Here is a 115,343-nt window from a genome sequence, read left to right as displayed (position 1 = left end):
ACCTCATATTGCTCGTAAAATTATTGGGCGGAAAAACATCAAAAAAGACATGTATGGGCTTTTTGATGTGCCTCTCATTATTGGCGTTGCTCTGCTTTCATTTGCCCATGGTGCCAATGATGTGGCCAATGCTGTTGGGCCGCTAGCGGCGATCGTTTCCACGCTATCAGGCGCAGACGAAGTCGCAAGCAAGGTCGATATTCCGATTTGGGTTATGGTTGTGGGAGCCTTTGGAATAGCTATCGGCCTGGCTTTGTTTGGCCCCAAGTTAATCGCTGTTGTAGGTGAGAAAATCACACGTCTTAATTCACCGCGCGCATATTGCGTTGCTCTTTCATCGGCTATGACCGTGCTGATTGCGAGTAATTTGGGCCTGCCTGTAAGCTCAACACATATTGCGATTGGCGCAGTATTCGGTGTCGGTTTTTTAAGAGAATATGTTGAAAATCCCAATAAGCGTAAATTGCGCCCTGGCCATAAACTAAACGCAACGGCTGACGACGCATTCGATGCAATCGCAGCACACAGAAAACGTCGTTTGGTACGCCGTAACTTTGCGCTGTCTATTGCTGCCGCATGGGTGGTGACAGTTCCAGCATCCGCGCTACTGTCAGCTATTATTTATTGGCTTTTGCAGCTTCTTTGATTTTCGGTGCGAGACGTTTGAATTGTTTTATCACTTCAAGATAATCATCATGATAAGCAACGCGTGGCGCATCATCGAGTAACGCCCAATGCCGCTCGCGGCTATCCTTTTCCGGAAATTCATCAACTTGCTTGCGTACATACATTGGGTAATAAGTTACAGGAACGCGCTCGGTTGTGCCGTCGCCAATTGACTTGTCGATCATCACCGTCATGGGAAAGTCGGTTAGCACTTTACCCTTAATACCTGCTTCTTCGAAAGCTTCACGCAGTGAGGCTTCGTTATCAGTTTCGCCCTTTTTTGAGCGACCTTTCGGCAAAATCCACCGCCCGCGGGTGTGCGATGTCACAAAAAGCACGGCGATTAAATCGCCGCGCACGGAGAAGGGAATAATCCCAACACGGTGGTCCTTTTTTTTATCACTCATGGAATTTACTTTTAAGTGCTTCCTATAGGTTTTCAACGCTCTTTAAATTTAAGGAGCAATAATTAATGGCTGTCGCGCGGAAGCCCAATCTTTTGGGCTATTGCTTGATATTTAGGTGCGTTCTTGAGCACCATACCCTCATCAAATTGATCAACAATACCGCGCTGAATTTCTTGCCAAGGTGTTTGCGAAGCAGGGTAAGGATAACCGCCCTCAGCCGCCAGCGCTTCTTTGCGTTGCTGTAGCTCGGCTTCATCCATCAAAATATTGACTTCTGCTTTGTTCAGATCGACGCGAAGACGGTCGCCCGTTCTCAAAAGTGCGATTGCACCCATAGCCGCTGCCTCAGGTGCACCATTGAGAATAGACGGCGATCCCGATGTGCCTGACTGTCGCCCATCACCGATGCAAGGCAATGATGTGATGCCCTTTTTGATGAGGTAAGCAGGTGGCTGCATGTTAACAACTTCCGCCCCGCCCGGATAGCCGATAGGGCCAGTGCCGCGCATGACAAGAATTGTGTTTTCGTCGATGCCTTCTGCTGGGTCATCAATTCGGTGATGATAATCTTCCGGCCCATCAAAAACGATAACCTTGCCTTCAAAAGCATCAGGTTGATCAGGGTTTGATAAATAACGGTTGCGGAATTCTTCTGAGATAACACTGGTTTTCATAATAGCAGAGTTAAACAAGTTACCTGTCAGATTTATGAACCCTGCATTTTCCATCATTGGGTTTGCGACGGTTTTGATGACATCTTCATTGGCGTTTTTAACTTTACCACAATTGTCACCCATTGTTTTGCCATTGGCAGTCAACGCTGATGGGTGTGGTAAAAGGTTCGCTTTCATGAGCTCCATAACAACGGCCGGCACGCCGCCTGCGCGCGAATAATCTTCGCCCAGATACTCGCCAGCCGGCATTAGATTTACCAGAAGTGGAATTTTGTGACCGAGCTTTTGCCAATCATCATTTGTCAGTGGTACGCCAAGGTGTCGCGCAATGGCATTCAAATGGATAGGTGCGTTGGTGGAGCCGCCAATCGCCGAGTTGATGACGATTGCATTTTCAAATGCTTCACGCGTCATAATATCTGAAGGCTTGAGGTCTTCATTCACCATTTCGACAATGCGCTTGCCTGTCTCATAGGACATCTGGCCGCGTTCGCGGTAAGGCGCAGGTATTGCCGCTGATCCCGGTAACTGCATGCCAAGCGCTTCGGCAAGCGAGTTCATAGTCGTCGCTGTGCCCATTGTGTTGCAGTAGCCAACGGAAGGCGCTGAGGCCGCTGCTGCATCCATGAACTCATCATAATCGATTTCGCCAGCAGAAAGCTTCTCGCGCATTTTCCAGATTACGGTGCCAGAGCCTGCACGTTCGCCTTTCCACCAACCGTTCAGCATTGGCCCAACAGACAGTGCGATGGCAGGAATATTGACAGTGGCTGCAGCCATGAGCATCGCGGGTGTGGTTTTGTCACATCCAATTGTCAGCACAACGCCGTCAATTGGATAGCCGTAAAGTACTTCAACACACGATAAATAAGACAAGTTGCGGTCGAGTGCTGCCGTAGGGCGCTTACCTGTTTCCTGAATAGGGTGGACGGGAAATTCAATTGGAATTCCGCCCATGGCAATGATGCCGTCGCGCACGCGTTTCGCAAGCTCAATGTGATGACGGTTACAAGGAGAAAGATCAGACCCGGTTTGCGCAATGCCGATGATTGGCTTTCCTGATTGGAGCTCTTCTCGCGTCAAGCCAAAGTTTAAATAGCGCTCAAGGTATAAGGCAGTCATGCCAGGGTTGTCAGGATTATTAAACCAATCTTGGCTACGTAAACGTTTGGGCGCTTTGCTCATCATTTCCTCTAAATTTTATATATAGTGTGATTATGCCATACGCTATTTTGCATCAAGCGGTTACTTTTCTTCTGTCGTAAATTCTAGGAGATCACCAGGTTGGCAATCCAGCGCTTCGCAGATTTTTTCCAATGTTTCAAAGCGCACACCACGTACTTTGCCAGATTTTAACAGCGAAACATTTTGCTCTGTAATCCCAATTATTTCTGCGAGCTCTTTTGAACGCATTTTCCGTTTAGCAAGCATGACATCAAGTTGAACAATAATGGGCATTATACAAACCCTTTATTTTCTTCTTCTATCGATGCGGCGATAGACAATACATGCCCCAGAACGAATAAGGTTCCAGCCATCAGTAATGCGAAAAGTTCGTTTGTTCCAAAGCCGATGACAAGCTCTCGCTCGCCGAATGGATTGTCATTGGTGAGGATAAGGATTGAGACTGTTCGGGCTGCAATGCCATAAATAGCGACGAATAAAAGGCAGAAACCTGCAAGGCGTAATTGGCCCGTAGAATGTGTCGTCAGCACTTCTCTTTGTTGAAGTGCGGCAAACAGGCTGGCAAGTGCAGCAAGGCCTCTGCAAATGAATATAACAGTTACACTATTAATGAGGATGATCGTTGCGCGTGCAAAAATTGAAACATTTTCGGCAGAAAAGGAAGTGTTTGTATAATGGTCCGCCAAGGCTGCGCGTTCAAAGAACCATGTTGCGCCCGTAGCGATGCTTGCCAGTGCAACGAGGCATATGGAGAGCCAGCAAAGCCAGCGCATTGCACAGCTCAATTGGATCATTCGTGTAATTTGTTTGTCGATCATTAAAATTCTCATCAAGTAAACGTTGCAATAATTATTGTTTTACAATAATAAATGGCCGCATTGCAAGATTTTATTTACGTAGAGGCGTTTAAGTGACTTTAAATACAGCAAAATTTCAACGGCAGGCGAGCATGCTCGCGACTTTCATATGCCTTGCACCGTTAAGTGGATGCATGACAACACCAGTTTCCTCTATGGTGAAGCTCTCTCAATTATCGCCGTTGGATGCCAAGCCAAGCGATATGCGATTCGCCGTGCGTAGTCCGCACTATCTGCGGGTTCGCAATGGAGATATCAGCGTTACGATGTCATTTGATGCAGGTGATGAGGTGACGCGTTTTGTCGAGGTTTATAAACCTGTGATCGATGAAAATGCTATTCCGGGGCAAGGCATCTCAATTGGTACGCAGGATGGCTCTCGGCTTTCCATAGCAAGGCTATCCGAAGAGGATGCGGTCTCCATGAAAGCATTACAAACTCGCATCAAAGCTCTTAACGCTGCTGGCGTGGAAGGCGAAGGCCGTTTTTCAGTGAGTGCAACTGGCTGTGCAGAAAGCCAGATTCCTGATAAACCTATTTTGCTCACAACATGGATACGGAGGGCGCCATCGGAGGATTATTTTATCCTCACTCGTAATGTTGATATCCGCAAATTGTTGCCGCAATCAGGGAGCAGTCCTGTAGATATTCCTTCGTGTAACTAGCGATTATCTAACGCGTATTTAACGAGCGCTGCCGTGGAACTATCCAGCTTGGCAGCGCCTTTACCTGTCTGCACAACAGGTAAGAGCGCTGTTGCAAGCTCTTTGCCAAGTTCAACACCCCATTGGTCAAAGGCATTGATTCCGTAAAGCTGCGCTTCAACAAAAACGCGGTGCTCATAAAGCGCGATCAGGCGACCAAGCGCAAAAGGAGTGAGCTTCTTGTAAACGAGTGTCGTGGATGGACGGTTGCCAGAAAATACCTTGTGCGGCGCTAGGCGGTCCGCTTCAGCTTTCCGCATGCCTTTGTCGGTAAGTTGTTGATGAGCTTCTTCAAGGGTGCGCCCTTTCATCAAAGCTTCTGATTGCGCAAAACAATTTGCAAGCAGCAGCTGGTGATGCACGTCCATGCCGGTTTCATGGGCCGTGGCTGCAACAATAAACTCAACCGGTATTATGTCTGTGCCCTGATGGAGGAGCTGAAAGAAAGCATGCTGGCCGTTTGTGCCAGGCTCACCCCAAACGATAGGGCCCGATGGGCCGCACACGCTTTGCGAATCCAGCGTAACGCTTTTGCCGTTCGATTCCATATCGAGCTGTTGCAGGTAAGCGGCCAATCGTGAAAGGCGTTGATCATAAGGGATAACGGCGCGTGTCGAGTAATCACAAATAGCGCGATGATAATATCCGATAAGCCCCAGCATCATGGGAAGGTTTTCGCGGACAGGTGCATCTTTAAAATGCTTATCCATCGCATACGCACCATCGAGAAATTCACCAAAACGTACTGCGCCGATTGCCATCATGACAGGAAGGCCGATAGCGCCCCAAAGTGAATAGCGGCCACCAACCCAATCCCAAAAACCAAAAATACGGTCCTCAGCAATACCAAAGTCAGCAACCTTATCCAGCGCGGTAGAAACAGCACAGAAATGATGCGCAACAGCATCTTCGCTCAGCGCTTCAACAATTGCACGGCGCGCTGTTTGCGCGTTGGTCATTGTCTCGATTGTTGTAAATGTTTTTGAGGCGATAATGAAAAGAGTTGTCTCAAGATGAACATTTTTCAATGTATCGGCGATGTGAGCGCCATCAATATTAGAAACAAAATGACAGCGCGGACCATCATGATAAGGGGCCAGTGCAAGAACAGCCATTGCAGGGCCTAAGTCTGATCCGCCAATACCAATATTGACGATGTCAGTGAATTTCTTGCCATTTGAAGCTGTTATCTCGCCGGAGCGTACACCTTCACTAAATACGCCCATTTGATCAAGCACGGCGTTGACGTCATGCATGACATCCTTGCCGTCTTCGATAATAGGAAGGTTCGAGCGATTGCGAAGCGCCGTATGTAAAACCGCGCGGTCTTCCGTAATGTTAATGTGATCGCCATCAAACATCGCGTCACGCTTGGAGGCGACGTTCTTTTCGATCGCTAAATCTTCAAGCAAAGTCAGTGTCTGATCGTTGACGGCACATTTTGACCAATCAAGAAGCAAATCATCAAATGTGGCCGAGTTCTTTTCAAAGCGCTTGGGGTCGTTTGAAAAGGCAGCACGCATATCTTTGGGCGCATCGTTTTCAAAGTGGGATTTTAAGGCTTCGGTTGCTTTGGATTTGCTGGTCATCATCGGCTCCATGTGTTGCCGTTGGCTTTAGCAAATTATTGTGACAGCGTGAAGCTAAATCGATTAAAACTTACGTTCAGTAGTGTTTTTGCTACGATTCTAATGGTTCAGGATGTTTCTTGGGGTGCTAAGGATAGTACGCAGATATGCATCAATAAGCATATCTGCGTTAATAGACATCGTTCAGCGCTAAGCCTTCGTTTTGCTTAGCGCAGTTCTCGACGTAAAATTTTGCCCACATTGGTCTTTGGTAGATCGTCGCGGAATTCTACAATCTTCGGACGCTTGTAGTTCGTCAGGTTTGCCGCACAGTGCTTTTTCACATCATCTTCGGTAAGGTTTGGATCTTTCTTGACGACGAAAAGCTTTACGATCTCACCAGAGTGATCATCGGCAACACCAACCGCAGCTGCCTCCAGAATGCCTTCATGCATCGCAGCAACTTCTTCGACTTCGTTTGGATAAACATTGAAGCCAGAAACCAAGATCATATCTTTTTTGCGGTCAACAATATGCGTTTCGCCAGCCTCATCCATATAGCCCATATCGCCAGATAGGAAGAAGTTGTCTTTGGTCATGACTTTTTCGGTTTCATCAGGACGATTCCAGTACCCAGCCATAACCTGCGGTCCGCGAATACAGATTTCGCCAACTTCGCCAAGCGGCACGTCATTGCCAGCTTCATCGCGAATCGCGATATCTGTTGATGGCATTGGTAGGCCGATTGTGCCTTTGAATTCGGTCGCATCCATACGCATACCTGTTGCGACAGGCGATGTTTCTGACAAACCATACCCTTGCGTGATGAGGCAGCCTGTTAGTTCTTTCCAGCGTTTGGCCACAGGTACTTGAACGGCCATACCGCCACCAAATGTCATGCGAAGTTTAGAGAAATCTAGCTTCCTAAAGTCTTCATTATTCATCAGCGCTGTAAAGAGCGTGTTAAGGCCAGGGAAGAAATGGAAGTCTATTTTTTCGAGTTCCTTCACAAATGCTGGAATATCTCTCGGGTTGGTGATCAGTACATTATGCCCACCTTCTTTGATGCCCACAAAGGCATTAATGGTCAGAGCAAAGATATGATAGAGTGGAAGAGCGCAGACAAAATTGATGGTGTCTGGCTTGCCCATGCTTCGGTAGCCAACATCCAACCACATTTTTGACTGCATAATATTGGACAGAATATTGTTGTGCGTCAGTGTTGCACCTTTAGATACACCAGTTGTACCGCCCGTATATTGTAAGAAAGCCACATCAGCTAGTTCCTGTTTAACAGGTTTTGCTGTTTTGCCTTTGCCGTCAGCTATCGCGTCCTTGTAGCTAATATGTGCTGGTAGGGACCAAGCTGGGACCATTTTCTTTACGTGGCGAACAACGAGATTGACGATATGGCCTTTAAACCCAAGCGTATCGCCTATCGTGCCTACGATGACATGCTGAACATCAGTTTTTCCAATGACTTCCTGCAAAGTACTGGCAAAATTCTCGAGGAGGATAATCGCCTTTGCGCCAGAATCCTTGAGCTGATGTTCAAGTTCGCGCGGTGTATAGAGTGGGTTTACATTCACCACAACTAAGCCTGCGCGTAAAATGCCAATCATTACCACAGGGTATTGAAGTACATTCGGCATCATGATTGCGATGCGGTCGCCTTTAACAAACCCTTTCGACTGAAGATGAGCCGTAAATGCTTTTGCTTCAGCATCCAGCTGTGCATAGGTCATCGTTTTACCCATGCACGAGAAGGCAGGTTTTTCGGCGAATTTTTTTAGATAGACATCAAAAAACTCGCTCAGTGAGTTTTCAGATAGTGGGTTAATATCAGCTGCCACACCTTTCGGATATGAATTCAGCCAAATGCGTTCCACTTTTTTCTTGGTCATGCTGCCTCCCTTGCGATGTTGCTCGCACAGTCTCCCAACCGCACGGCAGCCTTACGCTGCTCCGCATCTATGTGTCATTAAGACGTATCCTAAAGAGCATTTTTTTAAACGCAAGAGATTTTGACGTTAACGTCAATCTTTTGCTGTAAAAAAAGCCTGACATGAAAGGGGTAGCATTAAATAAATGCGTTGTTCATGTCAGGCTGAAAGCCATGTCTATTGATTAAACAGGACGGCAGAGAGGAATATACCTCTCTTGTTAGATAACAACGACACGCGCACCAATAGGAACGCGGTCATATAGATCTTCAACATGGGTGTTGATCATACGGATGCATCCGTTGGATACGGAGCGGCCGATAGATGATGGCTGTGTCGTTCCGTGGATACGGTAATAGGTGTCACGTTTGCCTTTGTATAAATAAAGGGCGCGAGATCCGAGCGGATTGCTTGGGCCGCCTGGAACGCCACCAGCGTATTTCTTATATTTGCCAGGTTCGCGGCGGATCATATTTGCCGTTGGTGTCCACGTTGGCCATTTGGCTTTACGGCGAATAGTAGCTGTGCCTTTAAAGGCAAGTCCTGCTTTGCCAACGCCCACACCATAACGGCGTGCACGACCGGCGTTTTCAATTAAATAAAGAAAATGATTGCGTGGATCGACAACGATTGTCCCGCGTTTGTAATTAGATTTGTAACGTACCGATTGGGGTAAAAATTTGCGCGCAATAGTAAAGCCTTGCGCTTTGCTTTTTGCCATCGCTCCGCTTGTCATTGAAATTAGGGCGGAGGTTGCAGCGCCAAGTAGAAGGCTACGTCTTGTAATCATTTGAACAAATCCAATTTTAAAACAGCGTAAAAGGCAGGTTCACATTGCCCGTCTTTAAAAACGAGCAAAGCTACATATGAGAACAGTGCTGGAAAGTGTTTAATAAATCCAGAACCTGCTCATCAAAGTTATGTGAACCCAATTGAACGCGTTTAAAAGGGAATGTTAATTATTGGCGATTTTAGCCTTGGCCGCAGCATACTCTGTAGCAAGACGATCAACGAGATCCGCCACTGGTCCGACAGATTTGACTGCGCCAATACCTTGGCCGCAGCCCCAGATGTCTTTCCATGCTTTGGAGCCTTCTTTAGAGGCTTCATCAAAATCCATCTTGGTCGGGTCAGCTTCGGGTAGATTTGCTGGGTCCATGCCTGCCTTTTCAATAGAAGGCGCAAGATAGTTGCCATGTATTCCCGTAAAGTAATTGGAATAAACAATATCTTTCGCGGCGCTATCAACGATCATTTGTTTGTAACCATCGGCTGCACGGGCTTCATCTGTAGCAATGAAAGGGGAGCCGATATAGGCCATGTCAGCACCCATCGCTTGTGCAGCAAGCACCGCGCCGCCAGTTGCAATTGAACCTGATAGGAGGAGCGGACCGTCAAACCATTCGCGAATTTCTTGAATGAGCGCAAATGGTGACAAAGGTCCAGCGTGGCCGCCAGCACCGGCAGCAACGGCAATGAGGCCGTCTGCGCCTTTGCGAATGGCGGAATTGGCATGGCGGTTATTAATCACATCATGCAGCACGATGCCGCCGTAAGAATGGATTGCCGCATTGACTTCTGGCACTGCACCAAGCGACGAAATGACGATTGGCACCTTGTACTTCACGCACATGCGTAAATCATGCTCCAGCCTTTTGTTTGATGGATGTACGATTTGGTTCACAGCAAAAGGCGCTGCAGGTTTGTCAGGGTTCGCCGCGTTATGGTCTGCCAAACCTTCTGTAATTTCCGCCAACCATTCATCAACTTGTGCTTCTGGGCGTGCATTTAATGCTGGGAAGGAACCAACCACACCCGCTTTACACTGCGCCATAACAAGGGGCGGGTGAGAAATGATAAAAAGAGGTGCTGCCACAACAGGCAAACGCAGATTGTCTTTTAAAATCGCAGGCAATGTCATAATGGCTCCTCATTGACGTTTACGTAAATGACAATTAAATCAACTCGCACTTTTAGGCAAGATAGTTTCTGCAATTAGCAGATCAGTTCAACCGTTAATAAATTGAGCGGAACCGATGACATTTTTGCATTGGCTTAGGAATGACGTTCATGGGGATTAAGTGCTGATCTGCCGCGGTTAAAGTTCCTTATACTTTTCAATCATGTATAATTGTGCCATGTCCAAAAGACGTGATGGGCGCAGCGCAAATCGTTTGTGCCGAAAAAAGTAGGAATTGCTCTCGTGAGTAACTTGGAAACCGCATTGCGGGCTGCATTGAAAAAGGGCGATATTGATAGCCCTATTTTTAGACGTAAGGTTTATGAATCTGCGGCGAGTGCGATGCAACGCTCACTTCAAGCGCGGGGCAGCGTTACGAAAGAAGCTCTTGACGCACAGAACAAACGGTTAGCCGATGTTATCCGCACGATTGAAGCTGACTTAAAAGCTGCACCAAAGCCTGCGGTTAAAGCACCGCCTGCACCTCAACAAGCGCCTGTTGCACAACGCACAGAACCCTCATTGGACGAGCCGGTTACAGCACCGCCGCCGATGAGAAATACTCGGGATGAGCCTTCACTTTATGTTGAGCCACGCCCTGAAATGGCAAGCGCAAAACTATCACCCAACTCAAGTGAAAAAAAGGGGCGTAAAAAAGGGACACGTGCACCGTTTGCAAAAATGCTCACGGCTGCAGTGTTGGTTTCATTTCTAGGTGTTGGCTTCTTCTGGATATTCACGACCGATGGATTTAAGAGTGAGGAGGCGCGCGATACATCCGTGCCAAATCCAGACAAGGTGCTAGAAAGCGAAAGCTTTGAGGGCCGTGATCCGGGCACATCCAATGCGCCGGCAACGCTTGATAGCGCGGCCAATGATGATGAATGGGTAAAGCTTTTTTCTCCAAATGATCCCACGACACTCGGCCTTGTCGCTGGTGCGACAGCGGAGATGATGACTGATCCGTTTGGTGATTTCGTTTATCTTGTTACGCCCAATGATGAAGCTGAAGTTCAAATTGATGTGCCGCTCAGCTTGATGCAGCAGGCGCCTGGACGCACAATGCAGATCAGCTTTATTGCGCATGCTGATGATGATGCACCAACGCAAATGTCGGTGACATGTGATCTTGGTGCGCTGGGTGATTGTGGGCGACTTCGTTTTAACTTGGGGCAAGCACCTCAAGAATATTTAATGCAGGTTCAGGTTCCCTCTGATGCTCGTGCTTCTAAGCAGGGTATTTTGAAAATTGTTACAGACATCGAAAATGAAGCGCGCGCTATTAAGCTCTTAGAAGCACGCGCGCGCTTGCTCAATAATTAGCTGCGGTTGGTCTCTTCAATGAAGTCATAACCTTGTCCAATGATTTTATCATTGGCTTTCCCTATGACCTTTTCGGATTTTCCTTCGTATTCCATGTTTGAAAGCACGTGTCTTAAAACTTCCAAACGACCGCGTCTTTTGTCATTATAGCGCACAATGTTCCAAGGAGCATTGTCTGTATGGGTCGCTTTAATCATCTGGTCACGCGCATTGGAATAATCATCCCATTTGGACATGCCAACAATATCGATGTCAGAGAGCTTCCAGTGTTTTAGTTTGCTGTGTCGACGGTCGTGAAAGCGTTCCAGCTGTGTGGCGCGGCCAATATTGAGCCAGAACTTGAAGAAATGAATACCTTCATCGGAAATTACTTTTTCGAACCCCGGTACTTCAAACAAAAACTTTTCATGTTGCTCTGGTGTGCAGAAGCCCATTACAGGCTCCACGCCGCCGCGATTATACCATGAGCGGTCATAGATGGTGATTTCGCCAGATGTCGGGAAATGCTTCACATAGCGCTGAAAATACCATTGCCCTTGTTCCGTCTCGGTTGGTTTTGAAAGAGCGATAACATTCGTTTCGCGCGGGTTGAGATAGTCGGTCAGCACATTGATGGTGCCGCCTTTTCCAGCTGCATCGCGTCCTTCAAATACGATGATCATGCGCTCGCCGGTTTTAACCATATGGCTTTTTAATTTGACGAGCTCTTCTTGTAGCGCTTCGAGCTCGTCTTCATAATCGCTCCGTTTGAGCTTTTTATCATAGGGATAACCACCAGCTATCATCGCATTGTCTTCGACCCAGTCAGGCATTTTAGGGTCGTCAATATCAAAAACATGATCCTTGCCGTCAAAAGAGATCGTGATCGCGCGGCTATCGTTCTTGGTGTTCATGATTGATCCGTCATTTATGTTTCACATAGGTTTGCGAAAGCTAGGGCTTCCGTTTTGGTTCGTCCAGCCCTAAGTATATAAAAGGAAACGCGATTATGAGCGCGCCGCAATTTCTTTTCGATCATGAAGAAGCAGGTGATGTGGACAGAGTAACGACCTATTACAGTCGCTTAAAGGCGCATCGCTGGCTTTTGGTCGGCGCGTTGTTTATTTTCGCCTGTTTACTGCTCGGTGGATGGCTAAAGCCTATGCAAGCTTTCATAAGCTCATTTGCAATTATTATTCTGGCTATGCTTGCGCCTGTGCAATCACGCAAGGCACGAATTAATGCGGAAGCAAATGCTCTTAGTCAAACGGCGAACGACCGTCATATTCATGCAATCTCCAATGCAATCAATGATCCCATTATGCTTATTAGTTCAACAGGCACGCTTCTTTATGCCAATGAAGAGGCCGAGCGTGCGTTTGGCCGCATTGAAATTGGAACGCCCATTGTTCTTCGCTTAAGAAGCGAAGAAGTTCGAACCTTAATTCGCTCAACGCTTGATGGTGTAAAAACAGGGACTATTGAGTTCGTTGAGAAATCGCCTTTGGAGCGATGGTTTTCTGTGTCGCTAAAACCTGTTTCGAGTGACGCAACGAAGCCGCAATATTTGATGCATTTTCATGACCTTTCGGAAACGAAAAAAACCGACAAAGTAAGATCAGACTTTATTGCAAATGCGAGCCATGAACTGCGTACACCTCTTGCTTCACTTATGGGCTTCATCGAAACCTTGGCTGGTCCAGCGCGGAATGACGAGGTCGCACGCGATAGATTTTTGAAAATTATGCAAGATCAGGCTGGGCGCATGTCTCGTTTGATCGATGATCTTCTCACATTAAGCAGGTTCGAAACCGCTTGGGGGCAGTCAAGTTTTGAAGAGGTCGAACTCAAGGCCGTTCTTACCCATGTAACAAATGCTCTGAGCCCTATGGTGAGCCAAACGGGTTCAACCATTAAACTCTCCTTTGCAACTGAGCTGGATGAAGCGCTCAAGCTGCGCGGTAACCGCGATGAAATTATCCAGCTCTTTGAGAACCTCATAGAGAATGCCATTAAATATGGAAAAGATAATGGGCAGGTAAATGTCGATGTGAGTGAGGATGCTGCGGGCCAAAATTTCATCGTCGAGGTGCGCGATGATGGTCCCGGTATTTCAGAAGAGCATTTGCCGCGTCTTGTCGAGCGCTTCTACCGTGTCGATGTGGATACGAGCCGGGGCAAGCAGGGCACTGGCCTTGGCCTTGCCATCGTGAAGCACATTATACAGCGTCACAAAGGGCGTTTGAACGTGAAATCAAAGCTTGGGCAGGGTACGAGTTTTTTTGTAGCGCTGCCAAAAATTCAATCAAAATAGAGTTCTTCGATATAGCTGTTTAAAAACAATATCTTAAACTGTCATAAAAGGGCAATGCAAGTGCCCTAAAAACCCCGCAGCGACGGAACTGAAGTCGCTTTCACGTCGCGCCAAGCGACACACGGTATAAGCCCCACGGGAGCACATTATGAAATCTCTTAAACTCGCTCTTGCTGTCGCTATCAGCGCAACGGCAATGACTTCATTCGCACACGCACGTGACCAAATCCAGATTGCTGGTTCTTCAACTGTTTTGCCTTATGCAAAAATCGTTGCTGAAAACTTCGGCGAAACTTTCCCGAACTTCAAAACACCTGTTGTTGAATCAGGCGGTTCATCTGCTGGCCTTAAAGAATTCTGCCGCGGTGTTGGCGCTGAATTCATCGATATCGCAAACGCTTCTCGCGCAATCCGCGAAAAAGAAATTGCTGCTTGTGCTGAAAACGGTGTTTCAGACATTCAAGAAATTCGTATCGGTTATGATGGCATTGTTTTCGCATCAGACATCAATGGCCCTGACTTCGCACTTGAACCTGTTGATCTTTACAAGGGTCTTGCAGCTAAGGTTGTTGTTGATGGCGCTCTCGTTGAGAACCCATACAAAACTTGGAACGAAGTAAACCCTGACTTCCCTGAGTGGGAAATTGCGGCTTACATTCCAGGTGAAAAGCACGGCACACGTGAAGTTTTCGAAGAAAAAGTTCTTCTTGTTGGCTGTGAAGAAGCTGGCGGCCTGAAAGCACGTATGGATGCTGGCATGGACGAAGATGCTTCTGAATCAGATTGTTACGCTGTTCGCAAAGATGGCGCAGCTGTTGATATCGACGGCGACTACACAGAAACATTGTCACGTATCGATGCAAACAAAACAGGCATGGGTGTATTTGGTCTCGCATTCTACGAGAACAATACAGACAAGCTTAAAGTTGCAACAATGTCTGATGTTGTACCTACAACTGAATCAATCGCTAAAGGCGAATATCCAGTTTCACGTCCGCTTTTCTTCTATGTTAAAAAAGCACACCTTGGCGTAATTCCTGGTCTTCAGGAATATGTTGAGTACTTTGTTTCAGATGACATGACTGGTCCAGATAGCCCATTGGCTGAATATGGTCTTGTTGCTGCGCCTGAAGCAGAACGCGAAATGGTACGTGAAGGCTTCACGTCCGGTAAAACTATGTAATTAGACATTCAATGTGGGCAGGTGGTAATTGTGCTACCTGCTTGCATTGGTCTCAAGTTTAGACTTTTTATATGCAAGCCGAATTGGGCTTTTATTTAAATGGTCTGAAATAAGGATTTGAAATGAGTCTCTCGGCGATCATTTTGGTGGTAGTTGTTCTGGGTGTTATCGGTTGGTTTGTTGGCGTTAGCCGTTCGAAATCACTGGTCGCAGGTAATGTCAGTCAGCTTCATTCAAGACCCACTTATTACGGATCCTATATTTTTGTTTGGGCCGTTTTACCTGCTATTTTTGTTGCTGCAATTTGGTCGATTGTCAGCCCTATCTATGTTGATAATCAAGTGCGCGGTCATCTTCCTGCAGAAGTGCTTTCGCAGGAGCAAGCGCAACAAAATCTATCCATGAATATCGTTCAAAGCATTGCGCGAGGGCTCAATACGCTTAGCAGTGAAAATCGCCCTGCTGATGATGTGACCATTGAAGATTTAAAGCCAATTCTAGCAGAGCAGGGTGTGGCTATTGCCGGTAGCGGCGAGACTTACATGATTACTTCTGCACGGCAGATGAACTCAATGACGCGTAGCAGCGAAACCATGCGTGCAGTCGTCGTTATTGCGTTGTCGCTCATCGGCTTTGTGCTTGCTTATATGCAGATCACTGCAAAGTTGCGTGCACGTAATAAAGTTGAAGGCGTTGTAACAGGAGCGTTAATTGTCGCTTCGTCTATAGCGATTTTGACGACCGTCGGCATTGTGTTCTCAATGCTTTCAGAAACAACGCGTTTCTTTAGCAGCGTGCCGATGACGGACTTTTTCTTCGGTGTAGTTTGGGACCCTCGTTTTGCCAATGCAAGCGATCCAAATGCAGCAGGTCAGTTTGGTCTAATACCGCTGCTTGCTGGAACGCTATATATCGCTTTCGTTGCAATGCTTGTGGCGGTGCCAGTCGGCCTTTTCTCCGCTATCTATATGGCTGAATATGCAGGTCCGAAGCTTCGCTCAGTTGCAAAGCCTTTGCTCGAGGTGTTGGCGGGTATTCCAACCATCGTTTATGGTTTCTTCGCTCTTGTAACGGTTGGTCCGTTCTTGCGGGACCTTTCGGCGCAAATCTCTGGTATTGTATCCGATGGCGGCAGCAGTTTCATTCAAGCGCAATCGGTTTTGACGGCCGGTTTCGTGATGGGCATTATGCTGATCCCTTTTGTTTCTTCATTGTCAGATGACATCATCACGCAGGTGCCTGGTTCTATGCGTGACGGTTCATTGGGGCTGGGCGCAACGCGATCTGAAACAGTGCGAAAAGTGATTTTGCCCGCAGCCCTTCCGGGTGTGGTGGGCGCGCTACTTTTAACGGCATCCCGCGCGATTGGTGAAACCATGATTGTGGTTTTGGCCGCAGGTGTTGCTGCGCGTCTGACGATTAATCCATTCGAGCCGATGACGACAGTTACCGTTAAAATCGTTAGTCAGTTGACGGGCGATCTCGAGTTTAACTCACCGCAAACGCTTGTTGCCTTTGCGCTTGGTCTGACACTTTTCTTTATCACCTTGGCGCTGAACGTTTATGCGCTTTACATCGTCCGTAAGTACCGCGAGCAGTATGAATAATGGCTGATACATTCCCTACTGATAACAATACTGTAGCTCCAAGGCGCCGCGATATTGGTTTGAAACAACGTTATGCTGCTGAGCGCCGCTTCCAGCTTTATGGAAAACTGGCGATTGCATTCGGCTTGTTTTTTCTAGCCTTGCTTTTGTGGACGGTGGTTTCAAAAGGCTACACGGCGTTTCTGCAAACATCGATCAATCTCGACATCACTTTTGACGAGACTGTTATTGATCCAAAAAATGAGCGCAATGAAAATCCGATGAAGTTGTTGACGGCCAATTATCCTAAATTGGCTGAAGCTGCTCTTTATCAAAAGCTTGGCATTGACCCGAAAGATAAAGCGCAAACCAAAGCTGCTGACGCACTTATTTCAAAAGGTGCACGCACTCAGCTTCGCGACATGTTGGTGTCGAATCCAGACTTAATGAACAAAACTCAAAATGTTTGGGTGCTTGCTTCTGGCGAGGTCGACTCTGCGATCAAAGGTCAGTTTGACCTTTCGGTTGATGAGAGCCGCCGTAAGATCAAAGACAATCAACTTGAGATGATGGATCGCTTGAAAGCTGATGGTTCATTAGAGGGTCGCTTTAATACAGGCCTGTTCACAAATGGCGGCTCAAGTCGGCCAGAAACAGCAGGCGTTGGTGTCGCGATTATTGGCTCTGCTTATATGATGCTGATCGTGCTTTTGACATCACTTCCTATTGGTGTGGCCGCATCCATCTATCTTGAAGAGTTTGCACCAAAAAATAAACTGACAGACATAATCGAAGTGAACATCAATAATTTGGCGGCTGTACCGTCTATTGTTTATGGCTTGCTTGGACTGGCTGTTTTCATCAACTTTGCTGGAATGCCGCGCTCGGCATCGCTGGTTGGTGGTCTCGTTCTATCTTTAATGACCCTCCCAACGATCATTATCGCCACGCGCGCTGCACTAAAAGCAGTGCCACCATCAATTCGTGCGGCTGCGCTCGGTATTGGTGCTTCTAAAAATCAGATGGTCTTTCACCATGTCCTACCGCTTGCTGCGCCCGGCGTTTTGACGGGCACCATTATTGGTCTTGCGCAGGCTTTGGGTGAAACAGCACCGTTGCTTTTGATCGGTATGGTCGCCTTTGTGGTGGATGCACCGGCAACACCGCTTGATCCGGCAACGGCACTACCTGTTCAAATCTTTATGTGGGCGAACGAAGCAGAACGCGCTTTTGTGGAGCGTACATCAGGTGCAATTATCATACTGCTGGCATTTCTTGCAGTTATGAATATCACGGCAATTTTCTTACGTAGACGCTTTGAGCGTCGCTGGTAATGGGCGAAAAACAATGAAACACGATGTAATAAAAGAGTCGGAGATCATAAATATGAACGACGAGAGCAAAACGCCCAAAGTTAAAATGGCAGGTAAAGGCGTTGAAGTTTTCTACGGCGCAAAACAGGCAATCAACGGCATAGACTTGGAAGTTTATGAGCGACAAGTGACTGCGCTTATTGGCCCTTCAGGTTGTGGTAAATCAACTTATTTGCGTTGCCTAAACCGCATGAATGATACGATTGATATTTGTAAGGTCAAAGGTCTTTTAACGCTTGATGGCGAAGACATTTATGACCCTAATATTGATGTTGTGGAATTGCGCGCACGCGTAGGTATGGTGTTCCAAAAACCAAACCCATTTCCAAAGTCAATTTACGAAAACATCACTTATGGCCCGCGTATTCACGGCCTTGCAAAATCAAAAGCTGATTTGGATGTTATCGTCGAAAAAAGTTTGCGCGGTGCAGGTCTATGGGAAGAGGTGAAAGACCGTCTTTTGGAGCCTGGTACAGGCCTTTCCGGTGGTCAGCAGCAACGTCTTTGCATTGCACGCGCAATAGCGGTTCAGCCTGAAGTCATTTTGATGGACGAGCCATGTTCGGCGCTTGACCCAATTGCAACTGCGATTGTTGAAGAATTGATCGGCGAATTGCGCGAGCAATATACTATCGTCATCGTGACACACTCCATGCAGCAGGCTGCGCGTGTTTCGCAGCGCACTGCCATGTTCCACTTAGGCGATTTGGTTGAAGTGGATGATACAGAGACCATTTTCACCAACCCTTCTGAAAAACGCACACAGGATTATATAACTGGCCGCTTTGGCTAAGTTTAATCTGTTCTGATTAGGAAATTGAAATGATAAAGCAACATACGGTTTCAGCGTTCGAAGATGAAATGCAGTTTCTCACGCATAAGATTGCTGAGATGGGCGGCCATGCTGAAAAAATGATCGGTCAGTCAGTTAAAGCGCTCACGACAGGCGATGTAGACCTTGCACGTGCCGTTATCAAAGATGACATGCGCCTTGATGAAGGCCAGCGTGAAATTGATGATAAAGCCGTGCTATTAATTGCACAGCGCCAGCCAATGGCGAACGATCTGCGTGAAGTTTTTGCCAATATCCGTATTTCGTCTGATTTAGAACGCATTGGCGATATGGCAAAAGGTATCGCAAAACGTGTCAGCTCTGTTTCTGAATATTCACACGGCGTGAAATTTGCGCGCGGCATTGAGCATTTGAGCGAGCTTGCCTCAGCGCAGCTCAAAGAAGTTCTGGATTGCTACGGCACGCGTTCAGTTGACGAAGTCAATAACATTATTGAGCGCGACGAAGAAATTGACGCAATGTACACGTCTCTATTCCGTGAATTGCTCACTTACATGATGGAAGATCCGCGTAACATTACAACATGTACGCATCTCCTGTTCTGCGCTAAAAATATCGAGCGTATTGGCGACCATGCAACAAATATTGCCGAGGCAACATATTATATGGTCAAGGGTCAAAAACTTGATGCAGCACGTCCAAATGAAGACAAGACACATAAAGTCAGCCTAGATTAAGCTGGTGGATACGAGGTGATGTGATGAGCGCAAAACCACGCATAATGGTTGTTGAAGACGAAGAAGCATTAAGCATTCTTCTGAAGTATAACCTTGAGGCAGAAGGGTTTGAGGTTGAAGCTGTTAGTCGCGGCGACGAAGCAGAAGATATGCTGCGTGAAAGCCAACCTGACCTTTTGCTGCTTGATTGGATGTTGCCTGGTGTAAGCGGTATCGAGCTTTGCCGTAGGCTGCGTGCACGCCGTGAAACGCAAGATATGCCAATCATCATGTTGACCGCACGCGGCGAGGAAAGTGAGCGTATTCGTGGTCTTTCAACGGGTGCAGATGATTATGTCGTCAAACCATTTTCAACACCTGAATTGTTAGCGCGTGTGCGTGCAATGTTACGCCGCGCGAAGCCGGAAGTTCTTGCAGACCGTTTGACAGCTGGTGACATTCAGCTCGATCGTGAAGCGCACCGGGTTTATCGCAATGAGCGCGAGTTAAAGCTTGGTCCAACTGAATACCGTCTGCTTGAGTTTTTTATGTTAGCTCCAGGGCGCGTATTTTCGCGTGTACAGCTTCTTGATGGTGTTTGGGGTGATAATATCTATGTTGATGACCGCACCGTTGATGTCCACATCGGGCGTCTACGCAAGGCGATAAATATTGGCCGCGTTAAAGATCCAATTCGCACTGTTCGCGGTGCAGGCTATGCTTTGGAAACCGTGAAATAATACACTCAAATGAGCACAATTAAAAAAGGCGGCTTTTAAGCCGCCTTTTTGCTTTATCTATATCTATCTTTTAGCGCGAACGGCGTCGATCTTGTGGCTGCTGGAAAGCAAGCTTGCTGTGATATTTACAGTAAGGAGAGCTTTCTTCATTGCCATGTCCACAGAAATAGAATTCACCTTGAAGTGGATCGCCAAACGGCCACTTACAGGTGTTTTCGTTGATATCAACGAGTTTCAACTTAAGCGGCATAGGCGCGACGACATCATCAGTATCACGGTGCGGCGCTTTGTAGGCGACAACTTCGTGGTCCTGCTTTAGCGCGGTTGCACCAATCGTGTGCGTGACAGATGGCGGTGTGCGTTGCGGCAATGTAAATGTGCCAACGCTCGAGCCGCCGCCCGAAGAGGAGCCACTGCTGCTTGCTGATGAGGACGCTGGACGCGAAGTGCCACCACTATTGGGTGTGCGGCGCACGCGCGGTGCAGCAGGCTTTGTCGATTTCGCTCGCCCTGAAAGTTTAAGGCGGTGGACTTTACCAATCACCGCATTGCGGCTTACGCCTCCAAGTTTAGCAGCGATCTGGCTTGCGCTCAGACCCTCTGCCCATAATTTTTTCAGCATTTCTACGCGTTCGTCGGTCCAACTCACGGTCGTCTCCATCCTGTTTATAGATAGAATCCCTCTCCGTTGCTCGGTCATAGATATTAGACCTGCGACGTACTCGATACATGAGGAACAGTTTACTATCTGGCTTTCTTGCCGTTTTTTTTAAACTACAATAGTGCTGGACTCTCGATCAAGAGTCCTGAGGCACTAACGAATCCGAATTCTCGGTTTTCCCCAACTTCAATGAAAAGTGAGTCAAAAATGCATCACAATCTTGATTTTCTTGAGGGTTAACCACAGGCTGCAGCGATTGACATCTGTGTTTAGCTCGCATTATCTGTCATTGCCGCTCATGAGGGCGGCATTTTTCATTTTCATTTATACCTTCTAGGCCAGAAACATGAATGCGCCGTCATCACTCTTTAATACTTATAACAGAGCACCCATCGTGGTCGAGCGCGGTGAAGGCGTTTGGCTGTATGATCAGGCCGGCCGAAAATATTTAGATTTTGGCGGCGGTGTTGCGGTTAATGTACTTGGCCATGCCCATCCGCATTTAGTGGAGGCGGTAAAGGCGCAGGCTGAAAAGCTTTGGCATACATCAAACCTATATGAAATTCCGGGCCAAGCGCGCGCAGCTGAAAGGCTTTGCAACGCAAGCTTTGCTGACCGCGTATTCTTTACGAACTCAGGTGCAGAAGCGCTGGAGTGTTCCATTAAAACTGCGCGCCGTTACCATTATTCAAAAGGAAACCCTGAGCGGTTTCGTATTTTGACTTTTGAAGGCGCATTTCATGGCCGCACGCTCGCAACGATTGCGGCCGGTGGGCAGGAAAAATATTTGGAAGGTTTTGGCCCGAAAGTTGAAGGTTTCGATCAATTGCCATTTGGTGATCTGGATGCGCTTAAAGCTGCCGTGACCCATGACGTTGCTGCAATATTAATCGAGCCAATTCAGGGCGAGGGCGGTATTCGTTCGGTGCCCAACCAGTTTCTTCAAGACATTCGCCAATTGTGCGATGAAAATGATGTCTTGTTGATTTTGGATGAAGTGCAAACCGGAATGGGACGTACTGGGCACCTTTTTGCCTATGAACTTGCTGGTATTGAGCCAGATATTTTAGCCTCAGCCAAAGCACTTGGCGGCGGCTTTCCGGTTGGTGCATGTCTTGCGACAGAAGAAGCAGCAAGCGGCATGGTCCCAGGTGTGCACGGCACGACATATGGCGGCAATCCATTAGCTATGGCTGCATGTAATGCCGTTCTTGATATTGTGCTTGAAGATGGTTTTCTTGATGAAGTGAAGCAGAAATCTTTGCGGTTTAAGCAAGGTCTTGCTTCGCTCACAGATCAGTTTCCTGATGTGGTCGAGGAAGTGCGCGGAGAAGGTTTGATTTTGGGCTTGAAATGCAAGGTCAATAATCTCGACTTTGTCAAAGCATTGATGGAACAAGACATGTTGGCCATACCGGCTGGTGCAAATGTGGTCAGGCTTTTGCCGCCGCTTAATATCACCGATAACGAAATTTCAGAGGGTTTGGCGCGGCTAGAAAAAGCGGCCCAAAGTCTATCGCTGAAAACGCCTTAACGCGTATCAGCTAAACTCACAAAAGTTTGGAACAAAATCATGGCTCCTCGTCATTTTCTAGATATTGCTGCTATTGATTCAGGTGAACTTCGCCGGATCATGGAAGCTGCAGGCACACGCAAAAAAGCGCAAAAAGCTGGAACGGCTAACAAGCCTTTGGATGGTTTGGCACTGGCGATGATTTTTGAAAAACCATCGACCAGAACGCGTGTGTCATTTGATGTTGGAATGCGCCAGCTTGGCGGTGAAACAATCATGCTAACGGGCAATGAAATGCAGCTCGGCCGTGATGAAACAATTGCCGATACGGCAAAAGTGCTGTCACGATTTGTTGATATCATCATGATCCGCACAAAAGAGCATGACCGCCTTATAGAATTGGCTGATGCCGCAACCGTGCCTGTGATTAACGGCCTGACGGATGATACGCACCCTTGTCAGATCATGGCTGATCTGATGACTTTTGAGGAGCATCGTGGTCCTGTTGCTGGTAAAAAAATTGCTTGGACAGGTGACGGCAATAATGTTCTCCATTCGATGATAGAAGCCTCAGCACGGTTTGATTTTGATATGTCGATTGCCGTGCCTGAGGGCAGCGAGCCTAATCAAAAATACATTGATTGGGCTGTGAAAAATGGCGCGAATGTTACCCTTAGCCATGATGCTGCCGAAGCTGTGTCTGGTGCACATGCGGTTGTGACTGATACTTGGGTTTCGATGGGCTTTGAAGATAAGGCCAAGGGTCACAACGTGTTTCAGCCATATCAAGTCAATCAGGAATTGATGAGCAAAGCGGATAAAGATGCTTTGTTCCTGCACTGCTTGCCAGCCCACCGCGGCGAAGAAGTAACGGATGAAGTAATCGACGGGCCGCAATCTGTTGTTTTTGATGAAGCAGAAAATCGTCTACATATGCAGAAGGCGATCATTGAATGGTGTGTGACAGGTCTTAAATAAGGCCATATTGTCAAATGAGCGCTTACTAAAACAAAGTATGCGCCAGAAATGGAACTACCATGACCGAACTAAATGTAGCTGAAGGCGAGTTAACGCCTGTGCAGCTGGACGAAGTTGTGCCTTTTAACATCGATGTCTTGGACGCGAGGGGCCGTGCTGTGCTGCTCGGGCCATCATTGACCGCAATACTGGACCGTCACGATTATCCTGAACCTGTAGCACGGCTCTTGGGTGAGATGACTGTCTTGACAGTCCTGCTTGGCACATCGCTGAAATTTTCAGGTAAATTGATTGTGCAAACTCAAACAGACGGCCCCGTGTCGCTGCTTGTTGTTGACTTTGTAACACCGGATTCAATCCGTGCTTATGCACGTTATGATGCTGATGCAGTTAATGCTGCGGTGGCAACGGGTAATACTTCGCCAACTGAAATGCTTGGAAAAGGCATGCTCGCGCTTACTGTCGATCCAGGCAAATATATGAGCCGCTATCAGGGTATGGTAAAACTTGATGGTTCTTCGCTGGAAGAGATTGCTCACAATTATTTCAAACAGTCAGAGCAAATCCCAACGAAAGTACGTTTGGCCGTTGGTAAATTGATTACGCGTGACAATGATGGTAATCAGCAGACAACGTGGCGTGCAGGTGGATTACTTGCACAGTTTTTGCCAGAGTCAGAAGATCGTGCTCGCCAAAAGGATCTGCATCCGGGCGAGGCGCCAGCCGAAACTGATTTGTCTGTATATGAAGGCAATGACGATGAAGCTTGGGCAGAAGTCAAAGCACTGGTCGGAACCGTTGCTGACAGTGAATTGATTGACGAAGATTTGGGCGTTCATAAACTCCTATACCGGCTATTTCATGAGCGTGGGGTGCGGGTGTTTGAAGGGCAGTCTGTTGTCGATCAATGTTCATGTTCGCGTGATAAGGTGGAAAGTCTTCTGCGGTCATTTTCGCCTGAACAACGTGAAGAGTCGGTTGAGAACGGAAAAATTTCGATCACTTGCGAGTTTTGTTCAACCAGCTACGAGTTTGAGCCAGTTGAATTAGAATAACGCTACGCGTTTGTGAGTGATATTTAACTTGTCAGAACCACCACGCGTCTTAATGTTGATGTTATGGAGGCTTTGACAATGTTGCAATCGATCACCAAGGCAAGGCCGTCCGATGAGGATACTGCCCATGATGATGGGAAGCGGCACAAGCAACGCAGATTTCTTGTGCCGTTTGTTCGCGCGTTAATACAATTTGCGCTTATGGCGGCCGTTATCATTGCTGCTTACGTCATCATGGACCGCCTTATTGCCGCCAAGCCAGAGCGCACAGCGCGGCCAAAAGTTGATGTTCAAATACCAGTTCAAGCGGTAACAATAACGCTCGATGAACAACGTCCAACAATTAATCTGTTCGGGGAAGTTGCCGCTTCTCGATCATTGGAAATCCGTCCCTCAGTGTCCGGTAAAATCGTGTCGGTTAATCCTGACCTTGGCGCAGGGCAGCGCATTGAACAAGGCGTTGAACTGTTCTTAGTTGACTGGATTGATTTTGAAGCAGCTGTTGCCGAAGCCAAAGCGAATTTAGCGCAAACAGATGCAACGATTATTGAAAATCAAGCCAATCTGAGTGCCGAACAAGGCCAGCTTGAATTTGCAGAAAGCCAATTGCTGTTGGCGCGTGCGGACTTAAAACGCGCCGAGCAACTACGCAAAAATGGAACTTTAACGCAAAAAGAAGTTGATGATCGTTCGCTTATCGCAAGTCAGCGCGAACAAGCAATGAGCCAGCGGCGCAATAATATTGCCGTTGCTCAAGCGCGTCTTTCTCAGCAACAGGCCGTGCGTGAACGTTTAGAACTTGGCGTAGAGCGTGCGATCCGCGATTTAAACAACACAGTCGTGCGTGCGCCTTTCTCCGGTGTTGTGCGTTCTTCGAGTGTAGAAATTGGCCGCATTGTTTCGGTAAATGATGTTGCCGTGTCGATCTATGATGATGCGGCATTGGATGTGCGCTTCACATTAACAGATGCACAATATGGACGTATCGCAGCGGACGGTGATCCTCTCATTGGAAGAAATGTTGCCTTAAAATGGGCCGTTGGTGGCACGGACTATTCCTACACGGGAACTGTGACTCGAATTGGCGCGGATATCGCCTCTGAGCGCGGCGGCGTAGATGTTTTTGCTCGCATTGATGAAAATGAGGAGCTACCCGTTCAATTGCGTCCAGGCGCATTTGTGTCCATTGAAGTGCCCGACCGTCTTTATGAAAATGCGGCGCGTGTGCCCGAAACTGCAATCTTCGATTCCAATACGGCTTATTTGATCATTGATGGAAAGCTGCAAGCGCGTGAATTGCACGTTGCAGCTTATGATGGTTCTGATGCGATTGTCACAGCTGGTCTGGGCCAAGGGGACTGGATTTTATCGACACGCATTTCAGAGATTGAAGAAGGACTGGCAGTACGCATCGTTGATGCAAATGGTGTTGCGGAAGAAGCCGATGAAATAGCTAAGCCTGAGCAAGGCAATCGCCCATCCGTAGAAGTTCTTGCTGCTGCGAAGAAAATCAGCGGTCTTTCAGATACTGATTGGGAAGCCTTGCCGCGTGAAAAACGCAGGCCCTTCATACAAGAAGCCCGTGAAGCGACAGGCAAATAATGAACATGCCACACACCAATCCGCGCTCATTGATCTCAACATTTATTCGCCATCCTAATGCTGCGAATTTGTTGATGGTATTGATGATCCTGTTTGGTGTGTTTGCACTTGCGCGTATTAACACGCAGTTTTTTCCAACCATTGAAACTTCAAATATCAATGTATCGGTTTCGTGGTCTGGTGCCAGCGCGGAGGATGTCGAGCGAAACATTCTGGCGGTTGCTGAACCATCTGTGCGCTATATTGAAGGCGTCAAAGAAATGACCTCTTATGCAAATGAGGGGTCAGCGACAATTAGATTGGAGTTCCAAGACGGCTATAATATGCAGACCGCAATGCGCGATGTGGAAACTGCCGTTAAAGCTCTTTCGACACTGCCTGAAGATGCCGGTGATCCGAAAGTCAGCACCTCTGCTTGGTTTGACAGAGTGGCCTCCATTTCGATTGCAGGCGATATTCCCGAAGTAGAATTACGAAAATGGGCAAAGCGTATACGCGATGATCTGATTGAGCGGGGAATTGAAAAGGTCAATTTCACAGGCCTCCGCGATCTTGAATTAAAGGTTATCTTACCCGAAAGCGAACTACGGCGTAGAAATCTGTCGATCAGCGATGTGTCGCAGGCGATTAGCGCCAATAGCCGAGATCTTCCATCTGGCAATTTGGACGGCGGAATTGAGCGGCAATTACGTACAGTGTCAAATGTCGATACAGCGCGTCAGCTTGCCGATATTGAAGTCAAAGCTTTTTCATCGGGCGAGAAAATTCGCATCGGTGATATCGCCGAGGTAAAAGATGGCTTTGAAGAGGGCGGTGTTCGCGGGTTCTCCAATCAAAAACTAGCGATTGAACTTGATATTCAAAGTGGCGCTACGGCTGATACGCTGCAAACCAATCAAATTTTGACGGACTATTTGAGCGAAATTAAAAGCGAAATACCGCCAACGATAGAACTGCAAACCTATGAAGTGCGCGCTGATGCTGTTTCAGATCGTATCTGGTTATTGGTGCGAAATGGATTGTCTGGCCTGTTACTGGTTGTAATCATCCTTTTCATTTTCCTTGATGCACGCATAGCTCTTTGGGTGGCCGCAGGAATCCCTGTCGCGTTACTGGCAACAATCGGACTGATTTACGTATTTGGCGAAACCATCAATATGTTTTCGTTGTTTGGTTTAATCATGATGCTCGGCGTTATTGTGGATGATGCCATTGTGGTTGGCGAACATACGGACACGATGCTTGGGCTGGGCGACGATCCCGTCACAGCGGCAGAAAATGGTGTCGGCCAAATGCTGACACCTGTGACAGCGGCAATCATCACCACCATTGCGGCCTTCGCGCCAATCTTGTTGATCACGGGCGGTATCGGCCAAATCATGGGTGTGTTGCCTATCGTGGTGATCGCTGTTGCCTTGTCGAGCATGATTGAGTGTTTCTTCATTTTGCCGGGCCATTTATCGCATGCGCTACGGGCTCAAAAAGCACCACGTTTTTCATTCTGGCGCATGTTCATTATTGCGTTGATCCTTGCGCTTTTTGTCGGCGCTTTTCTGTCGCGTAACGCAGGCACAGGCATGACAGTTGCTGCATCACCGATCATGCAGCAGATTGAAATCTGGCAGGATGAAACGGACCCATTGCTGTTTGCTACAGCGGTCGCATTGAGCGCTATGGTTTTAGCTGGCTTGGTCGAAGCCTGTGTTTTATTTGTGCGAAACGGCTTTGGATTGCGCTCCAAATTACGCAGCGGCGAGCAAAATTGGTTTCGCCGTAATTTCGATCAAGGGTTTGAGTGGTTTAAGACCAAGCCATTTAATTGGATTGTGACACTGTCGTTCAAATGGCGCTATGTCACTGTCGCCATTGCCGTTGCCATGATATTGATTTTTGCTCGTGGTTTAACGGCTGGCGGACATGTTGGTTTTGTGTTTTTTCCATCGCCTGAATCAGAAAACATCTCCGGTAATATCACCTTTCACCCTGGTACACCTGAAAGCGAAACAATACGCGCCATTGCAAAATACGAGCAGGCGCTGCGTGATGCTGAAGCCAGCGTTGGCGGCGAAGAGAAATTAATCCGCGCAACATTTGTCACGCTTGGCTCATCGGGCCGTAGCCAAGGGGACAATCTTGCGCGCATCAAAGTTCAGCTTTCAAGCTCTGAAAAACGAACGGTCAGAACGCCCGACTTTGTGCGCGAATGGCAAAAATTTGCACCGGATTTACCTTCGGTCCGGCGGTTCTCCGTGCGCCAAGGACGCGGCGGGCCACAAGGCGCAGATATTGATGTTCAACTTAAAGGGACATCAATTGGTGTTTTGAAAGAGGCAGCTACTGAGGTCAGCGCAATTATCGCTGCTATTCCAGGTGTGTCTGGCGTTGAAGATGATCTGCCCTATGGCAAGCCAGAACTACTCATGACGATGAAGCCGCGTGGCAGCGCGCTCGGCTTTACATTGGATGATGTTGGACGTCAGGTACGCAATGCGATCGAAGGTTCAATCCCGCGCAGATTTGCACGCGGCGACGATGAGGTCACTGTTCGGGTAATGCAAACAATGGGTACAAATGGCACAGCGGCTCTGCGCTCAATGCAATTGACAAGTCCTGCTGGTAACAATGTCCCATTGCTGGAACTGGTCGATTTGCACGAACAGCAAGGCTTCTCCACAATCCAGCGCAGAGACGGAAAAACGACAATTTCCGTAAGCGGCGATATTGATGCTGCGGTTAACACAACCGACGGTGTGGTTGAGCGCTTAACCGCATCCGGTGCACTGGAAACAGTCGCACGCAAATATGGCATCAGCTATGAATTTGGTGGCCGTTCACGCGAACAACGCGATGCGTTCCGTGACTTGCAGTTAGGTACGATCATTGCGCTTTCGGTCATTTATATCGTGTTGGCATGGGTCTTTGGATCATATTTTAAACCTCTAGCCGTGATGCTCATTATTCCATTTGGCGTTGTGGGTGCTGTCATTGGACATTATCTGCTGGGCTTTCAGCTTACTATCTTGTCGATGATTGGTTTGCTTGGCCTCTCTGGGATTTTGGTGAATGACAGTATTATTCTTGTCTCGCGGTTGGATGAGCGGCAAAAAATGGGTGACAGCATTGCTGAAGCTGCAATCGGTGCGAGCCGTGACCGGTTGCGCGCAGTTCTGCTGACTTCGCTGACGACGATTGGTGGCTTGGTGCCGTTATTGTTTGAAAAAAGCATTCAAGCGCAGCTATTAATGCCGATGGCGATCACTATGGTGTTTGGCCTAGCAACGACGACGCTCTTGGTTTTGTTCTTGGTGCCGGCTATTGTCGGAATAGGCTACGACTTTACCAATAGTTTGGTCGCTATTTATGGCTCGTCCAAGCAGCCGCGAAAAACGGATGACCCTATCGCTGGGGAGTAGGGCTAATTAAGAACCCGTTTAGCACCGGGCAGATCAAGTGAGAAAGGCGGTATTTTGGCAACCAAGCTGTTGCCATCGTTCAAGCGCATAATGAAGTGGCCAAACATAGTGCCGGACGCCGTATTGAGCGGACAGCCAGATGTATATTGAAAACTATCACCTGGCCCTAAAACAGGTTGCTCACCAATTACCCCGAGGCCCGAAACTTCTTCCACTTCACCCGCAGCATTGGTTATCCGCCAGTAGCGCGATTCTAGCTGAACTGTTCGTTCTGAGTGATTGGCAATGATGACGGTATAGGCCCAAAACCAGCGCAATTGTTCACGCGCAGATTCCTCTTCGAGAAATTCTGGGCGCACTGTGATTTCAATTCCGTGAGTCGTTTGTCGGTACATAAGCTAAAAATAGATAAAGATTGAGACATTCGAAAGGCGCTTTGAGACAGATAACAATATTGTCAGAAGGACATTTCCTGAGTGACACTGCGCCAATGCTGGCTTAAGCGCAAGGTAGATGGGAGACGAAAATGCTTGACGGAACTCTACGTCCCAAAATTGATCCAGTCTTAAACGCCATAGCGCGTAGTCTTGCAGCCAACGGCATAACGGCAAACACGCTAACGACAGTCGGCCTTTTGATAGGTGTGCTGGCCGGTGTTGCGATATTTTTTGAATATTATCTCGTCGGGTTGGTTTTGCTTTTAACCAGCCGCCTGTGCGATGGATTAGATGGCGCTGTAGCGCGCATATCCGGTTCATCTGATTTTGGCGGCTATATCGATATCGTTTTTGATTTTGCGTTTTATGGCTTGATACCGCTGGCATTTATTTTGGCCAACCCATCTGCCAATGCTGTTGCTGGCGGCGTTCTGATTTTTTCGTTTTATGTGAATGGGGCAAGTTTTCTGGCTTTTGCGATTATGGCCGAGAAACAGCAATTGAAGACAGAAAAGCGCGGCAAAAAATCATTTTTCTTCACCACAGGCTTGGCAGAGGCAACCGAAACATTTGCCGTTTTTTCAGCGTTTTGCTTGCTGCCTGACTATTTTTCGCAGATCGCTTATGTGTTTGCAGCCGTGGTTTTATACACGGCCGCAGTACGAATTTGGCAGGCAAAAAATCTATTGAACTAAACAGCCTTCGATAGAGCCTGTTCAAGATCCCCGATCAAATCGGCTGTATCTTCAAGGCCGATTGAAAAGCGTATTGTGCCATCAGTGATGCCAAGTTCTGCGCGATCTTCTTCAGACAGATTTTTATGCGTTGTTGTTGCTGGATGTGTAATCAAACTTTTTGAATCACCCAGATTGTTCGAAAGCTTAATGATCTCAAGAGCGTTTTCCATCGCAAATGCAGACTTCTTGCCGCCTTCCATCTCAAAGCAAATGAGCGTTGAGCCACCAGTCATTTGCTTTGGAATAATGTTAGCTTGCGGGTGGTCGGCGCGGCCAGGATAAACGACTTTTTTAATGCCCTTGTGCTCAGCTAGAAAATCCGCAATAACGCCTGCGCTACGTGTTTGTTCACGAACACGTAGCGGCAGTGTTTCCAAACCTTTCAGCATGACCCACGCGTTAAATGGGCTCATTGAAGGGCCCGTGTGTCGATAAAAGTCAAAAAGCTTCTCATCGACCCATTCTTGATCCGCTAAAATAACACCGCCAAGACAGCGCCCTTGGCCGTCAATATGTTTGGTTGTCGAGTACACAACGATATCGACACCAAGTTCCATTGGTTTTTGAAAGATCGGTGTTGCGAACACATTGTCCAACACAACCTTGGCGCCGCATGAGCGCGCGACCGAAACCACATGCGCGATATCGATCACTTCCAATGTCGGGTTAGTTGGGCTTTCAAAGAAAAATACTTTCGTATTGGGCCGAACAGCTTGTTCCCATGCTGCTGGATCTGTGCCGTCAATTAATGTTGTTTCAACGCCATACGTTGGCAGTAGCTTTTCAATAATCCAGCGACATGAACCAAAGAGTGCCCGCGCAGCAACCACATGATCGCCTGCCTGTACTTGGCACAATATTGCAGCTGAAACTGCCGCCATACCTGATGCGGTGGCTTTTGCAGCCTCAGCACCTTCAAGAGCGCACATACGTTCTTCAAACATCGTAACTGTGGGATTGGCGTAGCGTGAATAGACGTAGCCATCATCTTCGCCTTTAAAGCGGGCTTCTGCAGCTTCCGCGCTGTCATAGACAAAACCTTGCGTTAGAAACATCGCTTCAGATGTCTCCCCATATTGGGAACGTAGAGTGCCGCTATGGACCATCTGTGTTGCAGGGCCCCATTTTTTCTGATTATTTGTCATCATGTACTCCAGACTATCCGGCAATAAAAAACCGGACCATGTCGCCATGAACCGGTTGCCTAAACAGCTCGGCCCTTTAGCAAGTTATTTTACGTGGCTGCAAGCCGACCGGCCAAATCACCACAATGAATAACTTGTCCATAAGCCCTCAACGATCTTGCGTCAACACATCGGGAAATTCTATCAAAAATGAACAAGAGGTAGTCAGATGAATATACGGCAGAGCGGCATTTTACCCGATCAGGATATTAAAGCCTTATTTGACTGTGGCGCGCTGAAAAGCGCACGCCCGTTGGATGTGGACCAAATTCAGCCGGCCAGTCTGGATTTGCGGCTGGGCGAGAAAGCCTTTCGAGTCCGCGCGAGTTTCATGCCAGGTGCCAATCACGCAGTGCGTGATAAGCTTGAAACTTATAAGTTGCACGAGATTGATCTGCGCGAAGGTGCGGTGCTGGAAACTGGCTGTGTCTATATTGTCCCGCTTTTAGAAACATTGGCGCTCTCAAGTGATGTTGCCGCATCTGCTAATCCCAAAAGTTCGACAGGACGGCTCGATATTTTCACCCGTGTCATGACGGACAATGGCGTTGAATTCGACAAAATTATTCACGGTTATCATGGCGAATTATTCCTAGAAGTTTCGCCGCGCACATTTCCGATCGTTGTGCGCACGGGCTCGCGGCTCTCACAAATCCGGTTCCGCACAGGCCATGCATTGCTCGATGGTGCCGCATTAAATGTTTTGCATCAGAACGATGTTCTCGTGGCTGACGATACGCCGAATATTACCGACAATGGTATCGCATTGTCGGTGGATCTTGAGGGCAATGAAGACGGGCTTGTTGGCTATCGCGGGAAGCGCCATACGGCGGTTATCGATGTTGATAAGCGTGATGCACATGACGTTCTGGACTTTTGGGAACCCGTATATGTTCGTGATCGCACGGAGCTAATCCTTGATCCTGATGAATTCTATATTCTCGTGTCGCGTGAAGCTGTCCATGTGCCGCCAAACTACGCAGCGGAGATGACACCTTTCGATCCCTTGGTCGGTGAGTTTCGTGTTCACTATGCTGGTTTCTTTGACCCAGGATTTGGACACTCGGCCGCTGGCGGTACGGGCAGCCGCGCGGTTTTAGAAGTGCGCAGCCACGAAGTACCATTTGTGCTTGAACACGGCCAGATCATCGGGCGTTTGGTTTATGAGCATATGCTGAAAACACCGTCGGCACTTTATGGTACTGATCTAAAATCAAACTATCAGGCGCAAGGTTTGAAACTATCCAAGCATTTTAGAAGTAGCTAATAGGGCTACTTTTTCAATTCTCTGATTTCTGCGCGTAAAGCCCTTAGCTCATTTATGATGACGACGTTTTCATCGTGCAGTTCTTGGCGCGATCCGGCGGCATCTTCATCATGCTCTTTTTGCATTGCTGAAACGACAACACCAATAAACAAGTTCAGAACGGTAAAGGTTGTACAGGCGATGAAAGGAATGAAAAATGTCCACGCCCAAGGGAATGCTTCCATGACAGGGCGAACGATACCCATAGACCAGCTTTCCAGCGTCATGATTTGGAATAATGTGTAGGCCGATGCACCAAGTGAACCAAACCATTCTGGAAATGCATTTCCAAATAGTTTTGTCGCCATCACTGAAAACACATAGAACACCAGCGCTAGAAGCAAAATGATTGAGCCCATGCCCGGTAGGGCATTGAGAAGCCCGCCGATTACGCGGCGAAGCGAAGGAACGACGGACACAAGACGAAGGACGCGCAATATGCGCAGTGCACGCAGAACCGAAAAGGCTCCCGCTGAAGGCACAAGCGCAATGCCCACAATGATAAAGTCGAATATTCGCCAAGGGCTTTTGAAAAAATCCTGTCGGTAAACAATGAACTTAGCAATCAACTCGACGACAAACACGCCGAGTATGATTTTGTCGAGCCATATTAAAAGTGGCCCAAAAGCATTCATCGCAGTTTGCGATGTTTCCAAGCCGAGCGTGATCGCATTCACGATAATGAGCGCTACAATCGCGCGTTCAAATGTCGTCGATTGGATGAAGTGTTTAAGTGAGGTCATTTTTGCCAAGGGTGCTGAAAATACTTCGGCAGATATAGGGGGCTGTACTTGATATATAAAGCACTGAGTTATTATTTTTTGTGAGGCGTATGCGCCGTCTTTTCCCATTTAAAAGGTGCGGTTTGTAATTGTAACATAGCACGCCAAGCTGCAAATGAGATGCCCAACCAATATAGTGGCGTAAAGATAAAACGGTGGCTGATTTTACGGCGTAATGGTTTTTCTGTCGAAACCCAGCAAGTCGCAATAAAACCGATATAGCTTAGAACGACAGTTGCCCAGTCAATAAAAGTGATCGCAGTAATCCAGATAGTGCTGTAATCGCCGCCGCCTATAACGGAAAGGTAGATTGCTTTTGCCAAAACAAATGGGTGAAGCAGAGCAGATGCAAGCGTTCCGGTAAGCAAGATATTGAGAATAAATACGGAAGAAAATGATGCGTTCTGGGTGAGCTTTATAGGCTGCTTCATATGAACAAGCCAAGTTTGTATCCACCCCTTAAACCAGCGCGTTCGTTGTGGAATCCAAGTAGAAACGTTTAATGGAGCATCTTCAAGTGTGGGGCGGGTTATTGTATCGATATTATAGCCGTGCCGCCAAAGCCTTATGCCAATATCGGCATCTTCTGTGACATTGAACGGATCCCATCCTCCAACTGCGATTAAGGCGTCACGGCGAAAATGATTGGATGTACCGCCAAGCATTATTGGTGCCTTGCGACGCGCAAGCCAAGGAATAAGCCCGTAGAAAAGTCCCGCATATTCAAAATGAAACATGCTGCTAATCGCATTATCTTCCGCATTGGCGATTTTTAGAGGCGCTTGCAAGCAGCCCAGCTTGTCATCGGCGTTATCAAAACGTTGATAGGCTTCTAACAATTGTTCTGGGTGAGGCCGATCTTCGGCATCGTAAAGCGTAATAAATTTACCACTTGTGAAACCAAGCGCATAGCACAGCGCTTTGGGTTTAGTGCGAGGTGTACTTGGCGGCACCTGAATAATTTCAAATCGAGGATCAAGATCTTCGGCTTTTATCTTATCGATTGTTTTATAATCATCGGCTTCGCAAACCAGTTTGATTTCAAGTTTTGAGCGGGGCCACTTAAGTTTTCTTAACGCTTCGACTAAGTCGCCTACGACTTCGGCTTCATCATGAAGAGCAACCATGACGCTATATACTGGTTTGTCTTTGTTAGGAGATGGTGCGATTTTTGCAAAGTTTATGGGGCTGAAATTCGACAATGCAATTAAGCGAAGACCTGTGCAGCATGCAAAAAACATCGAAAGAATGAGATGAAACACAACGCCTGCTGCGCCATTGGATAAGCTAAGTGCCAGCGCTATTGCAATGACAATGATGCTAATGATGGCGCCTTGCCAAGCACTTGCACCAATGCGAGCAGACGCACTAGGCTTCGCAATATAAAGTTGATTTATTGCTGCGTAACTGAGCTGATCTTTTTGTTGTTCGATTGCCACAGAACGCAGAATGCAGGGCGCAGTAAGTGCAATTTGGACTTGCCGTTTATCGGCAGCGAGCATTTTTTCCAATCGTGTAATTTGCCGTGGATCAGGCGCTAGAATTGGTCTTAGAATGCCTTGCCCCAGATCACCCCACACAACTTGCTTTTGAGCAAAGGCGGCCATTGACGTTTCGCTCAAATCAACAAGCTTGACTATTTGAACTTCTTCGATGAATTCTACATCAAGATGTTTGGCCAGTAATTGGTAGTATTGAATTTCTTGAATGCCGTTAAAGGCGATAAGTTCTTTCGCGGCGTAAGTGCCATTTTCTTCAGCAAGAGCCATTGCACGGCGCAACATTTTTTGAGGTAGTCCAAAGCTCAATAGAAATGCTATGGAGGGGTCGGTTATCTCAGGGCGAGATTTATCTAAGTTTTTTTCTTGGAAAGTAGGGGGATGGGATGGAGCGTTCGAACGTATTAAGCTCGGTGCTTCAAGTATCAGGCGGCGAAGATCAACGTCGAACTCATAGCGCATGCGCTATTCCTTACTTGTACTCATATACTGCGGTACACAAACAACTTCGAATTTAGTAAACCTTCAATTTTAGTTAACGTAAAGTAAATTTTTAAATAATGTTCAATATACGAGTAAAAAGGGCTGTTTTATTGAAGAGTGGAGTAAAATTTATCACTGCGCTTACTTTCTTCTTGGGGGGCGAGCTTTCCCCAGTTCAAGCGCAAACACCGACATATTATGACCCCGAATGGCGCATCACTGCACCTTCATTAGCGGGGTTGCCACGTCTTCGGTTTTTAACAAGCCTTGATTTCCCACCGTTCAATTTTGCTGACGCCAATAAAAAACCAACCGGCTTTAATGTGGATTTAGCTCGCGCGATTTGCACTGAACTCAAGATATCAGCGAAATGTGAAATTCAAGCATTGCCTTGGGCAGACCTTGAACCCGCGCTTGAAGCGCGACGCGGTGAGGCGATTATTGCGGGCACAGCAATTACAGCCGAAAAACGTGCTACTTACAATTTGAGCCATAGCTATTTTAAGTTTCCGGCACGCTTTATTGCCAATAAAAGCGCCGAAGAATTATCGGGCAAAAGTTTTGTAAGCTCACTCAAAGGAAAGAAAATTGCTGCCGTTGCAAATTCAGCCCATGCAGCAATGCTCAAAGCCAATTTCAAAGACGTTGAAATTGTACCTATGGGCGGCATTCAAGATGTTTATAGCGCGGTAAAAAGCAGTGAGGTCGATCTGGCTTTTGTTGATGGTGTCTCGGCTTCATTTTGGTTGTCATCGACAAAAGCAGAAAATTGCTGCACCTATTTAAGCGGCCCTTATTACTCAGAATATTATTTTGGTATCGGTATGGCCGTTGTCACACGCAAGCAGGATGTGGATTTAAGCGTTGCGATTGATGCTGCTATGAAAAATCTGGAGCAAACTGGAAAATACAAAGAAATCTATCAACGTTATTTTCCAATCAGCCCGCATGGTCAAAATTTCTAACCTTTGCGAAACGGCAATAATAATGCCCATTTCAAGTTTGATGTTTTTGCGCCTTGGAAATCATTAAGGCCAATTTTCATATCTTTATGACCAAGGCTAGGCTGCGCGATATAGGTTGAAAATATGCGGTCCCAGAAGGAAAAATTGAAGCCGTAGTTCGAATCCGTTTCCTTGTTGATCGTTGAATGATGCACGCGGTGCATATCTGGTGTTACCACCAGTTTGCGCAGCACAGTATCCAGCCGCTTTGGCAAACGTGCATTGGCATGGTTGAACATGGCCATGCCATTCAGTACAATTTCAAAAACGAGAACGGCAAAAACCGGCGCTCCAAGAAGAATGATGATAGCCGCTTTCCACACCATTGAGAGTACGATCTCCAAAGGGTGAAAGCGTAAAGCGGTCGTAAGGTCAAACCCCTGATCACTGTGATGCATGCGGTGAATACGCCATAGCAGCGGTATTTTATGACTGGCGAAATGTTCAAGCCAGACAGAAAAATCAAGCACCACAAAGCACAGTAAGCCAATGAGAAGCTTAGGCGCATTAACATTGTTAAATAACCCATATCCGTTGGATTGTGCCCAAATGGCTGTGCCGACGGCAGCCGCAGGAAAAAGAATGCGCAGAAATATCGATGAAATAATTACCATGGAGAGATTGATTAGCCAGCGCCGTGATTTAAGCGCGCCCGTCATTTCTGCGCGCTCCAGCTTTGGCGACCATAATTCATAAATCGCCATTGCGGTGAAGATGCTCAAAAAAGCTGCAAGTCTAATGGTCGCTTCTGACACGGCTTTATTCCTTATTTTTCAAACCCTTTTCCGATATTTCACCTACTGATTGCAAATCACAAGGTGTTGAATATATGGCGCCGTGTTTGTGCTAGGCATGTGTTTGGCGGCAATCTCAATGCTTTTGAGGCGTTCGCACGCGCCATTGTTACGCAGTTCTGATATTGGCCCTTCTCATTGCGGCAACGATGGGGTAGGAAATCGCGCAGTTTCAAACCTAGGAATTTTAACATGAGTGCCAATCCGGCTTTGCCTATTCTTGATATAACACCAGCAGCTATTGAAGCCGCCAAGGTGAGCAAGGCTTGGCCGTTTGAAGAGGCGCGGAAGATAACAAAGCGTTTTGAGAAAACAGGTTTTCCAGAAACTGTTCTTTTCGAAACAGGCTATGGCCCATCCGGCTTGCCGCACATTGGAACATTCGGAGAAGTCGCGCGCACCACAATGGTACGCACAGCGTTCCGTCTTTTGACTGAAGATAAAGTCGCGACAAAACTCATCTGCTTTTCTGATGATATGGACGGCATGCGCAAAATTCCTGAAAATGTACCCGATACAAAAGCGTTGGAGCCGTATCTGCACATGCCTTTAACGGCGGTGCCTAACCCGTTTGGCGGTGACTATGAGAGCTTTGGGCATCATAACAATGCGATGTTGCGCCGTTTCTTGGATCAGTTTGGTTTTGATTATGAGTTCGCCAGCTCAACGGAATATTACAAGTCGGGCAAGTTCGATGATGCGCTTATGAATGCGCTTAAGAACTACGATAAAATTATGTCGATCATGTTGCCGACCCTAGGCGAAGAGCGTCAGGCAACCTATTCACCATTCCTTCCGATTTCACCAAAATCTGGCCGCGTTCTTTATGTGCCAATGAAATCAATTGATGCCGAGGCTGGCACAATTACATTTGATGATGAAGAGGGCGAAGAGACAACATTGTCTGTTAAAGGCGGCAATGTGAAGCTTCAATGGAAGCCTGATTTTGGCATGCGTTGGGCGGCCCTTGACGTGCATTTTGAAATGTATGGAAAAGACCATGCGGCCAACTCAGTTATCTATGACCGTATTTGTAATGCGCTTGGCGGCAAAGCACCGGAACATTTCATTTACGAGTTGTTCTTGGATGATCAAGGTCAGAAAATTTCTAAATCCAAAGGCAATGGTCTGACAATCGATGAATGGCTGACTTATGCGCCAACGGAAAGTCTGGCGCTGTATATGTTCCAGAAGCCACGCACGGCAAAACGTCTGTTTTTTGATGTTATTCCTAAAGCCGTTGACGAGTATTTTTCTTTTGCGTCCGCATTTGAGCGCCAAGATGATGCTGGAAAACTAAACAATCCAGTCTGGCATATTCATTCAGGCAATCTTCCTCAGATTGACATGCCCGTGCCATTCTCGATGTTGTTGAATTTGGTAAGCGCATCTAACGCAAGTAACCGCGATGTCTTGTGGGGGTTCATCTCTCGCTATGCGCCCGGTGTTACAGCAGAAACGCATCCGAAGCTGGATGAGCTTGCAGATTTTGCGATCCGCTATTTCAATGATTTTGTTAAACCGACCAAGCAGTTCTCAAAGCCAGATAATGAAGAGCGCGCAGCTTTAAACGATCTACACAAAGTTTTTGAAACACTCGCAGAAGATGCGGACGGCGCAATAATACAGGATGCTGTTTTGAGTGTTGGCCGTAAATATGCACGCTATCACGACCCTAAGAAAACGGCACCAGATGGTTCGCCAGCCGTTACGGGTGAGTGGTTCAACGCACTTTACCGTATTTTGCTTGGTCAGGAGCGCGGCCCCCGTTTTGGGTCCTTTGCCGCTCTATATGGCGTCAAAGAAACGGCAAATCTTATTGCCAGCGCTTTAGATGGCTCGCTCTACGCTGAGCACAACTAAAGCGTTCATCTGAACTGCACTAGAGTTTAAGCACCTTATTTCCTTTCCAGAAGTAAGGTGCTTTCTTTTTGAAGCTTAGCTTTTATAGTTTCGGCCATGCCTGCAAGAAGCAGTGGTAGCATGACGGTAATGATGACATTTGTTTCGTGCACATCCAAGCTGCCCTCAATGGTTTGGCCCATAGCGCGGGCATCAAAATGCATGGTGTCACTTTCCCAGCGCTGATTGATTGAGAGACCAAAACCAAGCCGGTCACCAACTTTTTGAAATCCGCCATCAATGCGTGATTTCGCAGCGTCTTTGCCAAGTTCATGAGAGATTGTAATCGTTACGGGTTTTGCCATGATTGCTCCAATGTCTTTAGTATTGAGATGGGGAGACAAATCGGCTTTTCAATGTTTATGTAATTATTGGCTGGCCCATAATATGCGTGCCATCCACTCAATATCAGTGATCGCAAATGATCGATCTTCATAATCGCTGTTTATTGAGGACAGCTCGATAGAGGTGGCTGTTTTCCGCTTTAAGATTTTGGCCATCACTTCGCCGTCAATCGTTTTGGCAACAACGCGGTCGTCTTTGCGAACCGACGCTGTTGGTGAGACGATCACCACATCACCCTCGCGGTAAAGCGGCAACATGCTGTCGCCAGTAATTTCAAGCGCATAGGTGTTGTTGTCGGCATCCGCGCCAGGAAGTTGTACTTGGTCCCATCCTTGTCCAGCAGGAAAGCCTGCATCATCAAAAAAACCACCGCCGCCAGCTTGCGCCATGCCAACCACAGGCACATCGCGCAAACTCATATGATACGGGCGGTTGGGTTCGGCTAGCCCAGCATCTGCACTGGTGATTGACTGAGTATAGTTCCCACCAGCCCCATCAACGAGATTTGTAAACTCGCGTAGGCTCGCACCGGTTGCTTCTATGATTTTCGATAAGGATTCAGTGGAAGGCCAGCGCGCGCGTCCATCAGAGGCAAATCGTTTGGATTTATTAAACGTCGTTGAGTCCAACCCTGCGCGCTTGGCAAGGCCGGATGGGGTTAGATCATGTGCCTCTGCTAGACGATCAATCGCCCGCCAGATGCGTTCGTGAGATAGCATGGGTTAATCCTGAAACTTCGGGATAAAGGAATAAATACCTTTAAATGAACAGTCACACAAGTGTTATTTATGTCGCCTAGGGCGCAAAAGGAGAGCGGCCGCTTGCGAGCATGTGGTCAAGCATTTCAATCCGGTCTTGCCCCCAGAAGACTTCGCCTTTGACAACGTAAGCTGGAACACCAATCGCATCTGCGTCAATAGCATCCTTGGTATTTTGCTCGCGGATAGCAGCCACAGTTTCACTTTTCGCAGCGGTTAAGATCTCATCTGAGTCAAACCCGTTTTTCTTCAAAAGCTCAGCCAGTGTCGCTTCATCAGAAATATCTTGCTCATTGGCCCATGTTGCGGCGAACAAATCACGCATATAAGTGAGCGGGTTCGCACCAGCTGAAATGATTGCTGCAATTGAACAGTCTGCCACTGTGGCATCGACGGGAAAATGTGCTGGCTGTTTATTGATCGGCAAACCTCTGAAATCTGCGACGCGTTGTAATTCGATCAGACGGTAACGTTGACGAACGGCAGGTCTTTGAGCCGGTGGTACAGCGCCTGATACAGCCCACAGTGCCATCAAAATGACGGGCTTCACATTGAGCGTGGCCCCTTGTTTTTCTGCAACATCAACAATCGCTTGATGGCCAAGATAGGTGAATGGTGAAGCAGAATAAAAGTAATAGTCAATCGTTGTCATAGTGCGCCTCGGTTCAGGTTTTCAAAACGTAGAACACATGCGCCAATGCCGCCAGTGACAAAGACGTGAATAAGCAGCCAAGTTCAATTTAGCTGAGTATGGTGCAGACCGGCTGACTAAGCTGTGCTTAAATTGCCTGCTGCAGTTTTTCCAGAGCGTTCATCTTGAACCAACTCAAATTTGACTTTTTGTCCTTCGGTTAGGGACTGCATGCCAGCTTGTTGGACAGCGCTAATATGCACAAACACATCATTGCTGCCATCATCAGGTTCGATGAAGCCATAACCTTTTGTGGTGTTGAACCATTTTACTGTGCCGCTTGCCATCAGAAATCCTCTTCAACTTTTCGCAAACAGGTTTGCGGCAAATATGCCGCCTTAATCGATGTATAGGAAGGGAGTTATGCGTGCTTCACACTCGTGAAATACTTAAGCTATATCTATTCCATCACACGATATAGACCCAAGATTAGCCATATATTGTGAACTGTTACAAGTGGTTTGCAATTGAGTTATGAAATCGTGATCTATCTGCCATGCAATCATCCAGCTTGACTTTCGGCATCAGGCAACCGATATAGCGATTATTGGTAGTTGCCGCGTGAGCAACGCTTTTCAAACAAAAGCTAATCGAAACAACTTATTTATTGTTCGAGCCAATTTAACACCGGATCTAATTAGACCGGCATATTAAAAACCAAGTTCCCATTTCACGCGGGGTTCTGTCGGGTAAACGGCGAATGGACATCCGGTCCGTTTGTGAGCTTCATCCCGCAACCGCAAGAGACTGTATGAGCACTCATTGGTGTTGATGCTTTCTAATTGTATTCGGCCGCATTTGCGCGCCGATTTGAAAGGTATGTCATTTTGACAAACGAACACGCAACGACTTTTGCAGACTTAGGTCTTTCAGAGTCGATTACAAAAACACTAAGTCAGCTTGGTTATGAAACACCAACGCCAATTCAGGAGCAGTGTATTCCGCTCATCCTGAAGGGCCATGATATCATGGGCTTGGCACAAACAGGTACTGGCAAGACAGCAGCTTTTGGCCTGCCTCTTATTGAGAACTTGATTTCTGTAGGCAAAAAGCCTGAGCCAAAAACATGCCGCGCGCTCATTCTTGCGCCGACACGCGAGCTTGCAAATCAAATCAACGCTAATTTACGTTCATATGTGCGTCACTCGCATCTACGTGTGCAAGTTGTTGTTGGCGGTGCGTCAATCAACATTCAGGCGCGGAACCTTACACCTGGCTGCGATATTCTTGTTGCAACACCGGGTCGCTTGCTGGACTTGATCGAGCGTAAAGCGGTCAGCCTGAACCAAGTTAAATATCTTGTCCTCGATGAAGCCGATCAAATGCTTGATCTGGGCTTTATTGTGCCGCTCAAAAGAATTGCGAAAATGCTTGCTGTGCCACGCACAACGCTTTTGTTCTCTGCAACGATGCCTAAACAGATCAATGATCTAGCTGGTGCATATTTGAATGATCCAGTTCGAGTGCAGGTTTCACCTCCAGGTAAAGCTGCTGATAAGATCACGCAATCTGTGCATCATATTTCAGGACGCTCTAAGGCTGACTTGCTAAAAGACTTACTTACAGCGAAAGGCGAGGGCCTGTCGCTTGTCTTCTCACGCACAAAACACGGCGCTGAAAAGCTAAAGCGTCATTTGGTTGAACGTGGTTTTGCTGCTGAATCAATTCACGGTAACAAAAGCCAAAATCAGCGCGAACGGGCAATCAAAGATTTTAAATCTGGCAAAGCCCAAGTTTTGGTTGCGACGGATGTTGCAGCACGCGGCATCGATATTTCTGGTGTTTCCCACGTCTTCAACTATGATTTACCGGAAGTTGCAGAAGCTTATGTGCACCGTATCGGCCGTACAGCACGTGCTGGCGCGGAAGGTCAGGCTGTAGCATTTTGTGCGCCTGATGAGATTCATCTGCTTCAAGCCATTGAAAAGCTGATGGGCATGAAAATTACGATTGCAAGCGGTGAGGCTCCACCTGCTGGCTTTAAGCCTGAGAAAAAAGGACGTGGCGGAGCGCCAAGCGGTCAGGGTCGCAAACGCTCTGGGGGCGCTCAAGGTCATCGTGGCCGTCGCAGCGTTGCCGACATTGGTGCGCCAGGTAAAAGCGGTGAGCAGGGTGACGCTCAACCTAAAGCCAAAAGCAAAAAGCGCGTAAGCCAAGGTAAACGCTTCAAGGTTGCTGATCCAAATGGCGGTCCTTCACGTTGGGCGCGCGGCGAGAAACGCAAAAGTAAAGTTGCTTAATTCGTAAGAATTGAAGACAAATAAAAACCCCGGAAGCCTAAATGGTTTCCGGGGTTTTGTTTTAAGAAAAGTGCAGATTAAGCCGCTTGGCCTAAACGCTTTGTCAGGAATGGCGTTGCGTCTTTTCCTTTGAGAGATTTTGCTGCAGCCAATACGGCCAGATCAACAAACGGTTCAATGACAACAACCAGCATGTATGCTGCGCCGAATGAAACAACCGAAGAAATAACGCCGAAGCCTTGGCCGTAAATTGCCCAGAACGCGACCCATGCTACGATACCCGCCTGATAGGCAGTAGAAAGCGCAAAAGCCTGTTTATAGGTAATGTCCACATAGGCAGCTTTTGGCGCAATGATTTTCTTTGCAAGAGCGCTAATCGCAAACAATGGAACGAGCAATGTTGTCAGATTAACGGCATACATTGGCAAGTCGCTTGGCGCGAACAACATTCCTTGAAGCAAAAGACCAAAGGCAAGACCGATGGCAGCAGGGCCAGCACCAAGCATGAGCAATATTGTTGATCCGAGAATGAAGTGTACCTCTGAAACGCCAACCGCAAAATGTGGAAGCACTTCAAAGAAGATAAACACTGCAAGCGTTGCAACAACAGAGCGAAAAACGAGGCCGGTTACACCGCCATCATTTTTGATCGCATCCCATGCGAATTTAAGGCCAACACCAGCAGCAGTCGCAGCTGTTGCGTAAGCAAGAGTCATTTTTGCCGCGTCAACGACACCAGGTTCAATATGCATTTTATATCCTTCTGCACCCATCGTGCGAGTTAGTTTCACTATATCGGGCAGGTCTCCTGACTCACGCTTCACTGCTTGTTGCCGCCTTCCCAAGCTTTCGCTTAGTGGCATAGTGGCAGCAAGCTCAGCGCTTACAGTTGCGAGGGCAGTTACGGATCAGGCCCGCATTGGGTTGTCCCTACCGTATTCCCTTTTAATCCCCTTAGGCTTTGCCGTTCGAGAACCCGATATCAGGACATTATTCGCATATTGTACTTTTGACAATTGTCCGTCTGAGACATTCCTTCGCTAAATATGTCAGGCACAAAAAAGCCCCGTAAGCGAAGGGCTTACGGGGCTTTGATTGAAATTATTACTAATCAAGCAGCTTGATCAGATTTTTCCGCATAGGGGTCAAACCGCGAATAGAATGTCTCGCCAGCTTTTGCCATATCGGTCAGCAATTTGGGTGCTTTGAACTGCGGTCCATATTTCTTTTGCAGCTTTTTAGACAATGCAACAAATCCCTCAACGCCCATGCCGTCAATGTAAGACAGTGTGCCGCCGGTATATGGTGCAAAACCAAAGGCTAGGATCGAGCCAACATCGGCTTCACGCGGGTCGGTGACAATGCCTTCACCCATGACGCGTGCTGCTTCCAATGCGATAACAACGAGGAAGCGCTGTTTTAGCTCTTCAAAGTCAATGTCATCGGCATTTTGCTGCGGATAAAGCGTTTTGAGTTCAGGCCACAGATGCTTTTTAGCAGGCTTGTCAGGGTAGTCGTAGAACCCTTTGCCGTTTTTGCGTCCATGACGACCATGTGTATCAACCATCGTGTTCACAAGCTCGATATGGCGCGGATCAACCACGCTTTCACCGAGATCTTTAACGGTTTGGTTGAGGATCTTTTGGCTAAGGTCAATCGCTGTTTCATCGTTTAGCGCCAGCGGGCCAATTGGCATGCCAGCCAATTTGGCAGCATTTTCAATCATTGCTGGTGGTACGCCTTCTGCAAGCATATTGTACGCTTCAGACATGTATTTCAGCACGCAGCGATTGACGTAGAAACCACGTGTGTCGTTGACAACGATTGGCGTTTTCTTGATTGCGCGAACAAAATCCATCGCAACAGCCAGCGCCTTATCGCCTGTTTTCTTACCCATGATGATTTCAACAAGCATCATCTTGTCGACAGGTGAGAAGAAGTGAATGCCGATAAAATTCTTGGCGCGTTTTGAATTTTTCGCCAGATCAGTAATCGGAATAGTCGATGTGTTTGACGCAAAGATTGCCGTCGCTTTCATGGTGTCTTCGGCAGCTTCTGTCGCAGCTTTTTTCACGGCAGAATCTTCGAACACCGCTTCGACGACAAGGTCACAACCATCAAAGTCCGCATAATTAGCAGTTGGCGTGATAAGCGAGAGGAGCTGATCTTTTTGCTCCTGTGTCGCACGGCCTTTTTGCATGGCTTTGGTGATCAAGTCTTCAGAATGCGCTTTGCCTTTTTCTGCAGCTTCCATGTTGCGGTCAAGAAGCACAACAGGAATGCCTGCTTTTGCCGTTACATATGCAATGCCAGCACCCATAAAGCCTGCACCAAGAATACCAATTTTCTTGAACTTCGTATCCGGAACACCTTCAGGGCGGCGTGCGCCTTTGTTAAGCTCTTGCATAGAAACAAACAGCGAGCGGATCATCATGCCAGCTTCTGTCGTTTGCAAGACTTGTGTGAAGTAACGCTGCTCAATTTTAAGCGCTAGGTCGAACGGCACAAGCAAACCTTCATAAACACATTTCAGGATCGCTTGAGCGCCCGGGTAGTTCATGTGAGTTTCGCGGCGAAGGATAGCCGATGCGGCAGGCCAAAGTTGAGCGCCAGCAGGTGAGTAGATTTGACCGCCTGGCAATCTAAAGCCTTTTTCATCCCATGGCTGAACCGGCTTCAAGCCATCAATAATCATCTGTTTTGCAGCAGAGATTAGGTCGCTTGCAGGAACAACTTGGTGCACAAGGCCCATTGCTTTGGCGCGTGATGGTTTCAGGTTTTGACCTGTTGTCATCATTTGAAGCGCGTCTTGAGCATTGACCAAGCGAGGAACGCGTTGTGTGCCGCCAGCACCTGGGAAAATGCCAATTTTAACTTCCGGCAATGCCAGTTTCACTTTTGGTGAGTCGGATGCAACACGGCCATGACACGCAAGAGAAAGCTCTAACGCGCCGCCCATGCAAACGCCGTTTATGGCTGAAACCCAAGGCTTGCCGCTTGTCTCTAACTTACGGAAGATGCGGCTCATCTCGCCTGCACGATCAAACAGTTTTTGCGTGCCAGCTTCTTTGTCGCCGCTCGCTTTAGCTTCTTGTATCGTATCAAACATCTGCTTGAGCAGCGTGATATCCGCACCACCAGAAAAAGAACCATCTTTACCGGATGTGAAAACCGCACCGCGGATACCATCATCTGCGGTTACCTGATCAATAATTTTGTCAAGTTCGACCATCACTTCTTCGGTGAAGACGTTCAAAGACTTGTCAGGCATGTCCCAAGTTACGAGCGCAATGCTGTCTGCATCCGTTTCGACTGTGAAATTTTTATATGTCATAGTGTCTCTCCCAGCCCTTAAACACGTTCAATAATAGTTGCAGTGCCCATGCCTGCGCCAATGCACAGAGTAATAAGCGCTGTGTTTTTGTCGCGCCGTTCTAGCTCATCCAGAACAGTGCCAAGGATCATAGCGCCAGTTGCACCCAGTGGATGCCCCATCGCAATCGCGCCACCAGCAACGTTCATTTTGCTGTGGTCGATGTTAAATGCCTGCATGTAACGAAGAACGACGGCAGCAAAAGCCTCGTTAAGCTCAAACAAATCGATATCATCGATTGTCATCTTAGCTTTTTTCAAAAGCTTCTCGGTCACATCAACGGGACCTGTCAGCATCAATGTCGGATCAGAACCGATATTGGCAAAGGCCTTGATTTTCGCGCGTGGCGCTTTGCCGATCATTTTAGCTGCTTTTTTCGAGCCAAGCAGAACGCCAGCAGCACCATCAACAATACCTGATGAGTTGCCTGCATGGTGAACATAGTTGATACGTTCAATTTCTGGGTGCCCAGCAATACCAACAGCATCAAAACCGCCCATTTCGCCTTGCATAACAAAGCTTGGGTTTAACTGGCCAAGAGACTGCATATCAGTGCTTGGACGCATATGTTCGTCTGTCGCCAAAATTGTCAGGCCGTTCTGGTCTTTGACCGGAATGACAGAGTTTTTAAAGTGACCTTTTTCCCAGCTTTCCGCAGAACGTCTTTGGCTTTCTACGGCATAAGCATCCACATCATCGCGGCTAAAGCCGTATTTTGTAGCGATCAAATCAGCTGAAACACCTTGCGGCATAAAGAATGCAGGGATGTTAACCGAAGGGTCCATATACCATGCGCCGCCAGATGCGCCCATGCCAACGCGCGACATGCTTTCAACGCCGCCAGCGATAACAATATCATCGGCACCTTGTGCAATTTTAGCCGCGCCAAAATTTACAGCATCGAGGCCGGATGCACAAAAACGGTTGATCTGCATGCCGGGCGCTTCTGTCGCATAACCAGCTTCAAAAACAGCTGCGCGAGCAATGTCGCCGCCAGCCTCATAAACAGGGTCAACACAGCCAAAAATAACGTCATCTACCTTGGATGTGTCGAGTTCATTGCGGTCTCTAAGTGCTTCAAGAACCTTTGCGCCAAGGCGCGGTGTTGGTACTTCATGCAATGAGCCGTCTTTTTTGCCGCGTCCGCGCGGTGTTCGCACTGCGTCATAAATAAAGGCATCAGCCATTTTATTTCTCCCGTTTGCCTGCGATTTTCAGGACTTGTGATCGAAAATTGAATTTGGCGGGGACGTGCCCCGCCTTTCTATTGGCGCTTAAAACGCATCTTCCGGTATAGCCATCATGCTATCGGCACCGGTTGATATGCGCGCAAGATGCGCTGATGTTTCCGGCATAACCCGATCAAAGAAGAAGCGTGACGTTGCAATCTTGTTGTCGAAATATTGCTTGTCGCCAGTACCTTCCGCAAGCTTTTCCTGCGCTGCTTTTGTTTGCAATGCCCACATGTAACCAAGTGCGACTAAGCCAAACATATGCATGTAATCGTGTGAACCAGCACCTGCATTGTCAGGCTTTGCCATTGCATTTTGTACAAACCACATCGTGGCTGACTGCAAATCGTTAAGGCCTTTTTTCAAATGCTTTGTAAAGAATGCAAGATTTTCGTCTTCACGATTGTCTTGGCAAAAATCACCAACTTCTTTGAAGAATGCCTGAACGCCGCGTCCGCCATTCATGCCAAGCTTACGGCCCACAAGATCAAGCGCCTGAATGCCGTTTGCGCCTTCGTAAATCATGGCAATACGCGCATCACGTACATATTGGCTCATGCCCCATTCTTCAATGTAGCCGTGGCCGCCATACATTTGTTGAGCCATGACCGTATGCTCAAAACCTTTGTCCGTCAAAACACCTTTGATAACCGGCGTAAGCAAGCCCATCATTTCTTCGCTTAGTGCAGCTTCTTCTTTATCTTCAGAGCGGTGTGCCACATCAGATTTAAGCGCTGCCCATAGGATGAATGCTCGACCAGCTTCGTTAAATGAGCGGATTGTCATCAAATTACGGCGTACATCTGGATGCACGATAATCGGATCAGCTTTTTTGTCTGCATGCTTTACGCCAGACAATGAACGGCCCTGAATACGGTCTTTCGCGTAGATTACAGCGTTCTGGTACGCGATTTCCGAAATCGCAAGGCCTTGAAGTCCAACACCCAAACGCGCTTCGTTCATCATGATGAACATAGCTTTTAGGCCTTTATGTTCTTCACCAACGAGTGTGCCAACAGCATCGTCATAGTTCATCACACAGGTAGAATTGCCGTGGATGCCCATTTTTTCTTCGATAGAACCACATGAGACACCATTGGTATCGCCAACAGAACCATCTTCATTGATTGCAAATTTAGGAACGATGAAGAGCGAAATACCTTTGACACCTTCTGGCGCGCCTTCGATGCGGGCAAGAACCAAGTGAATAATATTGTCGCTCATGTCATGTTCACCGGCAGAGATGAAAATCTTCTGGCCTGTGATTTTGAACGTGCCATCGCCTTGCGGGACAGCTTTTGTGCGTAGCAAACCGAGATCCGTGCCGCAGTGCGGCTCGGTTAGGTTCATTGTGCCGGTCCAGATGCCTTCAACCATTTTAGGAAGGTAAGTCTGTTTTTGTTCGTCAGTTCCGTGAACGTGAATAGCTGCCATCGCGCCTTGTGTAAGGCCAGGATACATGGCGAATGCCATATTTGCTGATGATAGATATTCACTGACAGCGGTATGAAGAACATAAGGAAGGCCTTGGCCGCCATATTCAGGGTCAAAGCCCAAGCCCATCCAGCCGCCCTCTTTGTACTGAGAAAAAGCCTCTTTGAAGCCTTTAGGCGTTGTTACGCTGCCATCATCATGGCGGATACAGCCTTCTTGATCGCCTACTTGGTTGAGCGGAAAGAATACTTCTTCAGCGACACGGCCAGCCTCACGTAGAACCGCCTCAACAATATCAGGTGATGCATCGGCAAAGCCAGGCAAATTGTTAAAGCGTTCGTATTTTAAAACATCGTTCAATATAAATAGGGTGTCATCAATGGGTGCGCTGTAGCTCGGCATGTTTCCTCCAACCGTGGGCTAGTGCCTTAAATTCGGCATCTGAATTTTAGTTCAATGCCATATATCAAATTTTGACGTTTGCGTAAACGTCAAAATTTGCGTGTGGGAAACATTGTACACTAATCTGGCTGCGGGGCAGATTAAAATCTCCGGTTAAGTGGTTTAGGTTCTCGGACATACGAAAAAACGCAGCACATTTCTGCGCTGCGTTTCGTAGTGGTAAATTGGTTTTGTTGCTAAGTGTGTGTATTAAATCGTCAAATATGCGAATGACGCTTATTTTTTCTCGGCTTCCGCCAGCATGTTACGAAATGACACAATCGTTTTTTCTAGTTCGCTAATTGATGCATCAATTTGATCGCGCTCTAGCTGCAGTTTTGTAAGCTGCTCTTCGCCTTTTTCCAAGGAGACTTTCAACTGGCGTACATTGCCGGATTCAGGATCATAAAGAGCCAGAATTTCAGCAACATCAGCCAATGAAAATCCGAGACGCTTACCCAAAAGAATGATTCTCAAGCGGGCTCGGTCGCTACGAGAGTAAATTCGGGTGTTGCCGATGCGGCGTGGTGCCAATAGTTTCTTGTCTTCATAGAAACGTAGTGTTCGCAAAGTAACATCAAACTCTTCTGCGAGTTGACCAATACGGAATGTTTCTTCGGGATTGTTTTTGTCGAACCGTTCAAGCCCGTTCATAAATGCTCCATTTCGCACTGACGTGCATATTATTGTTAAGGCCAAATAAGCTCTATTTGCCTTCAAATGTGGTTGGGATGGTCTTCTAGGTTTTTGCAGCGCCTAGAACAAGTAAGCTACTCCCTCTAAAGGTTGTTGGGTAAATTGAAAGTTACGTAATATTACGCGCTGTTACATTTTGGGTGGAAAATGCAACTTAGATGCCTAAACATGGTAAAAATGTTGAAAATATTCCAACAGTTAACGCGTTGTTTACCACGTTCGTTAAAAAGTTAACGCGCGGCACTGTGAGTCGGTAATCGTTCAAATCCTTTTGTGAACATATATCGAATCGCACGGAATTTGCTCCGAGTTTGCCAAGAAGTTAACAAGAAAGCGCCAAATGGCTGCTTTCGAGGGAAGCGGAAACATTATGGTCAACCGGCAAGATGATACGAACACGACGCTCAATCGCTTGAACCAAGCTCTCAGCAGTCTTGAGGGACGTTTACATGCTGCCAAGCAGCAGACAGGGCATGGACAGAGCGCTAGATCCGAATCAAGTGAAATGAGTGATCTTGCTAAAATCAGGGCGCGGCAAGCTGCTCTGTCTTCATCTGGCCGTCACGCTCCTGCACATAGCGTTCCCACGCAGGCACTGTCTCGTGATGCAGCGATAACTGCTGATCAATTACGCGCTGAACTTGATACTATTCGCAAAGAAATGGAACGCGAGATGAGCGGCAATTTTTCCGCAGGGTTCCAGACATTGCGTGATGACTTGCATGGTTTGAAAAGTTCCGTATCGACAGCAGGGCGCGATAATGCTGGTTCGGCTGCAGCAGGCCAATTGCGCTCAGACATCGCCTCATTGAAGGAAGATGTTGCACGCCTTGCACGTCAGGACACATTAGAAGAATTGCTGGACCGTTGGAGTGTTGTTGAACGCGAAATCGCAAATCTGCCGCAGACACTGGGTTCCCGCGATGATCTCATACATATGGCCGAACGCCTTGATCATGTGCAAAATGCATTAAACACGCTCCCACAGAGCAATGATTTGATCGCGATGGAAGAGCAAGTGCGCATGCTTGCCGTTGCAACCGAACGTATGGCGGAAAACGCTGGTGGTTCCCATTTTCCAATCGAGGGAATTGACTCCAGATTGGATGAGATTAGCCGTGCTGTTTCCGCGATACCAACCTCTCAGCCAAGCATGCCAGCGGTGGATGCGGGTGCATTAGAACGTATCGAAGCGCGGATTGCACGCGTTGCAAAGCTGATTGAAGAAGCGGAAGTCGCGGTTAATCCAAATGCTTTTGACGCGCAATTCTCTGAATTAGCCAATAGATTAGATGTTTTGCAGCAAGAAACATCGAATTTAAGACAAGAAACGCGCTCTTCTTTTTCACATGGTGCCATTGAGGCATTAGAAGCACAGATTTCTGGATTGTCAGCACAGATTGGTGCGGGCGGTAATGCGCGCAGTGAAGAAGTCAATGCGATCAAAGAGCTTGATGATCGCCTTTCTTATATCATTGAGCAGGTCACACAAACTGCAAGACAGCAAGAAGAAACGTCTCGTACTCTTGTGTCATCACTCGATGGCCGTATGGCGGAATTGTCCAGCCGCATTGAGGTCAGTGAGCAGGGTGCAACGTCAGTGCCATCACTTGATCACATGGCCAGTCGCTTGGATGAAATTGCGGAAATGCTTGCATCTGGCGGCGGTGCACAACCAGCACATAACATAAGTAATCTGGAGGCCCAGATTGCCGAACTCACAAAGAGCTTGAACACTGGTGCAACAGCGTTTGATGAACAAAGTTTGCTTTCAACTGCGCGTCTTGCAGCAGAAGAAGCCATTGCACGCGTCGGTGAATCGGGAGCAAGCAATGAAACATTGCATCATCTAACCGATGACTTGAAGATGCTTGAATCATTGGCGCGCGATAGTGATGATCGCAATAGCCGTACATTTGAAGCAATCCATGACACTCTTTTGAAGGTCGTAGATCATCTGTCTGGCTTGGAAGACAAAGTGAGCTTTTCTCCTTCTGAAACGGCAAGATCGCAGCGCGTTGAACTGCATGATGCACCGCCGCTGCAACCAGATGATGCAGACGGCCAAGATATTTCTTTTGGGAATCGTAATAATGAATATGCCGATGAAGGTGTGTTACACGTAGCCGAGCATACTCGCAGGCAAGCAAAGCCTGCGGCTGTTGCTGCAGCTGAAGCAGCCATGGTTGCGGTAAATGAAGGCAAAGCGCCGAGCGTTTCTTTAAATGGTGAGCCACAACAAGCCGAACAGCCAGAAAAAAGTAAATCGCTGCTGAAAGGCATGGCTCAAAAGCTGCGCCGTGGCGCGAAAACAACAACACCTGTTGTTGACCATCATGATTTTCCAGAAGATCCGGCGATGCTTGAGGACCCATCTGGCGAAACTGGTGTGCCTGTTTCTGATGAACCGATTGAACCTGGCTCAGGAAACGCTGATTTAAGTGCAATCATGCGCCGTGTACGTGAAGAACGTGCTGGTACAGGAAGCAATAGCTCCACAACACCTATGCCAGCAGATGATGCGGACAATGGAAAGTCCGACTTTATTGCCGCTGCGCGACGTGCAGCACGTGCTGCTGCTGCTGATGCAACCGTTGGAAGCCGTGCTGAAATGGGTAAAGGCGGAGATACTAAATCGTCGCTCGGTGCCATGCTTGCATCACGGCGTAAACCAATCTTGATGGGGGCAGGTGCAATCTTGCTCGCATTGCTGGCGTTTCCTTTGATTAAAGGATTTGTCGCACCAAGCGATTCTGTTGAAGTTCAAAGTGTACAAGTTCAGCCAGAGCAAACGCTAGAGGAAGAGGTTGCTGTTGCTAATACAGATGGCGAAGAAGAAATTCTTGCTAATCTTGAAGCGCCGAAAGTTCGTGATGTTTCTGAACAAGCAAGTGTTGACGCAGATATTATGGGCGTTGGTGAACAGGACGAACCGATAGATATCGCTGAAGACGAAACAACAGATATTGATGTTGAAAGTCAGGAAATTGTTGAAAACGACCTGACGCTTGAAGATATCCCAGAAGCTATTGGGCCTGTGGCTTTGCGTGAAGCGGCTGTGAACGGCGATGCAAAAGCGCTTTATTTGGTTGGTGATTATTATTTTGGCGGCGTAGCAGGTCAATCGGGTAACGATTTAAGCAAAGCGCTAGAGTGGTATGAAAAATCTGCCGATCTGGGTTACGCACCGGCACAATACCGTATTGGTAACTTTTATGAAAAGGGCTTCGGCGGAACACGTGATCTGACCAAGGCAAAAACTTGGTATCAGATGGCAGCTTCACAAGGAAATGCGGCCGCAATGCATAATCTTGCAGTATTGCTGGCAAACGGACCTGATGGCACGCCGGACTTTGCGTCAGCAACACGCTGGTTCCAAAAAGCTGCTGAGCTGGGTGTAAAAGACAGCCAGTTTAACCTCGGTATCCTTTCTGCGCAGGGTAATGGCATCGAGCAAAATCTAGCTGAATCGTATAAGTGGTTCTCTATCGCTGCAAAAACGGGCGACAAGGATGCAGCCACAAAACGAGACGAAGTGGCAGAAGCGCTGCGTCCTGAACAGTTAGAAATGGCGCGCGGAGCAGCGGAACTCTGGAAGAAAAAAGAGATGGTCGAAGAGGCTAACTTTGTAGATATTCCTGATGCTTGGGTCACTGATGCGGCTCAAACTGCTGCAACTGGCCCTGAACTATCACCAGCGGAAATGAAGAAAGCCGTTAGTAACATTCAAGCGATCCTAAACAAAAGTGGCTACGATGCCGGACCTGTTGACGGCGTCATGGGCGGTAAAACGATCGAAGCGATCCGCGCCTTCCAAAGCGCCAATGGTTTAAAACCAACAGGTGAAGTTACGCAAGAATTGGTCGCAAAATTGCTTGAAATCGCTGAAAAGAAATAAAGCTTCAAAACAATCTTGAAAAGGCAGTGCTTAACCGCACTGCTATATTATTTGACCATTGAAAAGCTTGAAGTCGCGACTGAATGTTCAGCGCCGCAAGCCAATAATATTCTCAGATGAAATCGGAAAAACCTTATCTTTCCCTTGCATATAAGCGCGCAATTTAGCGCTGTGAAACAAGCCGTTAAATGCACGGTCTGCAAGGTTGAGACCGCCAGTTAAAACACCAAAAGAAGGCATGATCATTCGTGCGCCGTCGCAGGCAAAGCAAGCACGGCGGACTTTTTTGCCGCGCACTTGAATCTGAGCACAGGGGTGCAAATGCCCCGATATTTCATGACCTTTGTATGAGGTATCAGGAATATGGCGCAGCACGATTTTGCCAATTGCCAATTCTTCATAACATTGTCCAGGAAGGTGGCTTGGCGGCGAGGGGTCATGGTTGCCCGTAATCCACACCATTTGGCGCTCATGTGTCATGGTTTGAAGCGTTTCTAAAGTACTATCGCTCAGGCGATGACTTGCTTCATCATCGTGAAAGCTATCGCCAAGACTAACTATAATCGAAGGATTATATTTGTCGACCAGTGCGGTTAACCGTGCAAGCGTGGCCGCTGTATCATAAGGCGGTAAAAACTGACCGCGCCGCGCAAATGAAGAACCTTTTTCAAGGTGAAGGTCAGCAACAACAAGCGCATTGATGCTCTTGATAATCAGAATGCCCGCCGGATCTAACAGCAGCTCGTCGCCGCCAAATGTGATTTCAAGCGGTTGTCCAGCCTGTGTGTCCTTTATTGTTTTAAGCCCGCTACGCACAAAAATTCCTAAAAATCGACGCCCATTGCTTCGCGTACAATATCATCACCATTCATCGAGACTTCTTCCATCAAGGCATCGCTGGTTTCATCGGATGCAATAGATTCCTTGCCGATTTCCAGCATCACTGGAACTGCCAAGGGCGAAATTCGTTCCAGATTCTTATGCACGATTCGCCCCTTGATACGTGATAGTAAAGAGCCAACCCGCGCAACATCCAGAAAACCTGCGCGCGCATCATGGCGTGTTGCCTGCATCAAAATGTGGTTGGGGTCGTGACTGCGTAACACATCGTAGATGAGATCAGCTGAAACTGTAACTTGCCTGCCGGACTTCTCTTTGCCGGGGTGGCGCTTATCAATAAGGCCGGCAATCACGGCACAGTGGCGGAATGTACGCTTGAAGATGAAGCTTTCATCCAGCCATTCTTCCAGATCATCACCAAGCATGTCTTCGCTAAAAAGTTCGCTAAGCGACATCTTTCCTGATGCAATCATGGCACCAAAATCTTTCATTCCCCAAATGGCAATCGCATAATCGGAAGCAACAAATCCGATGGGATGCGCGCCAGCGCGTTCCATCCGGCGTGTCAGAAGTATGCATAGGGTTTGATGAGCGAGCCTTCCCTCAAAAGGATAGGCAACCATATAAAACCGTTCGCCGCGCGGAAAGGTTTCAACGAGCATTTCGCCTGGTTTAGGTAGAACTGAAAACTGTTTTTGGTAGCCAAGCCACTGCGACACTTGTTCGGGTAGCTTGTCCCAGCTTTCAGGATTGTCGATCATCTTTCTGACCTGTTCGGACAGATAGGTCGTGGTCGGAAATTTGCCACCTGCATAGGCTGGAATTTTAGCATCACTAGATTGGGCGTTTGATACGAAACATTCGTTTTCGCGGATGCCTTCAAAGCGAAGAACCTTTCCAGCAAACAAAAACGTATCGCCTTGCGTCAGCATTTCTAAAAACAGCTCTTCGATCTTGCCAAGCATTGGGCCGCCACGCATTGCTTTATTACCAGCTAGGCAGGATTTTCCGCGATTTCGCGTCATACGAATATTGAGCATGGGTGCTTCAATAATCGTACCGGCGTTTAAACGGTATTGCTGCGCAACAGACGGATGTGTAATGCGCCACGAACCATCAGTCGTTTCGCGAATACGCGCATAACGATCATAGCTACGAAGAGCATAACCGCCATTGGCAACGAACTGCAGGCATTGGTCAAACTGCTCGCGCGAAAGCCGTGCATAAGGTTCTGCCGAAGTCACTTCTTGATAGAGCGCGTCAGGGAAAAATGGTCCCGAGCACGCAACGCCCAATATGTGCTGACATAAAACATCAAGCGTACCGTCACCAACAGGCGGCGTGTCCTGCGCGCCGAGGTAATTAGCATCAAGCGCTGCCTGACATTCCATGACTTCAAAGCGGTTGGCAGGAACAAGTATTGCGCGTGACGCTTCATCCATACGGTGGTTTGCACGCCCAATGCGCTGGGCAAGGCGGCTTGCGCCTTTGGGCGATCCGACATGGATTACAAGGTCCACATCGCCCCAGTCGATACCAAGGTCAAGCGTGGAGGTCGCAACAACGGCGCGCAAACTATTGGTCGCCATTGCTTGTTCAACTCTGCGCCTTTGGCTGACATCAAGAGAGCCATGATGCAGTGCAATTGGGAGGCTGTCTTCATTGATCGTCCACAATTCGCGGAAGATAAGCTCGGCTTGACTGCGAGTATTAACAAAAATCAGCGTGGTTTGATGTGCCTTAATCGCATCCAAAACACCTTGCATGGCATAGCGCGCTGAATGGCCAGACCAAGGAATGCGTTGTTCGGTCTTCAAAATTGTTATGTCTGGCTTCGCGCCGCCATCAACTGTGACAAGTTCGCTGAGTGGTATGGTTGTGCAGTTTTGCGGTACAAGCCACCGACGCAAATCGTCAGGGTCAGCGACGGTTGCAGACAGGCCAATCGTTTGCACGTTGGGCACAAGCTGCCAAAGCCGTGACAAGGCCAGCGATAAGAGGTGCCCGCGTTTGGATGTAACCAGCGAGTGCAACTCATCGAAAATCACATAGCGCAAATCACCAAAAAAACGGCTCGCATCTGGATGGCTGATGAGAAGCGAAAGTTGTTCTGGGGTCGTAAGCAAAATATCAGGCGGGTTGAGCTTTTGTCTTTGCCGTTTTGATGTTGGAGTATCTCCGGTGCGGGTTTCAACGCGCACAGGCAGATCCATTTCGCTCACCGGAGCACTCAAATTGCGTTCAATATCGACCGCGAGCGCTTTGAGTGGTGAAATGTAGAGCGTATGTATTCCGGGTTTGATTTGCCCTGCTTTGGGTTCTGGGCGCCGCGTTATATCGACCAGCGCAGGTAAAAAACCAGCCAGTGTTTTACCCGCGCCCGTAGGCGCTATGAGCAGTGTTGATTGACCACTTTCGGCATTGTTGAGAAGTTCAAGTTGGTGCGCGCGTGGTTGCCAGCCCTTTTTTGAAAACCAATCGATAAATTGCGGCGGCAAATTGAAGGCTGCGCTGTCATTCTCTTTGCTGTGTTCAAAAAGGTTCATAAAACAGAGATAAGGCGAGAATTATAAAACGCCAAGGCTAAAGAACTTAGTTTGGTGGGGTGGAGTTTAACGGTCATTGCATCAAGCTTGCATTGCAGCTTGTAGGTCCTTATTTATCAAGGATAGAAAAGGCTGGATAATGCAAACAAATAGATTTTTAGGCGATACTGTCGGACGCACTGTCATCAAATTGTTGGTGATCTCTGTGTTAGTTGGCATGGTAATGAGCGTGTTTAATATTGCGCCATTCGATGTGCTATACGGTATTCGCGATTTCTTCGTGCGTCTTTGGGAAAGCGGTTTTGCTGCACTGGGACGTTTCGGCGATTGGTTGATTTTGGGCGCGAGCATCGTCATTCCGGTGTTCATACTTTTACGCGTATTGAATTACCGTAGGAGTTGAACTTGATTTCCCGCCGCGCATTTGTGTTGAGTCTGCCGCTTGTTAGTATAATGCCTATGGCGGCATTGTCCGATGCCAGACGCTCAAGTGTCATTATTACTGGCCAAGCGATGGTTTTGGTCAATCGTTATCGCGCCTCGAACAACAAAGAACCGTTGGTCGTTGACGCGCGTGCCGAACGTGCAGCTTTACGCCATGCTGAAGACATGGCGCAGGCAGGCGCATTAAGCCATGCTAATTTTAAAGGCCGGCTATCTGAAGCGGAAATCACTTCGCCCTCTGCCGAGAACGTAGCCGTTGGTCATGCGACGGTCGCGCAAGTGATCGACGCGTGGCAAAAATCAAGCCAGCATAGGCGCAATTTACTAGGCAACTATAATCGTTTTGGAATGGCCGTTGCGCGCAACGCAAGTTCTGGAAATCGTGCCTATTGGGCGATGATATTATCTGAATAGTTCATCTAAAAGACAAATTCTGTCGCAACGCGGTGTAAAATAGCATGGCGTTGTGCCAGCGCTTCAATGTCTTTTGAATAGCCGCCGCCAATGACACCGCAGACAGGGATGCCGCGCGATCTAAAATGGGAAATAACCAGCCGTTCGCGTTGTTCAATACCAAAATCTGTCAGCGCTAACCTTCCCAATCGATCATCTTTATGAACATCAACGCCCGCATTGAAAAAGACAATATCGGGATGGATTTGATTGCGTAATTTTTCCAGTGTCAGTGTCACTGTTTTCAAATAAGCATGATCCTCCATGCCGTCAGGTAGAGGCACATCAAGATCAGATATTTGTTTGGGATGCGGATAATTGTTTTCTGCGTGCAGTGAAACGGTAAAAACACGGGGCTCGTCTTTGAAAATCTCTGCCGTACCGTCGCCTTGATGCACATCTGTGTCGAACACCAATGCGCTCGATATCTCGCCTGATTCTAAGAGCAGCCGCGCGGCAACACCCACATCATTAAATGTGCAAAACCCTGCACCGTGCTGTGAGTTTGCATGGTGGCTGCCACCAGCTGTATTGCAAGCAATGCCAGCCTCTAATGCGAGACGTGCAGCCATGACAGTTCCCGTTGTTGCGCATTGCGCACGTACAATGGCTCTTTCAGTCATTTCAAAGCCAACAAGTTTTTGAATGTGATGCGGAACATCAAAACCATAGACTTGGTCAACATATTCAGTGTCATGGGCCAGTTTTACCCAATTTATGGGCGCAGGGGCAGGAACGTGGAAATTATCTTTTGTTGCCAAACCATCGCGCACAAGGACATCGGCCAAGAGCTTGTATTTGCTCATAGGGAAGCGATGCCCTTCGGGAAATTGCGCGTCATAGGCGGGAGAATGAACAATGGGTAATGTCATGCCAAGCACATAGCTTTCGCGTGTAAAATTGCAATGAGCGCTGGCCATTATCTGTCATTGGTTTAACTTTTACGCTCATTACAAAGATGAGTCGGCAGTATAATGACCACAGCAACGCCCAAGCTTAATATCACAAACCGTATGGTGCTTGGCATCGCTGTGCCAATGACGATTGCATTTTTAACGGTGCCGCTTTTGGGGCTTGTTGATACTGCGATTGTAGGCCAGTTCGGTGATGCTGCGCTGATCGGCGGTTTGGCTGTCGGCGTGATCATCTTTGACATCGTTTTCACGACATTCAATTTCTTGCGTACCGGAACAACCGGGTTTGTCGCACAGGCCTTGGGGCGGGGCGATGAGCGTGAGCAACAAGCTTGGTTCTGGCGCGCTATTATTACCGCTGCAATGATTGGTGTGCTGGTTCTGCCGCTTTCGCCTTTCATTCGCGAACTGGGACTATATTGGATTAGTCCTGAAAACGGTGTGCGTGACGCTGCAACGACCTATATGGCAATTCGTTTTTTAGGGGCGCCCTTTAGTCTGATAAATTATGCAATTCTTGGAACGCTGCTGGGCCAAAACAGAGCAATGGCAAGCTTAGGTGTCCAGTCTGTCGTTAATGGCTTAAACATCGCTTTATCAGTCGTGCTTGGCCTTGTGCTTGAATGGAACATTGTGGGCGTTGCTTGGGGCACAGTGATCGCAGAAGCGACGGTGGCGCTCGGCTCTTTTATCTGGCTATGGCGTGGGTTTGATCAAAGCCAAAAACCAACATGGAAGGAAGTTCTGGACCGATCGTCTTTGCTCAAAATGCTCAATGTCAATCGCGACATCATGATCCGTTCTTTCGCTCTTTTGATCGCATTCTCACTGTTTGCGCGGCTTGGTGCCAATATGGGAACGGTAACGCTGGCAGCGAATGCAATATTGCTAAATTTCTTTTTCGTATCCTCATATTTTTTAGACGGCCTTGCTGCTGCATCGGAACAACTAGCAGGTAGAGCAATTGGCGTGGGCTCGCGTTCTGCCCTGTGGCAAGCGATCAAAAAATCATGCGGCTTTGGTTTTGCATTATCCTTTTTCGCAGCGGTGCTTTTGTTGGTTTTTGGAGATCAATTTATTGATATGATGACGACAGCTGAAGATGTGCGGATCATTGCGAAAACATATTTACCTTGGGCCGCATTAACCCCGCTAGCAGGCGTATTGGCTTTTCAAATGGACGGTGTTTTTATCGGCGCAACTTGGTCGGCAGATATGCGAAACATGATGTTGCTGTCACTCGCAGTCTTCGCTTTTCTTTGTTATACGATGCCCGTAATTTGGGGCAATCACGGCTTATGGCTAGCGCTTAATGCGTGGTTGTTCTTGCGCGGTGTAAGCCTGCTATTCGTGCTGCCTAAGCGGGTTGCAGAGATTTGACCGACATCTAAACAGTACGCGCTGCCCACTCTTCAAGCTTGCGATCACGCAATTGGCTAATATGGGCAAGGCCCAAATGATCTAGCTTTTGGCTCAAGCCACGGTTGATTGCATTGGCAATGGTTGGCCCTTCATAGACCATGCCCGTATAAAGTTGGATAAGGTCTGCGCCGGCTTCAAACTTATCCGCAGCGCTATCAGCATTGTGAACACCGCCAACACCAATGATGGTAAGGTCTTTGCCTGCCCTTTGCCGCGTTTTTGCAAGCATAATCGTTGAGCGTTCATGCAATGGTTTGCCTGATAGTCCGCCTGCTTCGGTGCTCGGCTTTTGCAGAACCGAACGGTCAAGTGTCGTGTTGGACACAATGATACCGTCGAGCTTTTTATCCAACACTTCGGAAACGATATCATCGAGATCTGCTTCAGTAACATCAGGCGCGATTTTCAAAAAAACCGGTACTGTGCGGCCAAATTCCTGCGCCTTTGCAGCACGGATTGCCATGATGCGGCTTAACAGTTCGGCGAGCTGGTCTTTCGCCTGCAAATCACGAAGGCCTGGCGTATTGGGTGATGAAATATTGGCCGTAAAATAGCTTGCCACCGCATAGAACTTTTCAATGCCCAACACATAGTCGTTAAAGCGGTCGTCGCTGTCTTTGTTCGCGCCAACATTGACGCCGACAAGACCCGTTTGCGCACGAACTTCAAGCCTCTTGAGTGCTTCATCATGGCCTTGATTATTAAAGCCGAGGCGATTGATAACCGCTTGGTCTTCCACGATGCGAAAAATACGCGGCTTAGGATTGCCAGCTTGCGCAAGTGGCGTAATCGTTCCGACTTCGGTAAAGCCAAATCCAAGTTTAAGCAGCGCGTCGGGCACTTCTGCATTCTTGTCTAGGCCTGCGGCAACACCAACCGGATTAGAAAATGTGAGGCCAGCGATAGATTGAGAAAGACGCGGATCACTGTGGATTTTGCCGCCGGAAATAGCGCCCGTTTTCAAGCCCTTTATGGAAAGGCCATGAGCGGTTTCTGCATCCAATAAAAACGTGGTGGGCCGTCCAATTGCTTTCCAAAACTGTTTTAACATAAACTGTTTTAACCTTCGAAATTCTCTGGAAAAATATGTAACTGATTGTCATCAAGCGGTAATTCAGCGGCCCAGATGACAGCGTTTAAATTGAGCTTGTCATAAAGGTGAGGGAACAAAGCATTGCCGCGCGAGACTTCATATTTTAGTTTGTCACCTAAAGCAGCTTCATCAACTGCAATGAGCAAAAGCGAATCTTGACCTGCAAAATGCTTGGCGGCCGTTTCGCGAACAGTCGCAGCAGTCGAAAAATGAATGTACCCATCGGCAAGATCAATCGGAGCGCCTTCAAAAAAGCCGGTTTTTTCAGCCTTTTCCCATTGGTCGCGTGTCGCGATTTTATAAATCAATTTCTGTGTCATGGGCATCTTTTATGGTCATTTTTCTGCTGTTGAAAGAGGACTGTGACCAGATACACGGATTATTGTCTAAATTCTGTCGCCTTGTAAGGATATGTGTCAGATGAGATAGTTCAGTTTCAAAAGGGACCATTATGATTTACCTGAAACAAATGATGACAGTCACAGGCATATTGACTGCCATAATGTGCACGAGTGCATTGGCGGAAGGTCGCTATGTCATGGTGAAAGTTGATAACGGCTATGTGCGCATGGACACTCAGTCCGGTGCTATGTCGATGTGCCAAACACAAAATGACCAGATCATTTGCAAAATGGCAGCCGATGAACGTGCCGCTTTTAATGAAGATATTTCAGCTCTTGAAGATCGGGTAGCCGCTCTTGAGAAAAGGCTCTCTGTCGGGACTCCTTTGGCAAACAAAGAAGGTTTGCCAAGCGAAGAAGAGTTTGAGCGCGGACTTGGCTATATGGAAAAATTCATGCGCCGGTTCATGGGAATAGCCAAAGAATTTGATGAGCCGAAAGCTGCGAACTAATTACGCCGAAGCAGGCTTTGCTAAAACCTGCTCGATGATGTGTAAAACCTCTGCGCTTTCATCAAGTGGCATCACTGCATGTTCGGGTAATTTTTGCCCGAGCGCAGCCTGAAATGCTGCAGCTTGAAAATTAAGCCCGTGACTTTGCCGCGCAAATGTTTTGCGTGTTCCGCCTTGCAAAGAAAATTTATTTCGAAGACGATTTATGAAGCCGCCGCTTGCTGGGGGTAAATGGCTTTGAGCGCCATGCCAGATGGCTGCTGAATCCGTGCGCAAGAAATGCCGATCAATCCGCAGCGCTCCTTTTTCGCCATATATGTCAAATGTGTTACCCTGTTCTGGCCCAAAGCCCACATTGATCGTAATGGGCATAGCGCCGGATTTTAAATGGAGTGTCGCTGACTTGTTGACGCCATTGGGGGCAGCTTTCCACTCACTTGAAACCAATTCCAGCTCACCAAGCAAATACCTTGCCAGTGAAATCGGATAGACACCCAGATCATGCAATACGCCGCCGCCCAAGGCTGGATCGTACAACCGATCAGATGGATCATAGTCGCGTTCGAAATAAAGGCTTACCTCTGCCCGTTTAATTTCCCCGATGTCGCCTTTTTGCAAAATGGCTTTGGCAAATTGCACGGCAGGTAGAAAACGTGACCATAGTGCTTCCATAACCAAAACATTGTGCTCACTGGCGGCGGCTTTGATTTCTATAACGTCGCTCGAAGTCATAGCGATGGGTTTTTCAATCAGTACTGGTTTGCCAGCTTTGATTGCCGCCAGCGCCTGCTCGCGATGCGCAATATGCGGGGTCGCGATATAAATGATGTCCAAATTTGGTTGCGCGAGAAACTCCTGCAAGTCGTCATAACTATGCGTGAAAGCGTGTTTCGATGCAAAATCAGTGGCGTTTTTTAGCGTGCGAGAGAATATAGCTGCCTTTTTTGCGCCTGCTACATGACTAAGATCACTCGCAAATTTCTGGGCGATGGCCCCTGTGCCAATGATTCCCCAGTTCCACATTTGTTTATTAGCTTCAGTCATGGCTTTTCCTGCAAATATTTTGGCTATGTTAGGCTGCCAAGGTCAACAAATTGCAAAACTTTCTGCATTCGTGATGAAAGACTGTATTTTCTTAAATGTTGCGGCTGGACAGAGTAAAATTTAGTGCTATAACCCGCCCACCTCACCAGCCAATCGGCTGAGTAGCCCGAGTAGCTCAGGGGTAGAGCAGCGGATTGAAAATCCGCGTGTCGGTGGTTCAAATCCGCCCTCGGGCACCACTTTTTTCACAGTGAAAACAATGGCTTACGGGTTTCGTAATTTTAATAGTCCGTTTTCCTGTGTTGCACTTTGTTGCATCTGGTTCCCCTTGATTTCCAAGGGTTTTCAAATAGACACCGCAAATCCATGCAACATATATGCGACATAGAAAGTTTTAGATTCGGATTTTTCCTCAAGCTAAACCACCTATAAATCCCTCTGTCTCTGTTTCCATCGATAAAGCTAGACGAACTGCGCCTCTGCATCCGCGTCTATGGCAGATCAATTGGGCTTCTGCTTCATCAAGATAAGAAAACTCAAGTCCGGGGCGCTGTGCTAATTCCTGCGGGTCTTCATAACGTGTGTGGCCGCATATACGGCATGTGACTTCCAAGCGCTCACCTTCGCCAATGTCCGTCAGTTGGAGTTCTGTGCGCCAGTTCACCAGAAGTCCTCCGCACGCGGTATTCTTGTAAAGCTGATCTTACCCCCAAGGTGGCCACCCTTTGGTGGTGTCCACGGCCCAAGCGTAACAACGGAGCCGCTATATTTTGCATTGAGTTTGTCAATAGCGTGGGAAACCCGTTCCCACTTCTGGCGCTCAGGATCGTCGTTTAAGAGCATATCGGTCTGGCGCTGCCCTGCCAGCTTTATATCGCCGAAAGTTACGCCAACGCGAATGATGCGGCTTGATCGCGGCACAGTCGCTTCCAAACGTGCCCACAAGGTTTTCAGGCCATCTATGCAGGCTTTGTCATCATAAACACCGGATAGAGCAATAGACGTACTGTATGAGCTTTCACGCATACCGCACCAAAGATAGAGCTTGTGTGAATAGTAACCCGCCTTGCGCATACGCCGCGCTGCCTTGATAAGCAGCATTCGGGCAATCTCAAAAGCTTCTGGTAGTGAGCGTTGATCTGGTGGCAATACGCGCCCATGGCCAAACATACCGCGTTCAGATTTCTGTGCTTGAATTGCATAGCCATGAAGAGCGTACCAAAGCCGCTCACCTGTCACATTATTCCATATCTTGCGCATGTGCTTTGGAGACAGAGCAAGCAGCTTCTGCATGTCATACACGCCGATCTTATTGAGGCGCTTTTGCATACTGCCACCAATGCCAGGAATATCTTCAAAGGGTATTGGATAGAGAATTTGCGGTACAAGATCGGGTGTCCAAATGGTTGTTCCGTTCGGCTTATCCTGTTTGCAGGCGATCTTTGCGAGTTGCCGGTTGGCAGCAAAGCCAATTGAGCATGTGATATGCGGCCCAACATAGCGCTCAATTCTGCCGTGTATTCTATCGGCCAATTCCTGAGGCTTTTTGATCTGTGAACTATCAAGGCGGCAGGTCAGTTCATCAATTGACTTAACAGCATCCACAGGGATCACCGCGTTGATCTCTGCCAGCAATGTGTTGTGTGCGCGTCTGTATAAATCAGGTGTCTGAGGAACGAGTATAAGTTCAGGACAAGCTTTGAGCGCATCCGGTACGTTCATCACATTATGACAGCCTCTGGCTTTGGCTTCTTTTGAACACGCAATGACAACGGTATGCTTTGTTCCCTCAAACGGAACGATGCCAATGGGTTTGCCACGCAAGGCGGGACGTGCTTGCTGCTCCACAGACGCAAAGAAGCCGTCGAAGTCCAAATATAGTGTTTCGATTGTTGTAGGCTTGCGCATGTTCCGATTCCATTAAAAGAACAAAATAGGAACAATCTTCATTTTGAGTCAAATGAATTTAGGAATAATATCCTTTCTCATGTTATCTTATTTAACTAGATCGTTACCCAAACACCGCATCGAATGCGCCTGCTGATCTGAGCGTGAATGCTTGATTATGCATAATCCAGTGCGCGGATAACGTCGATATGACGCGCTTAAGCTGCCAACTATAAGTGCATCAAAGTCAAAATCCGCATCAAGGACTGTTAAACGCAACGCCCTTCGCTTCTAACGCTGACCAGCAATTTATCGCCACAGCAGCAGCGCCTAAATTATTCACAGTCACAGAATGGACTGCGTTAAATCCTCTTTCGGCTGCTTGTTTTTTCATTAGGTTGAGTGCGTTTGCCTCGGATGGGGCCGGATCGTACAGTTTATTTTTGCACGAAACGCCTTTGACCTCGTTGCGCCAACTTGTTCCAGCGGGACCAGTTTCAAACACTTGAACGTTGGAAACTTCTGCAACGGCGTTGGCTTTAAGTGCAAGCCCTTGGTTAACGTCTGCATTTTGCGCGGTTGTTCCGCATCCTGAGACGACCAAAAGACCAGTTAAAATGATTGCACGTTTCATATTAGCCACCACAGCCTTTACTAAGGCGGTTAGCTTCCATCGCTTGAATTTTGCCCTTAGAAACTGAAATTAGACCTTCTTTGTCTCCACCTGTCACGCTGCCCATAGGAACGCCGATAAGGAAAACACCAAAGGCATCACCGTTAGCTGCGTTGGTTTGCTGGACGGATAAAGCTTTCAAATTTGCCTCTTCATCAGCTCGCGTCTTAGCTAAATCGCTGCACGATAAGTTTGTGTAAGCTGATTCAGGAATTGCGGACGGTGAAATTGCATCAGGTCGCTTAGCGCAAGACGTGATTACAAGTACGCTTAGCCCAAGCGCAATAGTAGTTCTGTTCATAAAATCCCCCTCAGAAAGTACCCCTGCATTTATGTTGCAGAAATTCATTCAACTGACCAGACTGTATTTAATATATTGGAAGAACGTACCGAGTAATACACAGCCAAACCGCTTGTTGGTCTCATTTTTGGCCGTATGAAATTAAAAAAATAGCGGGGAGCTCAAAGGGATCTTAGCTCACCCGCCTTATGTTGCCGCGCCGGAGGTAACGCGGCCACAATTCTTTAAGAGACGTTTCCGAAGTCGCCGAATGTCAGCGCTTTAGGACGCTTCAAGGCTAGCGCAATGCGCTCCTCAGCAAGCAAGGTGACTCTGTTTTTAGTGAAGTCGTCGTTTTCATAACCAGCTTCAACACGTGCATCCCAGCGGTCATAGAGGGTTGCTGCCATCTGAAAATCACCGACTAGGAACTTGTCTAGTTCCATTGCCTGAGTTGGCACGACTGGAAGACCGAACAGATTAGGCTCAACATTGCTTTGCGGATCACCGAGAATGTATTTTCCATCGGTGTCTTTGAGCAATCGCATACGCATCCAGTCCGAATGATGCACGATAATACCTGTAGCGGGATAATCCGCTAAAGCGTTCTGCAGGATAGCCAAACCGATCCTATCGATCATTGTCTCACTAGCCACTGTAAAAGGCGCTGCATAAGCAGTTGCGTTGGTGACCATGCCGTCAAGGTTTTCGCCAGTGCCATCGCCATTCAATAGCTGGGCTTCCTCCACAAGTGACAAGCCATAAACAAGCTCGCTGTCGATTGTGCCGCGTAGCTGTGAAGAATCCTCAAGGATTTGGCGCGATGCTTTTACGAAGTGAGCAATCACCCGCGTTTTTGCTGTTTTCATTTCGAAAGCCATATCGCTTTCAGGCTTTTTGGTATTTTCAGCAACTGGAGCGGCATTGTTAGTGCGTGAGGTTTGCGCAGGATATTCGATTTCACCGCTTTCAACCTTAATCACATTCAATAAGCTACGAATTGTCATTCGACGCTGTGGAAGCATTACAGGCTTATCTCTGAAACTAGGCACGCCTAATGCCCCAGCGCTATCAGCGTTAGTTAGCAGCGTTCCTTTGACATTCATTCGGAAACGCCCTGGACGTGACTTTTCTTCAACGAATGATTCAAAACCCTCGCCTTTAGTGAACTGTTCGCCCCAAGTCTTTTCTGAGGTGTCCATTCCACCGCTAAAGTTTGCTCGTGAGAATTTCTGTTCAATATCAGCCATTGCCTCAACAACGCCACTCACGCGCTGGTCAGTCTCACCAATACGCTTAAGCATTTCCGTGTTGTGATCGCCAAATTTCTTGGCAAGAATATCAAACGGATCGCCATCTTTAGTTTGTAGATGCTTACCAGCCGCCGCCATCGCCATAAGGGAAGCTTTAGCTGTGTTCTGAAATGTTTTGTCGTGTCGCATGTTAATTACCTCTTAGGTTATGCGTTGCTGCGTCGATAATCGATGCAAGTTGTTTTGCTTTAAGTTCTGTATCGTCTGTGTTGCTGAGTGCAGGCCAGCCACCAGCGGCCAATCGCGCAGCCGCAGCCTTTGCGAGTCCGGCATCACGAAGAATGTCGATAAGCTCGCTCTTTGAGTTCAACGATTTAACGCTTGTTATTTTGGCTCTCGGATTGGCAGGGATAGCCACAACTGAGACCTCGAAAAGATCAACGTCCAGCAATGTAAAGCTGCCATCTGAATTGTATTTGCGGCCACCATCTGGGATGAAATAGCCAATTGAAAACGCACCAGCATCACCTGCCGCGACATGCTCGTAGGCTTCACGGCCACGAGTGGTTTTCATGTTGATTTGACCAGCGACATGCAAGCCCTTGGTATCTTCGTGAATGTTAGTCCAGCGCCCTATTAGTTCTTCTTGTCGATGTGACCAAAGCATCGCTGGGAGAGTGCCGCCGTTCTTATGCTCAGCAAGCGTCCGTTCAAATGCACCGATCGATACTATGTCACCTTGTCGATCTGCCTCGCCGCCAAATGTGGAAGCGTAGCCTTCAATACGGCCATTACCATCGCTCTTGATTTCAAGATCAAGCGCAGGTGCAAGCCTAAAGCTTTCAGGTTGGAATTTGTGAAATAAGCTCATGCGCTCACCTTCATTAAATGTATGTCAAAGCGTTGAGCATCGCTGCTCAGTTCTGCCTCGCGTCCGGTTAGGTGGCCGGTACATTCGAAGGTGGCTAGTTGGTTTGAAGTCCAGCATAGCTGGTAAATCGCCCAATCGAGCCACCATGAATATAGGCATATGTTCCTAGTGAAGTCAAGTCTTAGGGTGTTTTGCATCGAGCAATCCACTATCAACGCGCTCAGTGAACAGGCGCATACGCCTTGCTGTTTCTTTGCTACCGATGCCGCTGATACTTGTGACCAAAGCGTAAGTGAGAAGCCGATCGATAATCAGCGAAATAGGCGCTCCCATTTCATGATGCATTTGCTCGACGCATTTGTGCAAAGTTCTATCTATTGCGCGTCTAGTTTTAATATCTTCGATTGAAGGTTGTTTCGGTAAAGTCATGGTTGATTCTCCATGCTGTTCCCTGCTCAGAAGCGGGAATAATTTTAATTGTGAGCGAACAAAAATTGTCGCGGTTTATGTTGCTTGAACTTCAGCGTCGGTGTCCCGATTTGACGTGCTGAACAATGCCACTCCCCCACGGGGGGGTATGTTGGAACTTGGTGGCTTTTGGTTTTCTGTACCCGTGCGATACCTGCGTGCGCATTATCCGCAAATTTGAACAGGGGGTAGGGGTAAGAGACACATATCCATTACCCTCAAGAGCTAGTCCCTCAGATTTGGCACCCGCCAAATAGCTTTGACTTGTCGCGGTTGAAACATTCTGTAGGAATTTTAACTCCTCCAAATGCACGCTCCATTTTGCGCGAAGATTACACCAGCATCACCGAAGTTTCTTGTTGGAATGATACCAATGTCGCCAAGCTCAGGCACACCGACAAGCGGACAGATCAATGGCAAGTGGTTATGCCATGCCTCGATCAAGCCGCCATGTTCAACTATCAAGCGTGTGGCTTCTCTTTGAGTGCTGTACTTTGGAAGTTCTATTTTCTCGCCTGTTTCACCAAGCACCCAATTCGATGCAAACGCGGTGCAATCATCAATACCCCACTCAACAGGTTTGCTTTCCACATGAGATAGAAATTCACGAAGTCTGTTTTGACGTTCTATCATTTGCGCATGCCCTCACGGTGACAAAGCAAGTCAACTTCTCTCTGAACGGTCGCGGTGAAAGATTGAACCTGACGTTCAATTTCATCATCAGCCAACCCGATTTTTTCCAACCTCTTTCGAATTGAAGTTTCAGTCTGTTCCCAATAAGAAGCTTGCGCCCTCTCAGTGGTTTTGTTCATGAAAAGACGTGCAACATGACGAGCTTTCCCGATCTGTTTGCTTGCTGGAAAGGGAATGATTTTTACTGGTGGAATCCAGTTGAATAATGGAAGGGTTCTATCGTTGCTCATTAGCTAATGCCCTATGGTATATATCTATATGTGTACCTGAGGTGGGACCGTTCATGATGCTAAAACCTCCCTTTCAGTACCTGACATGGGACTGTGAACGCCCTTTCGAGGTCTGATTTGTGAAGTTTGTACCTGAGGTGGGACTGTACTGTCCTTGAGGTGGGACCGTGGATTTTCTTTAGTCCACTTCATGAAAGCCTTACTTGCTGGCTTATTGGTCTTGTTACAAAAGCACTCAGTAAGCCGATATTCAGCCGCCATGCGAACTTTATTGTGAAAGCTGCTGGCCTTCACAAGCTCAATAAAGCCACGCTCTAGAAGTGTTTGAATGCATCTTGATGCTGTAGATTTGCCCACGTGGATTTCATCTGCAACGGTCCGCACCGATAGGGCTAACTCACCATTATTTGTGCCGTAATATCTTCTCTTAAATTCTAAATACGTGGCTCGTTCGGAAGGGTCGAGGGATTTCCAAGCAGTGCTATCTATCAGCCATTTATCCAACATTATAAAATGGCCACTAGATTTCTTTTTTTGACCAGCCTGTTTACTCATCGTGCACCTCACGTGTTGCTTGGAGTGCTTGTGCAACGGCCTCACATGCTTGTGGTATAGTGAGGTTAAACCGAGCGCACATTTCTCTGAGTGAGGCTTGTGCTTGGCTCTCTGAGGGACTTAGTGAAGCAAGCCAGCGGCCTGCCTCATCAATCTCTGCTGTGTGTTCGTGATCGATACCTGTCATGCTGAGACCTCGATCTTATGAAGTCCATCAAGGATTGATCCGATTAGTCGCATGTCAGTTGTATCGTCACCCATGCAATCAACGTAATTGACGCCACCCCGACACCATAAAAGCGCCTGTGCTTTAACCTTCAAGCCTTCAAGTGTTGTCGCTGGGGTGCAGTCAATCTTGCTAACAATCGCCCATGATTTCTCATATGCTGGATTATAACGGTCGTCCGGTGCCTCAGCATTAAGAACTTGCTGCTGATATGCTTGGGATAGCTGATTACCAAGGTCTAAAAGAGATGCATCGCTCATGCTGTCACCTCATCAGCAACAGTCTGCTTTTCTCCAAACTTTACCTTATGCAGTGTATGGAAACATAGCCCTCTTTCTTCTTCCAATCGAATACATAAGTCTTTAGCTTTTGCGGCAATTGTCATAATGGGACTTGCCGATTCTTCATCTAAGTTGATAGCAATCATGAATAGCCCTTGCAGGAAATCTGTAACCTCCCTCAATGGTACTTCCATATCAGTGACAGCATCCCAGAGTTTTTCAATCTGAGCTTCTGATATATTGCTATGTTTCAGGCTTGCCCGCGGCGGTGTTAGTTTTCCTAGATCGACGGTTGCGCCATTAGTGATTTCATTGATATTGACTGTCTTGTTCATTTGTTTCTCCGTGGTGGTTAAATATTTTGAACAGGCTCGATCCAGTTGGCGCTAGATCGGGCCATTTTTTTAAGTGCGCTCATTGTGCTATTTCCCTTGCTTCCCCCACAGACGATAGATTTTTGATATTGCCTGTTCTGGCAGGGTTTGGGTCACGGCCTGTACGGTAAGGGTGTAAGCTGCACGCCTGTACGGGACATAATGTGATTTCTGACGCATAGCCGCCTGAGCAATCGAGACACTTTGCGCGGATGCTTTTGAGTATTTCCGCTTTAGTCGTCATTCAGCGTCCTCCAAAAAAAACGCTATCAGCTTGCCGCGCTCAGCTACCCATCGACCGCATACTTTTTTTGCGGGTATGTCGCCGTTTTCAAGCATGTGAAAGGTTGATCTAGATGAACGGCCAATGACCTTCGCAATCTCAGCCCCTCCCCAAATCAATTGTATTTGTTCGTGGTTTGCCTGCATAATATGCCCTTTGCTATTTGACGGTGTGTCACGTGTGTGGCATGTAATGTGTGGCATACGTGGGGCATTGCTGTCAACTGGTTTGTGTGTCATTGGTGAGGCATGGCAAGAGAAGATTTACATTTTAGGCTTCGGATTCCTGAAGAGTTGAAGAAACTCGTTGAGGATGAGGCGAAAACTAACAACCGCAGTATGACGGCAGAAATTATAGCGCGTCTGCAAAATAGCTTTGACAACACGCGAGTTCAGTTACCGCTCGGTCTCAGAGATAGGGTGCAAAATGCAGCCAAAATTAGTGGGCGCTCACTGCGAGATGAGGTGGTGTCCGCATTAGATAAAGCTTATCCGCCGCCGCAGCTTACCGTCGGTGATCTGATAAATTTCTTTGAAAACATTCAAAAAGATGCCGAGGGTAATCCGCCGAGCATGACCAAAGCGGTTGAGGCTCTAAAGGCACAGATCGCCAAGGGTGAGATCGATCTATCGACCAAAGTTGAAATGCAGACTGAATTTGAAGGAGGGAAATACACTCCAACTAGCAAAGGCAAAGGAAAAATAGAGGGGATCAAAGGGAAAGTACGATATAGTATCTCTAAAGAAGACAAGAAATGAGTGTCCGCAAGCGCACATGGTCTAATGCCAAGGCTGAGGAAAAGACTGCATGGGTTGTTGATTATGCCGATGCTAGTGGCAAACGCCGCCTCAAATCCTTCAAGCTGAAAAAAGACGCTGACAAGTTCGCTGCCACTGCATCCATAGAAGTTCGCGAAGGTCGCCATGTAGCTGAAAGGGATAGTGCCACTGTAAGCCAAGCCGCTCAATTATGGCTTGCGGCTGGTGATGCAGCTGGATTAGAGCGATCAACGGCTAATCAATATCAGCAGCATGTCAGACTGCACATAGAGCCGCTTATCGGCGCTCTGAACTTATCTAAGCTTTCAATCCCTATCGTGCGTCAATTTGAAGATGATCTGGCAACGCAAGGCCGCTCACAAGCTATGGTCCGAAAAGTCATGGTTTCGTTTGGCTCTATCCTTGCCGATGCTCAGGAGCGCGGATTAGTGGCAAGGAACGTTGTGAGGGACATGCGAAGCACTAGGCGTAGAAAGTCCAGCCATGACACTGCAAGCCGCCACAAGAGCCGCCTACGGGCTGGCATAGACATTCCCCATCCCCATGAAATAAAGGCGCTGGTTGGCGTTCTGTCGGGTGTGTGGAAGCCTATCCTTATCACTGCAATCTTTACTGGTATGCGATCCAGCGAATTGCGCGGCCTCACATGGTCTGACGTTGATTTAAACAAGTCCAAGATTACAGTCTCAAAGCGTGCTGACAGATATAATCAAATTGGTTCGCCTAAGTCGCTTGCAGGTCAACGCACAATCCCCTTACCGCCGATGGTGGTTGAAGTTCTCAGTGAATGGAAAGAGCGCTGTCCGGCTGGATCATTAGCCTTAGTGTTTCCTACGGGTGCTGGAAACATCGAAAGCCTGACAAACATTCGCCGTCGCGGTTTAATCCCTGCATGGGAAAAGGCTGGCATTGTCGATGATAAAGGCGAAGCCAAATATACGGGCCTTCATGCGCTTAGGCACTTCTATGCGTCATGGTGCATCAATCGACCTGAGGATGGTGGATTAGGATTGCCTGCTAAGGTGGTTCAGGAAAGGCTAGGGCACTCAACTATCGCTATGACGCTTGACGTTTATGGACACCTATTCCCATCTAATGACAACGGTGGTGAATTGGCTAAAGCTCAGGCCGCATTGTTAGGGTGATGCGACATAGGTGCAACATAATTGTAATAATCATTTAAAAACAACGTTCAGTATAATCTTGAAAATCCGCGTGTCGGTGGTTCAAATCCGCCCTCGGGCACCACTTTTTCAATGATTTATAGATGTTTTAAAAATTAGCATTACGCTTTTGTGTGCGTTTTAGCTTTTTGTCACTTTTCGGAGTGGATTAGTTGCCTCTATTTAAACGGGAAACTCTATTCAGAATTTTATATATTTCACGCTCAGATAAAGTGCGGATATAAATTAGCTCCGGTATAAACGTTTGAATGCCCCATTATTAATGGCAGGTGAATTTTTTATCGCGCTTTAGGCGGAGCACATATCTTGGCAGCTAAGTTTATCCGCGGGCGTCGTCTTTGATAAGGTCGCTGGCGCGTTCGGCTATCATGATCGTTGGGGAATTCGTGTTGCCCGAGGTGATCGCTGGCATAACAGAGGCATCAACAACCCGAAGATGCCTAATGCCGTTTACGCGCAATAGGGGGTCTACAACGGCGCGTGGGTCGGTTCCCATGCGTGCCGTTCCGACGGGATGGAAAATCGTAGAGGCAATCTTTCTGGCACCTTCAAGTAGCTCTTCATCCGATTGCATGTTCATGCCAGGTTTGAACTCCTCGGGCATGTATTGGGCAAGTGATGGTTGCGACATTATCTTGCGAGTCTGTCGGATTGCTTTGGCCGCAACAAGTCGATCGCCCGCTGTCGACAAGTAATTTGGTTGAATTTCTGGGTGGATATCGGCCTTGGGGGATGTGATGTGCACGTGGCCGCGGCTTTCGGGGCGCAGGTGGCATACACTTGCCGTTATTGCTGGAAAATCATGCGCGTCTTGGCCGAAAGCTTCAAGCGTTACAGGTTGAACATGATATTCAAGATCCGGTGTTGAGAGGCGATCATCCGAATAGGAAAACGCCCCGAGCTGGCTGGGTGCCATGGACATTGGACCTGTACGACGCAGGGCATATTCCAACCCGATCTTTGCTTTGCCCCATAATGTCGAGGCCATGACATTTAACGTCTTTGCTCCTTGAATTTTATAGGCACAGCGAATTTGCAAATGGTCTTGTAGGTTGCCACCCACATCGGGAGCTTCGTGCAAGACATCGATGTCATGTTTTTGCAAAAGCGCACCGGGACCTATACCCGACAATTGTAGTAGTTGCGGGGTGCCTATTGCGCCCGAAGCAAGGATGACTTCGCGTTTGGCGCAAACCTTTGACGCTATACCTTTGCGTATGAACTGCACGCCGTTCGCAGTCTTGTCTGATAGCAAAATTTTCTCGGCTTGTGCATGTGTGATGATCTCTAAATTAGGGCGGGATTTGATAGGGCGCAAGAAGCCTTTGGAGGTGTTCCAACGCCATCCATTGCGTTGATTCACTTTGAAATAACCAACGCCATAGTTATCTCCACGGTTGAAATCTTGGGTTTCGGGAATGCCAGCTTCGACTGCAGCATCTTTCCAAGCGTCCAGAATTTCCCAATTTACGCGCTGTTCTTCGACCCGCCATTCGCCGCCAGTTCCGTGAGCTTCGTTCGGTCCGCCATAATAGTCCTCGGATTTTTTGAAATAGGGAAGTACTTCATCCCAACCCCATCCGGCGTTTCCCATTTGCTTCCAATTGTCATAATCAGCCGACTGCCCTCGTAAATAAAGCATGCCATTTATGGAAGAACATCCACCCAAAACTCGGCCGCGGGGATACAAGAGCGAGCGCCCGCCTAAGCCATCACAGGGCGCTGTTTTAAATCCCCAATCGGTTCGCGGATTACCAATGCAATATAGGTATCCAACAGGAATATGGATCCAGTGATAATTGTCCTTGCCACCCGCTTCGAGCAACAGAACACGCATCTTTGGATCTTCGCTTAATCGATTGGCAAGGACGCAACCAGCAGAGCCAGCGCCGACAATAACATAGTCAAATTCGCCGTAGTCCTGCATGCCGTTGTTCTCCGCTTTAGAAACTGTTTTAACGGAAAAGGCTGAGCGCCCCAATCCACGCTGTAGACAAAAGCCTCAACAGTCACAAAACCACAATGATCGATTGCGCACATCAAATGTTGAAAATCGTTCATATGAATGTGTCCATATGTATTCCTTAATCCGACCTAATCAACGCGCTGTCTGCAGTTTGTCGTTTGGTTAACAATTTTGGGAGGAAGAAAATGTCAGTAAAGATTAATTTTTTAGGAGCTGTAGGTGCCAGCATTTTGGCAGCAGCAGCCGCATCGCCTGTAAGTGCGCAAGAAGTTGAAAACGTAAAGTGGGCAGTGCCCATTAGCTTTTCGTCCAGCCTGACGGCTTTGGGCGATGCGTTACCATGGGTTGCTGAACGTGTGAGTGCCTCTTCAGGCGGCGCTGTACAGTTTGAAGTGTTTGAACCGGGGAAGATGATTCCTGCCCTTGCTGTTTTTGAAAGCGTCGCGACGGGACAGATCGATGCTGGTTATAGCTGGATGGGATATGAACGGGGCCAAGTTCCTGCATCTGCATTATTTGGCGCTACACCGTTTGGTCTGGAGCCTGCGCAATTCACGGCTTGGATGTATCAAGGGGGCGGCAACGAGCTTTTGGAAGAGCTTTTTGAGCCATACAACGTTCACCCAATCCTATGTGGTGTTATTAGCCCTGAAGCCGCGGGCTGGTTTAAGTTTCCAATCGAATCCGTTGCACAGCTTGAAGGCTTGAAGTTTCGCGCCGCAGGTTTGGGCGGCGAGATCATGAAAGAAGTTGGAATGTCTGTAACAGTTCTCCCAGGTGGCGAATTGTATCAAGCGCTTGAAACCGGCGTGCTTGACGCAACTGAGTTCTCTTTGCCAACTGTCGACGAGCAGCTTGGGTTTTATCAGGTTGCGAAGTATTACCACCTTCCAGGGTGGCATCAGCCGTCCACGTCCCAGTACCTGTATGTGAACGGAGACGTTTGGAAGGGTTTGAACTCAACGACACAGGCCCAAATCGAAAACGCATGTATGGCTGGTGTGACTTACGCAATGTCACGTGCAGAAGCGCTTCAGGGAGCCGTTCTGAAAACCTTCGCTGAAAAAGGCGTGGAAGCGCGTCAACTTCCAGACGATGTTTTGCAAAAATTCCGTGATGCAACTGCAGTTGTCATGAAGCGTGAATCAGAAAATGATGCGATGTTCGCGAAGGTCTATTCGTCAATGATGGACTTCCAAGAACTGAATTCCGATTGGTTTTCACTGGGTTATTTGCCGCGTGACTGGACTTGGGAAAACGCGCCAGCCGAATAAGTTCGGCAGTTTCATAAAAATATAAAGCAGGGGGATAGAATGCCTAAATTGATAAGCGACGCAGTCGCGTCGGACTTGAAGAACGATGGCATTGCTGTTCCCCTGTTTACTCGAATTATTGAACGCATCATCACCTTCATTGCTGTGAGTGCTCATGTTGGCTGGCTTTTGCTCATCGTCGTCATACTTACCAATGTGGTATTGCGGTATGTTTTTTCTAATAGTTCCGTGGCGATGGAAGAGGTTCAGTGGCACCTTTATGCTTATAGTTTCATGGTTGGTGTGTCCTACTGTCTCGTGCAGGATCAACATGTCCGCGTAGATGTTTTGGCCGAACATTGGCCCTCGCGGCGGCGCGCTTGGATTGACCTTCTTGCTATGGTCCTGCTTGTTATGCCATTCGCATATATCATCGCCAACGGCTCCATCCCGTTCGTCGAATTTTCCCACAAACTGAGCGAGACGTCACGATCCCCAGGTGGCTTGCCCTATCGTTGGATACTCAAGTCAGTAATCCCCTTCGCATTTGGCCTACTATTTTTAGCTGCAATAACGCGTGCGCTGCGCATGATTGCCGTGATCCGCGCAAAATAAATACCCCCACCTTATTTAACAAGGAAAATCAAAATGCTTGGTCTAGCTGCCAACGAATTGCTCGTGATCGGGATGCTTATTGGCTTTATCAGCCTGCTTTTTATGGGCGTGCCCGTGGCGTGGTCACTCGCTGGGGTTTCGGTCTTGGTAACAGTTGTCGCGATCCCTTTGCACAATAACTATGGTGTCGATACGTATTTTCTTGATTCCTGGAGGGACTATTCGGTGGTTGTCCCGCGCATTTGGGCGTTGATGGAAAACGGGGTGCTTGTCGCCTTGCCGATGTTCATTTTTATGGGGATTATGCTGGACCAGTCGGGGCTCGCTGAAAAACTTATGGCGGAATTTGCCGCAACTTTAGGCCGCTATAGCGGTGGCCTCGCCGTAGCTGTAATTTTGATTGGTATTTTGTTGGCGGCATCTACGGGGATTGTTGGTGCATCTGTCGTATTGCTCACGACGATCTCGATGCCGATTATGCTTGAAAACGGGTATGACAAACGGCTTGCAGCAGGGGTGATTGCCTCCGCAGGAACACTCGGAATTCTGATACCGCCGTCGATCATGTTGATTATCATGGCCGATCAATTGGCCCTATCAGTCGGCGAGCTTTTCATGGGCGCCGTCGTGCCAGGGCTATTGCTTGGCATGTGTTATCTCATTTATGTTGTCATGGCAGTGATGCTTAAACCGTCACTTGCGCCGCGTTTGAAGGATCCAGCCCCCCTAAGTCCAGCTCGATTGTTTCGCACGTTTTCAGCTGTTTTACCGCCTATGGCTCTCATTCTTGCGGTACTTGGCAGCATTTTTATGGGTATCGCGACACCAACTGAAGCTGCAGGCATTGGTGCGCTTGGCGCTTGCATCTTAGCCTTTGCGAATAGCCGCCTTTCGTTTAAAGTCATGCTCGAAGTTGCACGTCGCACGACGCTGACCACCGCATTTATTTTTGGTATTTTCCTAGGCGCGACGGCATTTGCTTTGGTTATGCGGGCGCTTGGCGGCGATGTAATGATTGCTGAAGCGCTCCATTCAATTCCATTTGGACCGACTGGCGTTGTCGTGACGATTTTAATCTTCGCCTTCGTGGCTGGGTTCTTCCTCGACTGGCTGGAGATCACATTGATCTTCCTACCCCTTGTAGGCCCCGTTGTTGTTAATGATCTCGGTTTTGATGCGGTTTGGTTCGTCGTCTTATTCTCTGTTGCGCTGCAAACATCGTTTATAACACCGCCGGTGGGGTTTTCGTTGTTCTACCTGAAAGGTGCCGCACCCGATGAAGTGACAACACTCGACATCTATCGCGGTATCATTCCCTTTGTCATAATCCAACTTGCCGTTGTTGCTGCTATTGTTCTGATCCCTGATTTGGTGACATGGTTGCCTGAACTCGTATACGATTAAAATAATGGAAAGGGGACTTGATGAATTTTAATTGGGACCAACTGCAAGTCTTCCTCGAAGTCCACAGGACGGGCCGTCAAAGTCGTGCCGCGAAACGTCTCAACAACTCGCACACAACGGTCGCGCGCAGGTTGAAAATATTGCAAGATCAGCTTGGCCTGACACTGTTTGAAACTACCGAAAGCGGGATGGTTCTAAGCGAATTCGGACTTCAAGTTTTACCGCATGCCGAGAATATGGAGGCGGCAGCCAATTCAATTGCGAATATCGCTAGTCGGGCAAATGGGACACGAAAACTTAAAGTACGTGTTGGCGCACCGGATGGGTTCGGAAACAAAATTCTTTCCCATATTTTGCCCCAACTTGTTGCGTCAAACCCAGCGATGGAAGTAGAGTTAGTCCCGATCCCTGTTGCCCATAAACTTTGGCGTCGTGACGTCGATATCGCGATCTCATTGGATCGACCCGAAAGTGGATCACTGGTGATGCGCAAGCTGATGGATTACGATCTCAGGCTTTATGCCGGCCCTAAGTTTTTTGAGAAGCATCAACGCCCCAAGTGCCGCGACGATTTAAAGGTCTTACCCTTTGTGGGCTACGTCGAAGAGCTACTTTATACGCCAGAATTGGATTTCAACACAATCCTGATGCCTGGTCTAAAAGTTGTCTACCGCGGGGCAACGGTAAAATCGCAATTTGACGCGGTTCTGGGCAACATCGGTCTTGGCATTTTACCGTGCTATATGGCCCATGACCACGGTCTAGAGCCAATCATGCCAGATGATATCACCTTCAGTAGAACCTATTGGATGACATATCTCGAAGAAAACCGTCATCTTGTCCGCATTCAAGAGGCAAGTGATTTCATTTTTGATACCACCCGGCGTATGTCGCAATCGTTCAAATACAACGCAAAGTTGACTTAAGTCCTTAAGGCTATGCCGCGAGTTTTTGAACTTTGGCGCGATCCATACCTGCCAGTATATTTGGTTGGTTTGCCAGAGCGTAAGTATTCGCCTCATTGATATCTTCGCGCAGTGGTTTGTTTAAGCTCACTGTAACTCGCTTACCAAAGTGATCTGCCATTTCCAAAAAATCGATAGGATGATCAGACTGCGGAAGCGATATTTTTGCAAACAATGGGATTTGTGCGGGCTGGAACCAGCTTGAGAGAGGTTGAATGCAAGCCTAGGAAAATTAAAATTCGCCCTTGGGAACCATTTTTTTCAATCGATCTTGGCAAGTCGTTTTCCATATGTTTACGCCAAGCTCGCTTTTTGCTGCGATGTTTTACGCGTGATGTGCAGCCTATGCACAAAAGCCACTATGAATATGGCTGTCAGAACAAGCACAATCGTTGCTGCCGGTGCGCTGTCTAAGAAGAAGCTCAGATACGTGCCTAGCAACATGGATAGCAAGCAAACGGCCACGGACATGATCAACATTGGTCCAAAGCTACGCACGGTTAAAAAAGCAATTGCGCCCGGCGTCACCAAAAGAGCAACGGCAAGAATGAGGCCAGTCGCTGTCAATGTTGCAACAATACAAAGCGACAATACAGACAGCAATCCATAGTGCAGAAATGAGACTTTCAAACCGCTGGCTTGCGCTTGCGCAGGGTCGAATGCGTGAAGCAATAAGTCTTTCCATTTCAGTATGAGAAACGCGCATGAGCCGAGCGAGATGAGGCCTGCAGTCCATAAATCTTGAGCGCCTATGCCCAGCATATTGCCGAACAGAACATGATCCAGATGTTCGTTGGTGGTGATCGATGTGTACATGATGATGCCAATGGCAAACATGCCGGAGAAGACCACGCCCATGACCGTGTCTTGTTTGATGCGGCTATTATATGAAAGATAGCCGGTGAGTAGTGTACAGGCCATACCTGCGCCAAATGCGCCGACGATGAGCGGAATGCCTGTTATCCATGCTAAAACAACGCCCGGTAAAACCGCATGGCTGACAGCGTCACCCATCAAGGCCCAGCCTTTAAGAACGAGAAAGCAAGATAGAAGTGCCGTTGGTGGTGCGACAAGCAGGGTAATCAAAAACGCATTCTGCATGAATGGGTATTGGAAGGGCTGTAATAGAATATCGATCATTATTGCACCTTAGTCGTCGGTGATGCAGTTGCCGGAATTGAAAGAGCTTGGCGCGCTTTTCGCCGTGCAGCCAAAATGCCATGCTTTGGCGCGAAAACAAATGCAACAAGAAAGATGATTGTCTGCAGAGCGACGATGATGCCGCCGGTTGCACCGTCAACAAAATAGCTAATATAAGCGCCAACAAAACTGGTCGCGGTGCCTATAAAAACGGAAATCGCGATCACGCGCGGAAAGCGGTCACTCAAAAGATAGGCTGTCGCGCCCGGTGTTACGACCATCGCGATGACAAGAAACGCGCCTACTGTAATCATCGCCGCAACAATGGCTGCTGATAACAGCATGAAGAAAATAGCGCGTAGAAGTTCTGGCTTCAAACCGATCGTGCGGGCGTGGTTTTCATCAAAAAACACCACCATCAAATCTTTCCATTTGGCCAGCAAAACAATCATGCAGACAAAGCCGATAATCGCGAGTTGCAACGTATCATTTGGTGTTATCGCTAGAATATTGCCCATAATGATCGTTTGAATGCTGACCGATGTTGGGAAGATCGAAATAATAAAAAGGCCAAGGCCGAAAAACGATGTGAAAATGATCCCGATGATCACATCAATTTTGAGGCCGGAGCGTTCGGATAAAAACAGCATTGCACCAGCGGCCAAACCGCCAGAGATAAAAGCACCCAATGCAAAGGGCAGGCCAAGAATATAGGCAGCCGCAACGCCAGGCACGACAGAATGGGAAAGTGCATCCCCAATCAGCGACCAGCCTTTGAGCATAAGGTAGCAAGACAAAAATGCACAAACGCCACCAACAAGTGCGGAAACCCACATGGCATTGAACATGTAACTATAGGTGAACGGTTCAATAAGTGTGCTGATCATTTCTCGTCACTTTCGCTGCGTTCGCCGTAGTGAACGAAAGGTCTCTCATCATCTGTGATAATGCGAATTTCGCGCGGATCGTCATCGTCGTGTAGGTCGGTGCCGCCAATCGTAAAGTGGCGCAGCACGCCGCCAAATGCCTTCTCAAGATTGTCATGGGTAAAGGTTTCTTGCGTCGTGCCATAGGCAAGGACGGTGCCTTTAACCAAAATTGTACGGTCACAAAATTCTGGCACGGAACCAAGATTGTGCGTTGATACAAGCATAACGCGGCCTTCATCGCGCAACTCGCGTAGCAATGATATGATCTGATCTTCGGTTTTTACATCAACGCCAGTAAAAGGTTCATCAAGCAAAATGACCTGTCCGTCTTGCGCCAGCGAACGCGCAAGAAAAACGCGCTTGCGTTGTCCGCCGGATAATTCGCCAATTTGCCGATGTTTAAAGTCAAGCATATTGACGCGGCGCAAAGCTTCATTGACAGCATCGCGGTCTTTTTGCTGTGGACGTCTTAAAAAGCCCATATGTCCGTAGCGGCCCATCATCACAACATCTTCGACGAGCACTGGAAAAGCCCAGTCGACTTCTTCAGACTGAGGCACATAGGCAACGAGGTTTTCTTTGAGCGCTTCTTTTACCGTTTTCCCAAGAAGCCGAATTTCGCCTGCAGCGGTGGGAATAAAACCCATAATGGCTTTAAATAGGGTCGATTTTCCTGCGCCATTAACTCCGACGAGTGCTGTAATCGTGCCGCGCGGAATTTCAAAATTTGTATTATGCAGCGCTGTGTGACCGTTGCGGTAGGTGACCGTGACATTGCGCGCATAAATACCGCCGGCGGCTCCTGATGCGCTCATGTCTTCATTGTCAGTCATTTCAGCGTCGAGAGGTGCTGTTTTCAGCATTATGGATCCTTGGTATCTCCGCCAGAAATGGCGGAGATGTATATGTCAGTGAATGGTTATTTTAGGTTGTTTGCAAGCCCATCGACAATAGTTTGTGATGTCACGCGCAGCAGATCAAGATATGTTGGCACTGGACCATCCGGCTCGCTTAAGCTGTCGACATATAGAACACCGCCAAAGGCGGCACCGGTTTCGCGGGCAACTTGTTCGGCTGGCGAAGTGTTGACGGTACTTTCGCAGAACACGACGGGAATATTGTTTTCCCGAACGCCGTCGATGACACTGCGAACCTGTTGCGGCGTGCCAATTTGATCGGCATTAATTGGCCATAGGTAAAGTTCTTTCAAGCCAAAATCATGCGCAAGATAGCTGAATGCACCCTCGCAAGTCACAAGCCAACGTTTGTCTTCAGGAATAGCCGCAATTTGTTCGCGCAAAGGATCAAGCGTTGCGCGTATTTCATTCATATAGGTTTCTGCATTTGCAATATATCTATCGGCATTATCTGGATCATGTTCAACAAAGGCGGCTGTAATATTGTCGACATAAACAAGGGCGTTATCAACGCCCATCCAAGCGTGTGGATTGGCTTTGCCTTCATAGGAGCCAGAACCAATCGCAATGGGCTTGATGCCGTCCGTCAACGTTACTGATGGTATGTCGCCTAGATTGCTTAAAAACTGCTCAAACCAGACCTCCAGATTAAGACCATTCCACAAGATGAGATCAGCGCCGCTTGCGCGCACAATATCGCGCGGCGTTGGCTCATAACCATGAATTTCCGCGCCAGGTTTCGTGATCGAAACGACTTCTGCTGCATCGCCAGCAACATTTTTCGCCATGTCAGCAATGACTGTGAAAGTCGTAACCGCTTTGAATTTTTTGTCTTGAGCATATGCTTCAAGCGCCATTGTTGAGGTTGTCGCGAGCATTGCTGCGGCAAATGTTAGGCGAGAAAGATACGGTTTCATTCACAGCTCCAGATGAGAAAAATCTTATGTCCTATTATCTTCTTAATAGTAATGCGAATGAATTGCAATAAGGAATTGAGGCGAGTTTACATGAATGAAAAAGGCATTGCGAATAATGATTGCGCAGCTTGTCGTGTGTTTTGGTGTTATCTTTTAGTCGTGATTGCGTATGAATATTAGTGAAATTTAATAGCAGCTCTGGCTTTTTTAAATCGATTAGATTATAGGGTTTGTAACACTTGGAGGCAAAGTAATGTCGAGTCAGATTATTCCCGTTGACCCATTCGACTGTATCGTTTTTGGCGGTACTGGCGATCTTGCTGAACGTAAATTGTTGCCAGCGCTTTATCATCGCCAAAAAGACGGTCAGATGACTGAGCCAACAAGAATTATCGGTGCGTCTCGTTCAGAGATGACAAAAGCTGAGTATCAAGACTTTGCTTTGGCGGCTCTTAAAGAGCACGTTAAAGAGGAATTGGATGATGAGCAGGTAAAACTGTTCATGAGTAAGCTAGACTATGTTTCGGTTGATGCGAAGTCTGATCGTGGCTGGGATGTGCTGCGCGATACGATCGGTGATGCAGACACTAAAAAGCGGGCTTATTATCTGGCTGTTGGTCCGGGATTGTTTGGAGATATTGCTTCCCGCTTGCGTGACAATAAGCTGATTACGGATGAAACGCGTATCATTGTCGAAAAGCCAATTGGCCGCGATTTAAAATCAGCCGAGGAATTAAACGACACTCTCGGGCAGGTATTCAAAGAATACCAGATTTTCCGAATTGACCATTATTTGGGTAAAGAAACAGTTCAAAACCTTATGGCGCTGCGTTTTGCAAATGCGCTTTATGAGCCGCTTTGGAACTCTGCTCATATTGATCATGTGCAAATTACGGTTGCTGAATCGGTAGGTCTTGAAGGCCGCGTTGATTACTATGACCGTGCGGGTGCCTTGCGCGATATGGTGCAAAACCATTTGCTTCAGCTCTTATGTCTTGTGGCTATGGAGCCACCAGCTTCTATGGATGCAAATGCGGTACGTGATGAAAAGCTCAAAGTTTTGCGCAGCCTTACGCCGATTGAGGAAAGCAATGCAGCTAAACTCACCGTGCGCGGTCAATATGGCGCGGGTGCTTCCAGCGGCGGTCCAGTGGATGGTTATGTGGAAGAGCTTGGCTCTGCTAGCAATACCGAAACCTTTGTTGCGATAAAGGCCGAGATCGGCAATTGGCGCTGGGCTGGGGTGCCGTTCTATTTGCGCACGGGCAAACGTTTGTCGACACGGGTTTCTGAAATTGTAATCGCATTTAAAGAAGTGCCGCATTCCATTTTTGGTGAAGCTGGCTCTCGTATGCAGTCAAACAACCTCGTTATTCGTCTCCAGCCAGATGAAGGCGTGAAGCAGTGGATCATGATCAAGGATCCGGGGCCGGGTGGCATGCGTTTGCGCCACGTCCCACTTGATATGAGCTTTGCTGAAAGCTTTGATGTGCGGAACCCTGATGCTTATGAACGCTTGATTATGGATGTTATCCGCGGCAACCAGACATTGTTCATGCGCCGCGACGAAGTTGAGGCAGCGTGGAAGTGGGTCGATCCAATCTTGAAGTCTTGGGAAGATACCGAACAACCTGCACAAAAATACACATCTGGCACATGGGGCCCTTCGGCATCTATAGCCTTAATCGAGCGTGATGGGCGCACTTGGCATGAAAGCTGACGCACTAAAACCAACTGATCCGCATATTGATCTTCAATCATATGAGACACGCGGTGCGCTGGCTGAAGCTTTGGCCTTGTCTGTTGCCGGTATTCTCGCTGGTGGCATCGCAGAGCGCGGTACCGCTACGCTTGTTGTGTCGGGCGGATCAACGCCAAAATTGTTTTTCAAAACGCTTTCAGCTTGCGATATTGATTGGGCGAATGTGACGATCATGCTGGTTGATGAGCGTATTGTATCGCCAGATAATGATCGCGCCAACGCTAAACTAATCGCTGATTATTTGCTGCAAGACAAAGCAGCTGCAGCACAATTTCTACCCTATGTTACAGATGGTCGAGATGCTGCTGAGTGTGCTCAAAAAAGCGAAAAACAACTTGCGCCCTCGTTAAAACATATTGATGTGACGATCCTCGGCATGGGCACTGATGGCCACACGGCATCCTTTTTTCCAAATGGAGATCATTTGGAAGAAGCGCTCGACATGCAGAGCGGTAGACAAGTTATATCAATGCTTGCCGAAGGTGCAGGCGAGCCACGCCTAACGCTGACGATGCCCGTTATACAAGCATCACGCTTTGTAGCGCTGCACATTGAAGGTCAAGAAAAGGCTGATGTGCTGAAAACTGCTCTGGGTCTTGATGATGATCTAACAATGCCAATCGCATGCGTCGTTAAAAATACACCTGAGCCTATGAAAGTGTTCTGGGCACCATAATTACAACCTCGAAATGGGGCAAAACATGACAAAATTTGATGTGAATGAAACTGTTGCGGCAGTGACAAACCGGATTATTGAACGCTCAAAACCTGTCCGTGAAACCTATCTGGGCCGTGTGCGTGAACGGGCAACTAAGGGGCCTAAACGTTCAACGCTTTCATGCGGAAATTTAGCGCATGGTTTTGCTGCTTGCGGTGTCGGCGACAAAGAAAATCTTAAAGGCGATGTGGTTGCCAATATTGGCATCATTACCGCCTATAATGACATGCTTTCAGCGCACCAACCATTTGAAACTTTTCCCGCGCTTATAAAACAAGCTGCGCGTGAGGCTGGCGGTGTTGCGCAGGTTGCTGGCGGGGTGCCTGCTATGTGTGATGGTGTGACACAAGGCCAAGCGGGTATGGAGTTATCGTTGTTTTCACGCGATGTGATTGCGATGGCGACGGCCGTTGGTCTGTCACATGACATGTTTGATGCGGCCGTTTATCTGGGTGTGTGTGATAAAATCGTTCCCGGATTGACGATTGCTGCGCTGACTTTTGGCCATCTTCCTGCGATTTTCATACCTGCTGGTCCGATGACGACAGGCCAGTCAAATGACGAAAAAGCAGAAATCCGCCAACTCTATGCAGAAGGTAAAATCGGACGCAAAGAACTGCTTGAATCCGAAAGTAAATCATATCACGGACCGGGCACCTGTACGTTCTATGGTACGGCCAATTCAAACCAGATGCTTATGGAGATTATGGGCCTGCATATGCCAGGCGCAAGCTTTATCAATCCGGGCACAGAATTGCGCGATGCGCTAACAAAAGAAGCCGCAAAACGTGCACTGGCAATCACAGCGCTTGGTAATGAATTTACACCAGCAGGCGAGATGATTGATGAACGCTCTATCGTGAACGGCATTATCGGCCTTCATGCAACGGGCGGGTCGACCAACCACACGATGCACTTGGTTGCGATGGCAGCGGCCGCTGGTATTAAAATCACGTGGGCTGACATTTCTGATCTTTCCGATGTTACGCCGCTGCTTGCACGCGTCTATCCAAATGGATTGGCTGATGTGAACCATTTTGAAGCTGCGGGCGGGCTCGGATTCCTCATCCGCGAATTAGCCGATAATGGCATGCTGCACCGCGATGTTCGCACAGTCTATGGCCACGGCATGGATGATTATATGGTTGAAGCCAAGCTTGATGGAAAAGGCGGGGTCGAACGTCATAAATCACCGAAAATATCCGGCAACGAAAAAGTCTTGGCACCGTTTGATAAGGCGTTTCAGAAAACAGGGGGCTTGAAAATGCTGTCTGGCAATCTTGGACGCGCCGTTATTAAGACGTCAGCCGTTAAAGAAGAACACCGCATTGTTGAAGCGCCTGCACGCATTTTTCACGATCAAAACGAAATGCAGGCAGCCTTTCAGGCTGGTCAATTAACCGAAGACTTTATCGCCGTGATCCGGTTTAATGGCCCAAAAGCCAATGGCATGCCCGAGCTACACAAATTGACACCGACACTGGGCATACTTCAACAGCGCGGCTTGAAAGTTGCACTTGTTACCGATGGGCGCATGTCTGGTGCGTCCGGTAAAATTCCGGCAGCTATTCATGTAACGCCAGAGGCGCTTGATGGCGGTGCAATCGGCAAAGTGCAGGAAGGCGATATCGTGCGCCTTGATGCCAATGCCGGAACGCTAGAAGTTCTCGTCGATGATGCGACCTTGGCCGCACGCCCGCAAGCAATTGCAGATTTATCAGGCAATACGCATGGTATGGGGCGGGAACTGTTTGAAACATTCCGCCGTGTCGCTGGGCACGCGGATGAAGGCGCAAGCGTCTTTGGTTGATTAGAACGCGCCTTTGAATAAAGAAAAGCCGCATCAAAATTGATGCGGCTTTAAAAGCCAGTTTATGTAAGAAGCGTTAGAAACTTGGCGCTTCTTCGCCAGCGCTGCGATAGGCTGAGGTCACAGCATTTGCCATTAGCATCGCAATCGTCATCGGCCCAACGCCGCCTGGTACAGGTGTGATAGCACTGGCAACTGCTTGGCAGCTGTCAAAGTCTGCATCTCCGACGAGCCGTGTTTTACCTTCGCCTTTTTCAGGCGCATCAATCCGGTTGATACCAACATCGATGAGCACTGCTCCCGGTTTCACCCAGTCGCCTTTAATCATCTGAGGGCGACCAACAGCTGCGATTAAAATATCGGCTGTTTTGCAAAGAGCCTCTAAATCACGGGTTCTGGAATGGGCTATGGTAACGGTGGCATTGGCGGCAAGTAATAAGTTGAACATCGGTTTGCCAACAATATTAGAGCGGCCGACAACGACAGCCGTTTTGCCAGATAAATCCTTGCCCAGCACCCGTTCGATTAGCAACATGGAGCCTGCTGGTGTGCATGGCACAAACGCAGTATCTATCTCGCCTGTACCCAGTTTCCCGACATTGATAAAATGAAATCCGTCTACGTCTTTTTCAGGTGCAATGGTTTGGATAATACGGCCAGCATCAATGTGCTGTGGCAAAGGCAATTGGACAAGGATACCGTGGATCGCGGGATCATTGTTCAGGCTTTCAACAATATCGACAAGCGCCTGTTCAGAAGTATCTTCCGGTAATTTGTGTTCAACAGAATGAAAACCACAGGCCTTGGCAGTACGGCCTTTATTGGCAACGTAAACTTGTGATGCAGGGTCTTCGCCGACAATCACAACGGCAAGACCAGTTTGGATGCCAGTTTTTTCTAAAAGTGTATCTGCAACGATCTTTACTTTCGCCGTTACGTCGGCAGCAATTGCTTTACCATCAATAATATCAGCCATGATTGTGCATCCCATAAATAGATTTGGCGCGACCTTGACGTAAACAAAAATGCTTAGACATCATGGTCACGCCTTCTTATGGCGCTTTTTGCACAAGTAGAACGAGAGTGCTAGCCGAAACGGCGTTTGGTGCCCCGTCTTTGTGCCAGCTGGTCAACAACATCGCGGATGTCTTGAACCGATTGGCGCAGTTCTTCCATTTCAGCATCTTCTTGCATCTGATGTGTTGGATAAGCCTGCTGCGGGGGGGCTGGTTGTTGCCACTGTTGCATTGGTGGATATTGTGGCACTGATTGCATCATTGGCTGTGGCGACGGATATCCACCCATATGCGGGTGCGGTTGATATTGCGGCATTTGCTGCTGTGGAGGATAATGGTTCGCATAGCCAGTAGGCATAGGCGGCTGCGGCATCGGGTGAACTTGTACCTGAGGTGGCTGACCATATGCAGGATAACCATGCGGCTGCATCGGAACATAGTTTGGCATTGGTTGCTGCGGGTGCATAGAATGGGCTTCTGGCTGTTGCGCAGCTGCATAAGGATAATAAGGCGCTCCGGGGTACATTTTTTGCTCGCTTTCCGCTGAAGCTGTAGGTGATGGATTGTGTGCGAAAGGGGCAGATGCGGTGCCCATTTGATTGTGGTTTTGTCTTTTTTCAGGACGTCTTGATCGACCGCCATTGGGCGACTGCGATGGTTTGTTAGGGGCATTTTTTGGCATTAAGCAGTCACGAAGCCCAGCGATAAAGGCAAGCCCCAAGCCGAGCATGAGCCCGCCCATCAGCCCGCCCATCATGACCACTTTGCGTGATGTCGAAGATGGTGAAGATGGAATATCTGCTTCTGCCAAGATATCGACATTCACACTGCTCAATTCACTGAGCTGGTTTGTTTCGCGTGCGCGCAGTAATGCATTTTGATAAACTGTGCGTGCTGCCGAAATTTCTGTTTCTAATTCGCGCAACTTAATCAATGCATCGCCATCTTGGCCTGCCTCTGATTTGGCACGCGCCAATGATGCGGCAATTTCTTGCTCATTTTGAACTGCACGACGTAAATTAGCCTGTGTTCCTGAAACAATGCGGTTCAGCTCGGCAGATATTTCTTTCTTAGCGGCATCACGTGTCACGATAGCCTGTTCCAACCGTGGATGACGTGGACCAAGAGCTGCTTCCAGTGACGCAGCATTTTGCGCCAAAGAAGCATATTGCGAACGAAAAGTCGTAAGCGCTGTCGTTGCAAGTTCTGCCGGTAACCCGCCATTGATGGCGTCGCTTAAGGTGACTTCCCGCGCTGCATCTGCAAGCGATTGCGCACGAATGGTTGCTGCACGAGCCTCAGTCAGCTGGTTGGAAGTAGCAACAAGATTGGTGTCGCTTAGCGTAAGCCCTTCGACACGGCGTAAATTATTACTTTGGGCAAATTCTTCAGCGCGCCGTTCAGCGCTTTCAACAGCTTCCTGCAATTCCGCCAATTGACCGTCTAGAGCACTACTTGCTTGTTTAGCAGAGTCAGATTTTTTTTCATTCTGACTTTCGATGAATGCTTCTGAGAGTGCATTAGCAATCTCTGCCGCTTTATTGGGAGAGTGGGAGTGGGCACCAATTGTAAAAACAAATGTATTTGGTGTTCTGCTCGCGTAAACTGATTCACGCAAAGAATTAAGAGTTTCTCGCTCGGAAGCCTCTATCGGGTTTTCACCACTGAATAAGGAGCGAACAAATGAAATGCCATCAAATAAAGCAAGGCCAGTATCGCTTTCTCCAGAAAATTCAGGATCTTGATCAAGATTAAGCTTTGCAATCACACGCTTGAGAACGGGTGTGGAAATCACAGATTCAAGTTGGCTGTCAACGATAGACAGGGCAGCATCATTACCCAAGAACTCTGGTGTCAAATCACGTTCAACCAATTTTACTTGGCGTGGATCAACGATAAGCTGAGTGTAAGCGCTATATATTTTGGGCGTGCTAATTGCATAAGCAGCACCTAATGCGCCGCCAAGCAAGGTTAACCCGACGATAGGCCAGCGCCAGCGCCAAATCGCACTGATCATAATTGCAGGATCAATCAAAGGTTTAAATGCTTCATCGCGCGGTGCGTCATATGACATATCATATTCTTGAGATGGCGCTGAAGGGTAAGCTGCTTGCTCAAAATGTCTCTCGGAGCGCGCATCGTTAAATTCCGGTCTCGCAGAAAGATGAGGTGCAGCATCTTCTTGGATGCTTTCATTTTTCTGCATGCCCAATGCAGCTAAAAATCCGTTTGGTTTTGCTGTACGGCGCGCAGAACGGGCACGACGGTGTTTGCTAACAGAATCTGCTTCGGCATGGAGTTCATGAACATTGGACCGACTCGCATCTTGATGCACAGCTTCATTCTCACGGCTAGCGAGCATGAGTAGTGAAGGTTTATTGTCGTTTCCGTTGCCGAACATCATTCATGCCCATGTGCCATCATCAAAATGAAGACGGTCATTTCTAAATGCACGCTAAATTTTTATGACAAACAAAAGGTTAATTTTCGCATTAACAGCGCTGGAAATTGAAATTAAATTCATCTGTTGTCAGGAATTTTGAAACGGCATTTTAATCGTTTCGTCTTAGAACTAGGCTATGGTGGAAACGTCGATCAAAGCCCAAAACTACAAAGTCCAGCCCATTGGCGGTGAGGGCAGGCGCACCCTTATGATCAAATTTCTAAAAGCTTTCTCCGGTGATGGCATTCGCCTTTTTATTCAGCTTTTCTATTTCTACCTTGTCGCCAATACGTTGACGATTGGGGAATTTGGCCTTTTTGCTACCGCATCTTCCATCGGTATTGTTCTGTCACGTTTAGCTGGGTTCGGGTTTCTATCGCCTCTTTACCGCATTGCGACAGTCAAACCGCGATTAATCGGCGTTTATACCGCTGGTTATTTAGCTGCTCTTGCTCTTTCGTTGCCGCTAGTCGCTATCATTGGCTGGGCGGTGCATACCATTTTCTTCGCAAACCTGATGCCTCTGGTTGTTTTTGTGATGATCGCCGGTACAGAAGTTTTGTTTTGGCGCACACTTGAGGCCGTCATCAACGTCAATAAGGGGTTGGAGAAGTTTGGTCTCGCCTCAATTGTGATTGTGTTCGGCTTTTCTGTCAAAGCGCTTGCAGCGCTGTATTTTGCGCTCAGCAGCGAGCCGGATCTGGCCTCTTGGGCTTTGATTTATATAATCTCGCAAGCCTTGATGGCCATGATTGCGATAATACTCTTTTATCCGCGTAGAAAATTACGTTTCGTTCCTAAACTTTATATACGCCGTATTCCCGATGCTTTGTCTGTTTCAGGAGCAGAGGTTCTTTTCTACATACAAAGCGAACTTGATAAGCTGGTTGTGCTGGCCATAGGCGGCAGTGTCGCTGCGGGCCTATATTCAATCATCATGCGGTTGGTGGATTTGACGGCTATGCCGGTTCGAACCTTCTCGACCTTGCTGACGCAGCGCTTAATGCGCAAACCTGAATTAATGAATTCAATGAGGATGCGGATTGGATTTGAAGTAGGGGTCTTTTTCGTCTCTGTCGCTGCGATTGCATGTATCGCTTTAGCACTTTTCATCAAACCGAATTTGCTTGGTGATAATGTCGCTCAAATTGCACCCTATATGGCGATTGTGTTGCTAGTGCCTGCGTTCCGCAACCTTATAGAATACCAAGCTGAATTGCTCTATGGGCGCGGTCAAAGCTTTCAGCGCCTGCTGAATTATCTTGTGCTGGGTATATTAAAAGCAGTGCTGCTTGTCTGGTTGCTCAGCACATATAATGCGCCCTCGCAGTGGATGGTCTGGATAAATGCTGTATTTGCAGCGCTCTACGCTGTCTCGCTCGTACTCACCTATACATCGCTTAAAAAACCAGCAATTCGCGTCTGAGTGTTATTAATTCGGTTTATAGCCAGAGGTTAGTTCACGAAACTTTTGCGGGTCCATAGGAATGAAGGATTGCACACCAAATGCAACTTGCTCCTGCGTTAAGTCATTCATGAACTTGATCAGTTCTTCATCGCTTGGTGCCGGGTCAAACCAACACATCGGGCATAGCATAACGTCCGTTCCCCAATGGCCTGCGCCCTTTAAAATGCTGTCGACATAAGCACCATAAAGCATGCATTCGGAGAATTTTCGGTTAGCACCAATCACAGAAATCCAAGGTCTGCCATGCTTGGTTGCCATATGATCGCACATGTCGATGACGGTCTGGCGGTTCCAACTTAAAAATGTGCAAACATAATTATGCTCAGACTGTTCCGCCTCTGGAATACTTAATGCGCGTCCTGCATGCGCCTTCCATTGAAGGTGATCGCTTTCAGCAAAAAGCGCGCCTTTTTCTTCACGCCATAAACGCAAGGCATCGCCATGCCAAATGTCTTGAACATTGAAAGGTTTCACAAATACAGTATCTGAATCACAATATAAAAGAGCGTCTTCGGTCAGTAAAAATGCGACTGCAATCCGTTTGATTTGTTGAACGTGCCAGCCATGTAAGGGCACTGTGAGTGGGCTTACCCAAACGCGGCGACCATTAGGCGATAATAGTTTTGGAACGCGGTATAACCACCAAGGCAGCAATTGCTTATCGGTGATTATTTTACGCTTCGGCCCTTCCAATTGTTTGAAAAGGGCTAGGTCAGGCACATCCACGAGAATGTAATGACATTCATAACCGGTTGCGTATCGGTCCATGCTTTCACACAGGATTTTGCAACGTTCAAAATCAGGTGCATAGCTGGCAGTAATGATGGCGTTGGTTTTTGTCATATTTTATTGTTTCTGCGATGTTGAGCAAAAAATTTGTAATGTAATACGTGAAAAATAAATAGCGGATTGCCGAGAATATAGCGTCGCCACATGCGGCTGGGCTCTTGAAGCAATCGGTAAACCCATTCAATTCTTAGATCGCGTGCCCATTTTGGCGCACGCTTTACATTGTCGGCTAGAAAATCAAAAAGTGCACCAACACCAAACACAACAGTACAATGTTCTGGTTTGATGTTGTTTGAAATCCAAAATTCTTGGCGTGGCACACCTAGCGCTACAAGCAAAATATCAGGTTGATAATCTGCAAGGGCAGCAAGCATGTCACCTTGTTCGTCTTGATTGATAAATCCGTGACCAACAACTTGAATATCGTGTCTTTCATCGAGTGCCGACAGTTTTTGTGCAGCTTTTTGGGCAATGGTTGGCGCTGCGCCATAAAGAGCAACTTTTAAAGGTGCGGGCGCTGAAGTTAGCACCAAGGGCGTAAAATCTGTGCCATTCAAATTCGATTTGAATTTCTGCCCATGCAATATTTTTGCGGCAATATCGACACCGACACCATCGGGCAAAACGGTGCATTGTTTAAGCACCTGCCGATATGCGTTATTGGCCCATGCAACATTGGCGCAATGCGCATTTAAATAATTTACAGTTGTGAACAGCTTTGAAGCGATCCGACCATGAATAAAAGCGAGTGCTTCGGATTGGCTGAGATTAGCAACCTGTGTTCCGGTTATATCAAGCGTCGGCAGATCGTCTTGCATAACATTATTTCCCAGACATCTTGTTCAGCGCCGTCTGCATGATTTCGTCCATGCGTTCGATCTGTGAGCTGCGAAAGGTTGATCCATCTATATCGCCAATGACGTTAGTTCTAACATCAAGCACATGGTCGGCGAGTGTTTTTGCAAACTCCTTGCCTGTATCGGCCATACGGACATTGCTTGGCAGATTTGCAATTGCCCGAATAGATGAGTGTGTCGCTACCGCTGGTAGGCCCATTTCGAAGGTTTCAATCGTTTTTAATTGAACGCCGGTTCCCTCGCGCGATGTTAATGCAATAACACGGCATTGACGTAAGAAGTCTTTTGCATTGAGAACACGGCCAAGAAACTGAACGCGCTTGTCACGTTGCGGAAAGCCCTTTGGTAATTTTCCAGCAATGGCAAGTGTTATACCGTCCGGTAAATGCGGCATGACCTCCTGTAGCATCCACTCAAGGCCAATGCGATTAGGTGCCCATGTCCATGTGCCGATCATACCGATATCGAATGCCTTAATGCGGCCATCCTTGTAGTTTTCAGCTTTTGGCGTAACCAGCGGCAGGCAGAGCGAGCGCTCATCACCATCAACGCCAAGGGGTGCTCGGTCTTCATCTGCAAAAGTCAGTACGAATTGCGCTTTTTTAGCGAGCCGTTTTTCAAGCTTCTCAAGATGTTTTGCCTCGCGCTGAAACATCAATTTTTCAATGATGCTGCTGGCTGCCTTTGCATTTGCTTGCGCGGAAATATGCTCAACATTATGTGCGATGAATATGAAAGGTTTTGCCGTGAGAGTTTTCTCAAATGCACCAGCGAGCGGAACACCGTTTAAAACGACGCCGTCCACATTCTCAATCGTTTCAAATGCTGCACGTAAAGCCTGATCATCCATCACCTTTAATTTTGCAGACGAAAAGGTGCTGCCATTTGCAATCGCCTTTGCCAGCCAAAGCAGCTTTTGCTTGGTTGAGGCGGTGTCAGTCTTAGGGTCAATCTCGCCAAGACAGACAGTATTGTCCGGATCGGCCAGTTCAACGCCGGGCCATTTGAAGCCAAAATGGGTCACTTTCACGCCGGCACGGCGCAGCGCACCAACAACAGCATGATTTGCGATATCAAAACCGCTTTCTGGTGCCCCGCAGGGCACAAGTGATGATGCAAAAACCAGATGCATATTTCTTCCCGAGTTAATCATGGTGCGTTTAGCACTCTTTTCTGAACTCAGCCTTAATCTAATTGGAAAAACATGAACTTTGTTGTTTTTAACGCTTCTGTAGCACTTGTTAACGATAAGTAGTGGCGTGGAAACAGGCATCATCATGAAACAGCGATTGGCAGATAACATATCATTGGTAGCCCAGACACCGGATCTGGATTGCGCTGCAGTTGATATCGTGGTGACGATTCCAACGTTTAAACGTCCAGAACATGTGCTTGAAACATTGCGTAGTGTTAGCAATCAGAAAACACAGCACATTGTTGCTATTATCGTGATGGAAAATGAAGCTGAAGCGCGTGAAGGCGCTAATGCTTGTTCACCTCTTTTCGAAGATGGCACGCATAACGGCCTTATTATCATTGCCCATGATCGTGGCAATTGCTGCGCTTATAATGCCGGTTGGTTCACAGCTTTGACCCAGTTTCCAAACCTCAAATATATTGCAGTTATTGACGACGATGAAATTGCTGCTCCACAATGGTTGGAAAATCTTTGTGCAACTGCTGAAAAGCAAGACGCCTCTTTTGTCGGGGGGCCGCAGCTTCCTGTCTTTGAAGGCGTCGTTAATGAAAAATGGAAGTCCCATCAGGTCTTCAAGCCGCATTACGAGACAACGGGCATGGTGGATATTCTTTATTCGTCCGGCAATCTTTTGGTGCGCAGAGATGCATTAAAGGCAATGCCTCAACCATTTTTTGATCTTGCTTTTAATTTTACTGGCGGCGGCGACGCTGATCTGATGCGGCGTGCTAAAGACAAAGGGTTTGATTTTGCTTGGTGCGCAGAAGCAGAAATTCACGAAACTGTACCAGAACGCCGTGTGACATGGGGCTGGATACAAAAGCGCGCTCTACGCAACGGCCAGCTTTCGGCGCTCATTGCCCATCGGCGTGCAAAAAGCACATGGGGCCACCTTAAAGTCATTCTTCATTCATTAGCTTTGCTGGCTGTATCGCCAGTACGGTCATTGTTTCAACTTGTAAGATCCGGTTCGGTATTGAGTTCTCTATATCCGGTTCATATTGCACTTGGGCGCATCGCATCCGAGTTTGGGTATGCCAATGAACAATATCGCAATCCAGAACAGAACTGATAAGCAGGGCATATCGCCCGCCATAATCTTTTCAGAGCTACGGCCTATTTTGGCTGTCGCTGTTCTTGCGTTGATTTGGGTTTCCTTTCGACCTTTTGCCGGTGGTTCTACGCAAGAGATCCAAAGTTCGCTTCTCAATCAGTTCGGTTATACTGGTTTGTTGGCTGCAACACTGTTTACACTATTGAGCACTATCGACCGACGCGCGATTTTTACCTATCTTAGTGTGCCGTGGATACTCATAATCGCACTATTTATTTTCTCGACCACATCCTCACCAGTTCCAGCTGATGCACATCGCGCTGTTGCATTTACATTGATTGCATTTTTACTGGCGGCAAGCTTTATCGTGCTGCCACGAACTGCAGATGAATTAAGCAAAGTGCTGGCAGTTGCGTGTTTTCTTGTGCTTGGATTGTCATATGCAGGTGTTGTGTTATGGCCAAACGCCGCCATTCACCAATTCTTTGAATCAGAATCACAACATGGCGGGTTATGGCGCGGCATCTATATTCATAAAAATATAACTGGGCCTATAATGGCTGTCATAGCGTTTGCTGGTGTTTATTTGATACGTCGAGGCCGTTGGATTAGTGGTGCGGCGATTGGGTTACTTGCTCTTTTCTTCATTGCACAAACAGGGTCGAAGACATCGTTGATTGTAGCGCCTGCTGTTGCTGCAATTATATTGCTCCCGACAATGGCTGGGATGCGCGGGCTATCTGCTTTTCTTGTGTTGACAGCTGTTTTAACAACACACGCGATGACAATAGGTACTGTCTATTCCAGCACCTTAGACTCTATTTTGCGGTCTATTGATCCTATAACAACTTTTACCGGACGGATCGAGATTTGGGAATTTTCTAAGCCATTTGTGTTATCTAATTTATGGAGTGGATACGGGTATGATGGGTTTTGGATGTCCGATGTTGTTATGTCCGCTGAAATACCGTTCGACGCTGATTGGGATCCGCGCGGCATTATCCATGGCCATAATGGTTACCTTGACGTCGTATTGATCATGGGCTTACCGGCGATGTTATTGCTTGTTTGGCTTTCATTGCTTGCGCCTATTATTGACTATCTGCGTGTTCCAAAATTAAAAGAGAATGTCTTTTTGTCAGATTTTCTTTTTATGATTGTTGCATTCACAGGTATGAATTCAGCGCTTGAGAGCTTCTATTTCCGGCGCATGGATCCAGTTTGGTTAACATTGGTCATTGCACTCTTTGGGCTTCGCTTGGTTGCAAGATTGCCTGTGAAGGCGCGCTAGAGCGCTTGCTCATATCCCGCTGTAACGTTATGCAAACATCTTTCAAATGAAAGGCAGAGCATGACCGATACTCAAAAATCAATCATTCTTGTAGGTTGCGGCAACATGGGGCGGGCCATGCTTGAAAGTTGGGTTGCATGCGAATGTGTGAAGCCGGAAAATATTCACGTTGTTGAACCTGCTGAAGCATTGCGCAATAAACTGACAACGTTCGGCGTAAGCATCTACAGCTCGGCAGATGCCCTGCCTGAGGGTTTGAAACCTGTCCTCTTCATCATGGCTGTCAAACCACAGGTCATGTTTGATGTGGCGCCAGATTATCAAAAATATGTTGATGGTGGGGCTGCCGTTTTAAGTATTGCAGCAGGTATTGGCACGAAGAGATTTGAAAATGCTTATGGCGCTTCAACGGCTGTCGTGCGCGTGATGCCCAACACACCTGCTGCTGTCGCAAAAGGTATGATGGTTATCTATACCAACGAATTTGTAACAGAGCAGCAAACGGCACTCGTCGAGGAGTTAATGCAGGCCAATGGCGCCTTCGCGACGATTGATGATGAAGCCTTGATGGACGCTGTTACTGCTGTTTCTGGATCAGGGCCCGCATATGTTTTTCATGTGATCGAAGCAATGATAGAGGCTGGAATTGCAGCAGGCTTGCCGGATGAAACCGCCAAATTATTGGCTGAGCAAACAGTTTACGGCGCAGCATGCTACGCAAAAGAAAGCGGCGTTGATGCAAAAACTCTGCGCGAGCAAGTAACCAGCCCGAATGGCACAACCGCTGCGGCGCTTGCTGTTTTGATGAAGGACGACGCGCTTAAAAATTTAATGCGCGATGCGGTGGCAGCTTCTAAGAAAAGATCAGAGGAACTGGGTTAATTATCAAACTCAAAGTCTGGCAATGAATTGAAGGCGTTTTTCAAAGCCTCACCCCATCCGTTGGATATGCTCGCAAAATAGGCATCGTCAGCTTCGATACGTTGAGAAGTGCCTATTTTAAAACTGTCAGTCTCATAAACTTGCGCATCAAGTGGAAGGCCAACCGAAAGGTTGGCTTTCACCGTCGAGTCAAATGAGACCATCAATAGTTTTATAGCGTCTTCAAATGCCATGTCCGGATCATAAGCACGAACGAGGATAGGCTTACCATATTTGGTTTCGCCTATCTGGAAGAACGGAGTATCCGCCCCAGCTTCGATGAAATTACCTTCTGGATAAATCAGAAAGAGACGCGGGGCGGAACCTTTAATCTGACCACCCAATATCATCGTTGCATTAAAGGTTGAGGAGGCTTCCTCGCCGCTGCGTGAATTGATTTGAATAACCTCGCGCAAAACACGCCCAGCAATGCGCGCGATTTGGAACATGGAAGGTGCTTCCATGATCGACGGTTCGCGGTCTTCAGGTGCTTTCGTGCGCTCTTCGAGAATGCTGACGGTCGCTTGGGTTGTTGCCAGATTACCTGCAGTCATGAGCGTGATGACACGTTCGCCAGGGGTTTCCCACGTGACCATTTTCTTAAAAACGGAAATATTGTCGATACCTGCATTGGTGCGGGTATCGGACATAAAAACAAGTCCCTTGTTCAGAGACATGCCAACACAATAAGTCATATTTCAAGAATCGCTTTATTTGTACAGGTTCTGTTTCTACTGCTGCACTTGCAGAGACACAAGCATCTTCTCAGCATTGGCCCTGCCAAACCGAAGACCGTAAATTGGCATAGCTTCGCTATAATCCAAACCTGTTGCCACACGAACATAGCGCTCATCTGGACAAATGCGGTTGGAAACATCAAATCCAACCCAGCCAATGCCTTCAACATGTGCTTCTGCCCATGCATGCGTTGCTTCTTGCTCAATACGGTCGTTCATCATGAGGTAGCCACTCACATAACGCGCAGGATAGCCAAGCTGGCGTGCTGCGGCGATGAAAATATGAGCGTGATCCTGACAAACGCCAGTTTTGGTTTCAAGCGCCTCTTCAGCCGTTGTTTTTGAATTTGTTGTACCGCTCTCATAGTCCACATTGTCCCGTATCAATGCTGACAGTGCATGAAGACGGGTTATGTCCGCTTCATCCTTATCAATATTGCGAACAAGATGCCGAATGCCTGAGCCTACCTTAGTGAGGGGGGTAGAGCGTTTAAAATACCAAAGTGGTGTAAACCCGCCATGAACGCCAACAACGCCATTATTGTCGGTTGTTTCAACCTCACCTTCACTGCGCACGATAATCTTGGATCGCCCTGGCTCAAACAAAACCAAGTTAACGTGATTATTGTGCTGATCATCATAGGAAGCTTGCTTGGTGCCGCCTTCAATTGTTGTTTCCCAATTGATGATACGTTGCCCGGCGCGATCTTTGGGCGTTAGCCTGATTTGTTGAAGCGCATAAGAAACAGGCGTTTCATACGTATATGTCGTCTCATGTTTGATCTTTAAACGCATATCTATTCCGTAAACCGGTAATCTTTTTGAAGCTGCACGCTTAGCGCGTTGCTGTTGTTGAGGAACCGACGAAGAAATTCGTGGAGCCCCTCATCAAAAATACTATCGATATCCCGGTTGTTAACCGATTGGTTGAGTTTATCACCCATTTCAAAACTGGGTAAATCAGAGCTATATTCTTCACGCAGATAATTAAGATTGTCCAATATTTGTACGCAACAGAAAGCCAATGAACGTGGCATACGTTTGTCGAGGACTAAAAAATCAGCAATGCTTTTCGGGCTCATCTTGCCCGTATGGGTCCAGTTATAAGAGCGGAATGCAGACACCGATCTTAGAATTGTTTCCCATTGCACATTGTCGAGCGAAGAACCGACAAGTGATACTGATGGCAGCAACACATAATATTTGACGTCCAAAATACGAGCGGTGCTGTCCGCGCGTTCAAAAAAAGTACCAAGGCGAATGAAGTTGAAGATGTCATTGCGCATCATCGTGCCGTGCGTAGCGCCGCGCACCAAAGCACTTTGCTGACGAATTGTGGTGAGCACCTCGGGCAATTCCTGCTCAGTAACGCGCTTTGATAAAAGCTTAGAAAGCGTCATCCAGCATTCATTGGTTGCTTCCCAAGTTTCGCGTGTAAGCGCAGTGCGCACAAGCTTGGCATTATTTCGAGCAGCTTCGATAACCGATATTACGCTGGATGGATTGTGCTTATCGCGTAGCAAAAAATCGATAACATTCGGGCCAGTATAGCTGTCATGTGTTGCGTCAAATGCAGCGGATGCACCTGCGGTTTTGATGATCGATTGCCACTCTTTTTCGGCAGATTTTGATCGTGTTAAGGCAATCCGAAACCCTGCTTCAACAAGACGTGCAGTGTTCTCTGCGCGCTCAAGATAGCGAAACATCCAGAAAAGACCGCCTGCGGTTTTACCGAGCATCATTCCTCCAAAACCCATGTGTCTTTAGTGCCGCCACCTTGGCTTGAATTGACAACTAAAGATCCTTTTTTAAGTGCAACGCGGGTCAGGCCGCCAGGCACTATATCAACGCCTTTAGGCGAGACCAGAACATATGGCCGCAAATCAACATGACGCGGCGACAGACCTTTTTTGGTCAGGATAGGCACAGTTGAAAGCGAAAGCGTTGGTTGCGCAATATAGTTGGATGGTTTGGCTTTTAGTTTCGCACGAAACTCCGAAATCTCTTTTTTCGATGATGTCGGCCCAACCAACATTCCATATCCGCCAGAGCCGTGGACTTCTTTAACGACAAGATCAGCAAGATTATCCAATACATATTTCAACGAATCTTCCTCAGAACACCGCCATGTTGGCACATTCTCAAGAATTGCTTTTTCGCCCGTATAGAACTCAACAATGTCAGGCATATAAGAATAGATCGCCTTATCATCGGCGATGCCAGTGCCGGGTGCATTGGCAATAGTAATGCCGCCAGCTTTATAAATATCCATAATGCCAGGGACGCCAAGCAGTGAGTCCGGACGGAAGTTCATCGGGTCAAGATAATCATCATCGATACGGCGGTACAGCACGTCAATTGGCGTGTAGCCACGGGTCGTACGCATCGCAATGCGTCCATCAATGACCTGTAAGTCGTGCCCTTCGACCAGCTCCGCACCCATTTGATCGGCAAGGAAAGAGTGCTCGAAATAAGCTGAATTGTGAATGCCGGGCGTTAATACCGCAACAACAGGTTCGTTTTTTGTTGCAGCGGGCGCACATTCTGCCAAAGAGCGCCGCAAATTAGCTGGGTAGTCACTGACGGGCCGTATCTGAAGCTTTGTAAAAACTTCCGGAAACATTTGCAGCATCGTTTCGCGGTTTTCCAGCATGTAGGAAACGCCGGATGGTGTGCGTGCATTGTCTTCCAGTACATAAAACTGGTCGTCATCAGTTCTCACTAAATCAGTGCCAACAATATGGGTATAGATACCGCCTGGCGGTGTAACGCCAATCATCTGAGGCAGAAATGCTTCATTTTGCGCGATCAAGTGATGCGGAATGCGTCCTGCGCGTAAAATCTCTTGGCGGTGATAAATATCATAAAGGAAGGCATTGATTGCCTTTACCCTTTGTTCGATGCCGCGTGAAAGCTTGTTCCATTCTTTCGCAGCAATAATGCGCGGTACAATATCGAATGGGATTAAGCGCTCATCGGCTTCGTCTTGACCATAAACATTAAATGTAATGCCGGTGCGCCGAAAAAAGCCCTCGCATTCCATCGCCTTCTTCTTAAGGCGGGCAGGGTCTTGCGAGTGAAACCACTCAGAGTAATCAGAATAGGGGGCACGCTCTTGAGCTTCGTCGTCAATTGTGTGCCCAAACATCTCATCAAAATACATAGGCTTATCTCCGATACTAATGAGCGTATGGCATAGGAGAAATTGTGCAAGTGTGATTTGTGATTAAATTATAAGCAATGCTACACTATATTCGTCTTACGATAATTGAGCCAGCTGAATAGCCAGCGCCAAAAGAACAAATGACGCCAAGGTCGCCGGAATTTAAATCATCACTATGTTGAGAAAATGCAATAATTGAACCGGCGGACGATGTATTTGCATAGTCTTGGAGGATGTTGGGTTGCTCATGCGTTTCTGGAGTTCGGCCAAGAACTTTATTGCCGATAAAATCGTTCATCGTTTTATTTGCTTGGTGAAGCCAAAGGCGTGACACCTCATCTGCCGACAGATCATTAGCAGTCAAATGATCTGTAATGAGAGCGCTTACCATTGGCACGACTTCGCGAAAAACTTTACGTCCTTCTTGGCGAAACAACATATCGCGACGATCGTCCATATGGTTTTCGCGGGTCCGTCTCAAAAAGCCGGAATCATTACGAATATTATTAGAAAACTGGGTAATGCACTTCGTGTCGAGAATCTCGAATTGGGCTTCTGACGTCGCCAAATCAGCACGTTCCAAAATCATTGCCGTGCAAACATCGCCAAAGATAAAATGGCAGTCGCGGTCACGCCATTCCAGATGCGCAGAACAAATTTCAGGATTGACGATCAATATAGAGCGGGCGGAGCCACCACGGATCATATCGCGCGCTGCTTGAATGCCGAATGTGGCAGAGGAGCAGGCGACATTCATGTCAAAAGCAAAGCCGTTGATCTCAAGTGCCTCTTGTACCTCTATGGCAATGGCTGGGTATGCGCGTTCGTGGTTAGATGCCGCGCAAATGACAGCATCAATATCAGAGGCTGATTTACCAGCTTTTTGAAGCGCTTCTTTTGCCGCCGCAACGGCCATCTCTGCCATTTGCGATAGTTCTGTTTCATCGCGCGCGCGCAAAACAGGGTGCATAATATCAGGATCAAGGATGCCTGTTTTATTCAGGACATATCTTTGTTCAATGCCCGATGCTTTCTTGATAAATTCTGGTGAAGAGTAGGGCACAGCCGCCATTTCACCGGTCTCAATTGCCGCGGCATTCTTTTCGTTGAACTTATCCGCATAGGCATTAAAAGCGACGACAAGCTCTTCATTGGTAATGACATTTTCAGGTGTGAATACACCGGTGCCTGTAATTACAACTTGTGTCATCCCGTAACCCTTTATTTTTATTCTCTATTCCAACGAAGCCAATAAGGTAGGTTTACGCTCATAAAGGCCAAAAAAACATTAATGCCGGTACAGAGACAATAATGACGATGATTTCTAACAAAAGACCCATACGCCAATAATCACCGAACTGATAATTGCCGGGGCCCATAATGATCGTATTATTTTTGTGCCCGATTGGTGTAAGGAATGCGCAAGAGGCAGCAACCGCAACGCCCATCAAAAATGGGTCAGGGCTTGCGCCGATTGAGTTGGCAACTGAAACGCCAATAGGCGCAGCAATAAGCGCAGTAGCCACATTATTCAAAAAGTCAGAGAGCGTCATTGTGACGACCATCAGAACCGTAAGAATAGCCCATGCAGGAAAACCTTCGGTTTGTTCAACGATTGCGTCTGCAATGAGAGATGTGCCGCCGGTACTTTCTAGTGCGCTACTTAATGGAATGAGGCAGGCCAAAAGAACGATGACCTTCCATTCAATCAGTTCGTAAAAGTCTGAACCGCCGATTAAGCCAGCAGCAACATAGGAGATCACACATAGACCCAGCGCTATGGAAAGGTCCATTATCCCAAGCACAGAAAGCATGATGGCAGCGGCAAACGCACCGATGGCAAATATTGCCTTTGTGCGTTGAATAACTTCCGTTCTGCGGTCCGCAAGTGGCAAAACGCCAAGCCAATTCGTTACTTCGTCCATGCGTTCTTCTGGCCCAAGAAGCAGCAACATATCGCCTGGCTTAATCGGCAAACGGCGAACACGATCACGAAAGCGAACACCGTTGCGCGATACACCAAGCAGCGTGACACCGCGTCTGTAAAGCAGGCGTAAATCTATTGCGGTGCGTCCAGCGATGCGCGCATTGTCAGGAACGATGACTTCAAGAATAGCCAAGGAGGAGCCACGAAGGCCGCCATGTTTCTCTGCGCCAACAAAATCAAGATCAGCGGCACCCATGAATTTTTCAATTGATTTAGGGTCGCCCTCAAGAACGAGAAAGTCTCCGGCGCGTGTTTCCACCATGCGCGAAAAGCCAGGCAGGCGCTTGCCGTTACGCACAAGCCCAAGCACAGTAATATCGTGCTCATTCGCTGCCGGATAAAGCTCGCGCAATTGTTTGCCGATTGATTTGGACTCGTCCTTTATCCGTGCTTCGCAAACATAAAGACCCGCATCGCCTTCGAGCGAGCCGCTATTGGCGCGCTCTGGAATAAACCGCCAACCGATAATGGCGACATATAAAATACCAACCAGTGATACCGTGAGGCCGACAGGCGCAAAATCAAACATTTGATAAGGTTCGCCCAATGCCGTGCCACGGTACTGAGCGATAACGATGTTCGGCGGCGTGCCGATTAGCGTTATCATGCCGCCCAATATCGTCGCAAATGATAATGGCATAAGCGAAAGAGAAATCGCGCGCTTGGCTTTATTCGCCGCGCCGATATCAAGCGACATCAACAGTGCAAGTGCCGCGACATTGTTGATGACTGCAGACAAAGCAGCGCCCGCAATCGACATAATGGAAATGTGAACAGGTAAAGGTCTGTCCGGTTTGACAACAAAACGCGCGATCAATTCGACCGCGCCAGAGTTCATCAGGCCTTTGCTAACAATCAGCACCAGTGCGATAATCACCACAGCGGGATGACCAAACCCCATGAAGGCTTCATTGTAGGGCAAATAGCCCAGAATTACCGCGATCATCAGAGCCGCAAAGGCTACGAGATCGTAGCGAATGCGGCCCCAGATAAGAAAGCCAAACAAGACACCAAAGAGCACAAATAGAATGATCTGATCTGTCGTCATAATGTGCGCTCCATTGGTTTAGTTGTCTTGATTAACCAATGCAGCGTCAACAGGAAACCTAAAATTTAGGTTTAGTGCGACCTGCGTTTGATTTAGGTTTTTTGACTTTTGCGCCTTTTGGCTTTTTCTTCGCCCAACCTTCTTTGGTTGATGGATCAGCAGCTGGTTTTGGTCCTCTTTTCGAAGGAGCGCCATCATTGCTACCGGCTTTGTCAAAACTCTGTGGCTGGCGATCGCCGCGCGGCTTGCGTGCGCCAAAACCTTTTTTATTCGCAGGCTTTGGTGCACGTTCACGTTCTTCCGGCTTCAAGAATGATTCTTGCTTGAAAGTCGGTGTTCCATCGAGCGCTTTGACTGTGATGTTTTTTTCTAATGTGTTGTTCGGTCCAAGCGTCATGAAGAATTTTTCAGCATGATCACCATCAAGCTGAACGAAAGTCTCTTCATTCTGCATTTTGATTTGGCCGATTTGGCGCTTGGTGATGCCGCCAGCATTACAAATCAATGGAATGAGCCAGCGCGGTTCAGCGTTTTGGCGACGCCCAACTGAAAGTGAAACCCATTGCACATTTTCAAATTCATCACGTGAAGGGCGTGGTTCGCGTTCAGAACGTTCACCGCGATCATTGTTGCCACGTTCGCGCGGCGTATCAAACGCAACTTGTTCAATATCTTCTGGCGCTGATTTACCTGCTTTGATTGTCCGCACAAACGCAGCAGCCAATTGTTCAGGTGAGAACTGCCCCATAAGACGATCAATGAATTCGCGCTCTTCATCAGCAATAGGATCGTTCAAAATCGGATCAGCAATCAAACGCTCTTCATCGCGTGCAATCACTTCATCAGCGCTTGGCGGGCTTGCCCAGATTGCTTCCACTTTTGCAAAGCGCAAAATACGTTCAGCTTTTTTGCGTCCGCGCGGGTCAATCATCAGTGCGCTAACACCTTTGTTGCCAGCACGGCCCGTGCGGCCTGAACGGTGAAGTAGCGTTTCTGGATTGCTTGGCAATTCAGCGTGAACAACAAGATCAAGGCCCGGTAAATCAATACCGCGCGCAGCGACATCGGTCGCGATACAAACACGTGCACGTCCATCGCGCATTGCTTGAAGCGCATGTGTGCGCTCGTTTTGAGAAAGCTCGCCAGAAAGCGCTACGACAGAAAAACCACGATTGTTAAAGCGTGCAACCAAATGGTTCACGCTGGCGCGGGTGTTACAGAAAACAAGGGCGTTTTTAGCCTCATAATAACGCAAGACGTTGATAATCGCGTTTTCTTTTTCGCGGCCAGAAACACTCAAAGCACGGTATTCAATGTCACCGTGCTGTTTTTCTTCGCCTTTGGCTTCCACACGAACGGCATCACGCTGATAGCTTTTTGCAAGCTTTGCAATCATCGCTGGCACAGTCGCCGAGAACATCAATGTGCGGCGTTCTGTTGGCATTTCATCAAGAATAAACTCAAGGTCTTCTTTAAAGCCAAGATCAAGCATTTCGTCAGCTTCATCCAGAACGACAGCACGCATTTTGGAAAGATCGAGCGATTTGCGCATAATATGATCGCGCAGACGGCCCGGCGTGCCAACAACGATATTTGCACCGCGTGATAAAGCACGGCGTTCGTCGCGCATATCCATGCCGCCGACACAAGAGCAGATAACCGCATTTGCATCCTTGTAGAGCCAGTCTAGTTCGCGCTTAACCTGCAATGCGAGTTCGCGCGTTGGCGCAACAACAAGAGCAAACGGTTCAGCTGCAAATAAAAATTTATCTTCGCCGTCGAGCAGTGTTGGCGCGATTGCTATGCCGAAAGCAACAGTTTTACCTGATCCGGTTTGGGCCGAAACGAGCAAATCTTTGTCGCGGTAATCAGGGTTCAAAATATCAGTTTGAACCTGTGTAAGTGTTTCATAACCGCGATTTGATAACGCGGTAACAAGCGCCGGAGAGACGCCTTCAAAATTGGACATTTGTGTCTTTCGAATAAAGGTGGCGCAATATATTATGCAAAGCCATATGTGTGGGCGCATTTGTGCGCATTTTCAGTTGACGTTCTGTATGACGAAAGTTGTGAAATGTCGAGTGCTTAGTCCACAGCTTTGCAGCGATCACGCACAAATATGATGATTTGCGACTTTATAAGCCAGTTTAAATAGTAATATTTGGCTTTACCGCGAAATTGTCGGAATTGAGACATGCTTTGTCCAAGTTTTACAGCTATCGCGATTTCAAACAGGAACGATACGATGAAATCTGCCATTATTATCCTTAGCCTCATGGGCTGTGATGACGCTGCGAAGAACTGCGAAGCCATCGAGGTGAACAATGCGCAGTTTGTTTCAGAAGCTGCTTGCCTTCGTGCTTCGGAGAGCCTTTTCGAAGAGCATGCGAGCGCAGAATATCCAATGATCATGGCAAAGTGTGATCTAAAAACACCTGCAGAACTCGCTGGCCGCCCTGCAATCCAAGATACTGATGCAAGTGATGCCGCGCATGAGGTTGTAACCGTTGACCTGTCCGAGCCGGAAGAAGATGGCTGGTTCCGCGTTGGCGTGAAGGAATCGGTGGCTAAAGTTACAAAGCCCGTTGCGGATGCTGCCAACGGAATAGCAACAAAAGGCCAAGATACGGCCAGTTGGTTGGTTGACCGCGTTTGGGCTGCTGTCGATTATGTGAACCCGTTTTAGAGCTTATCCAGCATTGCAAACCAAGTAAGAGCAGCGGTCAGGAGCGGTTTTCTAAATTGTCGGCCGCCTGGAAACGCTTGCACTTTGAGATCGCGGAAATATTGAAGTCGATCACGGTTGCCGGTGATTGCCTCTGCATAAAGCTTGCCAGTAAAGTTCGAAAGCATAACGCCGTGGCCGCAATAACCGCCAATGGCTGTAACGCCGGGCATGACATCACGCACAAAAGGCTCACGCGGTACTGTAATGCCAACTGAACCGCCCCATGATTGGGTAATTTCCACATCTTTGAGCGCAGGATAGATTTCTTCAATCTGTTTACGGATATGTTTGGAAATATCATTCGGATTGTCTGCCGTGTAAGCCTCTCGGCCTCCGAATATGAGGCGGCCATCTTGGCTCTTGCGAAAATAACGAACAACAAAGCGGCTATCATCGACACTCTCGCCGCCGCGCAAAACGTCTACATCGCCAAGCGGTACAGTTGCGCCAATGAATGACCGTATGGGCATGACATGACTTGCCGATTGCGGCTCCAGCTTTTCAGATCCGTAAGCATTCACAGCAAGTAAAACGCGGTCTGCGGTCACTTGGCCCATAGCCGTCTTGATAATCGTCTTGCCAGCCTCATGGCGCATTTCAGTAACGTTAGAGTTTTCATAAAGTTCTGCACCATGCGCTGCTGCAACACGTGCCGTGCCGACCACAAGTTTAAGCGGATGAATATGGCCGGTTTCACTGTCATAACTGCCGCCAAAATAGCGCGATGATCCGAGCCGTTCGGCGGTTTCTGCCGCGTCCATGAAGTGCAAGTGCTTGTAGCCAAAGCGTTCAGCCATGGTGGCTGGATACGCTTCATAATCTTTTACAAGGCGCTTCTTATGCGCCACTGACATGTGGCCTTTCTGGTATTCAATGTCGATATTGTTATCTTTTGCGAAAGACAAAAGATGATGCTTTGCTTCTTCTGCAATATCAAAAAGCGCTTTGGCGCGTTCAAAGCCTAATGTTTTTTCGTGGTCTTCTGCGTGGGTGCGTTGTCCGGTGTTTAGCTGGCCGCCATTGCGCCCTGATGCGCCATCGCCAAAACGGTGCGCTTCAAGCAAAATAACCCGCAGGCCAGCTTGCGCCAGATGAACAGCTGCCCCAAGGCCGGTAAAGCCGCCGCCGATGATCGCGACATCGCAGCTTCGATCACCTTTGAATACAGGATATTCAGGCCGTTCGCCAACCGTTGCTTCATACCAAGAGTAACCTGGAGAAATAGGGCTTTGATACGTCATCTCATTAAACATTCATCAAGAGGAATTCACGTTCCCAAGGACTAATAACCTGCATGAAAGTTTCAAACTCGCCGCGTTTTACGCCTGCATAGTTTGCAATGAACTCACGGCCCAAAATTGATCCGAAAGCTTCTTCCTCTTCCATCAGTGATACCGCTTCGAGAAGACCGCGTGGCAAACTAATCTCGCCTTCATTGGCTGTGGTCGATGTCGGGTCGGTTGGCACAAGGCCATTGACCATACCCAAATAGCCACATGCCAATGATGCAGCCAGCGCAAGATAGGGGTTTGCATCAGAGCCCGGTAGGCGGTTTTCAACACGGCGCGCACGGGCATCCGATGTCGGAATCCTAAATGCCGTGGTCCTGTTGTCATATCCCCAAGCGGTGTTAACGGGCGCTGCCATATCGGGTGCCAAACGGCGATATGAATTCACATAAGGGGCAAACATAACCAAAGCGCGGGGGATATAATGTTGCATGCCGCCGATGAATGAGCGGAAAAGTTCGCTTTCACTTCCATCAGGGTTGGAGAAAATATTTTCTCCTGTTTTGCTGTCGATCACTGATTGGTGGATGTGCATTGCGCTGCCTGCAGCGCTTTGAATGGGTTTAGCCATAAATGTCGCATACATATCATGCTTGAGGGCAGCTTCACGCAGCGTGCGCTTGAACATGAACACTTGGTCAGCAAGCGCAAGTGGGTCGCCGTGGCGCAAATTGATTTCCAGCTGCGATGGGCCTTCCTCATGGATCAACGTATCGATCTCAAGTCCCTGCGCTTCTGAAAAATGATAAATATCATCAATTAATTCATCGAACTCATTAATGCCGGCAATAGAGTAAGCCTGACCGCCAGCAATAGGTCTGCCTGAACGCCCTGTAGGTGGCTGCAAGGGATAATCAGGGTCGGTATTGCGCGCGACGAGATAAAACTCGATTTCTGGCGCGACAACAGGTGTCCAGCCCTTTTCCGCATAGGCTGCAATAACATGTTTGAGCACCGCGCGCGGTGTGTAGCCTACGGCCTCACCATTTGGATCAACAAGATCGCAAATGACCGCAGCCGTCGGGTCGCTTTCCCAAGGAACCGCACAAAGTGTGGAAAGATCCGGCATTAATTTCAGATCACCATCATTGGGATCATACCGAAAATCGCCGCTCTCTTCGGGATAATCGCCCGAAATTGTTTTGCGAAACAGTGCAGAGGGAAGCGCTAGCGCTGTGTTTGACGTAAATTTATTCGTCGGCATCATTTTGCCACGTGGAACGCCAGCTAGATCAGGTGTGATACACTCGATGTCTTCAATGTTCCGGTAAGCCAGCCATTCAGCGGCTTCATCCCAACTTTTAACGCCGAGCGGCGTTTTTATATAATCGGGTATTTGTTTGCGTTTTTGTTTCGTGCCAATAGCTTTTTCTGCTGCACTTTTAACTGCTTTAACGGGCTTGGCCATCAATCACCATTGTTTTGATTTCAGTTGTTTATAACGTGCGCCAAGCCAAGCGCAAATACAAACAAGCCTAGTAGTAAATATCAATCAAAAAACCTCCCCAAAATTCTGGGGAGGTTTTTGCAGTTTTAATAAGGCTGGAGATCTAACCTTGTTTCAACTGACAGTTATTTGCTTTGCGTTACGATGACCGGAATAAGCAGGTCGCCCCAGTTTCCGTCGCCGCCATGGTGGCGTGCAGAGCGTACAAGCTCAACAGAAACCCCAGCCTCTACGGCTTTCATAACGGACTGGTTCAAACGGTGCAGGTCGTTGGCGACCATGCGGATCATAGCCTGTTGATCTGCATCCATTGAAGATGATTGCTCTTCTGCGCGTTCTTTAACGCCGGTCTTCGGCCGTTCATGGGCATTCATAACGCTTGTCCTTTCAAAAACTGCGTAATTTCCAGTTCGATAACGGTTTGATAGGCTTATCAAATAGTTCGAAGCGGTATTGTAAACACTTGTCATTGTGACAGTGCGTGCATTTGAATGTGGAGGGACTTGCGAGGAAAAGCACGTAAAATCGTATAATTACTGGAATTATCGCGTTGCAATGTACGCTTTGTGACAAAAAACATCTGTCAATTTGTAAAAAGTGTAAATATGATGGAGGTGCTAATTAGAGGCGATTAAAGATGGCAGAACAAAAGATTTTCGCTGGCCCGCGTATTCGGCGCATTCGTAACCAGTTGGAGTTGACCCAAACGGCTATGGCTCAGGATTTGGATATCTCGCCGTCCTATTTGAATCTCATTGAGCGAAATCAACGCCCGCTCACCGTGCAGCTATTGCTCAAGCTTGCCTCTGTTTACAAAATAGATATGGAGGCGCTTCAAGGCTCGAATGATACCAGCCTGTCGCAGCTTAAAGAAATCTTCTCTGATCCATTGCTGGCCGCTGAATTGCCTGGCGATCAGGAGCTTATCGAAATTGCTGAAGTCGCGCCGAACGTATCGGTTGCTGTTCAAAAACTTTATCGCGCCTATAGCGAAAGTCAGGCACGTTTGAGTGATCTGTCGGATCTTCTGGCGCGTGAAGGGCATGAAACAAGCTTAGCTGCAGCGCGCTTGCCTACCGATGAGGTGCGCGACACATTGGAAAAAAGACCGAACCATTTTCCTGCTCTTGAGGAAGAGGCCGAATCCTTTAATAAGCTTTTGAAAGCCGATGATGACTTGCTCGGCGCTTTAAAGAAATGGCTGACAGCCGAGCACGGTATTGTCGTGAAAGTGCTGCCAGTTAAAGCGATGCCCAATTGGCGTCGCCGCTATGATCGTCACACCAATCGGTTGTTTATATCTGAACGCTTATCGCCCTTTGATCAATTGCGTGAAGTGGCGATGGAAGCATCGCTTGTCCGCATGCAAGTCGCGATTGCCGGAGAAATACAGAAATTTAAACTGTCATCTGATGAAGCCAAACGGCTTATGCGGTTTGAAATGGCGCGCTATGCCGCTCACGCATTAATGATGCCCTATGACGCTTTTCTACAGGCATGTAAAAAGTCAAAATACGATATTGATGTTTTGCGGGCGCGGTTCAGCGTTTCTTTTGAACAGGCCGCGAACCGTATAACGATGCTTGGCCGAAAGGATGCCGCTGGTGTTCCTTTCTTCATGAGTGAGGTTGATCAGGCGGGTAATAAATTTAGACGCGCTGGCGCAGAAGGATATCCGCAGTCGCGGTTTGGTGGGTATTGTCCGAAACTACCTGTGCATGCATCATTCTCTCAACCAGCGCAGATTTTAACAGAAGCAGTTGAGATGCCAGACGGCACGCAGTTCATGGTGATCGCACGCACGTTAGAGGGACCTCAAGGGGCGTTCAATGAACGCACACGCCGCACGGCGATTTTGCTTGGCTGCGATGTTAAATACAAAAAGGATGTGATCTATGGCACAGCATTGCCCGGTGGCTTGACGGAAGAGGGCGATATGCTGACCATTTCTATTGGCCCAGCTTGTAGGGTCTGCGAGCGCGCTGGATGTTTGGCGCGCGCGGAAGCGCCTGTCACGAAACCGCTTGGACTTGATGAAATGGCGGCTGGCTTATCGGCGTTTGATTTTGTGTAACTTGCGATCCTAAGCGTTTACTTGATGCGCAACACGCTTCTGTTGAACCTTCCAAATCCGATAGATTTCCAGTGCTGCCAGTGGAATGAAGTGAACAAGCGCACCGCCAATCTCATTAGCAACGAAAAGCCAGTGGACCAAAGTTAAAATTGCTGCTGGATAAACAAAGCGCTGCAATGTTTTCCAGCGTCGTTTCAAAAATTTGATTGAAGCATCGTTTGAGGTGATCGCCAACGGTACAAAAATTGCCATTGCAAGCCAGCCTGTCCATATGTCCGTTTCTGTAATTTCAGCTAAAATGCGCTGCAGGCTGCCCAAATCTAAAACATAAAATAAAGTATGCAGCGCGGCATACCCAGCCGCGGCTACACCAAAATATCGGCGGTTTTTAGCAAACCAAAGCGGAAGGCTGGACGTTGGGAATAGCATACGCAATGGCGTCGCAATCATAGCAACAATCATAAAGCGCGCAGCAAACTCACCCGTTGGATGCAGTAGAGGTTCCAAATTATCACCCGATAAAGAACCAGTAATCATCGGAATCGCTGGAATGCTCAGCAAAAGCCATAAAAAATAAGGTGATTTTATGAGTTGTTTTAACGTGTTCATTTTGGTTTCCAGCATCTGAGTATTTATCGATCAAATAACGCGTTTTGCGTGCGAATTGGAGTTACGCTTTGTTTAATCTCGTTACATTTTTGTAATGGACCATTGACAAAGTTGGCGTGGGTACGTCTCTATCAGATATCTAAAACAGCAAAATGTGAACCTAATTGAGTAATCTATCGCCGCGCGAAGAAGCCAGTTTTGACGCCAAAACGGATATTGAAGAATACAATAATTTTATAAAAGAAAACCCTGATCTACAGGCCGTTGAGTTTTTAATGGTCGATCCCAATGGGGTCATGCGTGGGAAATGGGCGCCCGCAGATGCTTTGAAAAAAGCGTTCGAAGAGGGTGTAAATTTTCCGATGTCCATTCATGGCCTTGATATATGGGGCCGCGAAGTTGAAGAGACAGGCATTCATATTGAGACCGGAGATATGGATGGCTTTTGCCGCGCTGTTCCGGGCACTTTGAGCCTTGTGCCTTGGGCAAGCCGCTCAACTGCGCAGGTTTTACTAACCACCTTCACGCCCGAAGACGAACCACTTCGTTATGATTGCCGTAATGCGCTTGCCCGTATTACGAAAGCATTGGCGCAGCGCGATCTTTATCCTGTGGTTGCTTTCGAGGTCGAGTTTTATTTTCTTGAACCCAATACAAGCGGTGATGGATTGATGCCAACGCCGGTTGGCGCGTCTGCCGGTCCTGATCGCCAGCGTATGTATGGCTTGGATGATCTGGAAGATTATGCCGAAT

At 47.8% G+C, this 115,343-nt stretch carries 107 protein-coding genes, 1 tRNA gene and 2 riboswitches (2 of these 110 cut by a window edge); of the genes, 42 read left to right on the top strand and 66 right to left on the bottom strand.

Features of this window, described 5'->3' with window-relative positions; translation table 11 throughout:
* Window positions 1–646: the 3' portion of an inorganic phosphate transporter gene (locus C504_RS0107830; RefSeq protein WP_018688774.1), read on the top strand. It extends 851 nt beyond the left edge of the window; the window shows 646 of its 1,497 coding nt (coding positions 852–1,497); its start codon lies off the left edge, out of view; its stop codon occupies window positions 644–646.
* On the opposite strand, the gene C504_RS0107825 is transcribed toward C504_RS0107830, so the two are convergent.
* The 4 genes from C504_RS0107825 to C504_RS0107810 all read right to left on the bottom strand — a co-directional run bounded on the left by C504_RS0107825 (window position 618) and on the right by C504_RS0107810 (window position 3,750).
* The gene (locus C504_RS0107825) at window positions 618–1,073 is read right to left on the bottom strand and encodes an NUDIX hydrolase (RefSeq protein WP_018688773.1); all 456 of its coding nucleotides are present in this window, start codon (window positions 1,071–1,073) and stop codon (window positions 618–620) included. The genes C504_RS0107830 and C504_RS0107825 overlap by 29 nt on opposite strands.
* Window positions 1,074–1,135: 62 nt before the next feature.
* Window positions 1,136–2,932, bottom strand: a complete 1,797-nt coding sequence (locus C504_RS0107820; protein ID WP_018688772.1) for an IlvD/Edd family dehydratase — start codon at window positions 2,930–2,932, stop codon at window positions 1,136–1,138.
* Window positions 2,933–2,992: 60 nt separating this feature from the next.
* Window positions 2,993–3,205: a helix-turn-helix domain-containing protein gene (locus C504_RS0107815; RefSeq protein WP_018688771.1), complete on the bottom strand. Its 213-nt coding sequence runs from the start codon at window positions 3,203–3,205 to the stop codon at window positions 2,993–2,995.
* The gene (locus tag C504_RS0107810; RefSeq protein WP_018688770.1) at window positions 3,205–3,750 is read right to left on the bottom strand and encodes a DUF2975 domain-containing protein; all 546 of its coding nucleotides are present in this window, start codon (window positions 3,748–3,750) and stop codon (window positions 3,205–3,207) included. Before C504_RS0107810 ends, C504_RS0107815 begins: the two co-directional genes overlap by 1 nt.
* Window positions 3,751–3,923: 173 nt before the next feature.
* Here C504_RS0107810 and C504_RS0107805 point away from each other — a divergent pair, with 173 nt between their 5' ends.
* Entirely contained in the window at window positions 3,924–4,454 is a 531-nt protein-coding gene (locus C504_RS0107805; protein WP_156815891.1) for a hypothetical protein, read from the top strand.
* Here the strand turns inward: C504_RS0107805 and pgi are convergent.
* From pgi to C504_RS0107785, 4 genes are all read right to left on the bottom strand, one after another.
* On the bottom strand, window positions 4,451–6,082 hold the full coding sequence (gene pgi, locus C504_RS0107800) for a glucose-6-phosphate isomerase (RefSeq protein WP_018688768.1): 1,632 nt from the start codon (window positions 6,080–6,082) through the stop codon (window positions 4,451–4,453). The genes C504_RS0107805 and pgi overlap by 4 nt on opposite strands.
* A gap of 206 nt (window positions 6,083–6,288) precedes the next feature.
* Window positions 6,289–7,965, bottom strand: coding sequence for a long-chain-fatty-acid--CoA ligase (locus C504_RS0107795; protein WP_018688767.1), 1,677 nt, complete (start codon window positions 7,963–7,965; stop codon window positions 6,289–6,291).
* A 259-nt stretch (window positions 7,966–8,224) separates the two neighbouring features.
* Window positions 8,225–8,740 (bottom strand): L,D-transpeptidase, encoded by a 516-nt coding sequence (locus C504_RS0107790; protein WP_018688766.1) that lies wholly within the window; start codon window positions 8,738–8,740, stop codon window positions 8,225–8,227.
* A 219-nt stretch (window positions 8,741–8,959) separates the two neighbouring features.
* Window positions 8,960–9,925: an NAD(P)H-dependent flavin oxidoreductase gene (locus C504_RS0107785; RefSeq protein WP_018688765.1), complete on the bottom strand. Its 966-nt coding sequence runs from the start codon at window positions 9,923–9,925 to the stop codon at window positions 8,960–8,962.
* A gap of 282 nt (window positions 9,926–10,207) precedes the next feature.
* On the opposite strand from C504_RS0107785, the gene C504_RS0107780 reads away from it, so the two are divergent.
* Window positions 10,208–11,287, top strand: coding sequence for a hypothetical protein (locus C504_RS0107780; protein WP_156815889.1), 1,080 nt, complete (start codon window positions 10,208–10,210; stop codon window positions 11,285–11,287).
* Here C504_RS0107780 and ppk2 read toward each other — a convergent pair.
* Window positions 11,284–12,180, bottom strand: coding sequence for a polyphosphate kinase 2 (ppk2, locus tag C504_RS0107775; RefSeq protein ID WP_018688763.1), 897 nt, complete (start codon window positions 12,178–12,180; stop codon window positions 11,284–11,286). The genes C504_RS0107780 and ppk2 overlap by 4 nt on opposite strands.
* Before the next feature lie 95 nt (window positions 12,181–12,275).
* Here ppk2 and C504_RS17440 point away from each other — a divergent pair, with 95 nt between their 5' ends.
* From C504_RS17440 to phoB, 7 genes are all read left to right on the top strand, one after another.
* Window positions 12,276–13,580 (top strand): ATP-binding protein, encoded by a 1,305-nt coding sequence (locus C504_RS17440; protein WP_018688762.1) that lies wholly within the window; start codon window positions 12,276–12,278, stop codon window positions 13,578–13,580.
* 148 nt (window positions 13,581–13,728) lie between these two features.
* Window positions 13,729–14,763 (top strand): substrate-binding domain-containing protein, encoded by a 1,035-nt coding sequence (locus C504_RS0107765; RefSeq protein WP_018688761.1) that lies wholly within the window; start codon window positions 13,729–13,731, stop codon window positions 14,761–14,763.
* 122 nt (window positions 14,764–14,885) lie between these two features.
* On the top strand, window positions 14,886–16,370 hold the full coding sequence (gene pstC, locus C504_RS0107760; protein ID WP_018688760.1) for a phosphate ABC transporter permease subunit PstC: 1,485 nt from the start codon (window positions 14,886–14,888) through the stop codon (window positions 16,368–16,370).
* A complete protein-coding gene (pstA, locus tag C504_RS0107755) occupies window positions 16,370–17,683 on the top strand; it encodes a phosphate ABC transporter permease PstA (protein ID WP_018688759.1) in 1,314 nt (437 codons plus the stop codon). Before pstC ends, pstA begins: the two co-directional genes overlap by 1 nt.
* A 52-nt stretch (window positions 17,684–17,735) precedes the next feature.
* Window positions 17,736–18,515, top strand: a complete 780-nt coding sequence (gene pstB / locus C504_RS0107750) for a phosphate ABC transporter ATP-binding protein PstB (RefSeq protein ID WP_041951608.1) — start codon at window positions 17,736–17,738, stop codon at window positions 18,513–18,515.
* 29 nt (window positions 18,516–18,544) lie between these two features.
* Window positions 18,545–19,252 (top strand): phosphate signaling complex protein PhoU, encoded by a 708-nt coding sequence (gene phoU, locus C504_RS0107745; RefSeq protein WP_018688757.1) that lies wholly within the window; start codon window positions 18,545–18,547, stop codon window positions 19,250–19,252.
* A gap of 23 nt (window positions 19,253–19,275) precedes the next feature.
* Window positions 19,276–19,971: a phosphate regulon transcriptional regulator PhoB gene (gene phoB / locus C504_RS0107740; RefSeq protein WP_018688756.1), complete on the top strand. Its 696-nt coding sequence runs from the start codon at window positions 19,276–19,278 to the stop codon at window positions 19,969–19,971.
* A 70-nt stretch (window positions 19,972–20,041) separates the two neighbouring features.
* On the opposite strand, the gene C504_RS0107735 is transcribed toward phoB, so the two are convergent.
* Window positions 20,042–20,620 carry a GcrA family cell cycle regulator gene (locus tag C504_RS0107735; protein ID WP_026317309.1) on the bottom strand — a complete coding sequence of 193 codons (579 nt, stop codon included), beginning with the start codon at window positions 20,618–20,620 and terminating at the stop codon, window positions 20,042–20,044.
* 358 nt (window positions 20,621–20,978) lie between these two features.
* Between C504_RS0107735 and C504_RS0107730 the strand changes: the two genes are divergently transcribed.
* The 5 genes from C504_RS0107730 to C504_RS0107710 all read left to right on the top strand — a co-directional run bounded on the left by C504_RS0107730 (window position 20,979) and on the right by C504_RS0107710 (window position 29,193).
* Window positions 20,979–22,166 (top strand): aspartate aminotransferase family protein, encoded by a 1,188-nt coding sequence (locus C504_RS0107730; RefSeq protein ID WP_018688754.1) that lies wholly within the window; start codon window positions 20,979–20,981, stop codon window positions 22,164–22,166.
* A 39-nt stretch (window positions 22,167–22,205) separates the two neighbouring features.
* Window positions 22,206–23,123: an ornithine carbamoyltransferase gene (gene argF, locus C504_RS0107725; protein ID WP_018688753.1), complete on the top strand. Its 918-nt coding sequence runs from the start codon at window positions 22,206–22,208 to the stop codon at window positions 23,121–23,123.
* A gap of 59 nt (window positions 23,124–23,182) precedes the next feature.
* On the top strand, window positions 23,183–24,178 hold the full coding sequence (locus tag C504_RS0107720; protein ID WP_018688752.1) for an Hsp33 family molecular chaperone: 996 nt from the start codon (window positions 23,183–23,185) through the stop codon (window positions 24,176–24,178).
* Between the two features lie 78 nt (window positions 24,179–24,256).
* Window positions 24,257–25,780: an efflux RND transporter periplasmic adaptor subunit gene (locus tag C504_RS17435; protein WP_018688751.1), complete on the top strand. Its 1,524-nt coding sequence runs from the start codon at window positions 24,257–24,259 to the stop codon at window positions 25,778–25,780.
* Window positions 25,780–29,193 carry an efflux RND transporter permease subunit gene (locus tag C504_RS0107710; protein WP_018688750.1) on the top strand — a complete coding sequence of 1,138 codons (3,414 nt, stop codon included), beginning with the start codon at window positions 25,780–25,782 and terminating at the stop codon, window positions 29,191–29,193. The genes C504_RS17435 and C504_RS0107710 overlap by 1 nt, the downstream gene beginning before the upstream one ends.
* A 2-nt stretch (window positions 29,194–29,195) precedes the next feature.
* On the opposite strand, the gene apaG is transcribed toward C504_RS0107710, so the two are convergent.
* Complete coding sequence (gene apaG, locus C504_RS0107705; RefSeq protein WP_026317308.1) at window positions 29,196–29,588, bottom strand: Co2+/Mg2+ efflux protein ApaG; 393 nt, start codon at window positions 29,586–29,588, stop codon at window positions 29,196–29,198.
* Window positions 29,589–29,719: 131 nt separating this feature from the next.
* Here apaG and C504_RS0107700 point away from each other — a divergent pair, with 131 nt between their 5' ends.
* Window positions 29,720–30,325 carry a CDP-alcohol phosphatidyltransferase family protein gene (locus C504_RS0107700; protein ID WP_018688748.1) on the top strand — a complete coding sequence of 202 codons (606 nt, stop codon included), beginning with the start codon at window positions 29,720–29,722 and terminating at the stop codon, window positions 30,323–30,325.
* On the opposite strand, the gene C504_RS0107695 is transcribed toward C504_RS0107700, so the two are convergent.
* The gene (locus tag C504_RS0107695; RefSeq protein WP_018688747.1) at window positions 30,322–31,512 is read right to left on the bottom strand and encodes an O-succinylhomoserine sulfhydrylase; all 1,191 of its coding nucleotides are present in this window, start codon (window positions 31,510–31,512) and stop codon (window positions 30,322–30,324) included. The two genes, C504_RS0107700 and C504_RS0107695, sit on opposite strands and share 4 nt — an antisense overlap.
* A gap of 56 nt (window positions 31,513–31,568) precedes the next feature.
* Window positions 31,569–31,646: riboswitch (SAM riboswitch) on the bottom strand.
* An 80-nt stretch (window positions 31,647–31,726) separates the two neighbouring features.
* On the opposite strand from C504_RS0107695, the gene C504_RS0107690 reads away from it, so the two are divergent.
* Window positions 31,727–32,818 (top strand): 2'-deoxycytidine 5'-triphosphate deaminase, encoded by a 1,092-nt coding sequence (locus C504_RS0107690; RefSeq protein ID WP_026317307.1) that lies wholly within the window; start codon window positions 31,727–31,729, stop codon window positions 32,816–32,818.
* Between the two features lie 5 nt (window positions 32,819–32,823).
* Here the strand turns inward: C504_RS0107690 and C504_RS0107685 are convergent, their stop codons facing one another.
* Entirely contained in the window at window positions 32,824–33,600 is a 777-nt protein-coding gene (locus tag C504_RS0107685) for an ion transporter (RefSeq protein ID WP_018688745.1), read from the bottom strand.
* A gap of 71 nt (window positions 33,601–33,671) precedes the next feature.
* Window positions 33,672–35,600, bottom strand: a complete 1,929-nt coding sequence (locus tag C504_RS17430; RefSeq protein WP_083923154.1) for a glycosyltransferase family 2 protein — start codon at window positions 35,598–35,600, stop codon at window positions 33,672–33,674.
* A gap of 131 nt (window positions 35,601–35,731) precedes the next feature.
* On the opposite strand from C504_RS17430, the gene C504_RS0107675 reads away from it, so the two are divergent.
* A complete protein-coding gene (locus C504_RS0107675; RefSeq protein WP_026317306.1) occupies window positions 35,732–36,586 on the top strand; it encodes a transporter substrate-binding domain-containing protein in 855 nt (284 codons plus the stop codon).
* Here the strand turns inward: C504_RS0107675 and C504_RS0107670 are convergent.
* Complete coding sequence (locus C504_RS0107670; RefSeq protein ID WP_083923162.1) at window positions 36,583–37,329, bottom strand: sterol desaturase family protein; 747 nt, start codon at window positions 37,327–37,329, stop codon at window positions 36,583–36,585. The genes C504_RS0107675 and C504_RS0107670 overlap by 4 nt on opposite strands.
* 282 nt (window positions 37,330–37,611) lie before the next feature.
* Here C504_RS0107670 and C504_RS0107665 point away from each other — a divergent pair, with 282 nt between their 5' ends.
* A complete protein-coding gene (locus C504_RS0107665) occupies window positions 37,612–39,282 on the top strand; it encodes a lysine--tRNA ligase (RefSeq protein ID WP_018688741.1) in 1,671 nt (556 codons plus the stop codon).
* Between the two features lie 35 nt (window positions 39,283–39,317).
* Here C504_RS0107665 and C504_RS0107660 read toward each other — a convergent pair whose 3' ends face one another.
* From C504_RS0107660 to C504_RS0107645, 4 genes are all read right to left on the bottom strand, one after another.
* Window positions 39,318–39,626: a polyhydroxyalkanoic acid system family protein gene (locus C504_RS0107660; RefSeq protein WP_018688740.1), complete on the bottom strand. Its 309-nt coding sequence runs from the start codon at window positions 39,624–39,626 to the stop codon at window positions 39,318–39,320.
* 63 nt (window positions 39,627–39,689) lie between these two features.
* Window positions 39,690–40,385 (bottom strand): S24 family peptidase, encoded by a 696-nt coding sequence (locus tag C504_RS0107655; protein WP_018688739.1) that lies wholly within the window; start codon window positions 40,383–40,385, stop codon window positions 39,690–39,692.
* 76 nt (window positions 40,386–40,461) lie between these two features.
* Window positions 40,462–41,076 (bottom strand): 2-hydroxychromene-2-carboxylate isomerase, encoded by a 615-nt coding sequence (locus C504_RS0107650; RefSeq protein ID WP_018688738.1) that lies wholly within the window; start codon window positions 41,074–41,076, stop codon window positions 40,462–40,464.
* 116 nt (window positions 41,077–41,192) lie between these two features.
* Window positions 41,193–41,402, bottom strand: a complete 210-nt coding sequence (locus tag C504_RS0107645) for a cold-shock protein (RefSeq protein ID WP_018688737.1) — start codon at window positions 41,400–41,402, stop codon at window positions 41,193–41,195.
* 540 nt (window positions 41,403–41,942) lie between these two features.
* Between C504_RS0107645 and C504_RS0107640 the strand changes: the two genes are divergently transcribed.
* Entirely contained in the window at window positions 41,943–43,355 is a 1,413-nt protein-coding gene (locus tag C504_RS0107640) for a DEAD/DEAH box helicase (RefSeq protein ID WP_156815888.1), read from the top strand.
* 77 nt (window positions 43,356–43,432) lie between these two features.
* Here the strand turns inward: C504_RS0107640 and C504_RS0107635 are convergent, their stop codons facing one another.
* The 5 genes from C504_RS0107635 to C504_RS0107615 form a co-directional block, all read right to left on the bottom strand.
* The gene (locus C504_RS0107635) at window positions 43,433–44,107 is read right to left on the bottom strand and encodes an energy-coupling factor ABC transporter permease (protein WP_026317305.1); all 675 of its coding nucleotides are present in this window, start codon (window positions 44,105–44,107) and stop codon (window positions 43,433–43,435) included.
* 29 nt (window positions 44,108–44,136) lie between these two features.
* Window positions 44,137–44,350, bottom strand: a riboswitch (cobalamin riboswitch).
* A 116-nt stretch (window positions 44,351–44,466) separates the two neighbouring features.
* Entirely contained in the window at window positions 44,467–46,689 is a 2,223-nt protein-coding gene (locus C504_RS0107630) for a 3-hydroxyacyl-CoA dehydrogenase NAD-binding domain-containing protein (protein WP_018688734.1), read from the bottom strand.
* Window positions 46,690–46,706: 17 nt separating this feature from the next.
* Window positions 46,707–47,915 carry an acetyl-CoA C-acetyltransferase gene (locus C504_RS0107625; protein WP_018688733.1) on the bottom strand — a complete coding sequence of 403 codons (1,209 nt, stop codon included), beginning with the start codon at window positions 47,913–47,915 and terminating at the stop codon, window positions 46,707–46,709.
* 87 nt (window positions 47,916–48,002) lie between these two features.
* Window positions 48,003–49,796, bottom strand: a complete 1,794-nt coding sequence (locus C504_RS0107620; RefSeq protein WP_018688732.1) for an acyl-CoA dehydrogenase C-terminal domain-containing protein — start codon at window positions 49,794–49,796, stop codon at window positions 48,003–48,005.
* A gap of 276 nt (window positions 49,797–50,072) precedes the next feature.
* The gene (locus C504_RS0107615) at window positions 50,073–50,489 is read right to left on the bottom strand and encodes a MerR family transcriptional regulator (RefSeq protein ID WP_018688731.1); all 417 of its coding nucleotides are present in this window, start codon (window positions 50,487–50,489) and stop codon (window positions 50,073–50,075) included.
* A 382-nt stretch (window positions 50,490–50,871) separates the two neighbouring features.
* On the opposite strand from C504_RS0107615, the gene C504_RS0107610 reads away from it, so the two are divergent.
* Window positions 50,872–54,429, top strand: coding sequence for a peptidoglycan-binding protein (locus tag C504_RS0107610; RefSeq protein ID WP_018688730.1), 3,558 nt, complete (start codon window positions 50,872–50,874; stop codon window positions 54,427–54,429).
* Between the two features lie 87 nt (window positions 54,430–54,516).
* Here the strand turns inward: C504_RS0107610 and pdeM are convergent, their stop codons facing one another.
* Window positions 54,517–55,245 carry a ligase-associated DNA damage response endonuclease PdeM gene (pdeM, locus tag C504_RS0107605; RefSeq protein ID WP_018688729.1) on the bottom strand — a complete coding sequence of 243 codons (729 nt, stop codon included), beginning with the start codon at window positions 55,243–55,245 and terminating at the stop codon, window positions 54,517–54,519.
* 8 nt (window positions 55,246–55,253) lie between these two features.
* Window positions 55,254–57,815: a ligase-associated DNA damage response DEXH box helicase gene (locus tag C504_RS0107600; protein ID WP_018688728.1), complete on the bottom strand. Its 2,562-nt coding sequence runs from the start codon at window positions 57,813–57,815 to the stop codon at window positions 55,254–55,256.
* A gap of 139 nt (window positions 57,816–57,954) precedes the next feature.
* Between C504_RS0107600 and C504_RS0107595 the strand changes: the two genes are divergently transcribed.
* Both C504_RS0107595 and C504_RS17425 read left to right on the top strand, forming a co-directional pair.
* Window positions 57,955–58,218 (top strand): DUF6460 domain-containing protein, encoded by a 264-nt coding sequence (locus tag C504_RS0107595; RefSeq protein WP_018688727.1) that lies wholly within the window; start codon window positions 57,955–57,957, stop codon window positions 58,216–58,218.
* 2 nt (window positions 58,219–58,220) lie between these two features.
* Window positions 58,221–58,673, top strand: coding sequence for a CAP domain-containing protein (locus C504_RS17425; RefSeq protein ID WP_018688726.1), 453 nt, complete (start codon window positions 58,221–58,223; stop codon window positions 58,671–58,673).
* 5 nt (window positions 58,674–58,678) lie between these two features.
* Here the strand turns inward: C504_RS17425 and C504_RS0107585 are convergent, their stop codons facing one another.
* A complete protein-coding gene (locus C504_RS0107585) occupies window positions 58,679–59,632 on the bottom strand; it encodes an arginase family protein (protein ID WP_018688725.1) in 954 nt (317 codons plus the stop codon).
* A 54-nt stretch (window positions 59,633–59,686) separates the two neighbouring features.
* On the opposite strand from C504_RS0107585, the gene C504_RS0107580 reads away from it, so the two are divergent.
* Window positions 59,687–61,006 (top strand): MATE family efflux transporter, encoded by a 1,320-nt coding sequence (locus C504_RS0107580; protein ID WP_018688724.1) that lies wholly within the window; start codon window positions 59,687–59,689, stop codon window positions 61,004–61,006.
* 7 nt (window positions 61,007–61,013) lie between these two features.
* On the opposite strand, the gene C504_RS0107575 is transcribed toward C504_RS0107580, so the two are convergent.
* Both C504_RS0107575 and C504_RS0107570 read right to left on the bottom strand, forming a co-directional pair.
* Entirely contained in the window at window positions 61,014–62,099 is a 1,086-nt protein-coding gene (locus C504_RS0107575) for a quinone-dependent dihydroorotate dehydrogenase (protein ID WP_018688723.1), read from the bottom strand.
* Window positions 62,100–62,107: 8 nt separating this feature from the next.
* Complete coding sequence (locus C504_RS0107570) at window positions 62,108–62,461, bottom strand: DUF952 domain-containing protein (protein ID WP_026317302.1); 354 nt, start codon at window positions 62,459–62,461, stop codon at window positions 62,108–62,110.
* A 131-nt stretch (window positions 62,462–62,592) separates the two neighbouring features.
* Here C504_RS0107570 and C504_RS0107565 point away from each other — a divergent pair, with 131 nt between their 5' ends.
* Window positions 62,593–62,994 carry a hypothetical protein gene (locus tag C504_RS0107565; RefSeq protein ID WP_018688721.1) on the top strand — a complete coding sequence of 134 codons (402 nt, stop codon included), beginning with the start codon at window positions 62,593–62,595 and terminating at the stop codon, window positions 62,992–62,994.
* Here the strand turns inward: C504_RS0107565 and C504_RS0107560 are convergent, their stop codons facing one another.
* On the bottom strand, window positions 62,995–64,038 hold the full coding sequence (locus C504_RS0107560; RefSeq protein WP_018688720.1) for a Gfo/Idh/MocA family protein: 1,044 nt from the start codon (window positions 64,036–64,038) through the stop codon (window positions 62,995–62,997). It abuts the gene before it with no gap.
* A 164-nt stretch (window positions 64,039–64,202) separates the two neighbouring features.
* On the opposite strand from C504_RS0107560, the gene C504_RS0107550 reads away from it, so the two are divergent.
* A tRNA-Phe gene (locus C504_RS0107550) sits at window positions 64,203–64,277 on the top strand.
* Window positions 64,278–64,450: 173 nt separating this feature from the next.
* Here the strand turns inward: C504_RS0107550 and C504_RS0107545 are convergent.
* The 14 genes from C504_RS0107545 to C504_RS18745 form a co-directional block, all read right to left on the bottom strand.
* Entirely contained in the window at window positions 64,451–64,702 is a 252-nt protein-coding gene (locus tag C504_RS0107545) for a hypothetical protein (RefSeq protein WP_018688718.1), read from the bottom strand.
* Window positions 64,699–65,946, bottom strand: a complete 1,248-nt coding sequence (locus C504_RS0107540; RefSeq protein ID WP_018688717.1) for a Y-family DNA polymerase — start codon at window positions 65,944–65,946, stop codon at window positions 64,699–64,701. Before C504_RS0107540 ends, C504_RS0107545 begins: the two co-directional genes overlap by 4 nt.
* A gap of 238 nt (window positions 65,947–66,184) precedes the next feature.
* A complete protein-coding gene (locus tag C504_RS0107535) occupies window positions 66,185–66,559 on the bottom strand; it encodes a hypothetical protein (RefSeq protein WP_018688716.1) in 375 nt (124 codons plus the stop codon).
* Window position 66,560: 1 nt separating this feature from the next.
* Complete coding sequence (locus C504_RS0107530; RefSeq protein ID WP_018688715.1) at window positions 66,561–66,899, bottom strand: hypothetical protein; 339 nt, start codon at window positions 66,897–66,899, stop codon at window positions 66,561–66,563.
* A gap of 224 nt (window positions 66,900–67,123) precedes the next feature.
* Entirely contained in the window at window positions 67,124–68,320 is a 1,197-nt protein-coding gene (locus C504_RS0107525; protein ID WP_018688714.1) for a phage major capsid protein, read from the bottom strand.
* A gap of 1 nt (window position 68,321) precedes the next feature.
* Window positions 68,322–69,002, bottom strand: coding sequence for an HK97 family phage prohead protease (locus C504_RS0107520; RefSeq protein ID WP_018688713.1), 681 nt, complete (start codon window positions 69,000–69,002; stop codon window positions 68,322–68,324).
* Between the two features lie 174 nt (window positions 69,003–69,176).
* Window positions 69,177–69,431 carry a hypothetical protein gene (locus tag C504_RS0107515; RefSeq protein ID WP_018688712.1) on the bottom strand — a complete coding sequence of 85 codons (255 nt, stop codon included), beginning with the start codon at window positions 69,429–69,431 and terminating at the stop codon, window positions 69,177–69,179.
* A 333-nt stretch (window positions 69,432–69,764) separates the two neighbouring features.
* Window positions 69,765–70,103 carry a DUF6950 family protein gene (locus C504_RS0107510; RefSeq protein WP_018688711.1) on the bottom strand — a complete coding sequence of 113 codons (339 nt, stop codon included), beginning with the start codon at window positions 70,101–70,103 and terminating at the stop codon, window positions 69,765–69,767.
* Window positions 70,100–70,393: a DUF6074 family protein gene (locus tag C504_RS0107505; protein ID WP_018688710.1), complete on the bottom strand. Its 294-nt coding sequence runs from the start codon at window positions 70,391–70,393 to the stop codon at window positions 70,100–70,102. The genes C504_RS0107510 and C504_RS0107505 overlap by 4 nt, the downstream gene beginning before the upstream one ends.
* A 51-nt stretch (window positions 70,394–70,444) precedes the next feature.
* Entirely contained in the window at window positions 70,445–70,948 is a 504-nt protein-coding gene (locus tag C504_RS17420; RefSeq protein WP_018688709.1) for a helix-turn-helix domain-containing protein, read from the bottom strand.
* The gene (locus C504_RS0107495; protein WP_018688708.1) at window positions 70,941–71,135 is read right to left on the bottom strand and encodes a hypothetical protein; all 195 of its coding nucleotides are present in this window, start codon (window positions 71,133–71,135) and stop codon (window positions 70,941–70,943) included. Before C504_RS0107495 ends, C504_RS17420 begins: the two co-directional genes overlap by 8 nt.
* On the bottom strand, window positions 71,132–71,434 hold the full coding sequence (locus C504_RS0107490) for a hypothetical protein (RefSeq protein WP_018688707.1): 303 nt from the start codon (window positions 71,432–71,434) through the stop codon (window positions 71,132–71,134). The genes C504_RS0107495 and C504_RS0107490 overlap by 4 nt, the downstream gene beginning before the upstream one ends.
* A complete protein-coding gene (locus tag C504_RS0107485) occupies window positions 71,431–71,790 on the bottom strand; it encodes a hypothetical protein (RefSeq protein ID WP_018688706.1) in 360 nt (119 codons plus the stop codon). The genes C504_RS0107490 and C504_RS0107485 overlap by 4 nt, the downstream gene beginning before the upstream one ends.
* A gap of 79 nt (window positions 71,791–71,869) precedes the next feature.
* Window positions 71,870–72,073, bottom strand: coding sequence for a hypothetical protein (locus C504_RS18745; RefSeq protein WP_156815886.1), 204 nt, complete (start codon window positions 72,071–72,073; stop codon window positions 71,870–71,872).
* Between the two features lie 287 nt (window positions 72,074–72,360).
* Here C504_RS18745 and C504_RS17415 point away from each other — a divergent pair, with 287 nt between their 5' ends.
* Together C504_RS17415 and C504_RS0107470 are read left to right on the top strand one after the other, a co-directional pair.
* Window positions 72,361–72,870, top strand: coding sequence for an Arc family DNA-binding protein (locus C504_RS17415; RefSeq protein WP_018688704.1), 510 nt, complete (start codon window positions 72,361–72,363; stop codon window positions 72,868–72,870).
* Complete coding sequence (locus C504_RS0107470) at window positions 72,867–74,036, top strand: tyrosine-type recombinase/integrase (RefSeq protein ID WP_018688703.1); 1,170 nt, start codon at window positions 72,867–72,869, stop codon at window positions 74,034–74,036. The genes C504_RS17415 and C504_RS0107470 overlap by 4 nt, the downstream gene beginning before the upstream one ends.
* Before the next feature lie 358 nt (window positions 74,037–74,394).
* Here the strand turns inward: C504_RS0107470 and C504_RS0107465 are convergent, their stop codons facing one another.
* The gene (locus tag C504_RS0107465; protein WP_018688702.1) at window positions 74,395–76,002 is read right to left on the bottom strand and encodes a GMC family oxidoreductase; all 1,608 of its coding nucleotides are present in this window, start codon (window positions 76,000–76,002) and stop codon (window positions 74,395–74,397) included.
* Between the two features lie 224 nt (window positions 76,003–76,226).
* Between C504_RS0107465 and C504_RS0107460 the strand changes: the two genes are divergently transcribed.
* From C504_RS0107460 to C504_RS17410, 4 genes are read left to right on the top strand one after another with little or no spacing between them, the layout of a single operon-like run.
* A complete protein-coding gene (locus tag C504_RS0107460; RefSeq protein ID WP_018688701.1) occupies window positions 76,227–77,315 on the top strand; it encodes a TRAP transporter substrate-binding protein in 1,089 nt (362 codons plus the stop codon).
* Between the two features lie 39 nt (window positions 77,316–77,354).
* Window positions 77,355–77,909 (top strand): TRAP transporter small permease subunit, encoded by a 555-nt coding sequence (locus tag C504_RS0107455; RefSeq protein ID WP_018688700.1) that lies wholly within the window; start codon window positions 77,355–77,357, stop codon window positions 77,907–77,909.
* Between the two features lie 33 nt (window positions 77,910–77,942).
* Window positions 77,943–79,313 (top strand): TRAP transporter large permease, encoded by a 1,371-nt coding sequence (locus C504_RS0107450; RefSeq protein ID WP_018688699.1) that lies wholly within the window; start codon window positions 77,943–77,945, stop codon window positions 79,311–79,313.
* Window positions 79,314–79,333: 20 nt separating this feature from the next.
* Entirely contained in the window at window positions 79,334–80,239 is a 906-nt protein-coding gene (locus tag C504_RS17410; protein ID WP_018688698.1) for a LysR family transcriptional regulator, read from the top strand.
* Window positions 80,240–80,572: 333 nt separating this feature from the next.
* Here C504_RS17410 and C504_RS0107435 read toward each other — a convergent pair whose 3' ends face one another.
* The 4 genes from C504_RS0107435 to C504_RS0107420 all read right to left on the bottom strand — a co-directional run bounded on the left by C504_RS0107435 (window position 80,573) and on the right by C504_RS0107420 (window position 84,181).
* Window positions 80,573–81,418, bottom strand: a complete 846-nt coding sequence (locus C504_RS0107435; protein ID WP_018688696.1) for a metal ABC transporter permease — start codon at window positions 81,416–81,418, stop codon at window positions 80,573–80,575.
* Window positions 81,418–82,305, bottom strand: a complete 888-nt coding sequence (locus C504_RS0107430; protein ID WP_018688695.1) for a metal ABC transporter permease — start codon at window positions 82,303–82,305, stop codon at window positions 81,418–81,420. The genes C504_RS0107435 and C504_RS0107430 overlap by 1 nt, the downstream gene beginning before the upstream one ends.
* Entirely contained in the window at window positions 82,302–83,162 is an 861-nt protein-coding gene (locus C504_RS0107425) for a manganese/iron ABC transporter ATP-binding protein (RefSeq protein WP_155851908.1), read from the bottom strand. The genes C504_RS0107430 and C504_RS0107425 overlap by 4 nt, the downstream gene beginning before the upstream one ends.
* Before the next feature lie 104 nt (window positions 83,163–83,266).
* Window positions 83,267–84,181 (bottom strand): metal ABC transporter substrate-binding protein, encoded by a 915-nt coding sequence (locus C504_RS0107420; protein ID WP_018688693.1) that lies wholly within the window; start codon window positions 84,179–84,181, stop codon window positions 83,267–83,269.
* A 253-nt stretch (window positions 84,182–84,434) separates the two neighbouring features.
* On the opposite strand from C504_RS0107420, the gene zwf reads away from it, so the two are divergent.
* The 3 genes from zwf to edd are packed head-to-tail and all read left to right on the top strand — an operon-like array spanning window position 84,435 to window position 88,471.
* Window positions 84,435–85,901, top strand: coding sequence for a glucose-6-phosphate dehydrogenase (gene zwf, locus C504_RS0107410; RefSeq protein WP_018688691.1), 1,467 nt, complete (start codon window positions 84,435–84,437; stop codon window positions 85,899–85,901).
* Window positions 85,891–86,619 carry a 6-phosphogluconolactonase gene (gene pgl, locus C504_RS0107405; RefSeq protein WP_018688690.1) on the top strand — a complete coding sequence of 243 codons (729 nt, stop codon included), beginning with the start codon at window positions 85,891–85,893 and terminating at the stop codon, window positions 86,617–86,619. Before zwf ends, pgl begins: the two co-directional genes overlap by 11 nt.
* Window positions 86,620–86,644: 25 nt before the next feature.
* Complete coding sequence (edd, locus tag C504_RS0107400; RefSeq protein WP_026317300.1) at window positions 86,645–88,471, top strand: phosphogluconate dehydratase; 1,827 nt, start codon at window positions 86,645–86,647, stop codon at window positions 88,469–88,471.
* A gap of 76 nt (window positions 88,472–88,547) precedes the next feature.
* On the opposite strand, the gene folD is transcribed toward edd, so the two are convergent.
* Together folD and C504_RS0107390 are read right to left on the bottom strand one after the other, a co-directional pair.
* Window positions 88,548–89,447, bottom strand: coding sequence for a bifunctional methylenetetrahydrofolate dehydrogenase/methenyltetrahydrofolate cyclohydrolase FolD (gene folD, locus C504_RS0107395; RefSeq protein WP_018688688.1), 900 nt, complete (start codon window positions 89,445–89,447; stop codon window positions 88,548–88,550).
* 110 nt (window positions 89,448–89,557) lie between these two features.
* Window positions 89,558–91,891 carry a GumC family protein gene (locus tag C504_RS0107390; protein WP_018688687.1) on the bottom strand — a complete coding sequence of 778 codons (2,334 nt, stop codon included), beginning with the start codon at window positions 91,889–91,891 and terminating at the stop codon, window positions 89,558–89,560.
* Window positions 91,892–92,066: 175 nt separating this feature from the next.
* Here C504_RS0107390 and C504_RS0107385 point away from each other — a divergent pair, with 175 nt between their 5' ends.
* Complete coding sequence (locus tag C504_RS0107385; protein WP_018688686.1) at window positions 92,067–93,356, top strand: lipopolysaccharide biosynthesis protein; 1,290 nt, start codon at window positions 92,067–92,069, stop codon at window positions 93,354–93,356.
* A gap of 6 nt (window positions 93,357–93,362) precedes the next feature.
* On the opposite strand, the gene C504_RS17405 is transcribed toward C504_RS0107385, so the two are convergent.
* Genes C504_RS17405 through C504_RS0107370 form a run of 3 tightly spaced genes read right to left on the bottom strand, consistent with a single transcriptional unit; the run spans window position 93,363 to window position 96,176 of the window.
* Complete coding sequence (locus C504_RS17405) at window positions 93,363–94,241, bottom strand: DUF6492 family protein (protein ID WP_018688685.1); 879 nt, start codon at window positions 94,239–94,241, stop codon at window positions 93,363–93,365.
* Window positions 94,238–95,005: a WecB/TagA/CpsF family glycosyltransferase gene (locus tag C504_RS17400; RefSeq protein WP_018688684.1), complete on the bottom strand. Its 768-nt coding sequence runs from the start codon at window positions 95,003–95,005 to the stop codon at window positions 94,238–94,240. Before C504_RS17400 ends, C504_RS17405 begins: the two co-directional genes overlap by 4 nt.
* Before the next feature lie 4 nt (window positions 95,006–95,009).
* On the bottom strand, window positions 95,010–96,176 hold the full coding sequence (locus C504_RS0107370) for a glycosyltransferase (protein ID WP_018688683.1): 1,167 nt from the start codon (window positions 96,174–96,176) through the stop codon (window positions 95,010–95,012).
* Between the two features lie 145 nt (window positions 96,177–96,321).
* On the opposite strand from C504_RS0107370, the gene C504_RS0107365 reads away from it, so the two are divergent.
* From C504_RS0107365 to proC, 3 genes are read left to right on the top strand one after another with little or no spacing between them, the layout of a single operon-like run.
* The gene (locus tag C504_RS0107365) at window positions 96,322–97,314 is read left to right on the top strand and encodes a glycosyltransferase family 2 protein (protein WP_018688682.1); all 993 of its coding nucleotides are present in this window, start codon (window positions 96,322–96,324) and stop codon (window positions 97,312–97,314) included.
* Window positions 97,283–98,587 carry an O-antigen ligase family protein gene (locus C504_RS0107360; RefSeq protein ID WP_018688681.1) on the top strand — a complete coding sequence of 435 codons (1,305 nt, stop codon included), beginning with the start codon at window positions 97,283–97,285 and terminating at the stop codon, window positions 98,585–98,587. Before C504_RS0107365 ends, C504_RS0107360 begins: the two co-directional genes overlap by 32 nt.
* Window positions 98,588–98,647: 60 nt before the next feature.
* Entirely contained in the window at window positions 98,648–99,469 is an 822-nt protein-coding gene (proC, locus tag C504_RS0107355) for a pyrroline-5-carboxylate reductase (protein WP_018688680.1), read from the top strand.
* Here the strand turns inward: proC and C504_RS0107350 are convergent.
* From C504_RS0107350 to C504_RS18740, 8 genes are all read right to left on the bottom strand, one after another.
* On the bottom strand, window positions 99,466–100,203 hold the full coding sequence (locus C504_RS0107350) for a proteasome-type protease (RefSeq protein WP_018688679.1): 738 nt from the start codon (window positions 100,201–100,203) through the stop codon (window positions 99,466–99,468). The genes proC and C504_RS0107350 overlap by 4 nt on opposite strands.
* A 36-nt stretch (window positions 100,204–100,239) precedes the next feature.
* A complete protein-coding gene (locus tag C504_RS0107345) occupies window positions 100,240–101,040 on the bottom strand; it encodes a transglutaminase family protein (RefSeq protein ID WP_018688678.1) in 801 nt (266 codons plus the stop codon).
* A gap of 2 nt (window positions 101,041–101,042) precedes the next feature.
* Window positions 101,043–101,984: an alpha-E domain-containing protein gene (locus C504_RS0107340; RefSeq protein ID WP_018688677.1), complete on the bottom strand. Its 942-nt coding sequence runs from the start codon at window positions 101,982–101,984 to the stop codon at window positions 101,043–101,045.
* Window positions 101,984–103,408, bottom strand: coding sequence for a circularly permuted type 2 ATP-grasp protein (locus C504_RS0107335; RefSeq protein ID WP_018688676.1), 1,425 nt, complete (start codon window positions 103,406–103,408; stop codon window positions 101,984–101,986). The genes C504_RS0107340 and C504_RS0107335 overlap by 1 nt, the downstream gene beginning before the upstream one ends.
* An 85-nt stretch (window positions 103,409–103,493) precedes the next feature.
* Window positions 103,494–104,618 (bottom strand): beta-ketoacyl-ACP synthase III, encoded by a 1,125-nt coding sequence (locus tag C504_RS0107330; protein WP_018688675.1) that lies wholly within the window; start codon window positions 104,616–104,618, stop codon window positions 103,494–103,496.
* A 58-nt stretch (window positions 104,619–104,676) separates the two neighbouring features.
* Window positions 104,677–106,443 (bottom strand): SLC13 family permease, encoded by a 1,767-nt coding sequence (locus C504_RS0107325; protein ID WP_018688674.1) that lies wholly within the window; start codon window positions 106,441–106,443, stop codon window positions 104,677–104,679.
* Between the two features lie 58 nt (window positions 106,444–106,501).
* Window positions 106,502–108,412 carry a DEAD/DEAH box helicase gene (locus C504_RS0107320; protein WP_018688673.1) on the bottom strand — a complete coding sequence of 637 codons (1,911 nt, stop codon included), beginning with the start codon at window positions 108,410–108,412 and terminating at the stop codon, window positions 106,502–106,504.
* Between the two features lie 116 nt (window positions 108,413–108,528).
* Complete coding sequence (locus tag C504_RS18740) at window positions 108,529–108,702, bottom strand: hypothetical protein (RefSeq protein WP_018688672.1); 174 nt, start codon at window positions 108,700–108,702, stop codon at window positions 108,529–108,531.
* On the opposite strand from C504_RS18740, the gene C504_RS0107310 reads away from it, so the two are divergent.
* Window positions 108,689–109,129 (top strand): hypothetical protein, encoded by a 441-nt coding sequence (locus C504_RS0107310; RefSeq protein ID WP_018688671.1) that lies wholly within the window; start codon window positions 108,689–108,691, stop codon window positions 109,127–109,129. The two genes, C504_RS18740 and C504_RS0107310, sit on opposite strands and share 14 nt — an antisense overlap.
* On the opposite strand, the gene C504_RS0107305 is transcribed toward C504_RS0107310, so the two are convergent.
* The 3 genes from C504_RS0107305 to C504_RS0107295 all read right to left on the bottom strand — a co-directional run bounded on the left by C504_RS0107305 (window position 109,126) and on the right by C504_RS0107295 (window position 112,281).
* The gene (locus C504_RS0107305) at window positions 109,126–110,412 is read right to left on the bottom strand and encodes an NAD(P)/FAD-dependent oxidoreductase (protein ID WP_026317297.1); all 1,287 of its coding nucleotides are present in this window, start codon (window positions 110,410–110,412) and stop codon (window positions 109,126–109,128) included. The two genes, C504_RS0107310 and C504_RS0107305, sit on opposite strands and share 4 nt — an antisense overlap.
* A 4-nt stretch (window positions 110,413–110,416) precedes the next feature.
* Window positions 110,417–111,868, bottom strand: coding sequence for a glutamine synthetase family protein (locus C504_RS0107300; protein WP_018688669.1), 1,452 nt, complete (start codon window positions 111,866–111,868; stop codon window positions 110,417–110,419).
* A 164-nt stretch (window positions 111,869–112,032) separates the two neighbouring features.
* The gene (locus C504_RS0107295) at window positions 112,033–112,281 is read right to left on the bottom strand and encodes an SMc00767 family acetate metabolism repressor (protein WP_018688668.1); all 249 of its coding nucleotides are present in this window, start codon (window positions 112,279–112,281) and stop codon (window positions 112,033–112,035) included.
* Window positions 112,282–112,544: 263 nt separating this feature from the next.
* Between C504_RS0107295 and C504_RS0107290 the strand changes: the two genes are divergently transcribed.
* Window positions 112,545–113,981, top strand: a complete 1,437-nt coding sequence (locus C504_RS0107290) for a helix-turn-helix domain-containing protein (RefSeq protein WP_018688667.1) — start codon at window positions 112,545–112,547, stop codon at window positions 113,979–113,981.
* A 9-nt stretch (window positions 113,982–113,990) separates the two neighbouring features.
* Here C504_RS0107290 and C504_RS0107285 read toward each other — a convergent pair whose 3' ends face one another.
* Window positions 113,991–114,590 carry a protein-methionine-sulfoxide reductase heme-binding subunit MsrQ gene (locus tag C504_RS0107285; protein WP_018688666.1) on the bottom strand — a complete coding sequence of 200 codons (600 nt, stop codon included), beginning with the start codon at window positions 114,588–114,590 and terminating at the stop codon, window positions 113,991–113,993.
* 164 nt (window positions 114,591–114,754) lie between these two features.
* On the opposite strand from C504_RS0107285, the gene C504_RS0107280 reads away from it, so the two are divergent.
* Window positions 114,755–115,343, top strand: partial view of a glutamine synthetase family protein gene (locus C504_RS0107280; protein WP_018688665.1) — the start only. The gene runs 806 nt beyond the window's last position; only the first 589 of its 1,395 coding nucleotides appear in the window; its start codon is at window positions 114,755–114,757; its stop codon lies beyond the right edge, outside the window.

It is taken from the genome of Ahrensia kielensis DSM 5890 (assembly GCF_000374465.1).
Taxonomy (GTDB): Bacteria; Pseudomonadota; Alphaproteobacteria; order Rhizobiales; family Rhizobiaceae; genus Ahrensia; species Ahrensia kielensis.
This window is presented reverse-complemented; position numbering and strand designations above follow the sequence as displayed.

Coding starts and splice junctions, on each gene's coding strand:
- C504_RS0107825 (WP_018688773.1), bottom strand. CDS start 1,073: ATGAGTGATAAAAAAAAGGACCACCGTGTTGGGATTATTCCCTTCTCC.
- C504_RS0107820 (WP_018688772.1), bottom strand. CDS start 2,932: ATGAGCAAAGCGCCCAAACGTTTACGTAGCCAAGATTGGTTTAATAAT.
- C504_RS0107815 (WP_018688771.1), bottom strand. CDS start 3,205: ATGCCCATTATTGTTCAACTTGATGTCATGCTTGCTAAACGGAAAATG.
- C504_RS0107810 (WP_018688770.1), bottom strand. CDS start 3,750: ATGATCGACAAACAAATTACACGAATGATCCAATTGAGCTGTGCAATG.
- C504_RS0107805 (WP_156815891.1), top strand. CDS start 3,924: ATGACAACACCAGTTTCCTCTATGGTGAAGCTCTCTCAATTATCGCCG.
- pgi (WP_018688768.1), bottom strand. CDS start 6,082: ATGACCAGCAAATCCAAAGCAACCGAAGCCTTAAAATCCCACTTTGAA.
- C504_RS0107795 (WP_018688767.1), bottom strand. CDS start 7,965: ATGACCAAGAAAAAAGTGGAACGCATTTGGCTGAATTCATATCCGAAA.
- C504_RS0107790 (WP_018688766.1), bottom strand. CDS start 8,740: ATGACAAGCGGAGCGATGGCAAAAAGCAAAGCGCAAGGCTTTACTATT.
- C504_RS0107785 (WP_018688765.1), bottom strand. CDS start 9,925: ATGACATTGCCTGCGATTTTAAAAGACAATCTGCGTTTGCCTGTTGTG.
- ppk2 (WP_018688763.1), bottom strand. CDS start 12,180: ATGAACACCAAGAACGATAGCCGCGCGATCACGATCTCTTTTGACGGC.
- C504_RS17440 (WP_018688762.1), top strand. CDS start 12,276: ATGAGCGCGCCGCAATTTCTTTTCGATCATGAAGAAGCAGGTGATGTG.
- C504_RS0107765 (WP_018688761.1), top strand. CDS start 13,729: ATGAAATCTCTTAAACTCGCTCTTGCTGTCGCTATCAGCGCAACGGCA.
- pstC (WP_018688760.1), top strand. CDS start 14,886: ATGAGTCTCTCGGCGATCATTTTGGTGGTAGTTGTTCTGGGTGTTATC.
- pstA (WP_018688759.1), top strand. CDS start 16,370: ATGGCTGATACATTCCCTACTGATAACAATACTGTAGCTCCAAGGCGC.
- pstB (WP_041951608.1), top strand. CDS start 17,736: ATGAACGACGAGAGCAAAACGCCCAAAGTTAAAATGGCAGGTAAAGGC.
- phoU (WP_018688757.1), top strand. CDS start 18,545: ATGATAAAGCAACATACGGTTTCAGCGTTCGAAGATGAAATGCAGTTT.
- phoB (WP_018688756.1), top strand. CDS start 19,276: ATGAGCGCAAAACCACGCATAATGGTTGTTGAAGACGAAGAAGCATTA.
- C504_RS0107730 (WP_018688754.1), top strand. CDS start 20,979: ATGAATGCGCCGTCATCACTCTTTAATACTTATAACAGAGCACCCATC.
- argF (WP_018688753.1), top strand. CDS start 22,206: ATGGCTCCTCGTCATTTTCTAGATATTGCTGCTATTGATTCAGGTGAA.
- C504_RS0107720 (WP_018688752.1), top strand. CDS start 23,183: ATGACCGAACTAAATGTAGCTGAAGGCGAGTTAACGCCTGTGCAGCTG.
- C504_RS17435 (WP_018688751.1), top strand. CDS start 24,257: ATGTTGCAATCGATCACCAAGGCAAGGCCGTCCGATGAGGATACTGCC.
- C504_RS0107710 (WP_018688750.1), top strand. CDS start 25,780: ATGAACATGCCACACACCAATCCGCGCTCATTGATCTCAACATTTATT.
- apaG (WP_026317308.1), bottom strand. CDS start 29,588: ATGTACCGACAAACGACTCACGGAATTGAAATCACAGTGCGCCCAGAA.
- C504_RS0107700 (WP_018688748.1), top strand. CDS start 29,720: ATGCTTGACGGAACTCTACGTCCCAAAATTGATCCAGTCTTAAACGCC.
- C504_RS0107695 (WP_018688747.1), bottom strand. CDS start 31,512: ATGACAAATAATCAGAAAAAATGGGGCCCTGCAACACAGATGGTCCAT.
- C504_RS0107685 (WP_018688745.1), bottom strand. CDS start 33,600: ATGACCTCACTTAAACACTTCATCCAATCGACGACATTTGAACGCGCG.
- C504_RS17430 (WP_083923154.1), bottom strand. CDS start 35,600: ATGCGCTATGAGTTCGACGTTGATCTTCGCCGCCTGATACTTGAAGCA.
- C504_RS0107670 (WP_083923162.1), bottom strand. CDS start 37,329: ATGGCGATTTATGAATTATGGTCGCCAAAGCTGGAGCGCGCAGAAATG.
- C504_RS0107665 (WP_018688741.1), top strand. CDS start 37,612: ATGAGTGCCAATCCGGCTTTGCCTATTCTTGATATAACACCAGCAGCT.
- C504_RS0107660 (WP_018688740.1), bottom strand. CDS start 39,626: ATGGCAAAACCCGTAACGATTACAATCTCTCATGAACTTGGCAAAGAC.
- C504_RS0107655 (WP_018688739.1), bottom strand. CDS start 40,385: ATGCTATCTCACGAACGCATCTGGCGGGCGATTGATCGTCTAGCAGAG.
- C504_RS0107650 (WP_018688738.1), bottom strand. CDS start 41,076: ATGACAACGATTGACTATTACTTTTATTCTGCTTCACCATTCACCTAT.
- C504_RS0107645 (WP_018688737.1), bottom strand. CDS start 41,402: ATGGCAAGCGGCACAGTAAAATGGTTCAACACCACAAAAGGTTATGGC.
- C504_RS0107635 (WP_026317305.1), bottom strand. CDS start 44,107: ATGCATATTGAACCTGGTGTCGTTGACGCGGCAAAAATGACTCTTGCT.
- C504_RS0107630 (WP_018688734.1), bottom strand. CDS start 46,689: ATGACATATAAAAATTTCACAGTCGAAACGGATGCAGACAGCATTGCG.
- C504_RS0107625 (WP_018688733.1), bottom strand. CDS start 47,915: ATGGCTGATGCCTTTATTTATGACGCAGTGCGAACACCGCGCGGACGC.
- C504_RS0107620 (WP_018688732.1), bottom strand. CDS start 49,796: ATGCCGAGCTACAGCGCACCCATTGATGACACCCTATTTATATTGAAC.
- C504_RS0107615 (WP_018688731.1), bottom strand. CDS start 50,489: ATGAACGGGCTTGAACGGTTCGACAAAAACAATCCCGAAGAAACATTC.
- C504_RS0107610 (WP_018688730.1), top strand. CDS start 50,872: ATGGCTGCTTTCGAGGGAAGCGGAAACATTATGGTCAACCGGCAAGAT.
- C504_RS0107600 (WP_018688728.1), bottom strand. CDS start 57,815: ATGAACCTTTTTGAACACAGCAAAGAGAATGACAGCGCAGCCTTCAAT.
- C504_RS0107595 (WP_018688727.1), top strand. CDS start 57,955: ATGCAAACAAATAGATTTTTAGGCGATACTGTCGGACGCACTGTCATC.
- C504_RS0107585 (WP_018688725.1), bottom strand. CDS start 59,632: ATGGCCAGCGCTCATTGCAATTTTACACGCGAAAGCTATGTGCTTGGC.
- C504_RS0107580 (WP_018688724.1), top strand. CDS start 59,687: ATGACCACAGCAACGCCCAAGCTTAATATCACAAACCGTATGGTGCTT.
- C504_RS0107575 (WP_018688723.1), bottom strand. CDS start 62,099: ATGTTAAAACAGTTTTGGAAAGCAATTGGACGGCCCACCACGTTTTTA.
- C504_RS0107570 (WP_026317302.1), bottom strand. CDS start 62,461: ATGACACAGAAATTGATTTATAAAATCGCGACACGCGACCAATGGGAA.
- C504_RS0107565 (WP_018688721.1), top strand. CDS start 62,593: ATGATTTACCTGAAACAAATGATGACAGTCACAGGCATATTGACTGCC.
- C504_RS0107560 (WP_018688720.1), bottom strand. CDS start 64,038: ATGACTGAAGCTAATAAACAAATGTGGAACTGGGGAATCATTGGCACA.
- C504_RS0107540 (WP_018688717.1), bottom strand. CDS start 65,946: ATGCGCAAGCCTACAACAATCGAAACACTATATTTGGACTTCGACGGC.
- C504_RS0107535 (WP_018688716.1), bottom strand. CDS start 66,559: ATGAAACGTGCAATCATTTTAACTGGTCTTTTGGTCGTCTCAGGATGC.
- C504_RS0107530 (WP_018688715.1), bottom strand. CDS start 66,899: ATGAACAGAACTACTATTGCGCTTGGGCTAAGCGTACTTGTAATCACG.
- C504_RS0107525 (WP_018688714.1), bottom strand. CDS start 68,320: ATGCGACACGACAAAACATTTCAGAACACAGCTAAAGCTTCCCTTATG.
- C504_RS0107520 (WP_018688713.1), bottom strand. CDS start 69,002: ATGAGCTTATTTCACAAATTCCAACCTGAAAGCTTTAGGCTTGCACCT.
- C504_RS0107515 (WP_018688712.1), bottom strand. CDS start 69,431: ATGACTTTACCGAAACAACCTTCAATCGAAGATATTAAAACTAGACGC.
- C504_RS0107510 (WP_018688711.1), bottom strand. CDS start 70,103: ATGATAGAACGTCAAAACAGACTTCGTGAATTTCTATCTCATGTGGAA.
- C504_RS0107505 (WP_018688710.1), bottom strand. CDS start 70,393: ATGAGCAACGATAGAACCCTTCCATTATTCAACTGGATTCCACCAGTA.
- C504_RS17420 (WP_018688709.1), bottom strand. CDS start 70,948: ATGAGTAAACAGGCTGGTCAAAAAAAGAAATCTAGTGGCCATTTTATA.
- C504_RS0107495 (WP_018688708.1), bottom strand. CDS start 71,135: ATGACAGGTATCGATCACGAACACACAGCAGAGATTGATGAGGCAGGC.
- C504_RS0107490 (WP_018688707.1), bottom strand. CDS start 71,434: ATGAGCGATGCATCTCTTTTAGACCTTGGTAATCAGCTATCCCAAGCA.
- C504_RS0107485 (WP_018688706.1), bottom strand. CDS start 71,790: ATGAACAAGACAGTCAATATCAATGAAATCACTAATGGCGCAACCGTC.
- C504_RS18745 (WP_156815886.1), bottom strand. CDS start 72,073: ATGACGACTAAAGCGGAAATACTCAAAAGCATCCGCGCAAAGTGTCTC.
- C504_RS17415 (WP_018688704.1), top strand. CDS start 72,361: ATGGCAAGAGAAGATTTACATTTTAGGCTTCGGATTCCTGAAGAGTTG.
- C504_RS0107470 (WP_018688703.1), top strand. CDS start 72,867: ATGAGTGTCCGCAAGCGCACATGGTCTAATGCCAAGGCTGAGGAAAAG.
- C504_RS0107465 (WP_018688702.1), bottom strand. CDS start 76,002: ATGCAGGACTACGGCGAATTTGACTATGTTATTGTCGGCGCTGGCTCT.
- C504_RS0107460 (WP_018688701.1), top strand. CDS start 76,227: ATGTCAGTAAAGATTAATTTTTTAGGAGCTGTAGGTGCCAGCATTTTG.
- C504_RS0107455 (WP_018688700.1), top strand. CDS start 77,355: ATGCCTAAATTGATAAGCGACGCAGTCGCGTCGGACTTGAAGAACGAT.
- C504_RS0107450 (WP_018688699.1), top strand. CDS start 77,943: ATGCTTGGTCTAGCTGCCAACGAATTGCTCGTGATCGGGATGCTTATT.
- C504_RS17410 (WP_018688698.1), top strand. CDS start 79,334: ATGAATTTTAATTGGGACCAACTGCAAGTCTTCCTCGAAGTCCACAGG.
- C504_RS0107435 (WP_018688696.1), bottom strand. CDS start 81,418: ATGATCGATATTCTATTACAGCCCTTCCAATACCCATTCATGCAGAAT.
- C504_RS0107430 (WP_018688695.1), bottom strand. CDS start 82,305: ATGATCAGCACACTTATTGAACCGTTCACCTATAGTTACATGTTCAAT.
- C504_RS0107425 (WP_155851908.1), bottom strand. CDS start 83,162: ATGAGCGCATCAGGAGCCGCCGGCGGTATTTATGCGCGCAATGTCACG.
- C504_RS0107420 (WP_018688693.1), bottom strand. CDS start 84,181: ATGAAACCGTATCTTTCTCGCCTAACATTTGCCGCAGCAATGCTCGCG.
- zwf (WP_018688691.1), top strand. CDS start 84,435: ATGTCGAGTCAGATTATTCCCGTTGACCCATTCGACTGTATCGTTTTT.
- pgl (WP_018688690.1), top strand. CDS start 85,891: ATGAAAGCTGACGCACTAAAACCAACTGATCCGCATATTGATCTTCAA.
- edd (WP_026317300.1), top strand. CDS start 86,645: ATGACAAAATTTGATGTGAATGAAACTGTTGCGGCAGTGACAAACCGG.
- folD (WP_018688688.1), bottom strand. CDS start 89,447: ATGGCTGATATTATTGATGGTAAAGCAATTGCTGCCGACGTAACGGCG.
- C504_RS0107390 (WP_018688687.1), bottom strand. CDS start 91,891: ATGATGTTCGGCAACGGAAACGACAATAAACCTTCACTACTCATGCTC.
- C504_RS0107385 (WP_018688686.1), top strand. CDS start 92,067: ATGGTGGAAACGTCGATCAAAGCCCAAAACTACAAAGTCCAGCCCATT.
- C504_RS17405 (WP_018688685.1), bottom strand. CDS start 94,241: ATGACAAAAACCAACGCCATCATTACTGCCAGCTATGCACCTGATTTT.
- C504_RS17400 (WP_018688684.1), bottom strand. CDS start 95,005: ATGCAAGACGATCTGCCGACGCTTGATATAACCGGAACACAGGTTGCT.
- C504_RS0107370 (WP_018688683.1), bottom strand. CDS start 96,176: ATGCATCTGGTTTTTGCATCATCACTTGTGCCCTGCGGGGCACCAGAA.
- C504_RS0107365 (WP_018688682.1), top strand. CDS start 96,322: ATGAAACAGCGATTGGCAGATAACATATCATTGGTAGCCCAGACACCG.
- C504_RS0107360 (WP_018688681.1), top strand. CDS start 97,283: ATGAACAATATCGCAATCCAGAACAGAACTGATAAGCAGGGCATATCG.
- proC (WP_018688680.1), top strand. CDS start 98,648: ATGACCGATACTCAAAAATCAATCATTCTTGTAGGTTGCGGCAACATG.
- C504_RS0107350 (WP_018688679.1), bottom strand. CDS start 100,203: ATGACTTATTGTGTTGGCATGTCTCTGAACAAGGGACTTGTTTTTATG.
- C504_RS0107345 (WP_018688678.1), bottom strand. CDS start 101,040: ATGCGTTTAAAGATCAAACATGAGACGACATATACGTATGAAACGCCT.
- C504_RS0107340 (WP_018688677.1), bottom strand. CDS start 101,984: ATGCTCGGTAAAACCGCAGGCGGTCTTTTCTGGATGTTTCGCTATCTT.
- C504_RS0107335 (WP_018688676.1), bottom strand. CDS start 103,408: ATGTATTTTGATGAGATGTTTGGGCACACAATTGACGACGAAGCTCAA.
- C504_RS0107330 (WP_018688675.1), bottom strand. CDS start 104,618: ATGACACAAGTTGTAATTACAGGCACCGGTGTATTCACACCTGAAAAT.
- C504_RS0107325 (WP_018688674.1), bottom strand. CDS start 106,443: ATGACGACAGATCAGATCATTCTATTTGTGCTCTTTGGTGTCTTGTTT.
- C504_RS0107320 (WP_018688673.1), bottom strand. CDS start 108,412: ATGTCCAATTTTGAAGGCGTCTCTCCGGCGCTTGTTACCGCGTTATCA.
- C504_RS0107310 (WP_018688671.1), top strand. CDS start 108,689: ATGAAATCTGCCATTATTATCCTTAGCCTCATGGGCTGTGATGACGCT.
- C504_RS18740 (WP_018688672.1), bottom strand. CDS start 108,702: ATGGCAGATTTCATCGTATCGTTCCTGTTTGAAATCGCGATAGCTGTA.
- C504_RS0107305 (WP_026317297.1), bottom strand. CDS start 110,412: ATGACGTATCAAAGCCCTATTTCTCCAGGTTACTCTTGGTATGAAGCA.
- C504_RS0107300 (WP_018688669.1), bottom strand. CDS start 111,868: ATGGCCAAGCCCGTTAAAGCAGTTAAAAGTGCAGCAGAAAAAGCTATT.
- C504_RS0107295 (WP_018688668.1), bottom strand. CDS start 112,281: ATGAATGCCCATGAACGGCCGAAGACCGGCGTTAAAGAACGCGCAGAA.
- C504_RS0107290 (WP_018688667.1), top strand. CDS start 112,545: ATGGCAGAACAAAAGATTTTCGCTGGCCCGCGTATTCGGCGCATTCGT.
- C504_RS0107285 (WP_018688666.1), bottom strand. CDS start 114,590: ATGAACACGTTAAAACAACTCATAAAATCACCTTATTTTTTATGGCTT.